This window comes from Aerococcus mictus, assembly GCF_003286595.3.
Lineage (GTDB): Bacteria > Bacillota > Bacilli > Lactobacillales > Aerococcaceae > Aerococcus > Aerococcus mictus.
In genome coordinates this window covers 1,094,022-1,209,364 of sequence record NZ_CP132985.1, presented here as the reverse complement: position 1 = coordinate 1,209,364, position 115,343 = coordinate 1,094,022, and the positions used below count along the sequence as shown (strand labels likewise).

Annotated in this window: 104 protein-coding genes, 1 other RNA gene and 1 other annotated feature (2 of these 106 cut by a window edge); of the genes, 73 read left to right on the top strand and 32 right to left on the bottom strand. The window is 39.1% G+C overall.

The window, feature by feature from the left end; genetic code table 11:
• The 6 genes from fabZ to DBT49_RS05595 all read left to right on the top strand — a co-directional run.
• A protein-coding gene (gene fabZ / locus DBT49_RS05620) for a 3-hydroxyacyl-ACP dehydratase FabZ (RefSeq protein ID WP_064292834.1) crosses the window boundary here: on the top strand, positions 1-226 show its 3' portion. The gene continues 233 nt to the left of window position 1, outside the view; 226 of the gene's 459 nt are visible here — the last part of the coding sequence; the start codon falls outside the window, past its left edge; its stop codon occupies positions 224-226.
• 12 nt (positions 227-238) lie between these two features.
• Positions 239-1,630, top strand: a complete 1,392-nt coding sequence (gene accC, locus DBT49_RS05615) for an acetyl-CoA carboxylase biotin carboxylase subunit (protein WP_111872357.1) — start codon at positions 239-241, stop codon at positions 1,628-1,630.
• Positions 1,631-1,654: 24 nt separating this feature from the next.
• Positions 1,655-2,536, top strand: coding sequence for an acetyl-CoA carboxylase, carboxyltransferase subunit beta (gene accD, locus DBT49_RS05610; RefSeq protein ID WP_070560051.1), 882 nt, complete (start codon positions 1,655-1,657; stop codon positions 2,534-2,536).
• Positions 2,526-3,335: an acetyl-CoA carboxylase carboxyltransferase subunit alpha gene (accA, locus tag DBT49_RS05605; RefSeq protein ID WP_070560053.1), complete on the top strand. Its 810-nt coding sequence runs from the start codon at positions 2,526-2,528 to the stop codon at positions 3,333-3,335. The genes accD and accA overlap by 11 nt, the downstream gene beginning before the upstream one ends.
• 129 nt (positions 3,336-3,464) lie before the next feature.
• Complete coding sequence (locus DBT49_RS05600; protein ID WP_111872356.1) at positions 3,465-4,412, top strand: hypothetical protein; 948 nt, start codon at positions 3,465-3,467, stop codon at positions 4,410-4,412.
• Positions 4,393-4,800, top strand: coding sequence for a ribonuclease HI family protein (locus DBT49_RS05595; RefSeq protein WP_070560057.1), 408 nt, complete (start codon positions 4,393-4,395; stop codon positions 4,798-4,800). The genes DBT49_RS05600 and DBT49_RS05595 overlap by 20 nt, the downstream gene beginning before the upstream one ends.
• A gap of 124 nt (positions 4,801-4,924) precedes the next feature.
• Here the strand turns inward: DBT49_RS05595 and DBT49_RS05590 are convergent, their stop codons facing one another.
• Complete coding sequence (locus DBT49_RS05590; protein ID WP_111846215.1) at positions 4,925-6,568, bottom strand: FMN-binding protein; 1,644 nt, start codon at positions 6,566-6,568, stop codon at positions 4,925-4,927.
• Between the two features lie 211 nt (positions 6,569-6,779).
• Here DBT49_RS05590 and DBT49_RS05585 point away from each other — a divergent pair, with 211 nt between their 5' ends.
• From DBT49_RS05585 to DBT49_RS05555, 7 genes are all read left to right on the top strand, one after another.
• Positions 6,780-7,424, top strand: coding sequence for a TetR family transcriptional regulator (locus DBT49_RS05585; RefSeq protein ID WP_111872355.1), 645 nt, complete (start codon positions 6,780-6,782; stop codon positions 7,422-7,424).
• A 138-nt stretch (positions 7,425-7,562) separates the two neighbouring features.
• Complete coding sequence (locus tag DBT49_RS05580) at positions 7,563-8,447, top strand: mechanosensitive ion channel family protein (RefSeq protein WP_111872354.1); 885 nt, start codon at positions 7,563-7,565, stop codon at positions 8,445-8,447.
• A 113-nt stretch (positions 8,448-8,560) separates the two neighbouring features.
• Entirely contained in the window at positions 8,561-10,378 is a 1,818-nt protein-coding gene (locus tag DBT49_RS05575; protein WP_070560063.1) for an FAD-dependent oxidoreductase, read from the top strand.
• Between the two features lie 183 nt (positions 10,379-10,561).
• Entirely contained in the window at positions 10,562-11,824 is a 1,263-nt protein-coding gene (locus DBT49_RS05570) for a YkvI family membrane protein (protein WP_083300510.1), read from the top strand.
• A gap of 174 nt (positions 11,825-11,998) precedes the next feature.
• Positions 11,999-13,474, top strand: coding sequence for an alpha-amylase (locus tag DBT49_RS05565; protein ID WP_070560065.1), 1,476 nt, complete (start codon positions 11,999-12,001; stop codon positions 13,472-13,474).
• Positions 13,449-14,294 (top strand): inositol monophosphatase family protein, encoded by an 846-nt coding sequence (locus DBT49_RS05560; RefSeq protein WP_083300511.1) that lies wholly within the window; start codon positions 13,449-13,451, stop codon positions 14,292-14,294. Before DBT49_RS05565 ends, DBT49_RS05560 begins: the two co-directional genes overlap by 26 nt.
• 157 nt (positions 14,295-14,451) lie before the next feature.
• Positions 14,452-14,976, top strand: a complete 525-nt coding sequence (locus DBT49_RS05555; protein WP_060778315.1) for an AmiS/UreI family transporter — start codon at positions 14,452-14,454, stop codon at positions 14,974-14,976.
• A 118-nt stretch (positions 14,977-15,094) separates the two neighbouring features.
• On the opposite strand, the gene DBT49_RS05550 is transcribed toward DBT49_RS05555, so the two are convergent.
• The 3 genes from DBT49_RS05550 to gpsB all read right to left on the bottom strand — a co-directional run bounded on the left by DBT49_RS05550 (position 15,095) and on the right by gpsB (position 17,127).
• Positions 15,095-16,237, bottom strand: a complete 1,143-nt coding sequence (locus tag DBT49_RS05550) for a THUMP domain-containing class I SAM-dependent RNA methyltransferase (protein WP_111846214.1) — start codon at positions 16,235-16,237, stop codon at positions 15,095-15,097.
• A 103-nt stretch (positions 16,238-16,340) separates the two neighbouring features.
• Positions 16,341-16,696, bottom strand: an RNA gene (gene rnpB / locus DBT49_RS05545) — RNase P RNA component class B.
• 65 nt (positions 16,697-16,761) lie between these two features.
• Complete coding sequence (gene gpsB, locus DBT49_RS05540; protein ID WP_070560071.1) at positions 16,762-17,127, bottom strand: cell division regulator GpsB; 366 nt, start codon at positions 17,125-17,127, stop codon at positions 16,762-16,764.
• A gap of 219 nt (positions 17,128-17,346) precedes the next feature.
• Between gpsB and DBT49_RS05535 the strand changes: the two genes are divergently transcribed.
• From DBT49_RS05535 to dtd, 4 genes are all read left to right on the top strand, one after another.
• Positions 17,347-17,844, top strand: coding sequence for a hypothetical protein (locus DBT49_RS05535; RefSeq protein WP_070560073.1), 498 nt, complete (start codon positions 17,347-17,349; stop codon positions 17,842-17,844).
• 16 nt (positions 17,845-17,860) lie between these two features.
• Positions 17,861-18,811, top strand: a complete 951-nt coding sequence (gene prmA, locus DBT49_RS05530; RefSeq protein ID WP_070560075.1) for a 50S ribosomal protein L11 methyltransferase — start codon at positions 17,861-17,863, stop codon at positions 18,809-18,811.
• 94 nt (positions 18,812-18,905) lie between these two features.
• Positions 18,906-21,152: a RelA/SpoT family protein gene (locus DBT49_RS05525; protein ID WP_111872353.1), complete on the top strand. Its 2,247-nt coding sequence runs from the start codon at positions 18,906-18,908 to the stop codon at positions 21,150-21,152.
• Between the two features lie 79 nt (positions 21,153-21,231).
• The gene (dtd, locus tag DBT49_RS05520) at positions 21,232-21,678 is read left to right on the top strand and encodes a D-aminoacyl-tRNA deacylase (protein ID WP_070560079.1); all 447 of its coding nucleotides are present in this window, start codon (positions 21,232-21,234) and stop codon (positions 21,676-21,678) included.
• Positions 21,679-21,758: 80 nt separating this feature from the next.
• On the opposite strand, the gene DBT49_RS05515 is transcribed toward dtd, so the two are convergent.
• Positions 21,759-23,141 carry an N-acetylmuramoyl-L-alanine amidase gene (locus DBT49_RS05515; protein ID WP_224783854.1) on the bottom strand — a complete coding sequence of 461 codons (1,383 nt, stop codon included), beginning with the start codon at positions 23,139-23,141 and terminating at the stop codon, positions 21,759-21,761.
• 442 nt (positions 23,142-23,583) lie between these two features.
• Between DBT49_RS05515 and hisS the strand changes: the two genes are divergently transcribed.
• The 4 genes from hisS to DBT49_RS05495 all read left to right on the top strand — a co-directional run bounded on the left by hisS (position 23,584) and on the right by DBT49_RS05495 (position 28,368).
• Entirely contained in the window at positions 23,584-24,882 is a 1,299-nt protein-coding gene (gene hisS, locus DBT49_RS05510; RefSeq protein WP_070560081.1) for a histidine--tRNA ligase, read from the top strand.
• Complete coding sequence (aspS, locus tag DBT49_RS05505; protein ID WP_070560083.1) at positions 24,882-26,651, top strand: aspartate--tRNA ligase; 1,770 nt, start codon at positions 24,882-24,884, stop codon at positions 26,649-26,651. The genes hisS and aspS overlap by 1 nt, the downstream gene beginning before the upstream one ends.
• Positions 26,652-26,726: 75 nt before the next feature.
• On the top strand, positions 26,727-27,752 hold the full coding sequence (gene sppA / locus DBT49_RS05500; RefSeq protein ID WP_070560085.1) for a signal peptide peptidase SppA: 1,026 nt from the start codon (positions 26,727-26,729) through the stop codon (positions 27,750-27,752).
• A gap of 1 nt (position 27,753) precedes the next feature.
• Positions 27,754-28,368: an RDD family protein gene (locus DBT49_RS05495; protein ID WP_070560087.1), complete on the top strand. Its 615-nt coding sequence runs from the start codon at positions 27,754-27,756 to the stop codon at positions 28,366-28,368.
• 146 nt (positions 28,369-28,514) lie between these two features.
• Here DBT49_RS05495 and DBT49_RS05490 read toward each other — a convergent pair whose 3' ends face one another.
• The gene (locus tag DBT49_RS05490; RefSeq protein ID WP_070560089.1) at positions 28,515-29,342 is read right to left on the bottom strand and encodes a pyruvate, water dikinase regulatory protein; all 828 of its coding nucleotides are present in this window, start codon (positions 29,340-29,342) and stop codon (positions 28,515-28,517) included.
• Positions 29,343-29,441: 99 nt separating this feature from the next.
• Here DBT49_RS05490 and DBT49_RS05485 point away from each other — a divergent pair, with 99 nt between their 5' ends.
• Positions 29,442-29,885, top strand: a complete 444-nt coding sequence (locus DBT49_RS05485) for a Fur family transcriptional regulator (RefSeq protein ID WP_070560091.1) — start codon at positions 29,442-29,444, stop codon at positions 29,883-29,885.
• Positions 29,886-30,006: 121 nt separating this feature from the next.
• On the opposite strand, the gene DBT49_RS05480 is transcribed toward DBT49_RS05485, so the two are convergent.
• Complete coding sequence (locus tag DBT49_RS05480) at positions 30,007-30,948, bottom strand: 2-keto-3-deoxygluconate permease (protein ID WP_070560093.1); 942 nt, start codon at positions 30,946-30,948, stop codon at positions 30,007-30,009.
• A gap of 265 nt (positions 30,949-31,213) precedes the next feature.
• Here DBT49_RS05480 and DBT49_RS05475 point away from each other — a divergent pair, with 265 nt between their 5' ends.
• From DBT49_RS05475 to DBT49_RS05385, 19 genes are all read left to right on the top strand, one after another.
• The gene (locus tag DBT49_RS05475) at positions 31,214-32,272 is read left to right on the top strand and encodes a BMP family lipoprotein (protein WP_070560095.1); all 1,059 of its coding nucleotides are present in this window, start codon (positions 31,214-31,216) and stop codon (positions 32,270-32,272) included.
• A gap of 13 nt (positions 32,273-32,285) precedes the next feature.
• On the top strand, positions 32,286-33,833 hold the full coding sequence (locus tag DBT49_RS05470) for an ABC transporter ATP-binding protein (protein ID WP_070560097.1): 1,548 nt from the start codon (positions 32,286-32,288) through the stop codon (positions 33,831-33,833).
• Positions 33,826-34,893, top strand: coding sequence for an ABC transporter permease (locus tag DBT49_RS05465; RefSeq protein ID WP_070560099.1), 1,068 nt, complete (start codon positions 33,826-33,828; stop codon positions 34,891-34,893). The genes DBT49_RS05470 and DBT49_RS05465 overlap by 8 nt, the downstream gene beginning before the upstream one ends.
• A gap of 3 nt (positions 34,894-34,896) precedes the next feature.
• Positions 34,897-35,853, top strand: coding sequence for an ABC transporter permease (locus tag DBT49_RS05460; protein ID WP_070560101.1), 957 nt, complete (start codon positions 34,897-34,899; stop codon positions 35,851-35,853).
• A gap of 18 nt (positions 35,854-35,871) precedes the next feature.
• Positions 35,872-36,804, top strand: coding sequence for a nucleoside hydrolase (locus tag DBT49_RS05455; protein WP_070560103.1), 933 nt, complete (start codon positions 35,872-35,874; stop codon positions 36,802-36,804).
• A 157-nt stretch (positions 36,805-36,961) separates the two neighbouring features.
• Complete coding sequence (gene rpsU / locus DBT49_RS05450) at positions 36,962-37,135, top strand: 30S ribosomal protein S21 (RefSeq protein ID WP_060778297.1); 174 nt, start codon at positions 36,962-36,964, stop codon at positions 37,133-37,135.
• A gap of 36 nt (positions 37,136-37,171) precedes the next feature.
• A complete protein-coding gene (locus DBT49_RS05445; RefSeq protein WP_064292489.1) occupies positions 37,172-37,615 on the top strand; it encodes a GatB/YqeY domain-containing protein in 444 nt (147 codons plus the stop codon).
• Positions 37,616-37,770: 155 nt separating this feature from the next.
• On the top strand, positions 37,771-38,760 hold the full coding sequence (locus DBT49_RS05440) for a PhoH family protein (protein ID WP_141745219.1): 990 nt from the start codon (positions 37,771-37,773) through the stop codon (positions 38,758-38,760).
• A gap of 2 nt (positions 38,761-38,762) precedes the next feature.
• Positions 38,763-39,239, top strand: coding sequence for an rRNA maturation RNase YbeY (gene ybeY / locus DBT49_RS05435; RefSeq protein WP_064292488.1), 477 nt, complete (start codon positions 38,763-38,765; stop codon positions 39,237-39,239).
• Entirely contained in the window at positions 39,214-39,639 is a 426-nt protein-coding gene (locus DBT49_RS05430; RefSeq protein ID WP_070560105.1) for a diacylglycerol kinase family protein, read from the top strand. The genes ybeY and DBT49_RS05430 overlap by 26 nt, the downstream gene beginning before the upstream one ends.
• Positions 39,640-39,657: 18 nt before the next feature.
• Positions 39,658-40,569, top strand: coding sequence for a GTPase Era (era, locus tag DBT49_RS05425; protein WP_070560107.1), 912 nt, complete (start codon positions 39,658-39,660; stop codon positions 40,567-40,569).
• Between the two features lie 33 nt (positions 40,570-40,602).
• The gene (gene recO, locus DBT49_RS05420) at positions 40,603-41,370 is read left to right on the top strand and encodes a DNA repair protein RecO (protein ID WP_070560109.1); all 768 of its coding nucleotides are present in this window, start codon (positions 40,603-40,605) and stop codon (positions 41,368-41,370) included.
• A gap of 304 nt (positions 41,371-41,674) precedes the next feature.
• Complete coding sequence (glyQ, locus tag DBT49_RS05415; protein WP_060778291.1) at positions 41,675-42,601, top strand: glycine--tRNA ligase subunit alpha; 927 nt, start codon at positions 41,675-41,677, stop codon at positions 42,599-42,601.
• Positions 42,594-44,687, top strand: coding sequence for a glycine--tRNA ligase subunit beta (glyS, locus tag DBT49_RS05410; RefSeq protein ID WP_070560111.1), 2,094 nt, complete (start codon positions 42,594-42,596; stop codon positions 44,685-44,687). The genes glyQ and glyS overlap by 8 nt, the downstream gene beginning before the upstream one ends.
• A gap of 30 nt (positions 44,688-44,717) precedes the next feature.
• Complete coding sequence (gene obgE, locus DBT49_RS05405; protein WP_070560113.1) at positions 44,718-46,052, top strand: GTPase ObgE; 1,335 nt, start codon at positions 44,718-44,720, stop codon at positions 46,050-46,052.
• A 10-nt stretch (positions 46,053-46,062) separates the two neighbouring features.
• The gene (gene rnz, locus DBT49_RS05400) at positions 46,063-46,986 is read left to right on the top strand and encodes a ribonuclease Z (RefSeq protein WP_070560115.1); all 924 of its coding nucleotides are present in this window, start codon (positions 46,063-46,065) and stop codon (positions 46,984-46,986) included.
• Positions 46,973-47,788: an SDR family NAD(P)-dependent oxidoreductase gene (locus DBT49_RS05395; RefSeq protein ID WP_070560117.1), complete on the top strand. Its 816-nt coding sequence runs from the start codon at positions 46,973-46,975 to the stop codon at positions 47,786-47,788. The genes rnz and DBT49_RS05395 overlap by 14 nt, the downstream gene beginning before the upstream one ends.
• A gap of 39 nt (positions 47,789-47,827) precedes the next feature.
• Complete coding sequence (gene recJ / locus DBT49_RS05390) at positions 47,828-50,146, top strand: single-stranded-DNA-specific exonuclease RecJ (protein ID WP_070560119.1); 2,319 nt, start codon at positions 47,828-47,830, stop codon at positions 50,144-50,146.
• On the top strand, positions 50,143-50,658 hold the full coding sequence (locus tag DBT49_RS05385; protein WP_070560121.1) for an adenine phosphoribosyltransferase: 516 nt from the start codon (positions 50,143-50,145) through the stop codon (positions 50,656-50,658). Before recJ ends, DBT49_RS05385 begins: the two co-directional genes overlap by 4 nt.
• 85 nt (positions 50,659-50,743) lie before the next feature.
• On the opposite strand, the gene lexA is transcribed toward DBT49_RS05385, so the two are convergent.
• Complete coding sequence (gene lexA, locus DBT49_RS05380) at positions 50,744-51,355, bottom strand: transcriptional repressor LexA (protein WP_070560123.1); 612 nt, start codon at positions 51,353-51,355, stop codon at positions 50,744-50,746.
• Between the two features lie 147 nt (positions 51,356-51,502).
• Positions 51,503-53,158, bottom strand: coding sequence for an Rqc2 family fibronectin-binding protein (locus DBT49_RS05375; protein WP_111872352.1), 1,656 nt, complete (start codon positions 53,156-53,158; stop codon positions 51,503-51,505).
• Between the two features lie 158 nt (positions 53,159-53,316).
• Between DBT49_RS05375 and DBT49_RS05370 the strand changes: the two genes are divergently transcribed.
• From DBT49_RS05370 to DBT49_RS05345, 6 genes are all read left to right on the top strand, one after another.
• Entirely contained in the window at positions 53,317-53,721 is a 405-nt protein-coding gene (locus DBT49_RS05370) for a pyridoxamine 5'-phosphate oxidase family protein (RefSeq protein ID WP_370664338.1), read from the top strand.
• A 396-nt stretch (positions 53,722-54,117) separates the two neighbouring features.
• Positions 54,118-59,025, top strand: a complete 4,908-nt coding sequence (locus tag DBT49_RS05365) for a MucBP domain-containing protein (protein ID WP_181573613.1) — start codon at positions 54,118-54,120, stop codon at positions 59,023-59,025.
• Positions 59,026-59,275: 250 nt separating this feature from the next.
• A complete protein-coding gene (locus DBT49_RS05360; RefSeq protein WP_013668568.1) occupies positions 59,276-59,788 on the top strand; it encodes a ComE operon protein 2 in 513 nt (170 codons plus the stop codon).
• A gap of 119 nt (positions 59,789-59,907) precedes the next feature.
• Complete coding sequence (gdhA, locus tag DBT49_RS05355; RefSeq protein WP_070560127.1) at positions 59,908-61,254, top strand: NADP-specific glutamate dehydrogenase; 1,347 nt, start codon at positions 59,908-59,910, stop codon at positions 61,252-61,254.
• A 97-nt stretch (positions 61,255-61,351) separates the two neighbouring features.
• Positions 61,352-62,209, top strand: a complete 858-nt coding sequence (locus tag DBT49_RS05350; RefSeq protein ID WP_070560129.1) for an NAD(P)H-hydrate dehydratase — start codon at positions 61,352-61,354, stop codon at positions 62,207-62,209.
• Positions 62,202-62,660, top strand: a complete 459-nt coding sequence (locus tag DBT49_RS05345) for an aminoacyl-tRNA deacylase (RefSeq protein ID WP_198434550.1) — start codon at positions 62,202-62,204, stop codon at positions 62,658-62,660. Before DBT49_RS05350 ends, DBT49_RS05345 begins: the two co-directional genes overlap by 8 nt.
• On the opposite strand, the gene DBT49_RS05340 is transcribed toward DBT49_RS05345, so the two are convergent.
• The 4 genes from DBT49_RS05340 to DBT49_RS05325 all read right to left on the bottom strand — a co-directional run bounded on the left by DBT49_RS05340 (position 62,626) and on the right by DBT49_RS05325 (position 64,832).
• Entirely contained in the window at positions 62,626-63,225 is a 600-nt protein-coding gene (locus DBT49_RS05340) for a 5-formyltetrahydrofolate cyclo-ligase (RefSeq protein WP_070560131.1), read from the bottom strand. The two genes, DBT49_RS05345 and DBT49_RS05340, sit on opposite strands and share 35 nt — an antisense overlap.
• On the bottom strand, positions 63,218-63,865 hold the full coding sequence (gene nth / locus DBT49_RS05335) for an endonuclease III (RefSeq protein WP_070560361.1): 648 nt from the start codon (positions 63,863-63,865) through the stop codon (positions 63,218-63,220). The genes DBT49_RS05340 and nth overlap by 8 nt, the downstream gene beginning before the upstream one ends.
• 88 nt (positions 63,866-63,953) lie before the next feature.
• Complete coding sequence (locus DBT49_RS05330; protein WP_070560133.1) at positions 63,954-64,388, bottom strand: universal stress protein; 435 nt, start codon at positions 64,386-64,388, stop codon at positions 63,954-63,956.
• 15 nt (positions 64,389-64,403) lie between these two features.
• On the bottom strand, positions 64,404-64,832 hold the full coding sequence (locus DBT49_RS05325; RefSeq protein ID WP_070560135.1) for a universal stress protein: 429 nt from the start codon (positions 64,830-64,832) through the stop codon (positions 64,404-64,406).
• A gap of 179 nt (positions 64,833-65,011) precedes the next feature.
• On the opposite strand from DBT49_RS05325, the gene pnuC reads away from it, so the two are divergent.
• From pnuC to DBT49_RS05290, 7 genes are all read left to right on the top strand, one after another.
• Complete coding sequence (gene pnuC / locus DBT49_RS05320; RefSeq protein ID WP_070560137.1) at positions 65,012-65,638, top strand: nicotinamide riboside transporter PnuC; 627 nt, start codon at positions 65,012-65,014, stop codon at positions 65,636-65,638.
• Between the two features lie 86 nt (positions 65,639-65,724).
• Complete coding sequence (locus DBT49_RS05315) at positions 65,725-66,630, top strand: diacylglycerol/lipid kinase family protein (RefSeq protein ID WP_070560362.1); 906 nt, start codon at positions 65,725-65,727, stop codon at positions 66,628-66,630.
• Positions 66,631-66,751: 121 nt separating this feature from the next.
• Complete coding sequence (gene mprF / locus DBT49_RS05310) at positions 66,752-69,235, top strand: bifunctional lysylphosphatidylglycerol flippase/synthetase MprF (RefSeq protein WP_070560138.1); 2,484 nt, start codon at positions 66,752-66,754, stop codon at positions 69,233-69,235.
• A 65-nt stretch (positions 69,236-69,300) separates the two neighbouring features.
• A complete protein-coding gene (locus DBT49_RS05305; protein WP_060778272.1) occupies positions 69,301-69,744 on the top strand; it encodes a hypothetical protein in 444 nt (147 codons plus the stop codon).
• Between the two features lie 179 nt (positions 69,745-69,923).
• Positions 69,924-72,071, top strand: a complete 2,148-nt coding sequence (locus tag DBT49_RS05300; protein WP_070560140.1) for a PTS transporter subunit IIABC — start codon at positions 69,924-69,926, stop codon at positions 72,069-72,071.
• Between the two features lie 218 nt (positions 72,072-72,289).
• On the top strand, positions 72,290-72,808 hold the full coding sequence (locus DBT49_RS05295) for an alpha/beta hydrolase (protein ID WP_258451578.1): 519 nt from the start codon (positions 72,290-72,292) through the stop codon (positions 72,806-72,808).
• A 94-nt stretch (positions 72,809-72,902) separates the two neighbouring features.
• Positions 72,903-73,229 (top strand): alpha/beta hydrolase family protein, encoded by a 327-nt coding sequence (locus DBT49_RS05290; RefSeq protein WP_258451577.1) that lies wholly within the window; start codon positions 72,903-72,905, stop codon positions 73,227-73,229.
• Between the two features lie 63 nt (positions 73,230-73,292).
• On the opposite strand, the gene DBT49_RS05285 is transcribed toward DBT49_RS05290, so the two are convergent.
• Together DBT49_RS05285 and DBT49_RS05280 are read right to left on the bottom strand one after the other, a co-directional pair.
• Positions 73,293-73,931 (bottom strand): MBL fold metallo-hydrolase, encoded by a 639-nt coding sequence (locus DBT49_RS05285; RefSeq protein WP_070560144.1) that lies wholly within the window; start codon positions 73,929-73,931, stop codon positions 73,293-73,295.
• A 91-nt stretch (positions 73,932-74,022) separates the two neighbouring features.
• On the bottom strand, positions 74,023-74,574 hold the full coding sequence (locus tag DBT49_RS05280; protein ID WP_060778268.1) for an NADPH-dependent FMN reductase: 552 nt from the start codon (positions 74,572-74,574) through the stop codon (positions 74,023-74,025).
• 232 nt (positions 74,575-74,806) lie between these two features.
• Between DBT49_RS05280 and DBT49_RS05275 the strand changes: the two genes are divergently transcribed.
• Positions 74,807-75,169 carry a YbaN family protein gene (locus tag DBT49_RS05275; RefSeq protein ID WP_070560145.1) on the top strand — a complete coding sequence of 121 codons (363 nt, stop codon included), beginning with the start codon at positions 74,807-74,809 and terminating at the stop codon, positions 75,167-75,169.
• Positions 75,170-75,173: 4 nt separating this feature from the next.
• On the opposite strand, the gene DBT49_RS05270 is transcribed toward DBT49_RS05275, so the two are convergent.
• Together DBT49_RS05270 and DBT49_RS05265 are read right to left on the bottom strand one after the other, a co-directional pair.
• Positions 75,174-76,046 carry a fructosamine kinase family protein gene (locus tag DBT49_RS05270; RefSeq protein ID WP_083300514.1) on the bottom strand — a complete coding sequence of 291 codons (873 nt, stop codon included), beginning with the start codon at positions 76,044-76,046 and terminating at the stop codon, positions 75,174-75,176.
• A gap of 67 nt (positions 76,047-76,113) precedes the next feature.
• On the bottom strand, positions 76,114-76,935 hold the full coding sequence (locus DBT49_RS05265; protein WP_070560147.1) for an HAD family hydrolase: 822 nt from the start codon (positions 76,933-76,935) through the stop codon (positions 76,114-76,116).
• Between the two features lie 177 nt (positions 76,936-77,112).
• On the opposite strand from DBT49_RS05265, the gene DBT49_RS05260 reads away from it, so the two are divergent.
• The 13 genes from DBT49_RS05260 (at position 77,113) to DBT49_RS05200 (ending at position 89,898) form a co-directional block, all read left to right on the top strand.
• Positions 77,113-78,321, top strand: a complete 1,209-nt coding sequence (locus tag DBT49_RS05260) for an ATP-binding protein (protein WP_070560149.1) — start codon at positions 77,113-77,115, stop codon at positions 78,319-78,321.
• A gap of 40 nt (positions 78,322-78,361) precedes the next feature.
• Positions 78,362-79,915, top strand: a complete 1,554-nt coding sequence (locus DBT49_RS05255) for a vWA domain-containing protein (RefSeq protein WP_070560151.1) — start codon at positions 78,362-78,364, stop codon at positions 79,913-79,915.
• A 27-nt stretch (positions 79,916-79,942) separates the two neighbouring features.
• The gene (locus DBT49_RS05250) at positions 79,943-80,404 is read left to right on the top strand and encodes a hypothetical protein (protein WP_070560153.1); all 462 of its coding nucleotides are present in this window, start codon (positions 79,943-79,945) and stop codon (positions 80,402-80,404) included.
• Positions 80,405-80,479: 75 nt separating this feature from the next.
• The gene (locus tag DBT49_RS05245; protein ID WP_013669735.1) at positions 80,480-80,950 is read left to right on the top strand and encodes a superoxide dismutase family protein; all 471 of its coding nucleotides are present in this window, start codon (positions 80,480-80,482) and stop codon (positions 80,948-80,950) included.
• Positions 80,951-81,142: 192 nt separating this feature from the next.
• Positions 81,143-82,303 (top strand): ArgE/DapE family deacylase, encoded by a 1,161-nt coding sequence (locus DBT49_RS05240; RefSeq protein WP_070560155.1) that lies wholly within the window; start codon positions 81,143-81,145, stop codon positions 82,301-82,303.
• A gap of 35 nt (positions 82,304-82,338) precedes the next feature.
• Positions 82,339-83,073, top strand: a complete 735-nt coding sequence (locus tag DBT49_RS05235) for a DUF5058 family protein (protein WP_070560156.1) — start codon at positions 82,339-82,341, stop codon at positions 83,071-83,073.
• Positions 83,074-83,085: 12 nt separating this feature from the next.
• Positions 83,086-83,772 carry a hypothetical protein gene (locus tag DBT49_RS05230; RefSeq protein ID WP_070560158.1) on the top strand — a complete coding sequence of 229 codons (687 nt, stop codon included), beginning with the start codon at positions 83,086-83,088 and terminating at the stop codon, positions 83,770-83,772.
• A gap of 237 nt (positions 83,773-84,009) precedes the next feature.
• Positions 84,010-84,240: a binding site (T-box leader), on the top strand.
• A gap of 66 nt (positions 84,241-84,306) precedes the next feature.
• Positions 84,307-85,443, top strand: coding sequence for a 5-methyltetrahydropteroyltriglutamate--homocysteine S-methyltransferase (locus DBT49_RS05225; protein WP_070560160.1), 1,137 nt, complete (start codon positions 84,307-84,309; stop codon positions 85,441-85,443).
• Between the two features lie 238 nt (positions 85,444-85,681).
• Positions 85,682-86,857, top strand: coding sequence for an ABC transporter ATP-binding protein (locus tag DBT49_RS05220; protein WP_070560162.1), 1,176 nt, complete (start codon positions 85,682-85,684; stop codon positions 86,855-86,857).
• Positions 86,858-86,859: 2 nt separating this feature from the next.
• Complete coding sequence (locus DBT49_RS05215; RefSeq protein WP_070560165.1) at positions 86,860-87,501, top strand: ABC transporter permease; 642 nt, start codon at positions 86,860-86,862, stop codon at positions 87,499-87,501.
• 2 nt (positions 87,502-87,503) lie between these two features.
• Entirely contained in the window at positions 87,504-88,460 is a 957-nt protein-coding gene (locus DBT49_RS05210) for an osmoprotectant ABC transporter substrate-binding protein (protein ID WP_070560166.1), read from the top strand.
• 3 nt (positions 88,461-88,463) lie between these two features.
• Complete coding sequence (locus DBT49_RS05205) at positions 88,464-89,135, top strand: ABC transporter permease (protein WP_070560168.1); 672 nt, start codon at positions 88,464-88,466, stop codon at positions 89,133-89,135.
• 16 nt (positions 89,136-89,151) lie between these two features.
• On the top strand, positions 89,152-89,898 hold the full coding sequence (locus tag DBT49_RS05200) for an alpha/beta hydrolase family protein (RefSeq protein WP_070560170.1): 747 nt from the start codon (positions 89,152-89,154) through the stop codon (positions 89,896-89,898).
• A 158-nt stretch (positions 89,899-90,056) separates the two neighbouring features.
• Here DBT49_RS05200 and DBT49_RS05195 read toward each other — a convergent pair whose 3' ends face one another.
• Entirely contained in the window at positions 90,057-90,596 is a 540-nt protein-coding gene (locus DBT49_RS05195; protein WP_070560172.1) for a DUF924 family protein, read from the bottom strand.
• A 318-nt stretch (positions 90,597-90,914) separates the two neighbouring features.
• Here DBT49_RS05195 and DBT49_RS05190 point away from each other — a divergent pair, with 318 nt between their 5' ends.
• From DBT49_RS05190 to DBT49_RS05180, 3 genes are all read left to right on the top strand, one after another.
• Positions 90,915-91,784: an LD-carboxypeptidase gene (locus DBT49_RS05190; protein WP_070560174.1), complete on the top strand. Its 870-nt coding sequence runs from the start codon at positions 90,915-90,917 to the stop codon at positions 91,782-91,784.
• A gap of 279 nt (positions 91,785-92,063) precedes the next feature.
• A complete protein-coding gene (locus DBT49_RS05185; protein ID WP_070560176.1) occupies positions 92,064-93,653 on the top strand; it encodes an ATP-binding cassette domain-containing protein in 1,590 nt (529 codons plus the stop codon).
• A gap of 132 nt (positions 93,654-93,785) precedes the next feature.
• Positions 93,786-94,202, top strand: a complete 417-nt coding sequence (locus tag DBT49_RS05180; RefSeq protein ID WP_070560177.1) for a hypothetical protein — start codon at positions 93,786-93,788, stop codon at positions 94,200-94,202.
• Between the two features lie 582 nt (positions 94,203-94,784).
• On the opposite strand, the gene folK is transcribed toward DBT49_RS05180, so the two are convergent.
• From folK to DBT49_RS05160, 4 genes are all read right to left on the bottom strand, one after another.
• Positions 94,785-95,258 (bottom strand): 2-amino-4-hydroxy-6-hydroxymethyldihydropteridine diphosphokinase, encoded by a 474-nt coding sequence (gene folK / locus DBT49_RS05175; RefSeq protein WP_070560179.1) that lies wholly within the window; start codon positions 95,256-95,258, stop codon positions 94,785-94,787.
• The gene (folP, locus tag DBT49_RS05170; RefSeq protein WP_070560181.1) at positions 95,255-96,088 is read right to left on the bottom strand and encodes a dihydropteroate synthase; all 834 of its coding nucleotides are present in this window, start codon (positions 96,086-96,088) and stop codon (positions 95,255-95,257) included. The genes folK and folP overlap by 4 nt, the downstream gene beginning before the upstream one ends.
• Positions 96,089-96,337: 249 nt before the next feature.
• On the bottom strand, positions 96,338-97,672 hold the full coding sequence (locus tag DBT49_RS05165) for a GntP family permease (RefSeq protein ID WP_060778250.1): 1,335 nt from the start codon (positions 97,670-97,672) through the stop codon (positions 96,338-96,340).
• Positions 97,673-97,702: 30 nt separating this feature from the next.
• Positions 97,703-99,574 carry a flavocytochrome c gene (locus DBT49_RS05160; RefSeq protein ID WP_070560183.1) on the bottom strand — a complete coding sequence of 624 codons (1,872 nt, stop codon included), beginning with the start codon at positions 99,572-99,574 and terminating at the stop codon, positions 97,703-97,705.
• A gap of 218 nt (positions 99,575-99,792) precedes the next feature.
• Between DBT49_RS05160 and DBT49_RS05155 the strand changes: the two genes are divergently transcribed.
• Positions 99,793-100,482, top strand: coding sequence for a MurR/RpiR family transcriptional regulator (locus DBT49_RS05155; RefSeq protein WP_070560185.1), 690 nt, complete (start codon positions 99,793-99,795; stop codon positions 100,480-100,482).
• Positions 100,483-100,552: 70 nt separating this feature from the next.
• Here DBT49_RS05155 and DBT49_RS05150 read toward each other — a convergent pair whose 3' ends face one another.
• The 8 genes from DBT49_RS05150 to parE all read right to left on the bottom strand — a co-directional run bounded on the left by DBT49_RS05150 (position 100,553) and on the right by parE (position 113,403).
• The gene (locus DBT49_RS05150; RefSeq protein ID WP_070560187.1) at positions 100,553-101,362 is read right to left on the bottom strand and encodes an ABC transporter ATP-binding protein; all 810 of its coding nucleotides are present in this window, start codon (positions 101,360-101,362) and stop codon (positions 100,553-100,555) included.
• A 13-nt stretch (positions 101,363-101,375) separates the two neighbouring features.
• The gene (locus tag DBT49_RS05145) at positions 101,376-102,266 is read right to left on the bottom strand and encodes an ABC transporter permease (protein ID WP_070560189.1); all 891 of its coding nucleotides are present in this window, start codon (positions 102,264-102,266) and stop codon (positions 101,376-101,378) included.
• Positions 102,267-102,270: 4 nt separating this feature from the next.
• Positions 102,271-103,224, bottom strand: a complete 954-nt coding sequence (locus DBT49_RS05140; RefSeq protein ID WP_070560191.1) for an ABC transporter substrate-binding protein — start codon at positions 103,222-103,224, stop codon at positions 102,271-102,273.
• A 796-nt stretch (positions 103,225-104,020) separates the two neighbouring features.
• A complete protein-coding gene (locus tag DBT49_RS05135; protein ID WP_070560194.1) occupies positions 104,021-104,647 on the bottom strand; it encodes a hypothetical protein in 627 nt (208 codons plus the stop codon).
• 3 nt (positions 104,648-104,650) lie between these two features.
• On the bottom strand, positions 104,651-107,434 hold the full coding sequence (locus DBT49_RS05130; RefSeq protein WP_070560196.1) for an AAA family ATPase: 2,784 nt from the start codon (positions 107,432-107,434) through the stop codon (positions 104,651-104,653).
• A 379-nt stretch (positions 107,435-107,813) separates the two neighbouring features.
• Complete coding sequence (locus DBT49_RS05125) at positions 107,814-108,749, bottom strand: manganese-dependent inorganic pyrophosphatase (protein WP_070560197.1); 936 nt, start codon at positions 108,747-108,749, stop codon at positions 107,814-107,816.
• 132 nt (positions 108,750-108,881) lie between these two features.
• Positions 108,882-111,338, bottom strand: a complete 2,457-nt coding sequence (parC, locus tag DBT49_RS05120) for a DNA topoisomerase IV subunit A (RefSeq protein ID WP_070560199.1) — start codon at positions 111,336-111,338, stop codon at positions 108,882-108,884.
• The gene (gene parE / locus DBT49_RS05115) at positions 111,328-113,403 is read right to left on the bottom strand and encodes a DNA topoisomerase IV subunit B (protein WP_101560453.1); all 2,076 of its coding nucleotides are present in this window, start codon (positions 113,401-113,403) and stop codon (positions 111,328-111,330) included. The genes parC and parE overlap by 11 nt, the downstream gene beginning before the upstream one ends.
• A 142-nt stretch (positions 113,404-113,545) precedes the next feature.
• Between parE and plsY the strand changes: the two genes are divergently transcribed.
• A complete protein-coding gene (plsY, locus tag DBT49_RS05110) occupies positions 113,546-114,157 on the top strand; it encodes a glycerol-3-phosphate 1-O-acyltransferase PlsY (RefSeq protein WP_070560203.1) in 612 nt (203 codons plus the stop codon).
• 31 nt (positions 114,158-114,188) lie between these two features.
• Here the strand turns inward: plsY and DBT49_RS05105 are convergent, their stop codons facing one another.
• Positions 114,189-115,010: a GTP-sensing pleiotropic transcriptional regulator CodY gene (locus DBT49_RS05105; protein WP_013669685.1), complete on the bottom strand. Its 822-nt coding sequence runs from the start codon at positions 115,008-115,010 to the stop codon at positions 114,189-114,191.
• Positions 115,007-115,343, bottom strand: the final stretch of a protein-coding gene (locus DBT49_RS05100; RefSeq protein ID WP_070560206.1) for a tyrosine-type recombinase/integrase. 593 nt of this gene lie beyond the right edge of the window; 337 of the gene's 930 nt are visible here — the last part of the coding sequence; its start codon lies off the right edge, out of view; its stop codon occupies positions 115,007-115,009. The genes DBT49_RS05105 and DBT49_RS05100 overlap by 4 nt, the downstream gene beginning before the upstream one ends.

Here is a 115,343-nt window from a genome sequence, read left to right as displayed (position 1 = left end):
ACTTAAGGGCTTAAATACTGAGGACAAGAAAATGACCGGTTATCTAGCGGCTGTAGACAAGGTAAAGTTCCGTCAAAAAGTCGTCCCAGGGGACGTTTTGACTGTTGAAGTCAATATTTTAAAGATGAAAAAATCGATAGGGACTGCAAAGGCTGAAATCCGTCGCGAAGATGGTAAGGTGGTTTCTTCTTGTTTAATGACTTTTGCCGTTGGAGAAGCGAAATAGAGCTGGTGACTTATGTTTTCAAAAATTTTAATTGCTAACCGGGGTGAGATAGCGGTTAGGGTAATTAGAACCTGTAAGGAAATGGGCATTGATACCGTGGCAGTTTATTCAACTGCTGACAAGGAAGCCTTACATGTGCAATTAGCAGATGAATCTGTTTGCATAGGAGGGCCTCAATCCAAGGATTCCTACCTAGATATGCAAGCGATTTTATCTGCAGCTTATGTGACTAATGCTGAAGCCATTCATCCAGGTTTTGGTTTTCTCTCGGAAAATAGTAAATTTGCCAGGCTCTGTCAAGAAATGAATATCACTTTTATCGGGCCTAGTGCTGAAGTCATTGACAAAATGGGTGATAAACAACACGCCAGACAAACGATGATGGCAGCTAATGTCCCAGTTATTCCTGGCTCTAAGGATTTCATCCACAGTGCTAGTGAAGGTTTAGCTGAAGCCGAGCGAGTAGGCTATCCAGTTTTACTGAAAGCCACTTCAGGTGGTGGTGGTAAGGGGATGCGTCAAGTTGATTGCCCAGAAGACTTACAAAAACAATTTGATGAAGCTAGTCGTGAGGCCCAACAAGGCTTTAACGATGCCAGATTATACTTAGAAAAGGTTATCCATCCAGCTCATCATATTGAGGTTCAGATCCTGGCTGATCAAAATGGCCATGTTATCCATTTGGGGGAACGTGAATGTTCCTTACAAAGAAATCATCAAAAAGTTCTTGAGGAAACCCCAAGTCCCTTTATCAGTGATAAAACCCGCCAAGCCATTTGCCAAGCGGCTGTGCGTGCTGGAGAAAATGTTCAATATACTGGGGCGGGGACTATTGAATTTTTAGTTGATGACGATGAAAACTTTTATTTTATGGAAATGAATACCAGGATTCAAGTGGAACATCCTATTACTGAATTAGTTACCGGTATTGATATCGTAGCTGAACAAATTCGAGTGGCTTATGGTTACGACTTGTCTTATCAGCAAAGTGATGTCCATTTTTCGGGACATGCCATTGAATGTCGTATTAATGCTGAACAACCCGAAAAGAACTTTCTCCCTTCGATGGGCAAATTTGATTTTATCCATTGGCCGCTTGGGGGGTTAGGCTTAAGGGTCGACTCAGCCATCCTATCTGGTAGTGCTTTGCCCGCCTTTTACGATAGTATGATTGCTAAGGTTATTGCCTATGGTGATGACCGCGAGTCAGCCTTATTAAGAATGAAGCGGGCATTAGAAGAATTATGCATCGAGGGGGTTAATACTAACCAGCAATTTCTCTATGATTTGTTAGCTGCTCCTGCCTTTCAGCTAGGGAATTATAATAATGAATACCTGGAAAGTCAATTTCTTCCTCAATGGTTGGCCGAAGTTCAAGCGGAGGCCAGTGAAGAAGATAGTTAAGGAAAAGTCTAGGAGGTGAGCCTTGTGCGGCTGTTAAGACGAAGAAAATATTTAAGTGTACCTGAAAAAGAAAGCAATAATGAAAAGGATCAGACTCATAAACCCCATATTCCCGATGGGATGTGGCAAAAATGTCCTGATTGTAAGCAGACCGTTTTAAGTGCTGATTTGGCTGAGACTAAGATTTGCCCACAATGCTCTTATCATTTCCGGATTTCTCCTAAGCAACGCATTCAATTAATTTGTGATCACGGTCAGCTAGAAGAAGAACTTATTTTCCAAGATGAAATGACTAATCCAATTGATTTTCCTGACTATGAAGCTAAAAAGCGCTCCAATCAGGAACGAACGGGTTATGACGAAGCGGTCACTTGTGGACTTGCAAAAATTAAAGGTCAACCACTTGCTTTAGGAATTATGAATCCTTTCTTTATGATGGGGTCAATGGGAAGTATAGTTGGGGAAAAAATTACGCGTTTGTTTGAATATGCCAAAGAACATGCTTTACCCGTCTTGCTTTTTACGGCCAGTGGTGGAGCCCGGATGCAGGAGGGAATTATTTCTCTGATGCAAATGACTAAAATATCAATCGCGGTCGAAAGGCATAGTCAGGCGGGCTTATTTTACCTCACTGTATTAACCGACCCTACTACGGGCGGTGTTACGGCTAGTTTCGCTATGCAAGGTGATATCATTATTGCTGAACCAGGAGCGACTATAGGGTTTGCGGGCAAACGAGTTATTGAGCAAACTATCCATCAAAAGATTGAAGAAGGCTTTCAAACGGCAGAACATCAATTGGAACATGGTTTTGTCGACCGAATTGTCCCCCGTCAGCAATTGCGAGATGAGATAGCCGATCTACTCTTACTTCATAGCCGGGAAGGGGATATTCATGACTACTAGTATTAAAAGAAATTTCTTAGCTAAGGAAATTTTAACTGAAGCACGTTCATCCGACCGTCCCACGGCTAGGGAAATGTTTACTGCTTTAGCAGATGATCATAAATTTTATGAACTTCATGGTGACCGCAAATATGGCGATGATGGGGCGATATGTGGTGGCATTGGTCAGATTAATGGTCAAGCCGTTAGCTTTATCGGTACGCAAAAGGGACATGATGTTGAGGAAAATATTACGGCTAATTTTGGTTCCCCCCATGCAGAGGGTTATCGTAAGGCCGTGCGTTTGTTTAAACAGGCTGAAAAGTTTAATCGCCCCATTATTACTCTTATTAATACTGCAGGAGCCTTTTGTGATATTGAAGCCGAGGACCGGGGAATTGGTGAATCAATCGCCAAGTCTATTCAAACTTTGGCAAGCCTTAAAGTCCCAAGTATCGCTATCTTAATGGGAGAGGGTGGTTCTGGTGGGGCCCTTGCTTTAGCTTCAACCAATCAGGTCTGGATGTTAGAAGATGCCATGTATTCAATTCTTAGTCCGGAAGGTTTTGCCTCCATACTCTGGCGCGATGCTAGCCGTCGTGATGAGGCCTGCGAGGTCATGAAGATGACTGCCTACGACTTATTAGAATATGAAGTGATCGATAAAATGATTCCTGTCTTTGAAGGGGAAGAACATTTATCTTGGCAGGCCATTATTCAAAACATTCGCCTGGAATTAGAAAAACAATTAAGCGCATGGCAAGCTATTGATAGACAAGTACTGGTTCAAGAACGTTATGATCGCTTTAGAAAATTTTAAATATAAACATTTAACTAAAGAAAAACAGACGAAATTCGTCTGTTTTTTACTTTTAGAATTTGTTACAATGATGAATGAGCTTTAGGACTGTATATAGTCTATTTTTTAGTCTCGGAAAGAGGTAATCGTATGGGGGAATCCCTATCATTTCCTAAACAAGAACAACGGTATTTACGCCTAGCTGTAGATGCTTATCTCGACGACCGCAATAACGATGCGGTCGATCTCTTTTACCAAGCGCGACAAATTGCTAATACATTGACTGATCTGCAAGAATCAGCTTTAGAAGTTTTTTGTGAGAAAGCCTGCTACCAAGAAGCTATCGATCTTTTTGATGAGATAATTATTAAGCAAGATTGTATCAATGCAACCAATAATTGGATTCAATATTTTGAGGATCTGGCGGATAGCTATAGTGGTTTAGAAGAGGCTTATAACAATGAAAAGGCTAGTAAAATTCCTTATGAATTTTTAGACCTTTTAACATCCGCTGACTTTTCTCCTCTAGCTGATGATTTACCTATTTCACCTGAGGAATTTGCTGAGAAAATAATGAGCACTGACTTATTAAACGCTAAAGAACAGACTTTGATTTATCAAAACTTACAGAGCTTACCTTTTGATGAAGCCAAAGAGTTGATTTATATTCTCCTCCAATCTAAACGAATTCATCTTATTTTTCAAACGGACTTAATTCATCTTCTGGTAGAAAACCAAGAAAAGGGTTCTTATTATTTAAGGGACTGGCAAGGAGAAAAACGGCTAGTTGACTTTGCTGATTTGAAATTAGCTACAGATGAGCCGGCTTTTAAGGCAGGCGTTGGTTATATTGATAGCGTTTATCAAGACGATCCTTTTTTGATGGATATTATGCACCAAGAGTGGCTACTCTTTTATTGTGCGGTTTATCCCTTTTTTGATACCCTCAACATGAAAGTAAAAGAAGTTATCAAGGGATTAACCGAGATCATGGGTCATGTTAAAGCAGTAAATGATATGAAATATCAAAAAATTCGAACTATTCGAAACTTAATTTATGATGGCATTGGAGGTCAAAATGATCCGCTTAACCATTGATGCATCCGTTGATGTGGAAACGGGACATGCAGGTATAGGTTGTGTATGGCTCGAAAATGGTGAGCAATACCAATTAAAACATAGCTTGACGGAGAGAATGGATAATCATTTGGCTGAGTTTTACGCCTTACATTATGCCCTTAATGCTCTGCTCGAGAAGGGGAGAGAGGCAGAGTGGATTCTTTGTCAAAGTGATAGCCGTATTGTAGTAGATTCGGTGAATAAACAATATCACAAGCGCGATCCTTACAAGACTTTACTAAAAGTTTGCCTAAAGCAAATAGATAAATTTGCAAACTTTAATTTAGTCTGGGTACCTGAAAGCCAAACCAAGGGAGCTGACCATTTGGCCCGACAAGCTATGCGCCAGTCAAGAGGCCATAAATAGCAAACTAAATATTTTGCATAAAATTGATAACGTTTGACATAAATGCTAAATTCTAAATAAAAAAGCGGCCAGGAATCGATTTCCCGGTCGCTTTTTCATATGGTCCTAGTCGCGTAAAATGATTTTAATATAGGGTTGAAGGTGAGGAATTAGCGTCTGTTTGCTTATTGTCGTTTTCTTTATCTTTGCTTTGACTTTCTTCAATTTCAGCTTTTCCCGCTTGGACTTCGTCTGCTTTTAAGGAGGCACTAGAGATAGTGTCTTCGTTAGGACTTGCCTTAGCTTCCTCATCCTGACCACTCTTCTTAACGGTTGGACTTGACATGCTATCAAGGTTTTCACCGTCCATAGCCGCCACCCGGTCTAAACGTTTTAATTCTCTTACTGTATAATCGCGGCCAGGGTCATTTTCAACCTTAGTTGCATAGTATTCTTCTAACTCTTCTTCGGTTTCATTTAATAATTTGTTTGGAATATTTGGATCGCCAAAGCTGCCACGACGAACAGGTTCATCGATCGTATCAAGAATCCCTTGTCCGTTATAAGTCCAACCTAATAAACCAATGTATTTTCCTTGACTATCAAACAAGGCCTGGTAGGTAATAAATAATTTATCACCATTGCCGTCGACATACCAGAATGAATAACTTTTTCTTTGTCTGGTTGCTAATTCATAGGCTAATTTTCTGGAAACGCCACGGGCTTGTGGTGGGTGGCAGTCTGTATAAAGTTCGCCTAGGTGAGAAGTTGAATAGGTATATGTCTTAGCATCTTCGTTAAAATATTGGAAACGTAAGTCTGGTCCAACAAAGATCAGTTCTTCTCCAATGGCATTAAGGATAGCGTTGATTTGTTCTAGGGTCAAACTACCATTTTTAAAGTTAACCCGCATTTCATCTTTGATAGGGGATTCTGATAGGCGGTCTTCATAAGTGATATCAGAAGCATCGGTTAAGATATGCATGGTATTTTGACGCATTTGTTGGCTAGATTGACTAGCTCCTGAAATCGAGTCAAACTCAAACTGTTGCAGATCTAGAATTTGTTGGCGCATTTTATCAATGGCAGGTTTTTGATCCACCAATTTATCGCTAGTTAAGTCATACTGTAGGTCCTCAATGGCGTTTTTCGAGAAAGTCATGGTCACACGCATGTCATCACTTTCAGAGGAGTACTTGCCTGCCTTGTATTTAGCTAAGGGTTCACGTTGGCCACTAGCGACTTCTAGGGCAAAGTTAACGGCATTTTTAATCCCATTTGAGGAGAGGGAAGCCCCAGAAACGCCATCAACTTCGGTTGAATTCTCAGCAAGAATCCGTTTGATGACTATTGGCATGGCTCTCCCACCAATTTCAGCCGTGTCATATTGTTGGGTAACTTCAATGTCTTCAATCTTATTTTTTGAAACGGTAACATTGACTTGAATGTGGGCTGAGAACCCCTTAGCTTCACCAGCATAGGTTCCTGGAGTATAGCTAATTTCTTTTTCCTCAATGCCTTGCGCCCGGTTTAGGGCTTTACCTACTGCTTTCTTAAAGGCCTTAGTTGTCCCTGAAGCCCCGGAAACCCCATCAATATCCACAGAATTATTTTCTAGAGCACGCTCGATAAGAATAGGAAGTGCTTTGCCCCCGACATTAGGCGTTTCTTTTTGAATAATGACATCAATTTTTTCAATAGCTTCTTCACTAACTGTAACATTAACCTTTAGTGGCCCAGCAAAACCCTGGGCATCGCCAGAATAAACTCCTGCTTTATATTTAGCCATAATCGATTCTCCTTTTCTTAAATTATGATCTTAGTCATGAAAATCACTACTTATCTATTTTTTCACAATACCTATGATTATTTGCCCCCTAATTCTTTACTTTACTTATAATTTATCATAAAGCTATGGCTTCATAGCGATACAAAATATTTCCTTTGTTTTTATGAGAGCTTACTTATAAAATAAAGGCAAGTGAGGGGAGAGTCCGTCAATGAAAATTAAGAATCGAATTACCAATGCTTTTCGTTATTTAATGGTTGAAAAGGGGTTTGATCATATTGTTGTGGAAGATATATTAAAGGAAGCCGGCGTTGCCCGGTCGACTTTTTACCGCCGTTTTCATGATAAGTATGATGTGATGAATTATTATTTTGTCAGAGAATTGGCTGAGAATAGTTCACCCTATGAGAAGAGTTTAGAGTTCTATGCCAGGTCAGTGGCTGAATATTATTATATTGTTGCTAAGGATCCTCTTTATTACCAGGAAGCCTTCAAAACAGTAGGACAAAATTCCTTTTCACATTTCATTTTTGATAACTTTTATCAATGGCTAATTAAAATGAAACAAGCAGCCAGTGGCAGTGACTATGTGTCCACTGAAGACCTCTATGCTTTTTCTTTTGCTTCAGCGGGATGTTTGGAGATGATCAGTCGTTGGGTAAAGGAAGAGATGCGGATTCCAATGATTGATATTACCCAGTGGGAACTCAGGAATGCGCCTGGGGCAGTTTTGGAAATGTTTCAAGATTCTGATATGGCCAGTCGTCAATATATTACTAAAGAAAAAATTCAAAAGATTTTAAACGATGTTCAGTTAGAAGTCTCTGAACGACCGGACTACCTCAAAAGCAAGTAAATATTTTAGTCCGGCCATTTCTTCGCTTGGAAAACAGGTAAAATAGGCCTGCTAGATTGGACGGTACAAATCTATAAATACATGATAAACTAAGCATAAGTAGTGTGACTAATTATCTGTTGTTTAAAGGGTGAGGGCATGTATCAATTCTTAGATTATTTAAACAGTGACCAATCTGATTCCGATTTATTTGTCAAAAATGTTTTGATTTCTTTAGGACTTATTTTAATCGGTTTTTTATTTATGAAGGCCTTGGGCTGGTTTTTACCCCGCTTATTTAAACGCGACAGTACAGCGCAGGCCTTTATCCGGGTTACCCGTTTAATTTTGATTCTCTTAATTAGTTTTTTTATTCTAAGTATTTGGTTTACCCGAGTGGAATTATTCGGTGTAATGATTATTATCGTGGTTGGTTTTGCGGCTTTAGCGTCTAAAGACATTATCGTTGACTTGGTTGCTTATATTTATATCTATGTTCGCTCGCCCCTGAGAATAGGTAGTGCAATCGATATTAATGGCGTCTCCGGTGAAGTAGTCGATTTTGACTTTTTACAAATTAACTTGGCTGAGATCGGCAAGTTAACTGAAAAACGCTCCTATACCGGACGCTATGTTTCGGTACCTAACCGTTGGATATTTGATCACGCCGTCTATAATTACAATCATGACAGTCCCTTTGTCGTTGTTGACGTCATGGTACCAGTTGATTTCAGAGAAGATACTGAAGAAGTGATGAAGATTACCGCTCGGGTAGCTTATGAACAATACAGTAAGTTTATGGATAAATGTGACGATGAATCCTTAGAAATCTTTGAACGAAAAATGGAGAGTTTAGGAGCAGATAAAAAGCCTAAGATTCGTATCGAGGTAGGAAATAGCGCCTATAAGGTTTTTGTTGAATTCTTTACCAGTTATGATGCTATTGGTCAAAATAAGATGTTGATGCAGAACGCTCTTTACCAAACCTTTGTGAATAAGGGCATTGAGGTGCCAATTATTCCAGTGGTTAAGGTTGAAAATTAGGCTTAGGCTAGTTTTTTCTTATGCCGTTCTTAGTTTGCTTTAGTAGGAAAGTGCTTTCATGGTACACTAGCAATAAGAAGATTTTCCTATAAAAAAGAAAGGGTTATGTGATTATGAGTAATAAATTTAAAGCGGTGGTGGAGGGCTTCCATGGCCCGATTCAAGTAGAAGTAGGCATTGATCCAAAGCTAGGAAAAATCGATTCGCTTGATGTGGATTATAGTGACCAGGCCCTGGTAGGAGGCCTAGGAATTGAACAAATGAAGAAAAATATCCTAGCCAAGGGATCGAGTAGTGTTGACGCTATAACTGGTGCCAGTTTTTCAACTCGGGCTTTGCGTTCGGCTGTTGAAAAAGCGGTTGCACTCGCTCAAGGAAAAATATCAGAAGCTGATGCCTTAGACCCTAGCATTTTTGCTAAGGTTGAGGATGGAATAGATGCGACGTCGTCGGCTAGTCAAAAATTGAAATCCGGGCCCAAGAATACTTCTCCAGTAGAGCCAGCTATCCCATACCGTGATGACCTTGATCTAGCTGAAACTTATGATGTCATTGTGGTTGGGGCCGGAGGAGCTGGGCTAGCAGCTGCTGCTGAAGCCAGCCAAGCTGGCCTCAAGGTCTTAATTTGTGAAAAAGCAGGCATAGCCGGTGGAACGACTAATTATTCAGGCGGTGTAATACAGGCTGCTGGTACTGACCAACAAAAAGAATTTACCGAATTTACTGATGACAGCCCAGAAAAACATTATCAGTTATGGTTAAAGGCAGGAGAAGAGAGTGTTGACCCTGAACTGGTTAAAGATTTAGCCCAAGGCGCTCCAGACAATATCAAGTGGTTAGAGAATTTAGGTATTCACTGGACTTCTGTTTATGGGCATAACCATATTCCCTATATTGAAGAAGACCTCCATGCGGATCGAATCCATGTCTATGAAGGGGGCGGTGCCGGAGGTCAAGGGGTGGTCTTAACTCAACATCTCCTCCAAGCGGCCTTAGCAGCGGGAGCTGAGATTAAGTATAATACCACAGCTGTTTCTTTAGTTCATAAAGGAAAAAAAGTTGTCGGACTGCTGGCTAAATCGGCAGGAGAAAGACAGTTTTACCTGGCTAATAAGGGGATTGTCTTAGCAACAGCTTCCATTGACCATAATCCAGCCTTAGCCCGTGGCTTAAGCCCCCAACACTATCATGATTTAAAATATAATACTTGTCTTTCAACAGCAACCAATACCGGGGATGGAATTCTCTTAGGCCAGTCCGTAGGGGCAGCTATAGGTGGATTTGGAGGATGTATTGACTTTTGCGGAAATACTGGTAACGCAACGGATAACCGGGTGCCTACTTTGCCAATGATCCTTGTGAATGGTCAAGGAGATCGTTTCGTCTGTGAAGATGCAACTTATGCCTATCACTACCGGGCAATTTTCCAAGAAGAGAAAAAATTATTCAAGCCAACCTATATGATTTTTAACCAGGGAGCTTTAGGCGCTCCAGGAAGTCCTTGGACTGAAGAAAATATTCAGGCAGATATAGAATCCGGTCTGGTGATTAGTGGAGATAATTTGGAAGACTTGGCCCAAAAGCTAGAGATTCCTTATGAAAATTTACTCGCTACGATTGAAGAGTGGAACCGTTCTGCTCAAGAAGGCTTGGACCCCCTATATGGAAGAAAAACTGGCGTTCAAGCCCTTGATCAAGCGCCTTACTATGCTTATCAAAATTCAGCAAGTAATCTGGGCTCGCTTGGGGGACTAAAGATTAATATCGATGGCCAAGTACTGGATGTTTTTGGCCAAGTGATTCCTGGCTTATACGCAGCGGGGCTCAATGCCGGTGAGTGGATTGGTCCTTACTATCCTGGCTCTGGTACAGCAATTTCAGGGATCATTCACCAGGGGCGTAGAGCAGCCCAGGCCATGGCTAAGGCTTAGTCCAGTCAATAATTATATTTTACGGGCAGAAGTGATGGTTACTTTCTAATAGCCATTAAGACTAAGGAAAGGAACGATTACTTCTGCCCTTTATTTCTAGAATGAGAAGGGATTGGTTAACAAAATAGCGAGCAAGAAATCATCAAGTAATGAGAGCAAGCGAAAAGAAGAAAGGATTAAGCAATGCAAAATCAGAAAATTAAAAATATGGTCCATATTGGGCTTGCTTATTTAGGAGTAATTATCGGTGCCGGTTTTGCTTCTGGAAAGGAAATGTTACAGTATTTTGTTTCTTTTGGTAAGTGGGGAATTGTCGGTCTCTGCCTTTCAGCGCTATTATTTATTGTGGGTGGCGTGATTCTCCTTCAATTTGGATCCTACTACAAGGCTCAAGAACACAGTGAAGTCTTTAACAATATTTCTTCTCCCTTTGTTTCTAAAGTAATTGACTTTATTATTAACTTTAACCTCTTTTGTACTGGATTTGTAATGATTGCTGGGGCAGGGACTAACCTCAACCAGCAGTTCGATTGGCCGATTTGGATCGGGGCCTTACTCTTGTCCATTTTGGTGATCGCGACAGCTTATTTGGACGTCGATAAGGTGACCACCTTGATTGGTGCTATAACACCCTTTGTTATTATTTTTCTAATCGCACTGCTCATTTATACCCTTGTTCAACAACCGCTTAGCTTTGATGAAGCGATGGCTATTTCTTGGTCCCAAGAAACGACCTTACCGAATTGGTTTATTTCCACTATTAATTACTCCTGTTTAGCACTCATGCTAGCCATGTCCATGGCTATGGTCATCGGAGGTGAACAATATAGTCCCAAACAAGCTGGGGTTGGCGGATTCTTCGGGGGAGCCTTGGTCACCTTATTACTCTTTGCCTCCTTCTTTTCTATCAGTTTAAATATTAATAGCGTAGCAAGCAGTTCTATGCCTTTATTGGAACTATATAATAAGGTTCATCCGCTTTTGGGAACCCTCATGGCCTTGATTATTTTCGGTATGATTTATAACACAGCTATAGGGACCTATTATGCTCTCGCTAAACGGGTGGTTCGTACTAAGCCACAATATTTTTCAAAAGCAATGATTATCTTAGTAGTTCTTGGCTTTGCTCTTTCATTTATCGGCTTTGAAACCTTGGTGGCCTATCTCTTTCCCTTAATTGGTTATTTAGGTATTTTTGTGATGGCACTATTAATTATTCAATGGCTATTACGTTACCGTAAAATTCATCGCGAAAATAAAATTAGAGACCGATTGATAAAACATGAAATTGATCGTATTGATGAGGAATATGACTTTGATACTCGCGATAAGAAACATATGGAGCGCTTATATGATGAATCTAATGTTGAAAATAAACAGTTGAAAGCAGAAGTTCAAGAGCTAGGTAAAACCATCTACGAAGAAGAAAATAACACGGAGGAATAAGTCATAAAAATTACAAAACGCTGACTTTGTTTTTAAGCGTTTGCTTGAAAAGCTAGGGCGAAGAACCTGGCTTTTCGTTTTTACAGGGGTTTTTATCCTAAGATTTTAAAAAGATTAAGTATAATTGAGGTGAATATATTGTAATTAAGCTTATTAAGGAAATGAGGATAGAACATGAATGGAACCATGATGCAGTATTTTGAATGGGAGCTTCCTGATGATGGTAAACATTGGCAACGCCTAGCCAGTGATGCTAGTCATTTGGCTGAAAAAGGCTTTAGCCATGTGTGGATGCCACCAGCTTGTAAGGGAACTGGAAGGAATGATGTAGGTTATGGCATCTATGACTTATATGATCTGGGAGAGTTTGATCAGAAAGGTAGCTTATGGACGAAATACGGCAGTAAAAAGGATTATTTAGCTGCCATTCAAGCCTTAAAAGATCAACAAATTAGCCCCTTAGCTGATGTGGTTTTAAATCATAAGGCGGGGGCTGATCAAACGGAAACATTTCAAGCCTATGAAGTTGATCCCAAGAATAGACAAAGAAAAATCGGCCAAGCCCACGACATTGAAGGCTGGACCAAATTTACTTTCCCGGGGCGAAAGGGGAAATACAGCAACTTTACTTGGAATTGGACCCACTTTTCCGGGGTTGATTATGATCAAGCCAAGGATCAAAAGGGCATATTTATGATTAAGGGGCTTAACAAAGGCTGGTCGGATAATGAAGATGTCGATGATGAGAATGGTAATTATGACTATTTAATGTATGCAGATATTGACTATGAAAATCCTGAAGTAAGAGCAGAAGTTCTAGACTGGGCCTTGTGGTTTATCAAGGAAACGGGGGTTAGCGGCTTTCGTTTAGATGCTTTAAAGCATATTGATGATGATTTTATTGACAGTCTATGTGACAAATTACTTGATGAATTTCCTGATTTCTACTTTATTGGCGAGTATTGGAAGGGGGATTATCAAAGTTTAGAAAATTATTTAAAGGAAACGGAACTTAATATCGATCTTTTCGATGTTAAGCTCCATCAGAACTTTTATGCAGCATCAACTTCTTGGGATCACTTTGATATGTCTACTATTTTGGAAGATACTTTATTGAAAAATAACCCGACCTTGGCCATCTCTTTCGTTGATAACCACGATTCCCAACCGGGACAGTCCCTTGAATCTTGGGTGGAAGATTGGTTTAAGCCCATAGCCTACGCCCTCATTCTCCTCCATGAAAATGGCTTACCTTGTGTTTTCTATGGCGATTATTATGGCATTCAAGGGGACCAGCCAATTCCTAATAAGCAAGCCATGTTAGACACCTTGTTAGACTTACGTCGGGATAAAGCTTATGGGAAACAAAATAACTATTTTGACCATCCTAATTGTGTCGGTTTTACCAGGCAGGGAGACCAAGACCATCCTAGTGGTTTGGCTGTATTAATGTCTAACGGGGAGGCTGGCTATAAGGAGATGTATGTAGGGGAAGAGCACGCCCAGGAACAGTGGAGACTAGTCTTTTCATCAAAGGATACGGATCAGTCTGCAGTTACTATTTCTGAAAAGGGACTGGCTTGTTTTTCCTGTCCAGCCGGAGGAGTTGCTGTTTGGAGCAAATATGAAGAAGACGAAGCTAGCGAATGATTATCAAAATGAAGGAGTGATCACTATGAATATTGACCAATTAGACCAAGAAGTAAAGTCTTGGTTCCCTGAAATTAAAGCCCTCATTCAAGAAAATACCAGCTACAAAACCAAAGAAAAACGTGATTTTCGTGACTTAGCCACTGAAATCGATATAGCTGTTCAAGAATTAATTGAAAACCATATTAAACAACTCCCCGGCCATCAGACCATTATTGGTGAAGAAACTTATGGCCAAACAGAGGTAGATCCCGAGGCTAGTCATCTATGGATTATTGACCCGATTGATGGCACAGCAAACTTTGTTAAGCAAAAAGAAAATTACGCCACGATGATCACTTATTTTTCCCATGGACAGGCTAAACTAGCCTATGTTTATGATGTCTTTGGTGATGAACTATACTCTGCCAGTTTAGGTGACGGGGTGTATTGTAATGGCAAGCGCTTAGAACCAGTGGCTGATCTTAGTCTAAGAGACTCTCTTATTGGTATTTCTCCTCAACATAATATCAAACGCGACTATTTCTATTATATTGCTGATAATGCCTTCGATATCCGAAATTATGGCTGCTCTTCACTAGATGGAATCAGTGTAATCAAGGGCCAATATGGAGCCTTTGTCAACCCTGGTGGGGGACCCTGGGATTATGCGCCCTTCATTTTGATGGCTCAGGAGATGGGACTGCATTTTTCCAATTTTTCTAATCAAATGCCGGATTATACCAAACCCTCCAATTTTATTATTGCTAGTCCAGCTTGTTTTAGTGAACTTGAGCCTCTCATTCAGTCTTATACAGATACGGGCAACTATAATATTTAAAATCATCCACTAACAGGATCCGTTCCAATAATCAAATAAAGATTTAACAGATACAATATCATCAGAGTGTACGTCCCTGGCAAATTATCAATTGAAAGTTATTGGCAAATTGCTATAGTTAAGATAAATACATTAACAAGCAAAGGAGAATGTCCAAATGTCAGGGATAACATTAATGTTTTCTGGAATTGTTCTGATTTCCAATGGGTTAAACTACCTTGATAAGGTTGAAGATAATTCCAATGCACTGATTAATATTTTTACTGGTCTCTTGTATATCTTTCTAAATGTCATGATTTGTGTTCATGGAATTTTTGCTGAAAAAGACTCCACCTATTATTATACAGCGATTTCAGGTCTCTTATTTGGTTACACTTACTTATCCTACGGTGTCAATCGGATCAAACAATGGGATAACAAAAATCTGGGCTACTTTTCCATATTTGTTACCTTTAACTCGATTTTCTTTGCTGTATGGATCCTCATGGGAAATGGCGGTAATTATTGGGATGTCTTTAACTGGATCATGTGGGGTTATCTATGGGCAACCAACTACTTTAGCCACAATTTAGGGCGTAAATATGGCGATTGGTTATATTATCTGACCATTTTTGCCGGGGTAGTGACTTGCTGGATTCCAGCCTTGCTCATTCTCACCGGAAACTGGCCAAGTACTTTATAGTTTTAGGATAAAGAGTCAAGAAATAAAGAGCATATAAAAAGACTGTCATTATCAATCTTATTCATCTAGTCAATCTTACTAAGTGAAAGAGAAAGTGGTAATGACAGTTTTTTAGTCTTTATGCTTTGTTACGAGGACGTTTTTCGCCCCAGTATTGGTAATAGTCCACCTTGAGGGCTCCATTGTAGAGCTTACGTTTTTTAGTGGCTTTTTGGCCATAGTAATTTTCGAAATTTTCATCACTGGTTAAAATATACTTACTCCAAGTTTTGAGGGGTCGGTAAATTTCTCCCATCTTTTCATAAAGGTCATGGATATAGTCCTCATCATTTAGGCGTTCACCGTAGGGTGGGTTGGAGATAATAATGCCATAGCTTTTTTGGGTGGTAAAATCAGCTAATTGCATTTGTTTAAAGTGGATTTGGTGACTAACACCTGCTGCTTCAGCATTTTTCTGAGCAATCTCGATCATGCGATGGTCAATATCGCAAGCGAGAATATCTAATTGAACCTCATGGTCAATAGCAGCTCGCGCTTGGTCTCTGACCTGGTCAAAGACTTCTTTAGGAAAAATATCCCAGTCCTCACATACAAATGACCGCTTAAGACCAGGTGCAATATTCATCCCTTTCATAGCCGCCTCAATGGCGATGGTTCCAGAGCCAGTGGTCGGATCATAAAGGGGGCGGTCTGGAAACCATGTGGTTAAATCAACCAGGGCTGCAGCTAAAGTCTCTTTTAAGGGAGCTCCACCTTTTTCTTGACGGTAACCGCGCTTGAAGAGACTAGTCCCTGAAGTATCTAGGGTCAAGAGGGCCTTGTCTTTGTGAATACTTATCTCAATGGGGTAGCGAGCACCGGCCTCTGGTAAATGACCACGACGATGGTAGACCTCACTTAAGCGGTCAACGATCGCCTTTTTAACCATACTCTGACATGTCGGCACATGGTGGAGTTTAGATTTTACTGATTTCCCTGAAACGGGGAATTCAGCGTCGAGGGGGAGGATGTCCTCCCAGGCAATGGCTTTGGTCTGTTCATAAAGTTGGTCAAAAGTGGTCGCTTTAAATTCTCCCATAACAATTTTTATCCGGTCAGCAGTTCTTAACCAAATATTAGTCTTAGCAACATCACTAAGGTCACCTTGAAAGCGAACTCTGCCATTTTCATTTTCCCTTGAGTAACCCAGATCTTTTAATTCTTTGGATACTAAGGCCTCAATCCCGCTAGCGCAGGTGGCAATTAAGGAATATTGTTTCATAATGGTCTCCTTTATTAGTTAGTCTGTTACATCTTAACATGAAAATCGCCATGATAAAAAGGCTGGAACATTGTCCCAGCCTCTTATGTTGCCTGATGTAAATTTCTATAAGCCATGTTCTGTTCACAAGTAGGTCAGGAAGCTACTTGATCGGTAATCATCTATCTGCATTACTGCCCCGACGAATTCGTTCATTTCCGATTCGTCAAGTGCCCCTACCAATGTTTGGGTTGCTCGCTCGAGGGGTTTACCGCGTTCCACTTGAAGGGTTTCCCGTTCAACTTCGTCACTGTGGCACTTTTCAGGATGACTCAAGCCTAGACTAAGTCCTTAGCTTTTTTGTCCGCCGTCTGAGCCTTAGCTTATGGTTTCGCTAAGCACGATCACTACAAGCTTCTCAGCTTGTGCGAGCATGGACTTTCCTCAGATACCTCGGGGTACCCGCGATTACCCGAAATTTACAATGTTCAACTCTAGAATTCTACCGTAAATACGATTAAATTGCTAGTGTTTTCTGTTGACTTTTATTCGCTACGGTAAATACGAGTTTCTTCAACAGGGTCTTCTTGATAGTTCTCATTTTGTTTGCGAATGCTTTGTCCGTAGACCGTTTTTTCCAGTTTAGAAAGGCGCTTGAGTATATCGTAGTTAGTCGTTGCCGCTTGACTAGAACTCCTGCTAGTGTTGTTCGTCTGTTTGCTTTCACTTTCGATATTTTGTTTTAAGCGATTATTTTCTTGGCGTAAAAAGGCTAGTTCCTTTTCATAGGATTCATAGTCACGAATAATTAAATCTAAAAACGCGTCAACTTCTTCGGTATTAAAGCCACGCAAGGCTGGTTTAAATTCTTTTTGTAGTATATCTTTGGTTGTTAAGTTACGAGCAGACATTCCAGACACCTCAAATTAGTAATAATTGTAATAAAACCATTATAGCATAAAAGAAGATCTATTAAGACTGGGTCTCTTGGGTTTAAGAAAATTATTAAGAAATTTTTTTGATTGACCAATAACTGTTATAATAAATTTAATTATAAAAATTCGCTTTCCTAATCAATAGACATTTTATTTTAAATAGGGGAGCAAGGGATAGTTAAAAAGGAGATTGACATGCCAAATACACGTTTTTATTCCTTAGCAAAGTACCTTCAAGAACAACTAGAAAAAGAGCCCAGCGCTTTTCCTTGGCGCCTAATTGAAGATGGCCAGCGAGGCGAACTATTATTACAATTTTTTATTGCTAACCCAGCTGGTGAATACCGTACTGCTCCAGTGACTTTTGAGGATCATTTTGGCCAATACTATAATGATCTCGATTATTATGCCCTGAGCTTTTCATTTTCCAAACATGCTAGGAAGAATGATAGTCAAAGTAACCACATTGTCATTCCCGCTAATCAAGCGCCTAATGCTTTTGAAAAGTCATATATTGACGCTTGCTTACAACTTATTCACCAACTTGTTAACGAAACTGCTCACCAACTACGGGGCCTAGAAGCTAATGTACGCCAGCAAATGACAATTCATTGGTCCAATAAAGCCTTAGTAACCATTATTGATAACTTGAAGGTAGCCAATCGTTATGATGCTTCCTTACTCTGTTTCTAGAGGGAGGAATGAGATTATGGACTGGTTAGAAATAATTATATATTGTCAAAATATACCCTCTGACTTAGTATCAGATTGTTTAATGGCGCTCGGTTCTAATGGGGTCGCTATCCAAGATATCGAAGATTATTTAAAGCTTCCCTCAGCCTTTGGTGTCTTTAAAAGCGATGATGTCCTAGAAAAATATGGGGACTCCCCCATTGTAAAAGGCTATTTTTCAGCTGAAACGGACCAATCAGCCTTAAAAGAAGCGATTGCCGAAAAATTACAGGCACTTGATCCTGCTTGGTCCTCACAAGGACTAAGCATTAACCGCTTGGAAGACCAATCTTGGGTGTCGAACTGGCAAGACTATTATCAACCGATTCAAGTCAATCATTGGTTATCAATTATTCCGGTTTGGGAAAAAGACAGTCAACAGGCTGATTCCAATGCTATTTATTTGGATCCTGGCATGGCTTTCGGCACCGGAGACCATCCCACGACCCAGTTAGCCATTCATTTAATGGGTCTGGTCTTACAAAAGGGCGACCGGGTGATTGATGTGGGGACCGGTTCAGGTATTTTAGCGATTACGGCAAAACGCTTAGGGGCTCAAAGTGTCGCTGCCTATGACTATGATGAGAGCATTATCGAAACTGCTAAGGCTAATATTAACCTCAATGCTGGCATGGATCAGGTGACGGTTCAGTCTAACGATAAGCTCAACGGTATCCATGACCAGGTAGATGTGATCACTGCCAATATTTTAGCGGATATCCTCCTGCCGCTCGTTCCCCAAGCCTATGACAACTTAAAAGACAATGGATCTTTTATCTTATCCGGCATCTACTATACTGAAGTTGACAAGCTAAAGGATGCATTAATCGCTAATGATTTTTATTTACCTTGGATTATGCGAGCTGGGGATTGGTTTGGAATCCTAGCCAAGAAGGGTAGAGAGCATCGAGATAAAAATAGTTTATAGGTAAGTAATTGCCTGCACTCATTCAGACGCGTTATAATAACTTTAATATACTTAGATGTGTGTCTAAAAGATCTTGTAGAATGGAGGGCTTCTTATGTCAGAAATCAAAAACAAAAGTAAAGAAGAAGTCATCGCTTCCTGTGAACAATATATGCCTGAAGATAAAGTAGCTATGATAAAAAAAGCCTGTGCTTTTGCGGAGAGGGCGCATGAAGGACAAAAACGTAAATCGGGCGAACCGTTTTTTATTCATCCCACCCAAGTGGCCAGTATTCTGGCTGATTTACAAATGGACCCGGATACTGTAGCCACTGGCTTCTTGCATGATGTGGTCGAAGATACTGGCATTACTTTAGATGATATAGAATACTTTTTCTCTAAAACCATTGCCACTTTGGTTGATGGGGTGACGAAGTTAGGGAAGGTGAAGTATCGTTCGAAAGAGGAACAGCTAGCTGAAAACCACCAAAAGCTCCTCTTAGCCATGGCCAATGATTTGCGGGTAATTGTGGTCAAACTGGCTGATCGTTTACATAACATGCGCACCTTAAAATGGCACCGTCCTGAAAAGCAAGTCAGCATTTCCGAAGAAACCCTTGATATCTATGCGCCCTTAGCCGACCGCCTAGGGATGAGTCAAATCAAATGGGAATTAGAGGACACCTGTTTGCGCTATATTAATCCAGAGGCTTATTACCAGATCGTTCACCTGATGAACTCAAAAAGAGAAGAACGGGAAGCTTATATTGATGCGACGATTGACGTTTTAAATAAGTATGTCAAGCCCATTATTGATGGCGAATACGATATCTATGGCCGTCCTAAGCATATCTATTCCATCTATAAAAAGATGCACCAGCAAAAGAAAACCTTTGACGAAATTTATGACCTCCTAGCTATCCGTGTCTTGGTTCCTAGCGTAAAGGATTGCTATGCAGTCTTAGGCATTGTCCATACCAGCTGGAAACCTCTACCTGGACGTTTCAAGGACTATATCGCTATGCCTAAGGCCAATGGCTACCAATCTCTGCATACCACGGTCTTAGGTGAACATGGCCAACCTGTTGAAATTCAAATTAGAACCTTTGATATGCATGAGGTGGCTGAGTATGGGGTAGCAGCTCACTGGGCTTACAAAAAAGGGGTTACCGACAAGGTAGAAACTGACGATTTAGATAAACAATTAGAGTGGTTCCATCAAATTGAGGATTTACAAGACGATTCGGATGATGCCACTCAGTTTGTGGAAAGCGTTAAAGAGGATATTTTTAAGGACAAGGTCTATGTCTTTACCCCCAAGGGTGATGTGAGCGAATTACCCTCAGGCGCCAGCCCACTGGATTTTGCTTATCAAATCCATACCGAAGTCGGACATAGTACAGTAGGGGCCAAAGTAAACGGAAAGATTGTTCCTTTGAACTATGGCTTACATACCGGTGATATTGTTGAAATCCTAACCTCTAAGAATTCTGCTGGTCCTAGTCGGGACTGGGTGAATTTCGTGATGACTAATCGGGCTAAAAATAAGATTAAACGGCATTTTAAATTATTAGATCGTGATGAAAATATTGAACGTGGCCGGGAAGCCGTGATTAAAACCGTTAAGGAGATGGACTTTTCCTTTAATGAATTATTCAACAAGGATATGCAGGCTAAATGTTTGGAACGCTTTAATTTTTCAAGTATCGACGACTTATTTGCAGCAGTGGGCTTTGGTGAACTATCCGCTTCCGCTGTCGCCAATAAGATCACTGAAAATGAACGGAAACGCCGTGATAAAGAGGAGCACCAGTCGAAACTGGAAGATTTCCTCCAAGAAGAAGAGGAGCGTAAAAATAACGGTCAATCCAGCCGGGGGGGCAAGTCCGAGCGGATGGCCGTTCGCCACAATGATGGAATTGTGGTGGAAGGTGAAGATAATGTTCTCTTCCGCCTAGCTCATTGCTGTAACCCTATACCAGGTGATGACATTATTGGCTTTATCACTATGGGACGGGGGGTAACCATTCACCGCCAAGACTGTCAAAATATCCAAAATATGAATGAGGTTCAATCTCAACGATTGATTGAAGTCTATTGGGAAGACGCGGCTACCCACAATAATTCCTATGCCGTAGAAATTATGATCGATGGATTTGACCGTAACGGTTTTCTTAACGATATCTTGCAGGTTATTACGCCTTTGGTAACCAATATTTCTAACGTCAACGGAAATGTTGATCATAAGACCAATAACTTGAAGGTACGCATTAGAATTGTTATTCAAAGTTTAGACCAGTTAGAGAAGATTATTGACCGTATTAAAAATGTTCCCGATGTTTATGATGTTGAACGGGTTTAGTGAATGTCTTTAAAATGTCAGTGATCGATGAGAGAATAGTTGAGTGAATAAAAATTTATTGAATAGAAAGGGAGATTTTTTGCGAATTGTTATCCAACGGGCTAAGGAGGCTAGTGTAAGTATTGATGGCGAAACAGTCGGTCACATTGACCATGGCTTTGTGCTCCTAGTGGGTGTCCATGATAGTGATACTGAAGAGACCGTTAAATATATGGCTAAAAAGATTGCCAAAATGCGAATTTTTGCTGATGAAAACGATAAATTGAACTTGGATATTAAGCAAGTTGGCGGGAAGATCTTATCGATTTCTCAATTTACCCTCTATGCGAGAACCAAGAAGGGCAACCGGCCAAGCTTTATCGATGCGGCTAAAGCAGACCACGGAGATGCCATCTATCAACAACTGAATGAAGAACTACGTAATAACTATAATTTAGAAGTCGAAACGGGTCAGTTTGGAGCTGATATGCAGGTTCAATTAATTAATGATGGCCCAATAACGATTATCTTAGATTCAGATGAATAGCTTGCACGATTTTATTCGGTAAAATGAAAACTCACTCAAGATTTTTAAATCCTGAGTGAGTTTTTTTGTCATTATTTACTTTATTCTTGGTAATTAATAATTAAGGCATTGAGAATGCTTTGGGCAACTTTTTGGTAATATTCATCTTGGCTAAAGGCCTTGACATCATTTGGATTACTCATGTAGCCCAATTCAATCAGTATCGCAGGGGGTTTTGAATCACGAATGACTTGGAAATTACCGAAACGAGTGCCATTACTTGCCAGGGGCATTTTTTCCATCAATTGCGCTTGGACATTTTCACTTAAAGGAATAGAAGCGTCATCGTAGTAGTAAACGGTGGTTCCCGATACTGTCGTTTCTTCAGCAGCGTCATAGTGAAGACTAATGAAGGCATCCGCTTGGGCTTGATTATAGATGTCTGCACGCGGCGCTAGGTCAACAAAAGTATCATCTTCCCGAGTCATTAAGACATTAACTCCATAATCTTCTAACAGTCCCTTCACAACTTGGGCGGTTTTTAGGGTGACATTTTTTTCCTGTTTATCACCGCGGATGGCTCCCGGATCACTCCCCCCGTGACCAGGGTCTAAGACAATGGTTTTTCCTTTAATGGTTGAGGTATTGGCTAGGGATTTTGCCTTATCTTCCATGGCGGTTGAATCTGATTCTGCCAACCAATTGGCTAGGTAACCTTCCGTACCGTCTTGGGCTTTGACATGGTAATAGGCACCTTCTTGGCCAAGATAGGCAAATTTTTCATGGATTTGACCCTTATAGATAATTTCTGAATCATTACTTGCCTGGCTGCGGATATGGACACCGGCAGCGGTAGCGGTCACTGAGGCGTCATAATTAGCTAAGAAAGCGTCTGTTGCTGCTTTTTCTTCCTTAGTCTGTTGGCGTCCTGGGGCTTGGGTAATGACTCCTGGGGTGATTTCAATTTGATTTTGGGGGATCCAGCCAATGTCGTCCTTGTATTGGATATTGATCATATCACCCGACTGGTAGAGGATATTATATTTTTCATTATCATTGGCTTGGCCAATCACTTGAGAATTGGTGGAATCATCTTGATAAACATTAACCTGGTCGGATAAAACCGTGGCAATAAATCCTGTTCCTGCCTTCGCTTCTTCTTCATTATTAGCTAAGCTATCATTAGCTAACCAATTGGGAATCCAGCCGCTTTGACCATTATCAAGGATGATATGCTTCCAGTCGTGCTTTTCTTCAAGCACCTGATATTGACTCCCTTGGTCAATTTGCTGGGAGATATCATAGGTGATTCCGGGACCATTTCGCATATTAATGACACCAGTGGTCACTTCTTTGGTCGACTTGACTTTAACGTGATAAATCAGGGCAAAAGCAATAATGAATAAGGTCAGAATAATAATAGAGAAAACTAAATAGGTATTTTTTTTCTTATCTTTTGTTTGTGAAGGAGAATTTTTGGACAAGAGTTGAACCTCCTAAGAACTTTCTTTTAAGTCTAGCCTTTTTTAAAGAGATGATAGATTTTCGAATAAATAATAAGTATTAGAAAGAATACATATGATTCATTATAATAAAAATTCCTAATAAAAACAGCGGAAACTTATTAAATCAGTTGACATTTTTAAGACAATTAGGTAATCTTACTAAGGAATACCTATGACGGGGATGCAAGTAAAGCATTAGATAAGTGTGGTTTAGAGAGAGTGATATTTGCTGGGAGTCACTTCGTACACTTTTAGACAACCCCTGAGGTGGATAGTGCAAAGCTATTCCGTTATCGCGCGTTAGTCGACAAGGGTAGTAAGACTACTAAACTAAGGTGGTACCACGATTGTCATCGTCCTTATTTCTGAACAGAAATAGGGGCGTTTTTTATTACCACTAAATATTAAAAGGAGGCAGGATATGATTCAAAAACCTAAAGGGACTGTGGATATTTTACCGGGTCAAGTTGAAATTTGGCAAGCAATTGAAAAAACAGCCCGAGATATTATGGCCAAATATCGCTTTAATGAAATTCGCACACCCATGTTTGAATCTTATGATCTTTTTGCTCGTGGTGTAGGAGAAACAACCGACGTCGTCACCAAGGAAATGTATGATTTCTATGATAAAGGTGACCGTCATATTGCTTTGAAACCTGAAGGGACAGCACCCATTGTACGGGCCTTTATTGAAAATAAACTGTATGGCCCTGAACACATTAAGCCTTATAAGGTCTATTACATTAGTCCCATGTTTCGTTATGAGCGTCCCCAAGGTGGCCGGCAACGTCAATTTCATCAGTTAGGGGTTGAGGTTTTTGATGGGAAAACCGTCCTTAGTGATGTAGAAACCATTGCTCTAGCTTGGGAAATTCTTGAAACTCTTGGAGTTAAAGACTTGAAATTAGTAATTAATTCCTTAGGCGATAATGAAGCGCGTTTGGACTACCGTGAAGCCTTAATTAATTACTTAAAACCTTTTGAAGAGGAACTGAGCGAAGATTCTAAGACCCGTCTTTATCAAAATCCTTTGCGCGTGCTTGATAGTAAGGACGCCAAGGATAAGGAAATTGTTAAAGATGCGCCTAAAATTCTTGATTATTTATCAGAAGCCTCTAAAGAGCGTTTTGAACAAGTCCAAAGCTTATTAGCAGCCCTAAATATTCCTTATCAAATTGACTCTAATATGGTTCGCGGTCTCGACTATTACCAAGATACCATTTTTGAAATTATGACAAATAATGAAGTCTTTGGTGCGGAAACCACCATTTGTGGTGGGGGGTCATATTCCGGACTAGTGAAAGAACTTTCCGAAGGTCGGGAAGATGTGCCGGGATTCGGTTTTGCGATTGGAATGGAACGCTTGATTTTATTACTGGAAGCACAAAAATCAGATTTAGCAGTTGAAAATCCTCTCGATATCTATTTGGTAACCATCGGACAAAGTGTTGTCACAGAAGCTTTACAAATTGTCCAAGCTCTAAGACGGCAAGGCTTAAATGTTGAATTTGATCTCAACCAACGCAAAACCAAAAAGCAATTTCGTGATGCAGACCGCCATGGTGCCGCCTATACCTTAACCTTAGGTGAGAGTGAGCTAGCGGATAAAAATATTAATGTGAAGAATATGAATTCTGGCAAAGAGCGTCATTTCGCTATTGATGATGTGATTGAACACTTTGACCAGGTAAAAAAAGCTATGAAAGAAGGAAATGATTAATGAAAAGAACAAGTTATTGTGGCCTCGTTTCTAATGAAATGATTGGCCAAGAAGTGACCTTAAAGGGTTGGGTACAACGTCGCCGTGACTTAGGTGGGGTTATCTTCGTCGATATGCGTGACCGCGAAGGCTTTGTCCAAGTGGTATTTAATGAAGCCAACCTGGGCGACCATTTTAATCGGGCAGAAAAATTACGTTCTGAATACGTAATCGAAGTCCAAGGACAAGTTGTCGCTCGGGCAGAAGGGGAAATTAACCCTAAAATAAAAAATGGGGATATTGAAGTAATGGCCAGTGATTTGACCATTCTCAATCGCGCTAAAACACCACCATTCCCTGTAGAAGATACTATCGATGTTAATGAAGATAAACGGATGCAATACCGTTATATCGACCTACGCCGTCAAAGAATGCAAGATAATATCCGCTTACGGTCTCAAGTGACCCACGCCATTCGTTCATTCTTAGACCAAGATGGCTTTTTAGATATTGAAACCCCTTACTTATCAAAATCAACTCCAGAAGGGGCGCGTGACTATTTAGTTCCTTCCCGAGTTCATCCAGGTGAATTCTATGCCTTACCTCAATCACCACAATTATTAAAACAACTTTTAATGGCCAGTGGCTTTGACCGCTATTATCAAATTGTGCGTTGCTTTAGAGATGAGGACCTGCGTGGGGACCGTCAACCTGAATTTACCCAGGTCGACTTGGAAACCAGCTTCTTGAGTCAAGAAGAAATTCGTGATATCGTCGAAAACATGTTAAAAGCAGTCATGAAACAAGTTAAAGGACTCGACATGACAGAAGATTTCCCAGTGATTTCTTATGATGAAGCCATGAGCCGCTATGGTTCTGATAAACCTGATACCCGCTTTGGCTTAGAATTGGTTGATTTATCAGATATCGTTGACCAATATGATTTTAAGGTCTTCAATATGGCCATTGAAAATGGGGGAATTGTTAAGGGAATTAATATTAAGGGAGCTGCTGATCAATATTCAAGAAAAGATCTGGATGGCTTGACCCCTTACACCAAACCATTTGGCTCAAAAGGGATCGCTTGGATTAAAGTGACTGAAGATGGACTAACAGGGCCAATTGGTAAATTCTTTAAAGAAAACCCACAACCATTAATGGAACGGATGAATGCTGAAGCAGGGGACATTTTGGCCTTCTCTGCTGACCAAGCTTCGGTAGTTAACGCTTCATTAGGGGAAGTCCGGTTAAAATTTGGTCGTGAATTAGACTTGATGGATAAGAATCAATTTAATTTCTTATGGGTAGTTGACTGGCCTTTATTAGAATACAATGCTGATGAAAAACGTTATACTGCCATGCACCACCCCTTCACTATGCCAAACGAAGAAGATCTTGACCGTTTAGAAAGTGAACCTGAATCTGTCTACTCTCAAGCCTATGATATTGTCTTGAATGGTTATGAAATTGGTGGAGGTTCCATCCGTATTCACCAAAAAGAGGTTCAATTAGCTATGCTAAAAGCTTTAGGATTCTCAGAAGAAAAAGCTAACCAACAATTTGGTTTCTTATTAGATGCTTTGGATTATGGTTTCCCTCCCCATGGTGGTTTAGCGATTGGCTTAGACCGCTTAGTGATGCTCATAGCCGGAGAAGACAATATTCGTGAAGTGATGGCCTTTCCTAAGAATGGTCGTGCGGTGGATGTGCTCACCGATGCTCCAAGTCCTGTTTCTGACAAGCAATTGGATGAACTTAATTTAGAAGTGACTAAAATTGACCTTGACTAATCCCTGCTTGCAAGAAAATTCCTGATTAAGTAAGAAATAAATGTAACTTTTAGTCAGAGAGAAAAGGTGAGGAAAATGAATAAAAAAAGCTGGATCGTTGTCATTGTGGCCGCACTAATCCTATTCTTTGGTGTCCAAAGTGCAGCTGTGCGTGAGAAAGAAGCTGATTTGGATGATGCGATCTCAAATAAATTCTTTGCTAGTGATAAAACCATCGAAGAGGGCGATAGCAATTCTCAAATTGCTGTCCTCCAGGTCAATGGGACTATCGCTGATACGGGAGATCAAAACTCTTTGTTTTCAGCTAATCAAGGCTATGATCACCAAGGAACCCTGTCTGCTATTAAAAAAATAAAAGAAGATCATAAAGTTAAAGCTTTACTTCTAGAAGTTGATTCCCCAGGTGGAGCCGTTTACGAGAGTGTTGAGCTCTACCGGGCTTTAAAGGATTTGAAGGAAAGTCGCCAAATTCCTATCTACGTCAGCATGAAGTCCATGGCCGCTAGCGGAGGCTATATGATTTCAATGGCTGCAGATAAGATCTTTGCTGATACGGAAACGACTACTGGGTCAATTGGTGTCATTCTTTCCACTTTTAATATCAGTAAGTTACTAGAGGAACATGGTATTAAACCTGAAGTCTTTAAATCGGGAGACCATAAGGATCTATTATCGATGTATAGAGACCCTAGTGATGAAGACCGGGAAATTATCAATAATATTTTAAAAGAATCCTATGATCGCTTTGTAAAAATTGTAGCCGAGGGCCGGGGAATGAATGAAGACGAAGTCCGTAAATTAGCTGACGGGCGCATTTATTCAGGACAACAAGCCTTGGATAAGCACTTGATTGATGCCATTGGTTACCGTCAAGATGCCTTAGAGGCCTTAAAGGCTGATCACGATTTAGAAGGTGGCCGGGTTTACTTAGTAAGTACTGACGAAGACCAACAACAATTTAGCAGGTTAATTCGTCGCTTTAGCCAAGCTATTCCTTTGAGTAAGTTATTGAAAGCAGATACACCAGCTAATGAAATTGAAGCGGTTAAGGAACTAACTGACCAAGCCCCACGTCCATATTATCTCTACGGAGGTGAATAAGATGTTTGGTAAAAAGAAAAAAACAGATGATAAGCAAAATATTGATATTTCTGGCTTAAATGATGAACTTTACCAAGGTAGCTTAGAAAATAAATCGGCTCCAGGAGAGGGCTATAAGACCACTTGTTTTCCTAGTTATTCTGACTCAGTTGATCAATTGCCTCGCCAGGTTTATGGAGGTTTTTGGCAACGTTTATTGGCCTATTGCTTAGATTATCTATTCATTAAAGCCTTAGTAAGTATCCTTTTAGCACTTGCCAGTCTATTTTTAAGTAGAGACTTACTTGAACAAGGCGATTTAGTGAATTTCCTAGCAGTTAATTTTATCTGGGTTTTATACTTTACCTTGTCGACTTACCTCCTTAATGGACAAAGTTTAGGCAAATTTTTCTGTCGCTTAAGAGTTGTTAAGGCTGATGAAAGTCGCTTATCATTGGGAACCTGCCTGATACGTGAAGGTTTAGGGAAAGTTATCCTGCGCCAGTTCCCAATTCTAGCCTTAGTTATTGTTTTCACGCCTAAACGCGAAAACTTTATCGACTTTTTTACCGACACACGGGTGCTGTCTCTCAGCCAAATGGACTTAATTAATTATCCTAGTCCTTCCAAAAGTTAAGTTATAGGAAGTATGCCAATCAGAGTGATTAGCAAGTGTGTCATCAATTAACTCCTTATGGGATTATACAAAAGAGGTTGCGATGTATCGGTCGCAACCTCTTTTCAATCTTTTTCAAAGTATATTTGCCTAGAAAATTTATCACTTTATTTTTGTTGGGGCTTGAAGTTCATGAACATAAGGATGAGGGTAGCTGTTTCTTCAATGCTGCGGTCAGCAACATTGATAATGGGACATTGCAGACGCTCATAAACCTCATTGGCATAGGATAATTCTTTTTCAATGCGGTCATCGGCGCTATAAAGCCCTGATTCATCCACCCCATAGCTACGCATGCGTTCACGACGAAATTTATTTAGTACATTAATGTCATTGGTGAGCCCGATGATTTTATTGGATTCAATTTTAAAAATTTCTTCAGGGAGTTGTGCTTCTGGGACTAAAGGTAAATTAGCTACTTTATAACCTTGGAAGGCCAGATAGATACTGAGGGGAGTCTTACTGGTACGCGAAATACCTAATAGAACGATATCCGCTTCCTCAAAACGGTTAGGGTAACGCCCATCATCATTTTGAACCGCAAATTCAAGGGCTTGAATACGTTTATAGTATTGGTCATTTAATTTATGACGCTGGCCGGGCTTTTGGGTAGAAGGAGTGCCAGATTCTTCACCAATCAGTTCAATAATGGGATGAAGGACGTTATAATAAAAAAGCCCATGATCTTGACAAAAGCGAGCAGCGGTTTGGTGAAGGTCTTCTTTAACAAAGCTCACTACGATATGGGCTTGATTGTCTTTAGCTGCTTCCAGAACTGGGATCAGCGAGTCCTCATGAAGAATGAAAGGAAAGCTCTTTATATTGATTTCAACATCAGGAAACTGTACCATTACACTATCTAAGAGATCAGTTGTTAATTGGCCGACTGCATCAGATAGTAAATAAAAATCTTTAATTTGTTTTTCTTCAGTCATTATTACACATCCTATTTCATCCATTATGTTTTAAAACAAATTATAACATGGCCATAAAGCAAATGCATGCTATAATAAATTAAATTGGGAGGGGTCTCTATGTCTGAATTTGTAAAAAATGCTATGAACCAATTAAATGATTTAGGTTATAAGTATACGCAAAGACGGGCGGATATGTTAGCGGTTTTTGACCAAGATATTAATCATTTTAAATCAGCCAAGGATGTCCAACAAGCCATGAAAAAAGACCATCCTAATATAAGTTTTGATACGATTTACCGGAATTTGCGCTTATTTACTGATTATGATCTATTAGAAGAAAATGAAATTGATGGGGAGATGGTATTCCGTCAACATTGTGATCCCATCTTAGGCCACCACCATCACTTCGTATGTAACCACTGCGGGAAAACCGTTCCCGTTCGTTTAGGTGATTTATCCTACTATAGCCAACAGCTTCCTGGCTATGAAATTAACGGGCATAGTTTTCAACTTTTTGGGCTCTGTCCTGACTGCTTAGCTGAAAGCGAAAAGCAGTCTTAATAAAGCATAAGAAAAACTCAGCCTCTTATCAGATTCTCTGCCAGTCAAGGTAGAAAAATTGATAGGAGACTGAGTTTTTTAGTTAATTCTAGTAGAGATATTTTTCTTAGGAGACTTTAGGCTAAGGTGTTTGATCCGTTTCTTTAGGACGATAAAGTTTGCGGGCAATAATTGGAGTAATAATCGAGCTGATAACTACCCCAAAAGCAATTTGAGCAGTAGCCGAGGCGACAAATTCTTGATAGCTGGGAATAACTGCACCAATAATAGCAGGAACGGAAACAGACATCCCAGCAATTGAAGACATAGCTAAGGAGGTGACTCCATCTTCTTTTAAGAGGTAACGTTCAACTAAGACCATGATAAGAACCATAGGAATATAGAAGAGAATGGTTAAGAGCACGCCTTGTGGCCCCGCTTTGATGGCGTCGATTAGATTAATGTTAGCTCCAAAAGCAAAGCCCATGAAGGGGAGGGTAATTGCTGCTCCAGGTGCTAGATAATCCCGCATCTTAGAATCTAAATTGCCTAGTACCGCTCCAACGATGACAGGAATGATGGTTGAGATAATTGGGGTCCAATTAATGGCAGTGGTTTGAGAGATACTAAAAACTAACATAGGGTAAGCTGGGGTACATAACAAGCCAACTAACCCAAAGGCACTGATGTCATCTTTAGTCCCATAGTCACTTTCCAAGGCTAGGAATAAAGAAGGATTGGTGGAAGCGATAGCAGCAATATAAGCAATGGCTGATATTCCCCAAATCCCATCCATGTCAAAGAATTGAATAAACAAAAGGCCTAAAACAATATTAATGATGACCTTTACTAGGATAAGGACGCCTTCTTTTCTTAAGACCACACTTAAATGGGAGAGATCAATAGAAGCTCCCGAGCAAAGGCAAGCAAATCCGATAATGTAATTTAAACCATCGGCAGTAAAGATAGCTTGAGTAGCCCCACCGATTTCAAAAATACCGGGGGCAAAGGTGCAAAATAATGCTGATATAAGCATAGGGACTAGTAAGAGACCACCAGGAACTTTCTTCATAAAATCGTACATTGAATAACTCCTTATAGCTAATGATAAATAGGTTTAATTGCGCATTAAAGTCAATTATAAGCCTATTTTTTTTAATTACAAGATAATAAAAATGAAATTTACAATTAAATAATATAAAAGAGCGTATTGATATTTATATTATGTAAAAAGCGAACTATATTAAACGTTTTTAGAAATTCGTCCGTAAAAATGTTGTTTTATGCTATAATCTGAGTTATACTTGTCTTGTAGTTAAAACGAACTTTTTATATTAGAGAGGTGCAAAATGTTCGGAAAGAAAGTTAAAACTTTAGTTATTGGTGCTTTAGCAGGTTTAGCGCTTGCTGGTTGTCAAGGTCAAAATGCCGGTACCAGTGGATCTTCGACTAGTGACAAATCAGCTAGTGATGAATATCGTATTGCCATGGTTACTGATGGGAATGGGATAGATGACCGCTCCTTCAACCAGTCAGCTTGGGAAGGAATGGAAAAATGGGCCAAGGATCATGGCTTTTCTGAAAATGCGCGTTCATTTTATCAATCACATTCAGAAGCAGATTTCATTCCTAACTTATCGACTGCAACAGCTGATAATTATAATATCGTATTTGGTATTGGCTCTTTTATGGTTGAGCCAATCCAAAAAATAGCAGAAACCAATCCTGACCAACACTATGGCTTAGTCGATGGACAAGTTGATCTGCCTAATGTGGTTTCATTATCCTTTAAAGATAACGAATCGGCTTATTTAGCTGGTGTCGCCGCTGCAAAATCGACTAAGAAAGATAAAGTTGGATTTATTGGCGGTATGAAAATTCCAGGCATTGAACGTTTTGAAGCTGGTTTTAAGCAAGGGGTAAAGGATACTAAGCCTGAAGTTGAGGTTGATGTTCAATATGCGGATTCCTTTGGCGATGCTGCCCGTGGTCAACAAATTTCTTCTTCAATGTATCAAAACGGCATTGATATCATCTTTACAGCCGCAGGACAAACCGGTAACGGTGCCTTTACTGAAACCCGCAATCGCTTGGAAAATGGGGAAAAGGGCCTTTGGATTATTGGTTGTGACCGTGACCAATCGAGTGAAGGAGAATGGTCTCAAGGTAACTTTACCCTTGCTTCTACCTTAAAACTCATCGGTACGACAATCGCTAAGGTTACTGACCAATCCATGTCAGGAGACTTCCCTGGTGGACAAAGTCAATTTAATGGTGTTAAAGAAGGTGCAGTTGACTTAGTAGATACTAACTTAGATGAAGAAGCTAAGACAGCTGTTAATGAAGCGCGTGAAGGCATCAAGAGCGATAAAATTACCGTACCTGAAAAGCTTGCTGATTTAAAATAGAAGGATGAATATCGTGTCAAAACAGAATTTAGCATTAGAAATTAAAGATATCAGTAAAAAATTTGGCGATTTTACTGCAAATGATCATATTTCCTTTAATGTTAAGCAAGGTGAAATTCATGCTTTATTGGGCGAAAATGGGGCAGGGAAATCGACCTTGATGAATATTTTGACAGGTTTATTGACCCCAACTAGTGGTGAGATTCTTATCAACCAAGAACAGGTGACGGTTAGCTCACCAGCAGTTGCCTATGAAAAGGGAATCGGCATGGTTCACCAACACTTCATGCTTATTGATGATTTTACTGTGACTGAAAATATTATGCTGGGTGCTGAAATCACCCAGCATGGCTTTTTAAAGAAAGAGAATAGTGAAAAAGTTGTCAGTGAACTCAGTGAGAAGTATGATTTAAAAGTTGACCCAAGAGCGAAAATTAAAGATATCTCTGTAGGTATGCAACAAAGAGTTGAAATATTAAAATTACTCTACCGGGATGTTGATATTCTGATATTAGATGAACCGACTGGTGTCTTAACCCCGCAAGAGATCACTGAATTGATAAAAACTTTACGTCATTTAGCGGCTAAAGGAAAAGCAATTATTCTTATTTCTCATAAGTTAAGTGAAATCAAGGCTGCTGCAGACCGTTGCACCATTATTCGTCGTGGTAAAAAAATTGCCACCGTTGATGTGGACGAGGTCAGTGAACAAGAACTCGCCGATATGATGGTAGGTCGTAAGGTGCAAATCCATGTAAATAAAGAAGCTTCCCAGCTAGGTAATGAAGTCCTAAAGATAAAAGATCTGGTCCTGGAAAAACGTCATCAACCGATCCTAAGAGGGGTCAATTTAAACTTGTTTGCGGGAGAGATACTGGGGATCGCTGGTATTGATGGTAATGGTCAAAGTGAATTGATCGATGTTTTAACCGGATTAAGTGAAGCGACTATGGGACATATTTATTTAGATGGAGAAGAAATTACCCATGATAATACTCGCCAGATCGCTGAAAAGGGGATGGGACATATTCCTGAAGATCGCCATAAACGCGGCTTAATCTTAGCAATGCCTATTTCTGATAACTTTATATTACGTAATTACTATCAAAAGCCCTTTAGTAAAAATTTGTTAATGCACTCTGATGCGATTGAAAATAACGCTAAAGACCTAGTCAATAAGTACCATATTGCTATTCCAAATATTTCAGCAAAGGCTAGTCAGTTATCTGGAGGAAACCAACAGAAAATTGTTATTGCCCGTGAACTTGAAAACCACCCCAAAGTCTTGATTGCTGCTCAGCCTACTCGAGGATTAGATATTGGTGCGGTTGAAGAGGTTCATGAAAGATTATTGGAAGAGAGACGTAAAGGCAAGGCTATTCTCTTAGTTAGCCAAGAATTGGATGAGTTGATGTCTTTATCTGATCGTATTGCTGTTATTCACCAGGGACAAATTACCGGTATTGTGGATAGTCAGGAGACCAACGAAACCGAGTTAGGTTTATTGATGGCTGGAGAATCAATTGACAAATTAGAAAAAGTAGGTGAGAACGGTGAATAATAGTAAAAAGATGTCCTATGCCTTAATTATTTCCTTGTTATCGATTGTTCTAGGATTTTTTGTTGGGGCTTTAATTATGCTGTTCTTCGGTTACAATCCGATCCTTGCTTACCAAGCGATGATCGGGAAGGTGATCACTGGTCCTTATTTCTTAGGAGAGGCCTTTCGTGAAGCGACCGTTTTAACTTTTACTGGTTTATCATTTGCTCTAGCTGCTAAGGCTAATTTTTTTAACATTGGTATTCCAGGTCAGTACTTATTAGGTTGGATTGCTTCCGTTTGGTTTGCCTTAGCCAACCCCGATTTACCGCGAATAGCCCTAGTCCCACTTTGCTTTCTAGTAGGAGCTTTAGCTGGAGGTTTTTGGGGATGTTTAGTAGGTGCTTTCAAAGCTTGGCGTGGTAGTAACGAAGTGATCACTACCATCATGCTGAATTATATTGCCCTTTATCTTACCAACTGGATTATCAGAGGTCCTTTGGGAAGCCAATTGAAAACACCGGAAATGACTGAAAATGCCAGTTTATCTTTAAAATGGCTCAGTGAATTAAGTAATGGCTCACGGTTAAATCTAGGAATATTTATTGCCTTTATTTTTATGGTTTTATACCACTTATATATAAATAAAACTATAAAAGGGTTTGAAACCCGGTCGATTGGCCTAAATCCGGAAGCCAGTCGTTACGCCGGAATGTCAATTAAAGAAAATATTATCTTAACCATGACTTTATCTGGCCTATGTGCAGGTGTTGGTGGTGTAATTACTGGCTTAGGGACTTTTCAAGGGATAACGATTCAAGGAACACTTCCTAGTGAAGGGTTTAATGGTATTGCTGTTGCTCTGTTAGGAATGAATCATCCACTAGGCATTTTCCTATCAGCTTTACTCTTTGGCATTCTAAATGTGGGATCGCGTTTTATGCCCAATAGTGCAGGGGTTCCTGATGAAATGGCCCAAGTGGTCATCGCATGTATAATCTTTTTTGTTGGGACAGCCTACATTGTTGATTGGGCAAAAAATAAGTTGCAAGCCCTTAAACAAGCCAAAGGAAAGGAGTAGAAAATGTCATTCATTGATATGCTACAATTATTAGTTTCTAATGCTTTGTTATACGCAGCCCCTTTAATCTTGACAGCCATTGGCGGTACTTTTTCTGAGAGATCCGGTGTAGTGAACATTGGTTTAGAGGGGATTATGGTCATTGGTGCTTTTTCTGGTGCCTTATCGAATTTCTTCCTAGCCCCTCAATTTGGCTCTTGGTCCCCGTGGATTTCCTTAATCATCGCCGGATTATTTGGCCTGATTTATTCTGCTCTCCATGCAGTAGCGACTATTCATTTGCGTGCTGACCACACCATATCAGGAACGGTGTTAAATCTAGCTGCTCCAGCCTTAACGGTCTTTTTATGCCGGGCGCTTACAGGGTCAGCACAAACCGGACCTTTGGCTGTCCCTTTTATTAATCGAACGTTTACATTCCTCAGTAAAATCCCCCTAATCGGACCGATTCTTTTTGTGAATACTCCCCCAGTTGCCTGGTTTAGTTTTTTCTTCGCGCTAATCGCTTGGCTAGTTTTATTTAAGACTCGCTTCGGTTTACGTTTACGTTCAGTAGGGGAGTCTCCTCTAACCGCTGAAAGCTTAGGGATAAATGTTTACGCGATGAAGTATGCTGGAGTTTTGATTTCAGGTTTTCTGGGAGGCATCGGTGGTGCTATCCAGTCTCAGGCGATTGCTAATGAGTTTGCTGTGACGACCATTTCTGGTCAAGGTTATATGGCTTTAGCAGCCATGATTTTTGGACATTGGCATCCGATTGGTGCGACTCTCTCAGCGGTGTTTTTTGGACTTGCCCAAGCTTTAGGCTATGCAAGTAACTATATTCCGGGATTATCAGGAATTCCAGACCTTTGGTTGCAAATATTACCTTATTTAATTACCTTAGTGACAGTGGTTTTCTTTATAGGTAAATCGGTTGGGCCTAAAGCTAATGGAGTAACCTATGTAAAGAGTAAATAAATGAAAAGGAGGATATTAATGCGACAAATATATTTTAATCACGACGGTGCAGTTGATGATTTAGTAGCATTATTTTTATTAAGTCAGGCTAAAGATATTGAAATCCTAGGTGTGGGTGTGGTTCCAGGTGATTGCTATTTAGAACCTGCTTTATCTGCTTCTGAAAAGATCCTGAACCGTTTTGCGCCAGGTAAAGCAATCAAAATCGCTCCCTCAGTGGCTCGACCTAAGAATCCTTTTCCTAAGGAATGGCGTGAACATGCCTTTACTGTAGATGCCTTACCCGTTTTAAATGAATATGAAATCAGTCAAAAATTAATAGTTGATCAAGCAGCCCACTTGCAACTGGTTGATATTCTTAAATCCGCTGACCAAGCTATTGACCTGGTCTTTACAGGTCCTTTGTCTGACTTAGCGCTAGCACTAGATACTGATTCAAGTATTGCTACTAAAATTAATAAATTATATTGGATGGGCGGCGCCTTTCAAGCAAAGGGTAATGTCCTCGAACCTGAACATGATGGTTCAGCTGAATGGAATGCTTTTTGGGATCCAGAGGCAGTCGAACGGGTATTTCAAGAAGCATTCCCTATTGATATCGTTGCCTTAGAAAGTACCGAAAAGGTGCCACTAACAATACCGATACGTCAGGCTTGGGCTAAAGAACGGAAAAATTTAGGGATAGATTTTCTAGGTAACTGCTATGCCTTAGTGCCACCATTAGTTCACCAAGTCTCAAATTCGACTTATTATCTTTGGGATGTGTTGACAGCCATTTCCTATATTGATCCTTCATTGACAAAGAAGCATGCCTTAAAGGCCAAGGTCGCCACCAAGGGGATTAATCAAGGGCAGACCTATGAGGACGAAAATGGTCGTTTAGTCGATGTGGGTTATGATGTCAAACATGCGGAATTTTTCCAAACAATTTTTAATTTAGCTTGGCAATAATTAAAAAAATTTATACTTTATGCCAATAACTTAGCTTTTGACCCTTACTTTAATTAAAGTTAAGATTGACTGACTTTCGATTATTCGTTATAATCAACTTTGTACATTTCCTAAAGTGGAGGAAATGGTAAGGATGAAACGAGGGGAGGTATATACCATGTCAAAGACTGTAGTTCGTAAAAACGAATCTATTGATGACGCTCTTCGTCGCTTTAAACGCTCGGTTTCAAAATCCGGCACCTTACGTGAAGCACGCAAACGTGAATATTATGAAAAACCATCAGTTCGCCGTAAGAAAAAATCGGAAGCTGCTCGTAAACGTAAATTCTAATCGTGCATAACCTAAAGGACAGATTGGAGGCGCCTCATGGCAAAAATTGATCAATTAAATCAAGATATGAAAGAAGCCATGAAAGCTAAAGATAAATTCCGTTTATCCGTTATTCGCATGTTAAAGGGCGCTTTACAAAAAGCCGAAATTGACAAAGAAGAAGCGTTAACGGATGATGAAGAACTAAGCATCTTATCTAGAGAATTGAAACAAAGAAAAGATTCTGTGAATGAATTTCATGAAGCTGGAAGAGATGACTTAGCTGACCAAACCGCTAAAGAAATAGAAATCGTTGAAAACTACCTACCAAAACAACTTTCTGAAGAAGAAATTACCCAAGCAGTTAAGGAAGTTATTGATCAAGTAGGTGCCAGTTCAATGAAAGACTTCGGAAAAGTTATGGGAACAGCCGTAGCTAAACTGAAAGGTCAAGCGGATGGTAATCAAATTCAAAAAGTAGCAAAATCCTTGCTATCATAAAAGTATAGGGGAGTTGGACCGTTGATCCAACTCCTTTTTATATGGGCAAGGCCTCTGTAATTCTTCTACTGAATGAAAGGCAGAAGTTCTGTTTCATTATTCGATTTTTTTAACGCCTTTTGCTATACTAATCTTATCAATTAAAAGGGGGCAGATTGCTTTTGACACAGTCACTGACTACTAAGACCATTCAATTAAAGGATCCAGCGATAGCTCTAACTTTATATGGAATCCATGACCGGCATTTGCGTTTGATCGAAGAATCCTATACTTTACAAATCAATGCTCGTGGTGATAAATTAGAACTCATTGGCGCTAGTGATACGATTGAAACAGTAGCAGAAATTATTCAATCTCTTGAAGTATTGATCAATAAGGGCAAAACGATTGGAGAACGTGACATTATTACAGCCATCAAAATGGCTAATAATGGTCAACTCGATACTTTTATCGACTTATATGACCAGGCAATTGGGAAAAGCTATGATGGCAAGATTATCCAACCTAAAACTTTTGGGCAAAAACAATATATTGATGCTATTAAGGCTAACCCACTAACATTTGGTATCGGACCTGCCGGAACGGGGAAAACCTTTTTAGCAGTAGTTATGGCCGTTTCTGCCTTAAAAAAGGGCCAGGTTAAACGTATTATACTCACCCGTCCTGCAGTTGAAGCTGGTGAGAGTTTGGGTTTCCTACCAGGGGATTTAAAAGAAAAAGTTGATCCTTACCTTAGACCTATCTATGATGCCCTATATACTATCTATGGTGCTGACCATACTGAACGATTGTTGGAGCGAGGGGTCATTGAAATTGCTCCCTTAGCTTATATGCGCGGTAGGACCTTAGATGATGCTTTTGTGATTTTAGACGAAGCACAAAACACGACTAAGGCGCAAATGAAAATGTTCTTGACTCGTTTAGGTTTCGGGTCAAAAATGATTGTCAACGGCGATAAAACTCAAATCGATCTCCCTAGAGGAATAAAGTCAGGACTTACTGATGCCGAAAACATTATCAAGGGTGTTGATAACATCCGTTTTGTCTATTTTGATACCGATGATGTCGTCAGACATCCAGTGGTTTCAGCAATTATTAAAGCCTATGATAAAGAAGCTGAACAAAGGAAACATGGAGGTGAATAGGCATGTTATCTGTCTTATTCAAGGATAAAACAGGAGAACTAAGCGAAAATCAAGTTAATATTATATTAGGGGTCTTAGATGCAGCAGCAAAACGACTTGAGCTGAATCGAGAAACGGAAATGTCCGCGACTATTGTCCACGATGATGAAATCCACGCCATTAACCGGGATTACCGGGGGAAAGACCGGCCAACAGACGTGATTAGTTTTGCCATCAACGATGAAAGCGAAGGCGATAGTCCTATTGCTGAGTGGCCAGAAGATTTGCCTTATGAATTAGGAGATTTGATTATTTCTTTAGACACGGCTAAACGTCAGGCAGAGGAATATAATCATTCATTAGAACGGGAGCTAGGTTTTCTAGCTTGTCATGGTTTTTTGCATTTGAACGGTTATGACCATATCGAGCCAGAAGATGAAAAAGTAATGTTTGGCCTACAAAGAGAGATTTTGGATGCCTATGGACTCAAAAGAGAATAAAGAGCTCAAGGAAGACTATAAGAATAAGCGCTTCAAAAACCGGTCTTTTATTCGGTCACTCGGCTTTGCTAGTGAAGGAATCGTATTCACCTTTAAACATGAACGTAATTTTCGATTCCAAACCGCCTCACTGTTTTTAGTGGTTTGTTTAGCACTCTTGCTCAAAATTAAGCGCTTAGAATTTATCATTTTGCTTTTTTGTTGTCTTATGGTTATGGCTTGTGAAATGATTAATACTTGTTTTGAATGGATGGTCGATTTAACTACCAACTACCAATATCATCCGATTGCAAAACATATTAAGGATGTGGCTGCTGGTTTAGTCTTGCTCACATCTATTTTTTCGGTAGTGATTGGTATAATTATTTTCACGCCTTATCTATTAGCACTTCTCTTTTAAATTTAGAAAGGACTACTTGTGTTCAATCAAAATAATTATCATTCAGGCTTTGTAGCCATTGTAGGACGTCCCAATGTGGGGAAATCGACCCTACTTAACCATATTATTGGTCAAAAAGTAGCCATTATGAGTGACAAGGCCCAGACTACCCGCAACAAAATCCATGCCATTTATACCACCGATGAGGTCCAAATTGTCTTTATCGATACCCCAGGAATTCACAAACCTAAGCATGAATTAGGGGAATACATGGTTAAAAGTGCCTATTCTGCATTGGATGAGGTTGAAGTCATTTTAATGCTTGTCAATTCCACTGAAAAAATTGGCCCAGGTGACCGTTTCATTATGGAAAAAATTGCTGCTTACGATACGCCCAAGATCTTAGCAGTGAATAAAACCGACCAATTAGACAAGGAAGACTTGGCGGCTTATTTAGAAAGTATCCCAAATAAGGATATCTTTGATCAAATTATTCCCTTATCTGCTTTAACAGGGGATAATGTGGACCAATTGCTCAAGGAGTTAACCAAGGAAATGCCACTTGGTCCGCAATATTACCCTGAAGATCAAGTCACTGACCACCCTGAATATTTTGTTGTCAGTGAAATGATTCGGGAACAAATTTTGCAATTAACCCGAGAAGAAATTCCCCATTCGGTAGCGGTAACCGTAGACAAAATGCAAAAAGATGAGTATAACAAAGTCCATATTTATGCCAATATTATTGTTGAGCGAAAGAGCCAAAAGGGCATCATTATCGGAAAAAATGGTTCAATGATTAAGAAAATTGGATCCAATGCCCGTCGTGAGATAGAGACCTTGCTCGGTTCTAAGGCCTTTCTGGAATTGTGGGTAAAAGTCCAACCCCATTGGCGTGATAAACGTAATTTGCTCAATGATTTTGGCTACCGCCCAAAAACTGATTACTAATAAACTTTAGGAGTCGCTAGAAAGAGTGAGAATATGACCATCAATCAAGCTACTTTTCCGGGGATTGTTCTCTATCAAAGGCCCTATAAGGAAAAAGATTTGCTGGTTAAGATTTTTACTCAACCCTATGGCAAGCGCATGTTTTTTGTTCGTAATATTCATAAACCTAACAATGTGTTAAAGCAACCTAGCTTTGCCTTTGTTCGGGCGGAATATATTGGTACGATCAATGACCGGGGTTTTTCCTTTCTTAAAGAAGTCAAATCGATGACTTTTCCCAAGCATACCATGAGTGATTTAGAAGCGATGGCTTATGCCAGCTATCTCTGCCATTTAGTGGACGCCTCTATGCCGGATAGAGAAGTCGACCAGGTACTCTTTACTCAACTTGAACAGGCCTTAGATAAGATTGAAACAGGCTTTAATCCTGCCATCATTGCTAATATTTTAGAAGTTCAGCTCTTGGCTAAATTTGGGGTCATGCCCCAATTGCATGCCTGTCAAATTTGTCAAGAGGACCAGGGAATTTTTGATTTTTCCGTTGCTTTTGATGGGCTATTGTGCCAAAAGCATTTCGATAGGGATCCTAGAAGACTCCATTGGCCGGCCCGGGCGGCACATTTCATCAAACTGTTCAGTCAAATCAACTTTTCCAAATTACAAAGCATTCAGTTAAATAGCCAAAGTCAAGCCATGATTCGCCGAGCAATCGATGATTTATATGATGAATATGTGGGCTTGCACCTGAAAAGCAAAAGCTTTATCGATAAATTGGCGAATTTTTCCAATCCGCTTGACTAGCTTAGAAGTCGTGAAGTATCATAAGTATGATAATATACTAATGTGATAACTAGTAAGGAGTACAAGTCTTCTATCTGCAAAGTGAGCCTTGATAGTGAGAAAAGGCCGGATAACACTTGGAAGGGCGTACTAGAGCATTAATAAAAAAGAGCTAGCCTGAGCTAGAAGTAGGGTGGAACCGCGAAACCATCGTCCCTATGTATACCTTTTTGTATACATAGGGTTTTTCTTTGCTAGCAAAAAACCAGCAATTAGTCTATTGTCAATTTCAGATTTGAAATAAAAATGAGAGTGAGGAAGTCAGATGACAACTACTGCCAAAACCGTTCAGGAAATGATTCTTGCCTTGCATCAATTCTGGTCTAATCAAGGATGTTTAGTGTTAAATGCCTATGATACCGAAAAAGGTGCAGGGACCATGAGTCCATATACTTTCTTAAGAGCTATTGGACCAGAACCTTGGAATGCATGTTACGTAGAACCTTCACGGCGTCCCGACGATGGCCGTTACGGTCAAAACCCTAACCGTCTTTACCAACATCATCAATACCAAGTGGTCATGAAGCCAAATCCTGATAATATTCAGGAACTCTATATCGAAAGTCTCAAGAGCTTAGGGATCGATCCATTGAAGCATGATATTCGTTTTGTTGAAGATAACTGGGAAAACCCATCCATGGGTTGTGCTGGTTTAGGTTGGGAAGTTTGGTTAGATGGAATGGAAATCACTCAATTTACTTATTTCCAACAAGTGGGTGGTTTAGATTGTTATCCGACCACTTCTGAGCTCACTTATGGGATTGAAAGACTTGCTTCCTACCTTCAAGGAGTAGATTCCGTCTATGATTTGGAATGGTCTCGGGGCGTGAAATACGGAGAAATCTTTAAACAACCTGAATTTGAACATTCGACTTATTCCTTTGAAAAAGCGGATACACAGATGTTATTTAATAATTTTGACGCCTATGAAAGAGAGGCCAATCAACAGATCGATAACGGCCTAGTTCACCCAGCCTACGACTATATCCTCAAATGTTCACATACCTTTAATTTGTTGGATGCTCGCGGCGTTGTGTCAGTGACCGACCGTGCGGCCTACTTGGCTCGGGTTCGCCACATGGCAAGACGGGTAGCACGTCTAATGGTCGAAAAACGTAAAGAATTAGGTTTCCCTTTATTATCGCGCGAAGAAGCCCAAAGCTATTTGAAGGAGGACGGTAAGCATGAATAATCACAGCTATTTAATTGAAATTGGCTTAGAAGAAATGCCAGCCCAATATGTTCGTAGCATCAGTGAGCAATTTCAAAAACGGGTCGAAAACTTTCTTGATGAAAATCGTTTAAGCTATGGTTCGATTGAAACTTTTGCTACCCCGAGACGTTTTGCGGTTTTAGTAAAAGAATTGGCTGACCGCCAAAGTACCTTTGAAGAAGAAGCTAAGGGTCCGGCCAAAAGAATTGCCCAAGATGAAGCTGGGAACTGGACCAAGGCGGCTATGGGTTTTGCGCGTGGCAAGGGGCTCACTGTTGATGATATCTATTTTAAAGAATTAAAAGGTGAAGACTATGCCTACGTTACCGTACGTTCTGAAGGACTCAATGTTGAAGAGGTATTGCCAGAAATAAAAACTTGTGTCAGTGACATGACTTTCCCGGTCTCTATGCATTGGGATTCTCACGAATTCCGCTACATCCGTCCGGTTCACTGGATTGTATCCCTATTAGATAAAGAGGTTATTCCTTTTAATGTCTTAGCGGTTGAAGCTGGCAATCTATCTCGCGGTCATCGTTTTCTCCATAATGAAAGTGTTGAAATCAGTCATGCTAGTCTTTATGAAGAAAGCCTGGAAAAAGCAGCTGTCATTGTTAATCAAGATAAGAGAAAACAAATGATTAAGGAACAAATTGAAGCCCTTGCCAAAGAAAACAATTATCAGGTTCCACTTGATCAAGACCTACTCGAAGAAGTGACCCAAATTGTTGAATATCCAACGGCTTTTGTAGGGGATTTTGATGAAAAATACTTATCTCTTCCAGCCCCTGTCTTGATTACAAGTATGCGGGAACACCAACGCTATTTTGCGGTGGAAGACCAAGAAGGTAAGTTATTGCCTCATTTCATTGCTTTAAGAAATGGTAACCGAGATCATATCGAAACCGTTAAAAATGGGAACGAAAAGGTGCTGGTGGCTCGTTTAGAAGATGCCATGTTCTTTGTAAAAGAAGACCAAAAGCATGCGATTGATGATTTTGCTCAAAAATTAACTGATGTGACTTTCCACGCTGAGATTGGTTCTATGAAGCAAAAAATGGAAAGAACTGGAAAAATCGCTCATTATCTCTATGAAAACTGGACCATGCATGAAGTTTTTGCCGGGCAATTAGCTACTGATTTCACCCAAGAAATTGATCGTACCGCAGCAATCTATAAATTTGACCTGGTGACTCAAATCGTGGATGAATTTAGCGAATTGCAAGGAATTATCGGAGAAATTTATGCTAAAAAAGCTGGAGAAGACCCCCAAGTAGCCACAGCAATCCGTGAACACTATTTACCAAGTGGTAACGCGAGTGAGCTTCCCCAAAGCCCGCTAGGCCTGCTCTTTGCTATTAGTGATAAATTAGAATCAATTATTTCTTTCTTTGCTATTGGAAAAATTCCTTCAGGTTCCAACGACCCCTTTGCCTTAAGACGGCAAATGATTGGGATTTTAGCAATTTTAGAAGCTGAACACTTACCTTTAGAATGGCATCAAGCCTTGAAAGATATCTTTGACCAGGTTTATGACTTTGACCAAGATAAGCAAGTCGAATTGAGTCAAGCCATTATCCAATTCTTATCTGACCGGCTTAAGAATAACCTGGCTGACAAGGGAATTCGCTTTGATATTTCTCAAGCCGCTAGAGAAGCTAAATATATCGATGTATTAACTATCATCCAATCTGCTGAATTATTAAATGCTCACAAAGAAGACGAGGACTATAAAGATAATGTTGAAGCATGGCAACGGATCAATAATATTATCCTTAAAGTTAGCCAAGAAGAGGTTGAACTTCCCCTTGTTAATGAAGATTTATTTGAAAGCGATTCGGAACGTAATCTCTACCAAGCGGTGTCGGATTTAAGACTAGATGAAGGGGTAGAAGAAGCTTATGAGGAAATTACCGCTTTAACACCGCTAATTACTCAATTCTTCGAAGATAACATGGTCTTTACCGATAACCAAGATATCCGCAACAACCGCTTAGCACTGCTAACTCTAATTGACCAAGCAATCACTAAGCATTATAATGTTCAAGCCTTACAAGCTAAGTAATAATATAAAAAATTTGAAAGGAGGGGGACCATGTCAACATTTTATGATTATGCCAAAATATGGGTTCAAGCCGGCAAGGGAGGCGATGGTTTAGTTGCCTTTCTCCGTGAAAAATACCGTCCTGATGGAGGCCCCGCTGGTGGTGATGGTGGTCGTGGCGGTGATGTCATTTTTAAGGTGGATGAAGGCTTAAGAACCCTGATTGATTTCCGCTACAATCGTCACTTTAAGGCCAAGCCAGGAGAAAATGGAATGACCAAAGGCCGTTATGGACGTGGGGCAGATGACTTAGTCGTCCCAGTGCCTCCTGGAACAACAGTGCGCGACTTTGATACAGGTGACTTGATTGGTGACTTAGTGGATGACGGCCAGGAGCTCATAGTTGCTAAGGGAGGTCGTGGCGGACGTGGTAATATCAAATTCGCCACTCATAATAATCCTGCCCCAGAAATCGCTGAAAATGGGGAACCTGGCCAAGAAAGAACCTTGCAGCTAGAATTAAAACTTCTTGCCGATGCGGGTTTAGTCGGTTTTCCATCAGTCGGAAAGTCGACCTTGCTATCTGTTGTCAGTGCAGCAAAACCTAAGGTAGGGGACTATCATTTCACTACTATTAATCCTAATTTAGGTGTAGTAACGACAAGAAACCATGAGGAATTTGTCTTAGCTGACCTTCCCGGTTTAATTGAAGGAGCCTCAGAGGGCATTGGCCTAGGTATGCAATTTTTACGTCATATTGAACGCACAAAAGTTATCTTACATGTGGTTGATATGGGCGCTTATGAAAACCGGGATCCTTTCGAGGATTATGTCAAAATCAATAAGGAACTCAGCAATTATGATGAGAATTTGATTGCTAGACCGACGATTATCGTTGCAAATAAGATGGACATTCCCGAAGCGGTTTTATATTTAGAAGAATTTAAAGAGAAGTTAAGCACTTACTTTTCAGACAATTATCCTGACTTAAACGTCCCTGAAATTTATCCTATTTCTGCCTTCACCCATGCGGGGATTAACGAATTGATGGACCATACGGCTGTATTGATTGATGAAGAAACCGAACGAAGAGAGGTTCAAGAGGCAGAAAAGGCAGCAGAAGATCAAAAGGAAAACGTCAACTATCAAATTGAAGAAGAGGAACCTTACTTCTATATTAACCGGGATAGTGACGGTACCTTTATTCTTTCCGGTAGACGCATAGAAAAAGATTTCAAGATGGCCAACTTAGAATATGATGAAAGTGCTATGCGCTTTGCTCGTCGCTTGAAAAAACAAGGTGTCGACGAAGCTTTGCGAGAAAAGGGAGCCAAATCAGGCGATATTGTGCGCTTGTTAGACTATGAATTTGAATTTTTAGATTAGGTGAATATTTATGGAGTTAACTTTTTTAGGTACTGGTGCAGGGGTACCCAGCAAGGCCCGCAATGTGTCTTGTACCCTGTTAAAATTATTAGACGAGCGCAATGAAATGTGGATGTTTGATTGTGGTGAAGGCAGTCAACAGCAGTTTCTTAAAACAACTTTGAAACCCAGAAAAGTAACTAAAATATTTATTTCCCATGTCCATGGTGACCATATGTATGGTTTACCCGGCTTTTTAAGTAGTCGAAGCTTCCAAGGTGGAGAAAATGTTCCCTTAACGATTTATGGACCCAAAGGTGTGAAAAAATATGTTCAAACTAGCTTAGGTATTTCCAAAACCCGCCTTACCTATCCAATTTATTACCAGGAATTAGACCAATCTGGGATTGCCTTTAAAGACCAGCAATTTACGGTTAAATATGCGACTTTAGACCATATTGTTCCTAGTTATGGTTTTAGGGTAGAAGAAGCCGATTCAGCAGGTGAATTATTAATTGATAAGGCCCGGGAAGCAGGGGTGCCAAATGGTCCGCTCTTAGGCCAATTAAAGGCAGGTTTAACCATTCAATTGGAAGATGGTAGGGAACTCCAAGGAAAAGACTTCCTTGGACCCGATAAGCGCGGAAAAATTGTCAGCATCTATGGGGATACCCGCTATTGCCAGGCTGGGATTGATTTAGCCCAAAATGCTGATGTCTTGGTTCATGAAGCTACTTTTGAGGCTGGTGAAGAAAAAATGGCCCATGATTATTACCATTCCACTGCTAGCCAGGCTGCCATGGTGGCCAAAAAAGCCGGGGCAAAACAGCTCTACCTGACCCATATTTCGGCACGCTATGTGGGGGCAATGGCTAAAGAATTGCAAAAAGGTGCCGAAAAAATATTCCCTGCTAGCCAAGTGGTGAAGGATTTTGATAGCTATGCCATTAAGTGATAAGGGTAAGCAAGAGCAGTGGGCCTTGCTTACTGGAGCATCTAGTGGGATTGGCCGGGCTACCGCGATTGCTCTCGCCAAAGCAGGTTACTCACTCTTACTAACCGCTAGGCACCAGGAACGCTTGGAAGAAAGTAAGCAGCTATGCTTAGAGGCTGGTGCAAAAGCGGTAGATATTTTTCCCGCTGACTTAAAGGATTTAGAGGCAATTGACCGTCTTGTCCACTATGCTTTTGAGCGTTATTCCATAAGGATTGTTGTTCATAGTGCTGGTTTAGGCTATTTTGAACGGGTGATTCAACAAAGTGATGCCCATACTTTGGAACAGATCAATACCAATTTGATAAGCGCCATCTATCTTTGCCAACGCGTCGCCATTGCTATGCTTGACCAAGGCTTGAGTAAGACCTATTTGGTGATTTTGGCATCAATTGCCGCGCGAATTCAAACTGCTGGCAATGCTAGCTATGCAGCAAGTAAGGCTGGCTTGTTAGCCTTTGCTAATGGATTAAGACAAGAGCTATGGTCAACGCCTATCCAGGTAATGACTGTTTTACCCGGTCCAGTAAAGACCGCCTTTTTTGACCTGGCAGATCCGAGTGGACAATTTATTCAGGCAGTTGATACCTTCACGGTTGAAGCAGAAGAAGTTGCCCACGCGATTTGCCAGGGGATAAAAAGAAACAAGATGGAAGTTGTTGTCCCTAATTACTATGCCTACTTAAACAAGATCTTGTCGCTTTCGATTCCCTTAGGCTACCGTTTGATCCATTGGACCATGGCACGGATAAAATCACGTTAAGGGCAAGAGACATCAAGATGCTAAAGAAAGGGGTTAGCTATGCTAAAGGCAAATTATGAGTGGCAATTAAGGCCAAGTTTTGATCAATTGGATTTAGAAAAAGAGCAAGTGATTAAGGAAACTCAATTGTCGCCATTCCTTGTCGACTTACTTTTTCAGAGAGGGAAACAAAGCTCTCAGGAAATTAATGATTTTTTGAGTGAAAAGCCTCATTTTCATGATCCCTTTCTACTCCATGATATGCAAAAAGCCATTGATCGTTTAGAAGAAGCTGTTAGAAATAATGAGCTTATATTAATCTATGGCGACTATGATGCCGATGGAATTACAGCAACCACGATTCTTTATGAACTTTTAGAATCTATAGGGGCTAACGTAACGTATTACTTACCAGACCGCTTTGTGGATGGCTATGGCCCTAATAAGGAAGTGTATGCCTACTACATTAAGCAAGGGGTCCAATTAATTCTAACCTGTGATAATGGTGTTGCCGGTCATGAGGCAGTGAAATATGCCGAAGATGCTGGCGTTAATGTCATTATCACTGACCACCATGAAATTGGAAACACTTTACCTGAGGCCTATGCTATTGTTCATCCCAGACACCCTGAGGGGAATTATCCCTTTGATGATTTATGTGGAGCTGGAGTAGCCTTTAAGTTAGCCCAAGCGATGACTGGTGGCTTACCAGTCGAATATTTGGATGTCTGTGCTATTGGAACAATCGCTGATCTGGTCCGCTTAGAGGATGAAAATCGCAGCATTGTTCAGCAGGGCTTAAAGGTTATGGCTCATAGTGAAAGAATTGGTCTAATGACTTTAATGAAAAGTCAAAACATTGATCTAAACCATATCGATGAAGAAACTATCGCCTTTAACATAGCCCCACGACTTAATGCTCTAGGTCGTCTAGGCTCGGCTAAACCAGGAGTTGAACTACTCACGAGTTTCGACCCGGATTATTGTCAGGAACTAGTTAATACCATTGAAACGACCAATCAAAAACGACGAGCAATTGTTGACCAGGTTAGTCAGCAAGCGATTCAGACAGTCGAAGAGTGGGAAGAATTACCAGAAATTATCATTTTATCTCATTCCAATTGGCATGAAGGGGTTCTAGGTATTGTGGCTAGTCGACTGGTAGAGCGTTATCAGCGGCCTAGTATCATTTTAAATTATAATGCTGAGAAGGCAGAATATAAGGGGTCAGGTCGTTCAGTTGCAGGAATCAACCTCTTCAAGCTTCTCCAAGCTGCAAAGGAATATGCCCCTAAGAGTGGGGGACATGCCATGGCAGCTGGTATGACCATTGCTGAAGACCAATTTGAAGCTTGGAAAGCGGCAATCTATCAGGCAGTTGAGCCCTACAAAGAGCAATTACAAGGGAAGATTCCTTTAACAATTGACGCCAAGATTAATGCCGATCAATTGACCTTAGAAAATATTCAGGAGCTTAATCGCTTAAAACCATTTGGTGCAGCGAATCCCAAACCTATATTTTTAATCGAAAATGAATCGATCTCAACGCCACAGCAATTAGGAAAAGATAAGAACACCTTAAAATTTTCTTTGACTAAGGAAAATCAACAGCTAGAAGTTATCGGTTTTCAGAAGGGAAATTTGGCTAATTATTTACAGGCTGGTCAAAGTGTTGATCTGGTTGTCGAAGCATCCATTAATACCTGGCAGGGAAAAAGTCGGCCACAAGCTATTTTACTCGATATGGCTAGCGACCAAAAAATAATCGTTGACTGGCGAAGAGAAAAAAATCCTGACCTTATTTTTTCTCTTTCCCAAAGCTATTATTATTTTGAAAGCAAGTCCTTAATTGCTCAATATAAGGGGCAGATTCCTAGTCAATCTTCTTTAATAGGGGAAGAAGACTTGAAGAAGAGCAGGGAACATTATAGCCAGTTAGTTATTTTTGAACTACCAAAAAATTTGCAAAAGCTAAGAGACTTCGTTCATAATGAGAATATAGAAACGATCTATCTATTTTCATATAGTCCGATATCAGCAAGAAAAATTGGTATGCCCAATCGCGATCAATTTGCTTTGCTTTATCGTTATTTCATTTTCTATAAAGAACTTGATTTGACCGAAAAAAAGGCAGACTTGGCTAGGTATTTAAAGCTACCGCTTCCTCTTCTTAACTTATTACTAAAAGTTTTAGTTGAAGCAGAGCTTTTAGACCAAAATGGCCAGATTTATCGTATTCGACCAGGCCAGAATAAGATCGATTTGAAAGAGTCAACCAGCCTAAAAAATTGGGCAAAGCAAATTGAAAAAGAAAACTTTCTTTTAAATGAAACCATTGAAAATTTAACTCGGTATTTTTTCCAGGAGGATAATTTATGAACTTAAAAGACTACATTAAGGATATACCTAATTTCCCTGAGGAAGGCATTATATTTAGAGATATTACACCTTTACTCCAGGACCCTCAGGCTTTTCAATATGCAGTTGATAAAATTGCAGATTTTGCTCGTGAAAAATCAGCAGATGTGATCATAGGTCCAGAGGCTAGGGGCTTTATCGTTGGCTGTCCAGTAGCTTATGCTTTAAATAAGGGCTTCGTTCCTGCCCGCAAAAAGAATAAATTACCTCGTGAAAAAGTCAGCATTGAATATGATTTAGAATATGGAAGCAATACTATTGAAATTCATAAAGATGCTATTCAACCTGGGCAAAAAGTCCTCATTGTTGATGATCTCTTGGCCACTGGTGGGACCATTCGTGGCACTAAAAAATTAGTTGAAGAACTTGGTGGGGAAGTCGTTGGCGCTGCCTTTATTATTGAATTAGAAAACCTTAAAGGTCGTCAACTAATCAATGATTTAGATATTCTGTCCCTCATTAATTATGAATAATGGTATCAAGATACTATAAAGCTTATAATCCAAATAAAACCGCTCTCTAAGTCAGTGTAAATGACTTAAAGAGCGGTTTTTTGCTTTAAAAAGTATGTTCACGGTAAAGGCTAACGACTTTACCTAATATGGTGACGTCATCAAGAATTATTGGCTCTAAACTGGCATTCTCAGGTTGGAGGCGGAAGTGACCTTTTTCTTTGAAGAAACGTTTACAGGTAGCTTCGTCATCATCTGTCATAGCAATAACAATATCACCATTAGATGCCGAACTTTGTTGGCGAACAATGACATAGTCACCATCAAGGATACCGGTTTCGATCATACTTTCTCCGCGAATTTGCAACATGAAATATTCGCCATCTTGACTATTAAGACTTGGTGGGGTGGGGAAATAGCCGTCAACGTCTTCATAGGCATCGATAGGCTGCCCAGCAGTAACCGTACCGATAATAGGAATACCGGGTTGGTCCACGCCTAACATCTTTAAACCTTTATGGGTAATTTCCAAGGCTCTGGGTTTGGTAGAATCTTTGAATAAATAACCACCTGCTTCCAAGCGATTAAGATGGCCGTGAACAGTTGAGGTAGATGCTAACCCTACTTGGTCACATATTTCTCTAACTGTAGGGGGATAGCCCTGATTTTTTACACTATCATAAATGCATTGTAAGACTTGTAGGGGTCTTTCTTTCATATTGTTTCACCGAAACTTTCCATATATATTATCCGAGTCATTTCATTCTTATTTACTATAAAAATGGTTCAAGCGGTTCACATTTGTGCTTTTATTGTAGCATAGCTCGAAATTTTGTGCAAACGTGCGTTCGTTTCTATTGCTTGATTAAGCTTGTAAATGGGCATCGGGACTTACGAAGACTGTTTTTTGCTCAAAGTAATTAACAAAGCCAGGTTTAGCTCCATTAGGTTTTTTTACATGCTTGACCTGTGTATAGTCCACGGGGACATTGTTGGCCTGCCGGTATTTAGAGAAATAGGCGGCATATGTTGCTGCTTCGATGATTTCCTCATCACTAGGCTGGTCAGTTTCTAATATCACATGGCTGCCTGGAATATCTTTAACGTGAAACCAGTAGTGGTTTTTGTTAGCCCGTCTTGTGGTTAGTTCATCATTTTGCGTATTATTACGACCAACAAGGATAGTGTTTCCTAAACTTGTTTGATACTGTCTCGGTTTTAAAGGTTTCTTGCGCTTATGGTGATTATGTTTTTGTTGTTTAATATAGCCTTCACGAATGAGCTCTTGACGAATATCTTCTAACTCATTGGGTTCAGCTATTTCAATTTGATCTTGAACACTTTCTAAATAGTCTAATTCTGCTTGGGCAATTTGACTTTGTTCTTTAATATGTCGCTTGGCCGTATCTAATTTACGATAGCGTTGAAAATATTTTTGGGCATTTTGAGAAGGCTCTAATAGAGGATCGAGAGCGATCTCAATGGGCTTATTATTATCATAATAGTTAGGTAATTGGATACTGGACATACCTTTTTCTACTTGAAAGAGGTATGTGGTTAAAATTTCTCCCTTTAACTGATAGTCTTCAGCCTGTTTACTTTTTTCCATATCTTGCTTAAGATTAGCTAATTTACGTTGATTATGCTTAATCCGTTGAGCAACAACCTGGCTAATTTGTTCACTGACCTGATTGACTCGTGAAAAGAGGGCTTTCTTTTCATAATAGTCATCGAGGAGCTGGGTAAAAGTTTCGTAACTGCTTTGCTTTCCGCCTAGGCTTTGATAGGGGAAAGCCGTTGCAGTGACCTGACCGTCATTTTGACTCAGGGTTGGTTGGGATTGGTCAAAAGCATTGAGAAAGGCAGTAAAAGTTGCACTTTTATCTTGGGATTCAGTAAGTCTCTGGGCTAATTCTATCGCGCTATCTTTGCCAAATCCCATAAAGGTTTTCTGTATTTCTTTAGCGTCAGCCTTAAGGTCATATTCATTGGGGTTGATACTGAAAGGATTGACCTTATCTCCTTGAGGAGGTAAATGGTATGTCGCACCAGGAAGGAGGGTACGGAATCGGTTTTGGCTAATATCTATTTTTGTGATGAGGTCGGCAATTTTACCATCCTGATTAAGAACTAGGATATTACTTCGTCTACCCATGACTTCAATAATGAGTTTATAGGGTTCACTAATCCCCAATTCATTTTTGCTTTCAATACTAATGATAATTATGCGGTCGTTTTCATATTGACTGAAATTGATGATTTTTCCCCCATCAATATGCTTACGTAAAAACATACAAAAATTGGGTGGGGTATCTGGCACACTATATTGGTGATTAGTAAGCTGAACGCGGGGGGCTTGTGGCGTCGCTGCGAGTAGTAATTTATATTTTTTGCGATTTGACCGAACGGTAAGAAGAATTTCTTGGTCATAGGGTTGTTGCACCTTTGAGATTCTTCCCCCAGCCAAGCAAGCGTTTAATTCTTGTATAAGTCCATGAATAAATAGTCCATCATAAGACATGGAATCACCTACTTTCCTAGCTTATTATTATAACAAAGAAGCCCAGGAATTACTAAGAACCTTGATTGTAAGCCTTATCTTTTTGTTTATAACTTAATTATGCTATAATGATGATAAAGTAATGAGAAAGGAATGATTATATGGAATTAAAAGATTATATGAATGTTCTTGAAAATATTGGGGCTTGTGTTTTCTCAACAGTAAATGAAGACGGAGAAGCAGATGCACGTTACGCTAATGTTGGTGTAGCGAATGAACACGGGGTATTCTTCATGACTGCTCCTACCACTAACTTCTATAAACAATTAACCAATAATCCTAAAATTGCGATTACTGGTATGTTAAAAGAAGACGGCATTGAAGTGATTCGTTTACAAGGTACTGTTCGTGAAATTGGTAAAGAACATCTTGAAGCAATCTTGAAAGACAACCCATTTGTACAAGATGTTTACCCAGATGAAGAAGAACGTGCAACCGTTCAAGCCTTCCAATTATATGAAGGCGAAGGTTCATACCAACATCTTCAAAATCACGTTAAAGAAGAATTTTCTTTTGGTGAATAATTGAGAACGTTCGAAAAGACTGTGAGCCTATCACAGTCTTTTTTATTGGCTATTATTTTGGCAAAAAGAACGTGAAAAATTTTATAATAAACAAGATCGATTGAATTTAAATTATATTTTGCGCTAGAAGCTTTCACCAGACCTCTAGCGCTTTCTTTTTTACCATAGGGAATAGATAATATAAAAAAATCACATTTATAACTTAGGAATAGTATTCCCTGAATTAGAATGTATGCTTTATAAATTGTACGAAATCACATAGAAGGGATAGGCTCTTTACGGTGTATTATTTTTTTAATTTTAGCATCAAAGACTTATAAAATCGCTTTTAAAAATACCCTAATTATGTATAATATAATCATAATTTATAAATATTATAAGGAGAATAACAATAATATGAATAATTATGAAAAAAGACAGCGATTCTCTATCAGAAAATTATCTGTGGGTGTTGGTTCTGTATTAATTGCTACTCTTTTGTTTGCTCAAGGAGGGCCTGTTTATGCGGACGAAATTTCTAATACTGACAATACACTTAGCCACGCTAGAGAGGAAGAAGCTCCGTCTATAACAGGTGAAAAAAATAATAACTTACCTGATAGGGTGAGTTATTATAATGCTGGTGGAGCTCCAGAAAATAAAGACACTAATAAAAATTCTCTAAATAAAACTGAAAAATCTCTAGAAGTTAAAACAGCAGCGCCTACAAACGCTAAAGATCCTATGCCAACAGCAAGTGATGCAAATTTAAAAGTCACGCACTTTGTAAGGGATCCTGAAGTGGAAGGCACAGAACTTAAGTATGATGAAGATCCTATAAAATATAACAAGGTAAGCCCCGCAAAATTACCTGAAACAGTCGGTTTTGTAAAATCAGATGATTCAGATAAACGTGTCACTAACGTTTTCGCCCTGTCAGATCAATCGGGAAATAATGATGCTTATTACATTGCTGTGAACACTAATTTAAAGACAAATGAATATGAAGGAAGTGTTTATGACAAGAATAAGAAGCTGATTAATACTTATAAATTAGATAAGAATGGTGAGATACCCCTTCCTCTATTTGGTCAGGATGCAAACTTCTCTAAGGCCAACTTACCTAAAGTAAAATTCAAAGTGGATGAAAACGGAGAATATTTAGTATTTGACCGTGCCAAAGATTGGAAGCGGACAAATAAATATTCTGCGAAGAGTTTGTATGCAGCAGCAGTTAAAACTGTTATTCCTGATAAATACGAATACCATAATGGGGCCCATGACGAATACAACCAATCATTGCCACATAAGACAAAGGTTTTGGTCAATTATTTAGAAGTTGGAACGAAAAAACAATTAGCCCCTTCCCAAGAATTCCCTGCTTTTGTAGGAGATAGCTATATTACTAACAGTTCGAAAGAGCGTTTTTATAAAGAGTTTAATAAAGACGATTATCGTTTGGTCAAAGCATCCAACTATCCTGAAGGTAAGATCAATGGTACTTATTGGGCCGGTAAGGGTTTTTCAATAGTCAATACGATTGATAATAACGCAGCTAGTGTTTCTAGAAAATTTGTTGTTCGTCGTACAGTGGTTAATGATAATGGTGATATTGTCATTGAAATGTGGGATAAGGCTACAGGAGTTAAACTTCCAATCAGAAATTATAAGACGGTTGATAAAAAAGTCGTTGAGCTGGTAAACAAAGAAAAAGTTAAAGAAGAAGATTATCAAGTATATGTTTCAGAACCAATCGCTTCATCAGTGGCAGGTGTGAAGTCAGATGCTAAGTACATCGGTGTCAATTTCTTATGGAAAGATGACAAAGGAATTCTATCATTCTCGAATGATGGAAAAAAGCGTTATAAATTTAACGATATGCCAAAAGGTCAAAGATTATCCTACTGGACTAGCGGCTGGCAACCTGCAGGGAAAGAGATCACTTATTGGTATGAGCGAATCAATAAACCTAAAGGCTCTTTCCAAGAACACCATATTTATAGAACCGTAGATAAGAATGGCAATGTGATTTCTGAAGATTCCAAAGAAGACAGTAAGACTACTGAGGGGAAATCTTCAGAAACTTACACTACCTCCAAGAAAGATAAGCCTGGCTACAAACTGGTTAAGGTAGAAGCTAAAAATGGTGGTAAGTTTGATAAGAATGGTGGCGAAACCAAAGCCAACTATGTTGACAACACTAAACAAGAAGTCACCTATATTTATGAAAAAGTTCAAGAAGAAAAAGGTTCTTTCCAAGAGCACCATATCTACAGAACGGTTGATAAGAACGGGAATGTGATTTCTGAAGATTCCCAAGAAGATGGCAAGACTACTGAAGGGAAATCTGACAAAACTTACACCACTTCTAAGAAGGATAAGCCAGGCTATAAGCTGGTTAAAATTGAAGGGAAAAATGGTGGAAAGTTCGATAAGAATGGTGGTGAAACCAAAGCCAACTACGTTGACAATACTAAACAAGAAGTGACCTATGTTTACGAAAGAGTTCAAGAAGAAAAAGGTTCTTTCCAAGAACACCATATCTACAGAACGGTTGATAAAAACGGCAATGTAATCTCTGAAGATTCCAAAGAAGACAGTAAGACTACTGAGGGGAAATCTTCAGAAACTTACACTACCTCCAAGAAAGATAAGCCTGGCTACAAACTCGTTAAGGTAGAAGCTAAAAACGGCGGTCGATTTGATAAGAATGGTGGAGAAACCAAAGCCAACTACGTTGACAATACCAAACAAGAAGTGACCTATATTTACGAAAGAGTTCAAGAAGAAAAAGGCTCTTTCCAAGAACACCATATTTATAGAACCGTAGATAAGAATGGCAATGTGATCTCTGAAGATTCCAAAGAAGACAGTAAGACTACTGAGGGGAAATCTGACAAAACTTACACCACTTCTAAGAAGGATAAGCCAGGCTATAAGCTGGTTAAAATTGAAGGGAAAAATGGTGGAAAGTTCGATAAGAATGGTGGTGAAACCAAAGCCAACTACGTTGACAATACTAAACAAGAAGTGACCTATGTTTACGAAAGAGTTCAAGAAGAAAAAGGTTCTTTCCAAGAACACCATATCTACAGAACGGTTGATAAAAACGGCAATGTAATCTCTGAAGATTCCAAAGAAGACAGTAAGACTACTGAGGGGAAATCTTCAGAAACTTACACTACCTCCAAGAAAGATAAGCCTGGCTACAAACTCGTTAAGGTAGAAGCTAAAAACGGCGGTCGATTTGATAAGAATGGTGGAGAAACCAAAGCTAACTACGTTGACAATACCAAACAAGAAGTGACATACCTCTACGAAAAAGTTCAAGAAGAAAAAGGTTCCTTCCAAGAGCACCACATCTACAGAACGGTTGATAAGAACGGGAATGTGATTTCTGAAGATTCCCAAGAAGATGGCAAGACTACTGAAGGGAAATCGGACGAAACTTACACCACTTCGAAGAAAGACAAAGCTGGCTACAAACTGGTCAAAGTTGAAGGTAAAAACGGTGGTCAATTCAATAAAAATGGTGCTGAAACCAAATCTAACTACGTTGACAATACCAAACAGGAAGTAACTTACATCTACGAAAAAGTCCAAGAAGAAAAAGGTTCTTTCCAAGAACACCATATCTACAGAACGGTTGATAAAAACGGCAATGTAATCTCTGAATATTCCAAAGAAGACGGCAAGACCACTGAAGGGAAATCAGACGAAACTTACACTACCTCTAAGAAAGATAAGCCTGGTTATAAACTGGTTAAGATTGAAGGTAAGAATGGTGGGAAGTTCGCTAAGGATGGCGCTGAAACTAAAGCCAACTACGTTGACAACACTAAACAAGAAGTGACCTATGTTTACGAAAGAGTTCAAGAAGAAAAAGGTTCTTTCCAAGAACACCATATCTACAGAACCGTTGATAAGAACGGGAATGTTATTTCTGAAGATTCCAAAGAAGACGGAAAGACTACTGAAGGGAAATCGGACGAAACTTACACCACTTCGAAGAAAGACAAAGCTGGCTATAAACTAGTTAAGGTAGAAGCTAAAAATGGCGGTCAATTTGATAAGAATGGTGCCGAAACTAAATCCAATTACGTAGGCAATACCAAGCAAGAAGTCACCTACATCTATGAAAAAGTTCAAGAAGAAAAAGGCTCCTTCCAAGAACATCATATCTATAGAACCGTTGATAAAAATGGAAATATCCTTTCAACTGATGAAGTCACCGATGGTGAAACTTCTGAAGGAAAATCTTCTGACCACTACACTACCTTCAAAAAGGACAAGGCTGGCTATAAACTGGTTAAAATTGAAGGTAAGAATGGCGGCAAGTTTGATAAGAACGGTGCCGAAACTAAAGGCAACTACGTTGACAACATTAAACAAGAAGTGACTTATATCTACGAAAGAGTTCAAGAAGAAGCGCCAGTTGAGAAGAAAGGCTCCTTCCAAGAACACCATATTTATAGAACTGTTGATAAGAACGGAAATGTGATTTCAGAAGATTCCAAAGAAAATGGTAAGACTACTGAAGGTAAATCAGACGAAACTTACACCACTTCTAAGAAGGATAAAGCTGGCTATAAACTGGCTAGAGTTGAAGCAAAAAATGGTGGCCAATTCGACAAGAATGGTGCTGAAACCAAAGCCAACTATGTTGAAAATACCAAACAAGAAGTGACTTATATCTACGAAAGAGTTCAAGAAGAAGCACCAGTAGAAGAAAAAGGAATCTTCCAAGAACACCATATCTATCAAACAGTTGATGAAGAAGGAAAAGTTGTTTCAATTGATGAGCTAGTAGATATTCCAGAAACTAGTGGAAAATCAACTGAACAATACATCACTTCTAAAAAAGATAAGTCCGGTTACCGCTTAGTGAAAGTGGAAGCTAAGAATGGAGCACACTTTGATAAGGCAGGTAAGAGTACGCAAGGCCAATACATCGAGAATATCAAGCAAGAAGTCACCTATATCTATGTGAAGTTACAGGATATTAAAAAACCTGTTCAAGAACATAATAGCCGCCAAACGAATGATAAGGTTAAGAAAGTAGATTCAGTTGACAAGGTAGTAGAAGTGTTACCAGAAACCAGCAAGAAAATTTCTACTCAGAACACACAAGCTAAGGAAAGTGAAAAAGAAGGAGACGCTTCTTTTGATAATCCAAGTGATTATACTCAGTTAGCTACTACACCAACGAATGTTTCCTCTAGCCTACCTAAGACTGGGTCTATCGGCTCATCTTCACTGACATCAGTTTTTGGGCTAGCTCTTACTCTAGTAGGTGTTAGAGTCTTTAAGAAAAGAAAGATTTAATTTTTTACTTTTACAGATACTTTATTTAGTGACTACTTATACTGAGTAATTCGTTTTAAGCGAAGTTTCAAATAGAAATATGTCTAGTTAAAGCAAGCCCTCCCAACTATACTTCGAGTAGTTAGGAGGGTTTTTCTTTACTTTTTATAGCAATTTTACAAGAAGTATAATTTGATATTTAACGTTTTCATTTCTTTTCAAGACTCTAAGCTTTGGTATAATGAGGGTATCAAGAAATAGGGGGATAGTCATGAAGCGTATACCTTGGGATCAGTATTTTTTATCACAAGCCTTGGTTTTATCGATGCGGAGCACTTGTGACCGTTTGATGGTGGGCGCTGTGATCGTTAGAGATAATCGTGTTATTGCTGGAGGCTATAATGGTTCTGTCAGCGGAGAGACCCATTGTAGTGAAGGGGGATGTTACTTGGAAGATGGGCATTGTGTGCGCACGATCCATGCTGAAATGAATGCAATTATTCAGTGCGCTAAATTTGGTGTTTCTACTGAGGGCGCTGAAATCTATGTGACGCACTTTCCTTGCTTGCCTTGTACCAAGCAAATTATTCAAGCTGGAATAAAAAAAGTTTCCTATCTCTATGACTACCATAATCATCCTTACGCCCTGGAACTCTACCAAAAAACCGGGGTAACGGTCTGGAAAAGGCAGTTAGAAGATGACTTCTTCCATCAACTTCATCAACAAAATTTACTCAATTGTGAGAAGGAAAAACAGAGCAAAGAAAAGAATTCGTTTTCATAATCAGAATTGTCTGACATCTAATCCATTATCTGCTATAATTTTCATATGATTTAATCGTTCTCCATAGGAATAGGTTTTATCAGTTTATATCTATACTCAATAGAAAGTGTGAATGTAATATGAACGCAAAAGAATATCTTCAAGAAACACGTCAATTGTGGGATAAGAAGTATGAACAGGAACCAGAATTTTTACAAGTCCTTCATGAATTTGTAGATAGTGTTGAACCTGTTTTTGAAGAACATCCCGAATATATTGAGGCTAACCTATTACAAATTTTAGCTATTCCAGAACGTATCATTGAGTTTAGAGTGCCTTGGATGGATGATCAAGGTAAGGCTCGAGTTAACACCGCTTTTCGGGTTCAATTTAATTCAGCAATTGGGCCATACAAAGGTGGTCTACGTTTCCATCCAACCGTTAATAAGAGTATTTTAAAATTCTTAGGTTTTGAACAAATCTTTAAAAATAGCTTAACCGGCCTACCTATTGGCGGAGGTAAGGGTGGCTCTGACTTTGATCCTAAGGGCAAATCAGACCAAGAAATTATGCGCTTTTGTCAAAGCTTTATGACCGAATTACAAAAATATATCGGTCCTGATATGGATGTTCCAGCAGGGGATATTGGTGTAGGTGCCCGTGAAGTCGGCTACTTATACGGCCAATATAAACGTCTAAATGGTTTCCAAAATGGTGTGATTACCGGAAAACCTTTAACTTATGGAGGTTCACTCGCACGTACCCAAGCCACGGGTTATGGTGCGGTTTATTTCTTGAATAATATGTTAGCTGCCAAGGGAGAAGCTATTGAAGGCAAACGGATTATGATCTCTGGAGCTGGTAATGTGGCTATTTATGCTGCTGAAAAGGCTCAAGAACTTGGCGCTACTGTCCTTACAGTCTCCGACTCCAATGGTTACGTCGTGGATGAAGAAGGCATCGATATTGATTTACTAAAAGACGTCAAGGAAAATAGACGTGAACGTATCAAGGTGTATGCCGAGGAACGCCCAAGTGCCAGCTACTACGAAGGAGTAGTTTGGGATCACGAAATTGACGTTGATGTGGCTATGCCATGTGCTACTCAAAATGAACTGAAAAAACCGGGTGCTGATCAAGCTGTTAAGAATGGGGTTAAATTTATCTCTGAAGGTGCTAATATGCCTTTAGATAAAGCTGCAACAGATACCCTTCTCGAAGCCGGTGTATTCGTTGGTCCGGCTAAAGCAGCTAATGCCGGTGGGGTAGCTGTATCAGCCTTAGAAATGTCTCAAAATAGTCAAAGATTATCTTGGACCTTTGAAGAAGTCGACCAAAAATTAAAAGATATCATGGATAATATCTATCAACAAGCGACATCAGCCGCTGAAAAATACACCAATGACCCTTATAACTTAATTGCAGGAGCTAACATTGCTGGTTTTAGTAAAGTTGCTCAAGCGATGTTATCTCAAGGACTTGTTTAATCCTTTTAAAAAGAGTATATTGTTGAAAAAGAGCGATGATTAAAATCGCTCTTTTTCGTAATCAAATTATACTGGGCAAAGAGAAAGGGATGAGCAAATGGAGAAAGTTGAAATTGATAAATCTGAAATTATTCAACATTTTCCCAAGCGCCAAGCCAATTCATATAAGGGCGACTACGGCAATATTGTTTTGATCGGAGGCAACCAGTCCATGGGTGGTGCAATTCAGATGGCCGCAATGGCTTGTGTCAATAGTGGGGCAGGACTGACGACTGTCTTTACCGATCCAGTAAACCGGCCTGCCATCCATAGCGTTTTACCTGAAGTGATGGTTAGTGATTGGCGTCGGCAAGATAGCTTGAAGAAGGCCATTGAAAAGGCTGATGTGATTGGCATCGGGCCAGGCTTTGGTCGCGACCATTCACGCTTTAACCAGATTATGTTACTCATTAAACAAGTTATTGCTGACAAAATATTGGTTATTGATGCCGATGCGATTTCTATTCTCAGCCAAAAAGACCAAGGCTTAGACCAATTATCCCAGGCGAAATATCTCGTTTTGACTCCACATTATGGGGAGTGGGATCGCTTATCGCATGGTGAAATTTCCTACCACGATAATGAAGGAATTCAATCATTCGTTAACCATTATCAACTGAATTTGGTCCTTAAAGGAGCACCTAGCCGTTTATATTTTGCTGACCATGCAAACTTTTATCAATTAGCTATCGGCAATCCTGGTATGGCAACTGGTGGAATGGGTGATACCTTGACTGGGATGGTTTGTGGCTTTATGGGCCAATATACAGATCATGAAGCCGCATTGAAAGCTGCTACTTTCCTTCATAGCTATATTGCAGACCGCATTTACCAAGATCAATATATTGTTCGCCCTAGTCAAATCGCTGATCTCTTACCCAGAGTTATGAAAGAGATGGAGGCAGAACGTGAGTAAAAAACATAAAAAGACCAATGCTATGCGCCTCTTAGACCAGGCCAAGATCCCTTATGAAGAAGCCATCATTCCATATAGAGATGGTAGTTTTCAACCACAAGCAGGGAAATCGTCCTACAAAACCTTGGTAGCTAGAAGCCATGACCATGAAATCGTTGTATTTGTGATACCGCTTGACCAGGAGCTTGATCTTAAGCAATGTGCCCGCGTCATTAACAGTAAGCGGGTTGAGTTAGTCCATGTTAAGGAACTATTGGGCCTCACCGGCTATGTACGAGGCGGTTGTTCGCCTCTAGGCATGAAAAAGAAATATCGTACTTGGTATAATGATTCCTGTCTTGATGAAGACAAAATATATGTCAGTGCTGGTGAACGGGGCAAACAAATCGGACTTGATCCTAAGGCTCTAATAGAAGTTACTCAGGGCAAAGTTGATCATTTGATACGTTAGTCGAAACAATACCACTTTCACTTATAATGTAATCTGCTTTTATGTCATAGTCTTTGCAAGGAATATCTGAAGTCATTAGTTTATCGAAGTAAGGAATAATGGTTATTCCTTTAAAATCAGCCAAGAGGCGGTCATAATAGCCTCCACCGTAGCCTAAACGTTGACCCTGGCGGTTACAACTTAAGCAGGGTAAGATGATGAGATCAAGCCTACTAATGTCAGCTTGGGGACTATTAGCTTGAGGCTCCAAAATACCATATCTACTTTTTTGATAAGTGGTCGATTCATCAATATAGTACAAATCAAGTGACTTTCCATGAACTCGGGGGAGGATTACTTGAATCCCTTGCTTAAAACAAAAACGAATCAGCTCTTGGGTATTAAATTCAAAGGGCAGACTGGAAAAAAGTAAGATACGCTTAGCTTGGTTAAAAATTGAAAAATTGACTAGTTTATCGCTAATAATTTCATTTGCCCAATGATAATAAGACTGGGGGAGGGCTTGGCGTTTTGTTTTGATTTTTTGACGTAGCCTGCTTTTTTTACTATCGATTTCATCAGTCATTTCGCTTTGTCTCCTTTCCTTGGTGGGGAAATAATTGCGGGTAACGATAGCATTGAGGGTTACGGGCAGTACAAATCGTCCTGCCAAAGGCAATTAAAGCATGGTGGGCATCCTTCCATTCACTAGCAGGGAGGACCTTAGTAATTCGTTTTTCCACTTCTCTTACCGTAGCATTTGGATCGACAAAGTGATGATGTTTTGCTATGCGACTGATATGGGTATCGACAGCAAAGGCTGGCTGGTCAAAGCCTAGACTGAGGACGACACTGGCTGTTTTTCTCCCCACACCACTTAGACTTTCTAAATCCTTGCGTTGACCGGGAACTTGACCACCGTACTTGTCGATTAATTGTTGACCCACTGCATGCAAATAACGCGCCTTGCTGTGATAGAGGCCTAGCTGATTGATAAAGGGTTCAATGTCCTGAGGGCTGGCCTCCGCTAGGTGTTTAGGCGTGGGAAAAGCTTTAAAAAGATCAGGAGTCACTTCATTGACCTTTTTATCAGTGGATTGGGCGCTGAGCATCACAGCGATGAGTAATTGGTAAACAGAATTGAAGTTTAAACTTGGGCCAGCGTCGGGAAAGAGGGCCATAATTTCTTTCAGAACGGATAAGGTTTCTGAATCAGTTAAAAGCAATAAAAACACCTTTTCTATTAAATATAAGTAAATTTTACGAAAAAAAGAAGTTGGCATGGGGGCCAGCTTCTTTTTTATTAAGCAGGAATTATTTAGCAATGAAAACATCACAGGCCGCATGGATCATAATATACTCAGAAACGGACCCAATGAGTAAGCGATCAAGTACGCCTTTACCAGTCGACCCCATCATAATTAAATCAATTTCTTGTTCTTCGGCAAAGTCAAGAATTTCTTTTCTAGGATCTCCAGGACGGGCTTCAATGGTGATATCTGTAATTCCGACCTCTTGAGCTTCTTTTTGGTAATTCTTTAATAATTCTTGGTAGGCGCATAATTCATGGTCATGGGCTTTTAAATTAAAGTCATCAAAGTCATAACGTAAGAAATCAGCAGCTACACTAAAAATATAGAGTTTAGCTTGATAGATATGAGCATATTCAAGGGCTTGTTCAAAGGCAGCCTTGGCTGGTTCAGAACCATCAATAGGTACCATTATTTTTTGAATATTTTTCTTTGGCATAATTAACCTTCCTTACTAGCGGACAATAAGCACTGAAACAGGGGAATGGCGAACAACGAATTGAGAAACGGAGCCCATAAAGAGACGTTCTCTAGCATTTTTCCCAGTTGCCCCAACAACAATCAATTCAAAGGCAGGATCTTCTTTTAAAAGGTGAATGATTTGTCGCTTAGGCTCGCCTACAAAGACCTCAGCATTGACTTGGTCAAAGTCAAATTGATTCTTGGCAAGTTGACGGTAATTATTGAGTAACTCTTGCCGTTGGCCGACAAGGCTGTGAGAATAATCACTTTCTTCACGGTTAGATAAAATATCTTCGTCGATAACAGATACCAGGTATAAATTGGCCTCCTTAGCCTTGGCGATAGTGACCGCTTCAACAAAAGCATCGCGAGCTTGGTCAGAGTCGTCGACAGCAACTAAAATTTTTCTTTTTATTGACATGAATATTCCTCCCTTATATAAACGTTTTCTTTATTATTATTTTAGCAATCTAAACACTTATAATCAATAATAGCCTGAGGCTCTAACTTTGACTAGTAGGAGTAAATTTTCCATGGTAAGATATTTAACAGGTTTATCTATTATTCGTTAAAAAATACATATATAGGAGGATCAATTGAGTGAAAAAAGAATATCGTCAAAGTCTTAATTTAATCACTGATATTTTATTAGTTGTTATCACAGCCTGGGGGTCTTTTCAAAATGGTTGGTTTAATTTACCCAACTTGGTTTCCTGGATGGGGCTGATTGGAGTTATTGGTTTGGCAAAGAAGTGGCAAGGAAATTTCATTTTTAACGCGATTCAAAATATCTCTGCTGCTATAGTAGCAGGCCGTAATCGGATCTTTGGTGACATGTTTACCAGCATTTATTATTTATTTACCCAAATCTTTGGTTTTCAGCAATGGCAACATCATAAAGATGAATCCGGGGAGCTTATTGTAGACGAAAAGACGAATTGGCGTTTAGTAGGTTTCGCTGTTTTAGTAGGTTTCTTTGGTTTAGGGACCGTTTCTTATTTTCTCGGTGGCGTATTTATCTTCTGGGACGCATTTAATAATGCCACAGCTATCATTGCTCAATACATGCAATTGGTGCAAAGAAAGCGGGCCAGCTGGATTTTATGGTTAATCACTAATCTTATCTCCCTTTATATTTTCCTCATGCAGGGGGTACCACAAATGGCCATCATGTATTTCGTCTTTTCACTCAATGCCTGCCGCGGTTTTATTAACTGGAAAAATTAGGCCAGCATAGACAGGGGATTAGACTGTTAAATAGGCAAAATAATCTGTACAATTAAATTACCATAGTTAAAAAGAGGGGGATAATGATGAGTAAGGTTATGATAATTGTCAATCCAGGGTCTGGAGATAATCAAGGCGAGGAATACGGTAAACGACTAGCTGATTTTCTCAACGGTAAGTTTGATCAAGTCGATATAAAAAAGACTGAAGGAGATAATGACGCCTTGAAGTTTGCCCAGGAAGCCTGTCAAGGCCATTATGATTCTTTATTTACTGTTGGCGGTGATGGAACCATTAATGAAGCGGTCAATGGGCTCGCCGGCCAGGACTACCGACCCACTTTAGGTTTCTTCCCAGCAGGAACCAACAATACTTTTGCCCAATTATTTAATATTTCTGAAGATATTGATCAGTATATTGAGAACTTAGATTTAGAAGAAAGCCATCGTTTAGATATTGGTCGCTGTAATGATCAATATTTCAACTACTATGTTTGTTTTGGCAAGTTAATTGAAGCAACCACAGGAACCAGTTCCGAAGAGAAATCACAATTTGGCTCCTTTGCTTACCTGAAGAATATTTTATCAGCTCTACCTAAAGATGACACCCATCCTATTAAAATTGAATCTGATAGTGAAAGTTTTGAAGGCAAAGCCAGTCATGTATTTGTCCTATTAACTAACCAAGTGGGAAACCTGGTCTTCTCTAATGAACAAAGTAATTTACAAGACGGTCAATTTCAAGTGTATATTTTAACCGATGAATCAACCGGGTCAAAGTTATCTGCGCTAAAGGATATCCTTTTTGGTCAATTAGAAGATAATGACTCGATCAAAAGCTTTGCCTGTTCCAAGTTAACCATCACGAATTCTGATGATAATGAAACCCAGGTCGATATTGATGGTAACGATGGGCCTTATCTCCCATGCGAAATTGAATTATTGCCAAAGCACATTAATTTCTATGTTCCTAAGACCCAAGCAGTTCAATAAAGGCTAATTTAAATAAATTTAAGACAATTTAATAAGGCTTTAGTGTATACTAAGGAAAAGTAATAGGAGTCTAGTATGGCTCCTATTTTAATTATAAAAAAATAAAGGAACATCCTATATTATGAAAGATATTTATAATCGCTATCATAAAATGTTTAAAATAGTATTTTATATTTTACTGATCTTATTTTTCGGCTATCTCATTCAAAATGAGTTACGGTCAATTAATTGGTCCTTGTTTTTTGATTCCTTAGCTGACCTACCTGCTTTTACCCGGATGGCCTTAGTAATCTTTGGATTATTAGGCTTTAGCTTTAACGGGTGGTATGACTATGTTGCTACCCGTAACTACACGGTGACTGCCCATAGCTATAAAATTTTACAAATGGGCTGGATAAGCCAAGCATTTAATGAATTTATCGGCTTAAGTGGCTTTACCGGTGCTGCTCTTAGAAATAATTTTTATCAAAAGCACGGGCTGAAGCCTAAGCAAGCCATACAAATTTCCTTAGAAACTTGGTTTGCCAGTTTTCTGGGCTTAGGCGTCTTATTATTAATCGTCTTATTATCAGGAAAAATTGATGGTTATTCACTATTACTTCCAGTAATTTATTTACTCTATCTGCCTTTGTATTTTTTCTATGATAAATTGCCTTTAGCCAGAAAATTGGGTAAAAAATTTGGCCTAGAAGCTATCACTTGGAAGAAGAAATTGGCTTACCTATCCGCTTCGCTGTGTGACTGGGTAGCTTCTTTTACCTATTTTTATATTGTGATGTTAATTTTTATGCCGCATTTATCACCGATATTTGCCATGATGGTCTATAGCTTCGCTAACGTCGTAGGGATTTTAAGTTTTATTCCTGGAGGTTTGGGGACCTTTGACCTGACGGTATTATTAATGATGCAAAATGCCGGTTATAATCCCGATCAAGTTTTGGCAGCGATTGTTATCCTCCGGGTATGTTACTACGTCATTCCCTGGTTATTAGCTTGTTTCTATGTTTTCCATAACTGGTTTACCAGTAAACTATTCGAAGAAGATATGAAGATAAAGGCATGGGGAAAGTGGATTGTTCGCTTTGTTTCCTTTTTACTCTCAGTTAACGGCTTGGTTTTAATTTCTTCAGTGATTTCACCAGCCGTTCCTGAGCGGATTCATTTGCTTAAATACCTGATTCCCAGATCTTTACAAAGTGTCTCCATTCTTTTGGTCCTTTTAATCGGGTGTACTGCCTTTATTTTATCTTTTGGCCTATTTAAGCGGATCAGAAGGGCATTATGGTTGACACTTATTCTCTTACCTCTAGGAGCCATTGCTTGTATGATTAAGGGCTTAGACTATGAGGAAGCGATCTTCTTACTCCTATCGACTTATTTACTTTATCAGTCCCGTTTTCTCTTTACTCGCAATCATTTGGCATTGAATCGTAAGAATATTTTACTTAGCTTTTTCGCCTGTGCAGGTCTTTTGTTAATCATTTTTTTAATCACCGGGCACTTTAGACATATGCCTTTCACTCGTCATGTCTATTTATTAAATCCATTACATATTTTCTTCTACCTGGTGATTGCTAGTTTGTTGACTATTTTAGTGCTATTTAGTCGCAGTGAACGACTGGACTTCCTACCACCTTCCCTAGATGAAATTAATCTTTACGAACAGCTTATCGCTGAATATGGGGGGAGCGAATATAGCCACTTAGTCTATTTGAAAGACAAGATGATCTTTTTTAACACTGAACAAACTGTGGCTATTTTATACCGCCCCTCATCGGATAATTTAATTGCCTTGGGTGACCCCATTGGTAACAGTCAGGATTTTCCTAGCGCCTTAGAAGAATTTTTGGAATATGCTGAACATATGGATATGGCGGTCGGCTTTTATGAGGTTACCCCTCATTACCTGGATGCTTTTTGTAGTTTAGGCTACGCTACCTTGAAAATAGGGGAGTCGGCGATTATTGATTTAGATGAATTTACTTTTGAAGGGAAGAAGAATAAAAACCGGCGTTCCGTTCGCAATGATATGACCCGGGCTGGGCTCTATTTTGAAGTTTACCAACCGCCTTATAATGATAAATTTATCCATGACTTGCGGCAAATTTCTGATCAGTGGCTTAATAAGCGAGAAGAAATGAGTTTTTCCATGGGGGCTTTCTATGAGGACTATCTAGCTAGAGAGCGGATTGCCGTCTTAAGAGATGAGAAGGCGATCTATGCTTTTGCAAGTATTATGCCGATATCGGAGGACATGATTTCAATTGATTTAATGCGTTATATCAGTCATGATGCTGGGGATGTCATGCAGATGCTCATTTTGCAGTTATTGCAATGGGCCAAAGACCTTGGCTACCACCGCTTTGTTTTGGGGATGGCGCCTTTGGCTAATGTAGGGACAAAATCCTATGCTAGCCCACGGGATAAGACCTTGCATCTGGTATATGATTTTGGTAATCGCTTTTATGGCTTTAAAGGATTACGTGCCTACAAATCTAAATTCCGTCCTGAATGGGAAAACCGCTATATTATTTATCCTAATCAGACCACTTTAATCAAGATTTTAATTAGTTTATTAGATATTACCCACAAGACAAGGGATTAATGTTTATTTTTTAAGGAATTTCGATTACACTAAATAGAAACGACGATAGGAAAGGAAGCGATATCATGTCACAAACCGTTTATACCGTATACTGGGAAAATAAACGTGATGATGTCCGCAAAGAACACGGGACCTTTGCCAGTGAAGAAGAGGCTTTAGCAGGGATTAAAGCTTGGTGGGAGTTACAAAAGGACAAATATGACAATGTCCAAACTGTTCGCACTAATACCGGAGCCTTAGAAATCCAATACGAAGATGATAATTATGTCTATCGGATTGAGGAGGAACAATTAGATGGCCAGCTGCCAAAAAAATCCTATACTTTAAGAAAACCTGGTCAAATTGAGGCGGAAAGAAACAAATATGATGTCGATGACGATTATTATCTTTTTGATGAGTTAGCCGAACCTTATCGTGACCGTCTGATTGTAGCTATGAATGACAGCCAAAAGGCTCGCCAATATATCTATAATGAACGCGGACAACTCATCAAAAAATTAGGTCAATAAAATTTTAATCAAAGTCAAAAGAGAGTCAAATTCCCATAAAAGGAACTTGACTCTCTTTTTTGACCAGAAAAGGGTTTTGGAAGCGCTTTATAACAAAAGGGTTATTGAAAAGGCTTAATTTTATGATTAAACTAGTTAGGGTGTTCTTAATTGCCAATTGATAGAAGGAGGAAAAAACAATGAAAGAGAAACTTTTTGAAAGTTTGCAACGTTTAGGGAAAACCTTTATGTTACCAATTTCAATTTTACCCTTAGCTGGTTTATTTCTAGGTATATCAGCTTCTTTTACAGGTGAAACATTTGTGAAAATGTATCACTTAGAAAATATTCTTTCGCCGGGAATGCCGCTCCATAGTATTTTAAGCGTTTTAGGAGACTGCGGAGCCGTTGTCTTTGATAACCTAGGTTTATTGTTTGCTATATCTATTGCCTTAGGTTTGGCTAAAAGCGAGAAAGGGGTGGCAGCCTTATCAGCCGTGGTAGGCTACTTTATGATGTACGCTTCACTATCTAGTTCCATCATCCACCTCCGTGGTTTAGAAGAATTGGAAAAAATACCAGGATTGATCACATCATTACTTGGCTTTGAACATACCATGAACCTGGGTGTTTTTGGTGGGATTATTATTGGCTGTCTAGTGGCTTGGCTACATAATCGTTATTACAAGATCGAACTCCCTGATGCCTTGTCATTTTTCGCTGGTACTCATTTTGTCCCAATTGTTTCAGCAGTTGCTGGAGTCGTTAGTGGACTTATTTTATCTTTTATCTGGCCGTATTTTGCCGCTGGGATTGCTAATCTCGGTCAGATTATCGCTAATACTGGCCACTTAGGGACCTTCCTTTACGGTTATATTTATCGTGCCTTAATTCCATTTGGATTGCATCATATTTTTTATTTACCATTTTGGCAAACCGCTGTAGGAGGGACTGCCGTCGTTGATGGGACCACTGTTGTGGGCGCCCAAAATATTATTTTTGCCCAATTAAAGGCTGGAGAAGCTATTTCTCCCGATGCAGCTAGATTCTTTGCCTTCCAATTTCCAGAGATGATTTTTGCCTTACCAGCTGCTGCCTACGCCATGTATCGTGCCGCTAGATCAGATAAGAAGACCATGGTCAAGGGGCTATTATTTTCTGCATCCCTAACCTCAATTGTTACGGGGATTACCGAGCCGATTGAATTTACTATTTTATTTGCCTCTCCCTTACTTTATTTTGGGGTGCATTGTGTTCTCTTTGCTTTATCTACTGTCTTAGTTCATATTGCCGGAGTAGGGGTTGGACTAACTTTCTCAGGCGGGTTAATTGACTTTATTCTTTACGGCGTCTTGCCAGGCAATGCGAGAACACATTGGATTCCTGTGGTTATTATCGGTATTATCTACGCCATTGTCTATTTCTTCCTCTTCCATTGGATTATTAAGAAATTTGACTTGGATACTCCAGGAAGAAAAGCAGATACTTCATTACATACTAAAGAAGAATTCCGGAACAAAAATGCGCTTAATGGCTTGAGTGAAACTGACCAAAGAGCTTATCAAATTGTTAGCGGTTTAGGTGGTACCGATAACCTGGTTGATGTTGATAATTGTGCCACCCGTCTACGGGTAACGGTCAAAAACGGTGATGAGGTTAATAAGGAAGCCCTACAAGCCACTGGCGCAGCTGGCGTTGTGGTACGTGGTAATAGTGTCCAAGTCATCTACGGGACCACAGTGTCAACCATTAAGACCCAGGTGACTGAATTTATTGACAGTGGTCAAGCTCCCAAAACAGCCGCAACGGTCGTGAACGAAAAGCAAGCAGAAGATCTCAAAGGATCAGCTCAAGTCGTTAGTGATCAAGCGATTTTAGATGGTATCCCAGTAGAACTTTATGCGGTTGCAGATGGTGAGGTCATTAGCATTGATAAGGTTGAAGATGAGGTCTTTTCTCAAAAAATGATGGGGGACGGCTATGCTATCCAACCTAGTCAAGGCCAGGTGGTCGCGCCAGTAAATGGGAAAATCTTAAATATCTTTCCAACTAAGCATGCCCTTGGTATCCAAAGTGATGAAGGCCTTGAAATCCTCGTTCACATGGGCTTAGACACGGTTGAACTCAAAGGCGAAGGCTTTACTATTCAGGTTGAAGAAGGACAAAGTGTCAAAGCTGGGGAGCCGTTAGCTCAAATGGACCTAGCAAGTATCGAAGCCAAAGGTAAAGCTTGTGACATTATGGTTGTCTTAACCAATAGTGATAGGGTTCATAGCCTCGATGTTCTTGATCAAAAACAAGTCACAGCTGGCGAAAAGGTCGGCGAAGCCTTATTGAATAAAGAATAGAGTGTTAATTAGTAATACTTAACTAAAGGTTCTAGTGGTGGAACAAGTCGTCTACTGCTAGGCCTTTTTATATACTAATCGCTCGGCAGAGCTTCGCATAAAAGTTTTAAACCATTACTTCCTTCATGAATTTACTTAATTATTTTAATAGACGGAACAGACTTTAGGGTATATTATAAAGAGAAAGTTAGTGCAGTTATTAGGAAAGGGGTTAGACAATGGAAGCAGGTTATCAAAATACAAAAGTTAATCAAAGCTTTTACTTACAAGTGGACGATCAGCATAAGTTGTATGTCGAAGACTGTGGAAACACAAAAGGCCAGCCAGTTATTTTTCTACATGGAGGTCCTGGGAGTGAGATTACTCCAAGTTGCCGCTTATTTTTCGATCCTGAAAAATATCATATTATTTTATTTGACCAACGAGGGACTGGGAAGAGCAAGCCTTTTTTATCTACCGAGAATAATACACCTTTTGACAGCGTTCGCGATATGGAACTGATCCGTGAATACTACGGCTATGACAATTGGTTTGTTTTTGGGGGCTCTTACGGATCGACCTTGGCTTTGGTCTACGCCATTTTACATCCTGAACGGGTGGAACAATTGATACTAAGAGGGATCTTTCTCGGCCGTCAAGAAGAGATCGATTGGTTGTATGAAGGTGGGGCAGCAAAATTTTATCCCGAAGCTTACGAAAAATATCTGTCGTTCTTGAGTGATGAGGAGCAAAAATAATTGCGTCCATGCTTATTATCAAAAAATCCATCAGGGAGATAAAGAAGCTCATCAAGCGGCATGTAGGTATTGGACCAAGTGGGAATCTTCCTTGTTGACCTTATTGCCTCATTTTCCCGAAGAAAACCAACTTAGTCCAAGTGAAGAAGCAACAGCCGTTTTAGAATCGCATTACTTTGAAAATCATATGTTTTTTGAAGAAGATAATTATATTTTAAATAATGTTCATCGCTTTAATGATATCCCGATGGAAATTGTCCAAGGCCGGTATGATGTCATTTGCCCACCAAGTTCAGCCCATCAACTCCACCAAGCATGTCCAAAATCTAATTTACATCTGGTAGAAGCCAGTGGCCATAGCCCTTACGATCCTGAAATGTTAAAAACGATCGTTGCTATTATGGACCAATTAGCGGAATAAAAGAAAAAGCACTCCTCAAGATGACTTAGAAGGATAAGTGATCGTTGAAGGGTGCTTTTCTATTTAATTAAAAAAGGGATTTGTTAATTTTTCTTCAGCAATGGTAGAAGCCCCGTAATGTCCTGGATAAACCAGGGTCTGGTCTGGTAGAGTAAACAATTTTTGTGGAATACTTTGCATAATCGCTTGACTATCTCCACCCGGAAAGTCGGTTCGACCGATCGTTCCTTTAAAGAGGGTATCACCAGTCATCATGAAAGGCTGGTCGTCATTATTAAAGAATAAGCAAGTACTTCCCTTAGTATGTCCCGGTGTATGGATAGGGGTAAAGTCAATACTTCCGATACTTTGTTTTTGGTCATCTTGATAGTAAGAATCAGCCGCTTGAAAAGTCAAGTGACCTAAACCAATAAAGGGACTCATATTATACATGGGGTCACTCAACCAAGGCGCCTCAGCTTGATTGATGTAAACCGGAATTTGATAGTATTGCCGGATATCGTCTAGGGCACCGATATGGTCACAATGACCATGAGTAATTAAGACAGCAAGGGGTTTTAGCTGTAGCTTTTGAATTTCCGCACGAATTTTGTCCGCTGAAGAACCGGGATCAATAATTAGAGCTTCTTGATTTTGCTCGTTATAGACTAGATAGGTATTAGCCTCCAACACCTCAGTAACGACTCGAGATACTATGAGCATAAGTTGACCTCCTGAATATATACTAAAAATAAAAATAAAGCCATAGTTGCTGGGAATCCAACAGCTATGGCATACAGAAGTGAATAATTTGTTAGTCTTCTTGTTGTTCTTTAACGAAATCAAGGAATTGATGGAAGAGCATATCTAAGAATTTATCTGTTCCTTCATCAGTCATGCGACCGGTTTCGTCAAATTTGTTAGCAGCTTGTCCCATTAAAAATTCTGCACCTGGGAAAACTCTAGCATATAAACCTGGAGAAGTGAAAATGTTACGTAAATTATCTTGGGCACGAACAGAACCTAGGGTACCTAATGAAGCCCCCACAATCATAACAGGTTTGTTTTGGAAAGGTTTACGAACACTTGATAACCATTCGATAACACTTTTTAGGGCTGCGGTAATAGCGTGGTCATATTCAGCTGTTGAAATAACAACGCCGTCAGCAGCTTCAATTTTGTCTGCTAATTCATTGACCACGTCAGGAACATCTTGCCCCATGTAATCTGCGTTAAATAGAGGGATTTCGTTAATTTCAGCAACTTCAAATTCAACTTCGTCACCGAATTTATTGGCCATATGTTCAATTAAAAGACGGTTATGAGACTTAGAAGCATTGTTACCAATAATACCGACAATTTTCAATTAAAAAAACTCCTTTCGCTAAGCCAGGGATTTCCTGTTTAACAATTTGATTATTTGATATTTAGCGTGATTAAAAAATTAAACGCTTTCTTAATTATTGTAAAATGAATTTGGCAAAATGTCTACACTATTGAGAAAATAAATAGAATATAATAGTTATGGATTATTTCTTATCTTCAGTCGCTTTTACTGTTATTATAGATATAACCTATATTTTAAAGGAGCTGGTAGAATGCGTTATTTTTATCTCATTTTAGGTTGGACTTCCTTCGCTCTAGGTGCCTTGGGAACCTTTATCCCTGTATTACCAACAACTCCATTCATGCTATTAGCAGCCTGGGCCTTTGCGCGTAGCTCTAAGCGCTTTGATCAATGGCTGAAAAGTACAAAAATCTACCAATATTATGGAGCAGATTTTGAAGATGGTGGTGGGATTCCTTTAAAAAAGAAAGCACAAATTATACTCATTACCTATACCGTAATGGCTATATCCATTTATTTTGTCCCACTTAAGCCTGTCAGATTACTAATTATTGTCATAGGTATAATATTTGGGTTATGGTTATTTTTCAAAATGCCTACCAAAAAAGAGTAAAGGCCTATTTAGCCTTTACTTTTATTCTTCTCATAGTAGCATCGACACTGTCATAATACACCGTTCCAAACTTAGCCAAATGTAGCATAAGTAAATATAACTGATAAAATTCTAAGCGGAATTCATAGCCTTCAGCCATGGGATAGAAGGCTTGATAGGATTGATAAAAATCCTGGTTAAATCCGCCAAAGACCATGGAGACCCCGATATCAAACTCCCGATCGCCGTAAAAAGGGGCAGGATCAAAGATAGCCGGTCGACCATCGCTTAAAAACATAAAATTACCTGACCATAAGTCGCCATGTAGGAGGGAAGGGTGACTCTTATGCTGGCTCAAGCTATCTATAATGATAGCGCGAATTTCTTGATAGGCATCACTTTCGGCCTTTTGCCATAGTTGGTGGTCCATCAGATAGTCATGGAGGGGGTCTAGCCTTTGTTGAATGAAAAAGTCAGACCAAGAGACATTCCAAGCATTTGAGAAGGTTAAGCTGGACCCTTGATAATCAAGGTCAAAGCCAAATTGACCCTTGTCGCTGTGGACATGGTGTAAGTTACTGATTAATTCAGCCAATCGCTTTTGGTCGCCTAAAAAGCCTTCATCAAGATAAGTCAAGAGCAGATAGGCGTCACCATTAATTTCGCCCTGACTGATCACTTTTGGTGCGGTGATACCTGCCTTTTCAAAGGCCTTAAGACCAGCAACCTCACTGTCATAAAAGGAAGCTGGTGTATTTTTTTGGACCAGGAGGAAGTAAGGACCATTACTACTATCGATGCGATAAGCATCGTTGACGTCTCCACCTGCAACAGGATGGAGCTTTTGAATGTCCTTCACTGGTAATTGACTGATCCATTGACGGTTAATTTTCGTCATTATTAGGACTCCTTTCGCTATATTTTATTCATAAATTAGTCGATAGTCTATATGATATTTAATTATGCTACTTGCTTTCATTTTTAGCAGCAAGTACCTTTTTATAGACCTCAAGAACGCCTTGATCATTGTTGCTTTGGCTGGTTGTATAGTTGGCGTAAGATTTGACCTGGTCAGTTGCGTTCTTCATGGCAAAGGAATGAGGGGTTAAGGAGAGCATTTCGGTATCGTTCCCACTATCACCAATAACGACTAATTCACGGGGAGAATAATTAAGTTTTTCCAGTAATTTTTCTAAGCCGTGACCCTTTGATTGGCCTTCCATAGTGATATCAATCCACTTTGCGCCACTAGGCATCACGGTATAAGGGCCGGAAATTTGCTCTTGATACTCTTTGAGGTAGTCTTTATTGTCATAATCAGGGAAGTAGGCAGTTACTTTATTCACTTCAGCTTCTACTTGACTTAAATCCTCAACAAATTCGATCTTTACATAGTCGCTAAAATCATCGTAGTAAGGTTTTGCTTGGTAATCAAAATAAGCCTTATCATTAGCAATTAGAGCGGGAATGCCTTTAGAAGCCTTTTTAATTAAACGAACTAAGTTCCTATAACCAGCCTTGGAAATGGTTGAATTATAAACAGTCTCTTCCTGGTAGCTAACGAAGGTCCCACCAGAGCAGACTAAGGCCATTTCTTTTATCCGGTCTTTAAAGACTGCTTCTAAAGCATAATAAGGTTTCCCTGAAGCAATCCCAAAAATAATCCCTTGGTCCTGCAAGTCGTCCATATAGGAGCCAAGTTGCTTAGGCAATTTACCTTGGTCATTTAAGAGGGTGCCGTCCATGTCACTAGCAACTAATTTGATTTCTTCAAAGCTTTCAGTCATAATTTTTCCTTTCTTTTGCTTTCACTTAGATTCTTATTTACCTTAACTCTAGCACACAATGCCCTTAAAAAATATTCTTAGTCACTTTAAGTTAACTTCGCTAAACACATCAATAGGAATAAGCAGGGCTTTTAGCTATAATATCCCTTAGAGATTAAAGAAGAAAGAGGTTTTTAAATGGCCGATCGTACACCAGGACTAACTTATCAAGCCGTTTACAAAGGAATGAAATTATTATTAAAAGCTGAATCAGATATTGTAGTAGATATTGTTGGACACGGCGGAATCGGTAAGACGCAACTGGTACAAAATTTAGCCCGAGACTTGGGCTATGGGTTTTATGAAATGACCTGTTCCTTACTGCAACCGGGGGACTTAACCATGCCCATCCCCAAAGAGAACCGCATTGAATATTATCTCAACCCCCAAATTCAAGGGGCAGTGGATGAAGCCAAAGCAAACCCTGACCATAAGGTGATCTTATTTTTAGATGAATTTAACCGTCCCATCGCCATGGTTCAAAGCGAACTCATGAACTTGGTATTACAACGTCATCTAATGGGAATTCAGCTCCCTGATAATGTCATTATTATTACCGCAGAGAATCCTTCTAGCGATACAGAGGGGTTTGAAGGAAACGCTTATGCAACGAGTGCACGTGATTTAGCTATTAATGACCGGACCATGCGCATTCGGATGGGAGCTAATTTAGACCATTGGGTAGAGAGCTTTGCTGACCAGGAAAATGAGTCGGGGCAGGCTAACATTCATCCGCTAGTCAAGGACTATCTCCAAGCAGAAGGGCGTCAATATTTCATTGTTATTGATGAGACCCGTGATAAAAACCCAACTCCTCGTGCCTATGAACGTTTATCCCACTTGCTCTATGATTATGAAGCCATGGGGATTGATCCAACACAAATTGAAGATGATGACTTACTCGCCTTCTTAATTGAAGGGATCGACGGCTGTATTGGTGAAGAGGCCGGACAGGTCTTCTTGTCTTATCTAGAAAATCACCAAGGGGACTACATTAGTCCTAAAGAAATTATTGATTTAGATAGTCCGGATTTACCTGAATCAATTAAAGAACGTTTTTTAAAGATGCCTGCGATTAGGAAGAAAAGAATTATTCAAGATTTAACTCAATCGCTCTTGGACCATAAGAAGCACATCAAGGATCCGGATTTGCTTAGTCGCTATGTTGATTTATTTTTACTCGCTGACCCCGACTTAATCTATTCCTTAGTCACTCGCCTAATGCAAGCTGAAGCAGGGAGTGCTTTAGAAGAATTAAGAGCAGGACTAAGTGAAGACGAACGCTTTATCGATAAAGCTTATGCCATCACTATGGCTAGTGGATCAGATTTAGAAGATAATGACTAATATTTCCGGAACTAGAAAAAGAATAAAAGAGGTGAGAGCGATGAATCGAATGCAGAGCGAACCGACTCAGGAAGAAAAGGAAGATAAAATCCAGCAGTCAGATCTTCTTTATGATGATATCAATCAGCTCTTTCGTGAACTCAATTATGCCTTCATCATCTATATGAATTTCGGATGGTCGGAGGACTATGATAAATTTACTCAGTTAATGGATGAATTTATTGGTCTTTTATGTGCTAAACTCATGGCAAATCGTTCTTACCAAGGAGCTGGAGACGTTCTTTTTGCTGGAGTTTTATACCAGATGGACCGCAGGATGTCTGAAGACCTGGCAAAGCCTCTGAATGTCAGTGTTGAGGGAACTAGCTTAACCCTGTCAGTCAATCCGGTCTTGTTTTTCATGTACTATCAGGGCCCAAAGCAAATGTTAGCTGGCATCCGTCAAATTTGTTACCATATTATTTTTAATCATTTGACTGACTATGATTGGGCCTTCCTCAATGAAGAAGATGGCAAAATGATGAGCGTGGCCATGGATACTGAGGTCAATCAATACATCGATAACCTCCCAGACCACGCAGCTAGCCTTGAGGGCATGAGGAATTTGCTGTCTAAAAACTCCCTTAACGAGAAACAGGGTTCTTTATATTACTATCAAGAGTTGAAAGCTGCTCACGATGACCCCAAACACCATAGCCATGATCGGGTATGGTCAACCTTTGAGAAGATGAAGGGCAGTGGAGATATGAATGATACCTATAGTCAACTCAGCAAAAATTTTGATCCTGAAAAAGCTCGGGAATTGCGAATAGAATCGGCAGAACAATTAAATGATGAAATGAAGAAAAATCATTCCATGCAGCCTGTTATTCCCCAGAGTAAGAATAATGACTTACACCGAAAAATTATCAACGGTATTGTACGTAGGGCTTATGAAAATATGGATGAAGAAATGCGTAAACACCTCAGTGGTAATATTAAAGAAAAAGTTCAAGTTCTCTTTAAGCAACGTTCTCTGAATTGGAAGGACATTATCATGCGCGGTTTAGGTCAAGCACCAATTCCCTATCGCTATTCCAAAAACCGGGTCAATCGCCGCCAACCCTATCGGATCGACCTACCGGGAAGAACTTTAGACACTGCCGCTCAATTAGTGGCCTTCATTGATACCAGTGCTTCGCAAAATGCCGAGGCTTTAGCATACAGCTTAGCAGAGCTTGCTAATATTAATAAAACTTTAGGGACTGATATTTGGGTGGTCCAAGTAGATACCCAGGTGGTCGGTGTTAATAAACTGGATCAAAGTAATGTTGACCAGTTTCAATTTGAGGGTCGGGGAGGAACCAGTTTTGCACCCGCCTTTGAATGGTTACACGACAATGGTTTTAATGATAGAAATTCAGTGTCTGTCTATTTTACTGATGGATACGGCGATGATGGCTTTGAGCGTTACGGTTATCAAAACATGTACTGGGTGCTGACAACAGCTGACCCTAAGGAGCCTTCGCCACTATCTACCGATAGCGGAGGAAAATTATTATACTTACGCCAAGATGAAAAATATAATCACCGGATAATTAAACAAAAGCATTAACGCTAGGCATAAAGGAGAGAGGGAAATTTGACATTAGGGTCAAGTAAAAAAAAGCAAGTCATCTTAAAAAGTCAATTCGGTCACTATCTGGAACTTGTAAAAACTATTAATTATGATGAGCTAGCGCAGGCAGGGATTAATATTGCATTCAATTTTAAAGGGATTAATGATGAAATTGCTTTCTACATGGTCATTCATGGCTATTTAGCTGCATTTGATAGTGACCGACAAAAGGAAACCTTGATACGTCAAGCCAATAATTATCGCCTAAATAATGATGTTACTGTAGAAGATCTGGACCAATTCCTCGAAGTGGTGTGGGATGACTACCAAGTTCGTATGGAAGCAAGTGATAGTGAAAATAAGTCAGATAACAATATCATTGCCCGGCACGGTAACAGCCAAAAACTTTGGAATCACTTTATGGCAGAAAATATCCCTGAACTGGAAAATAAACGCCAGCGCTATCTTTCCAGTCAAGAGTGGTAATGAAGCATATTATTTGTTCTTTATCAAATAAAAATGATATGATGAGAGTAGTTAAAGAGGAAAGGAGTTTTGCATATGTCAGATGAAAAAGTTGTTGTTAACATGCTTAATCAAAAAGGTGAAGATTCAGGTACCGCTACCTTTGAAGAAGGCGACGGTAAGGTAAAAGTTACTGTAGATTTTCACGGTTTACCAGAAGGTGAATTTGCAATGCACATTCACGAATATGGTGCTGCATCTCCAGAAGAAGAATTTGCTGATGCAAAAAGTCACTTCAACCCAACAGGTGTTGACCATGGTAAAAAATCAGAAAATGGTCCTCACTTAGGTGACTTACCAAACATTGAAGTTCCTGCTAGTGGTGACTTTAAAGGAGTCTACGAAATTGAAGGCCTTTCTCTAAAAGAGGATGCTAAATATTCCCTTCATAATGAAGGTAACGGGACAGCCCTAATTGTACACACTGGTGCAGATGACTATATTTCCCAACCTACAGGGGATGCTGGTGGTCGTCAATTAGGTGGCGTAATCTTCCCAGCTAAATAAGCGATTAAGTAGGTTATAGACACTGTGAGCTCATGGTTAGACCATGGGCTCTTTTTATTTTTAGCTAGATTTTATTCATTTTAAACTATTTTTTATGTAAGAATATCTAACCAATTTTTCCTTTTTATGGTATTATTAAAAAAATAAACGATTTTGAATAAGAATTTGTAACATAATAAAGGAGGCATTCTTATGCTGTTTACGGATGAGGAAAAATTACAAATTTTACGCGACGTATTAGCAATTGAAAGTGAAAATGATCAAGAGGCAGAAGTCGCTGAATATTTTAGCCGCTTACTGGCTAAGTATGGTATTGAGAGCGAAATTATTGAATACCAAGCTGGACGTTCTTCACTTATTGCCAATATCTATGGTAGTGAAGGTGGAGAAGGAAAGGTCTTGGTCTATTCAGGGCATTTTGATGTCGTATCTGCAGGCGACCATAGTGACTGGACCTATCCGCCTTTTGCTGGAGAGATTCATGATGGAAAAATCTATGGCAGGGGGACTTCAGATATGAAGTCTGGTTTGGTTGACTTGGTTTTGGCTGCCATTGAATTAAAGGAAGCCGGCGCCAATTTTAAAGGTTGCCTACGCTTAGCCCTAACGGTTGGTGAAGAAATTGGCATGTATGGGTCGAAACAATTAGTCGAAGCAGGTTATTTAGATGATGCAGATGGCTTTTTAATTGCAGAACCATCAGGAAGTGAGTCAGTGGTATATGCCCATAAAGGATCTATCCAATATGAAATTATTGCCCATGGGAAAACTGTTCACTCTTCCATGCCAGAAGTGGGGATTGATGCCTTGCAGTTAATGGTTGATTATATCAACTTAAGTAATCAACGTTTTGATGAAAACTTTAATACAGAATCTGCTTATAATGCTGACCTAGGGAAGACCCTAAATGTCAATACAGTGATCGAGGGCGGAACCCAGATCAATAGTGTGGCTGGTTTAGTAAAAATGAAAGCCAATACCCGAACAGTTCCTGAAGCGGGCAATGATTTAGTGTTATCGATAATTAATGACTGTATCGAAGAGCTAAATGCTAAGAGTGAGGGGTATTTAGAATTGAATCTTCTTCAAGACAATCCACCAGCAACCTCAACAGAAGATAATGATTTAATTAAAGCCATCCAATCCAGTGTCAGTCATGAATTAGAGCTGACCGTTACCGGTGGAGCAACAGATGCTTCTAATTTCGGTCAAATTGGTGAAGACTATGATTTAGCGGTTTATGGGCCAGGAGAACCCTCAGTCGCTCACCAAGAAAATGAATATGTTTCCTTAGATAAATTTTTAGCTTTCGTCGATATCTATAAAGAAACAGCCCTAAACTACCTTAAATAAAATACCTATCCTAGCGAAATGAAAGAGGACTGCCTATGAATGAAGAAGTTCACTACTTAGAAATTGCTAACAGCTCGATCGTTTTCATCCTGTGTGCCATAGTCATTTTAATTGTTAGCGTTCAAGCGATCTTGTTTATCAAGAAAGCCTATAATCGAGGTCTGGAATTGGGAATGACCAAGAAAACTTTAAAAAGAGCGATGACCAATAGTGCCATGCTATCTGTAGTTCCTTCCCTGCCTATTATCGTGATGATGCTAGCCTTATCTGTGCCTTTAGGAAAATACTTTCCTTGGCTTCGTCTATCGATTGTTGGTTCAGCTGGCTATGAGGGAATGGCGGCTAATATTGCTGCCCAAAGTCAAGGACTTACCGACATTTCAGACCCTAACCTAACAGCAGAAGTCTTCATTATTATTATGTTTGTGATGACTATTGGGATCATATGGGGGATACTATTTAACATCCTCTTTATGGGTAAGCTAGACCAAGTCTCCCAAAAAGCTAAGGAAGAAAGCCATAATACGAATATAGTCGCTTTAGTATCAGGCGCTTTATTTACGGCAATGTTGATTACTTTATCGACACCTTATGTATTTAATACGGAAAATATCTCATCCCTTGTGGCTTTTTTGGCCGCCGGACTGACTACTTTAATCATCGATTTCTTAGCAAAGCGCTTTGGCTGGACTAGCCTAAAAGATTATTCCCTACCCGTTGCTTTAATAGTAGGGATGGGAGCCGTCATCCTACAAGCACAAATAGTTTAAGGAGTTTAGCCTATGAATGATAAAAAAACACGCACTTCAAAAGAATTTTCTCAAGAAATCAATCGACTTGGTAAGCTCACCAGTATAATTGCCTTAATTGCCATGTTTATGGTACCGATAGGAACGGCTTATTGGTATGGAGTAGGTTTATCCTTTACTAAGGCTTTAGCAGCCGGGAGTAGTTTAATCGCTATTTTTCTACCCATGGCTGTGGTAGAGAACTTGTCCTTTTATCCCATTTTTGGTTCTGGAGCCATGTATTTGAGTTCTATTACCGGAAACATTACTAACATGAAAATGCCAGTTACAGTAGCCGGGCAAAAAATTGCTGGGGTCAGTCCAGGGAGCGAAAAAGGGGATGTGATTGCCATCATTTGTGTGGGGATCTCTTCACTGGTGACTATTGTGGTTTTAGCTGCTGGGGTATTTTTAATTGGCTCCTGGCTAGTGCCTATCTTAAACCATCCTGTCCTTAAACCGGGTTTTGACCATATTACGCCAGCCCTTTTTGGCGCCATAACAGTCCCTCAGTTACTGAATAATAAGAAGATAGCTATTGCCCCTTTAATTTTTACGGCCGCTTTATTCTTATTTTTAGGTCCTGCAGCCTATAGTCAATACCAATCTTATATCTTAATTTCTGCGATGGTAATTTCATTTGCGGTTGCTTACTTTTTAGATAAGAATAAGCAATCATAAGCTGATATGTCTTTATAAGCTTCTTGGCTTGCGACCATCCATAGCCAATAGATATCAAAAATATATCTGATAAGATAGGGTTTAATGATCATTAACCGAATTTTAATCAATGATTTGTTGACTTATCAAGCTTTTAACCAATCAATAGTGATCGATCTTTCGGTCCATCTTTCCAGAATGATGATAAAGTGATTTGCCTTTAGGGCAAAGACTTGCTATGCTATAAAACAAATAAATAAATTAACTGTGATGAGAAGAGTAGCTTATTCAAAGCGTTTACAGAAAATTAGTAGGGATGAGAGCTAATAACGATTGAATCAGTGAAGATGAACTCGGAGGTTTTAGAAGGTGCTGGCTTTCTAAACGGTAGCAACCGTTACTTTGCAACAATTGATAAAGATTGTATAAGTGACTCCACTAGAAATAGAGGAGTAATCAGGGTGGTACCACGGTTATCCCGTCCCTAGGAAAGATTATTGTTCCAGGGATGGGATTTTTTTATGACATCAATTAAAAATAAAAGGAGTGCTAATTATGTCAGAATTTACTCAGTTAAAACAATCACCATTTCGTTATGACCATGTGGGATCTTTTCTGCGTCCCCAAGAGCTCATTGAGGCAAGAGCGAAATTTGAAAATGGAGAAATTGAATATTCAGAACTTAAAACTTTAGAAGACCAAGCGATTATTGACCTGATCAAAAAGGAAGAAGCCGTTGGTTTAAAGACCATCACGGATGGTGAATTCCGCCGTAAAAGTTGGCATTTTGACTTCTTCTGGGGACTCAATGGCGTTGATCGTGTTGAAGTAGAAGCGGGAACTCAATTCTCCGGAGAACAAGTCTTTGCGGTAACCAGTCGAATTGTTAATAAAATAACTGGTGATAATCATCCCTTTGTGGATCATTTCAAATTTACCCAATCACATGCTTCTGATCATGTTGACGTTAAGCAAACTATTCCAGCACCAGCTCAATTCTTGCAAGAAGTTTTACGTGACTTTAATAAGGAATATACCCAGGCCATCTATAGCCAATTAGACGACTTATTAGCTGATATTACCCAAGCCTATAGCCAAGTCATTGAAGACCTCTACCAAGCAGGCTGTCGGACCGTTCAATTTGATGATTGTACTTGGGGACGTTTAGCTGGGGGTAAAGATTACGATGGTAGTGAATATAGCCAAGAAAAAATCGAAGAATTAAAAACCCTATATGTCCGCGTCAATAATGCAGTTATCGCAAATAAACCTTCCGATTTAAGAATAAATACCCATATCTGCAGGGGAAATTTCCGCTCAACTTGGTTTGCTTCAGGAGGTTATGACAGCGTACAAAGCCCCTTATTTGACCAAGAAAATGTCCATGCCTACTTCCTAGAGTATGACTCTGAGCGGGCAGGAACTTTTGAACCTCTAAAGACTGTATCTGATGACAAGCATGTCGTCTTAGGCTTAGTCACAACAAAGTCAGCTGAATTAGAAAGCAAAGACGACCTAATCAACCGGATTAAAGAAGCCAGTCAATATGTACCTTTAGATCATTTAAGTATTAGCCCTCAATGTGGCTTTTCTTCCAATGAAATTGGCAATAAAATCAGTGAAGAAGACCAATGGAAGAAAATAAAATTATTAATCGAAGTTGCTAAAGAAGTATGGGGCGAAGACGCCTAAGTTACCGCTCACCAAAATTTACTAAGCCTTAGTAATTACAACGATGCCTAAGAAGCTGAAGTTGATTGAAAAGTTGAAAGGGGTAATTGATTTACCACAGAAGAACTTTTTAGTCAATTTCAGCTTTTTGGATTATATAGGGATTTATCTGATAGAATTGTATTCTTTTTATTTTATTGATATATTAAAACTATGAAAAATATTCACAGGAATAATAATTCAAAAAGAAGGAGATTCTATGATTGAATTTGATCAGGTTGAGAAAATTTATCCTGGTAATGTCCAGGCCTTAAAGAAATCGTCCCTAACGATTAATGATGGTGAGTTTGTTTGTTTTATTGGGCGATCGGGTAGTGGGAAAACTACCGCACTCCGTATGATAAACCGGATGCATGACCCCAGTTCTGGGGCCATATTAATTAATGGACAAAAGACTACCGACCTTAACCCCGTTGATTTGAGGCGTAAAATTGGTTATGTCATCCAACAAATTGGACTCATGCCCCACATGACGATTTACGATAACATTGTTACCGTACCACGCTTACTCAAAGTAGATGAAGAAGAATGCAAAAGAATCGCCCATCGCTTATTAAAACGGGTGGAATTACCGGAAGATTTCCTTGACCGCTATCCTTCTGAACTATCAGGAGGACAGCAACAACGGGTGGGGGTTATCCGTGCTTTAGCTGCGAATCCAGAAATTGTTTTAATGGATGAACCCTTTGGAGCTTTGGATCCCATTACCAGGGATTCCTTACAAGAACTCGTCAAGGATTTACAAAGAGAATATGGGTCAACCTTTGTTTTTGTGACTCATGATATGGATGAGGCATTGGCTCTGGCTGACCGAATTGCTATTTGGCGGGATGGCGATTTGGTTCAATATGATACTCCAGATAATATTATTCAAAATCCAGCAGATGACTATGTCCGCGATTTCTTGGGAGAAGACCGTCTCATGCAGGCTCGGGCCAATATCATCACGGTTAAAGAAATTATGAACACAAATCCCTTAACGATTAGTTTGGGCAAATCGATTAGCGATGCTATTCGGGTTATGCGCAATAACCATGTCGATTCGCTATTTGTAATTGATGATTATCGCCATCTAATGGGAAGGATTAGCCTGGAAACCATTACTCATGAACAGTCCCGTGATGCCTCTGTCAGTGCGGTAATGGACCAAAGGACTTATCCAGTCCAAGAGGATGACTTGGTCCAAGATACCATGCAACGGATCCTAAAAGGAGCTTTGCCTAATATTCCAGTCGTCAATAGTGACCGGCAATTAACTGGTATTGTCACCCGCAGTGCTTTAGTTAACTTTGTTTACGATAGTGTCTGGGGCGATGATAGTGAAGAAGATTCTTCAGAAGAAGCAGTCACCAATCAAGAAGAGGGGACTGAATAAGTATGATTGAATTTTTACAACAAGAAGGCGATGAAATTTTAAGACTTTTAGGCCAGCACATTAGTATTTCCCTCATTTCCTTAGGATTGGGAATCATCGTAGCCATTCCATTAGGGATCTTTCTATCTCAACATCAAAAATATGCCGGTGGTTTTATTAGTTTAGTAAGTATCTTACAAACTATTCCCACTATGGCGCTTTTGGCCTTAATGATCCCTTTCTTTGGTGTGGGGAGGACGCCATCGATTATTGCCTTATTTCTCTATTCCTTATTACCGATTCTTAGAAATACTTATTTAGGAATGACTTCGGTAAGTGCTGATCTCTTAGATGCAGGTAAAGGCATGGGTTTGACCCCTTGGCAATTAATTTGGAAAGTGCAACTTCCCTTAGCTACACCCGTGATTATGGCTGGGGTGCGTTTATCAGCGGTCTATGTGATTGCCTGGACCACGCTCGCTGCCTATATCGGTGGTGGGGGCTTAGGAGAAATGATCTTTAATGGTCTAAACCTCTTTAGAGCTGATCTAATCTTTGGCGGGACTATCCCAGTAACCATACTCGCTTTAGTGGTTGACTTTATCATGGGGAAAGTTGAACAATGGTCCTCACCTCAAATGTCATCAAAAGAGGAGGCGGCTTAAGCATGAAACGTATTATTAAAAGTATTATTGCTCTGATCAGTGTCGTCTTATTGTCTAGTTGTTCCTTACCCGGTTTATCTAATGCTGCTGATTCGGATACCATAACCATTGCCAGTTTAGGAAGTACAGAAGCTGAAATTATGGGCTTCATCGTTGAAGGCATGGTAGAACATTATATACCTATTGATGCTAATCGTATTACTAACCTAGGTTCCTCATCAATGAACCACGCTGCCCTCCAAACCGGAGATGCAAACGTGGCCTCAGTTCGTTATACAGGGACCAGCTTGACTGGTGAATTAGGCCAAGAACCGATCACAGATCCCCAACTCGCGCTTGAGAAAGTCGTTAAAGGCTTTGAAGAGGAATTTAACCAAACCTGGTATCCTACTTATGGCTTTGCCAATACCTATGCCTTTATGGTAAGACGAGAAGATGCGGAGGAACTAGGACTTGAAAAGGTCAGCGATTTAGAAGAATATGCCGATACCTTTAAGGTGGGAGTCGATAACTCCTGGCTAGAACGCGAAGGGGACGGCTATGATGGCTTTGTCCAAACTTACGGTTTTGATTTTGATAATCTTTACCCAATGGCTATCGGTTTAGTTTACACAGCTATAGCTAATGAAGAAATTGATGTTGCCTTAGGCTATTCAACCGATGGAAGAATTATCTCTGAAGATCTCAAGGTCTTAGAAGATGACAGACACCTATTCCCTCCTTATGACGCTAGTCCTGTCGCTACAAATGAGATCCGTGCTAGGTATCCTGATCTTGATAAGGTCATGGCCAAACTTGCAGGAGCGATCAGTAACGAAGAAATGCAACGGCTAAACTTTACCGCTGATAATTACTTATTAGAACCAAGTACAGTCGCTAAGGAATGGTTACTACGTCATAATTATTTTGAAGACAAAGAACCTTACTTAGAACCAGTCAGAAAAAAGGAGGTTGAATAAGACATGGCCGATATTACGGATTTAAGTGTATGGCAACAATTACTTTATTATTATTCAGAAAATAGTTCTTATGTCATTAGTCAATTCTTTCAACAGATGCTAATGGCCTTATACGGCACCATTTTTGCCTGTTTATTGGCTATCCCACTAGGCTTTTATATTGCTAGACGGGAAAAACTGGCCAATATCGTGATAAGTATCGCTAATATTATTCAAACCGTTCCAGCCCTGGCCTTACTATCTGTATTGATGCTTTACTTAGGGCTAGGTTCAAATCTGGTGGTTTTAACCGTTTTCCTTTATTCCTTATTGCCGATTTTGCGGAATACCTATACTGGGGTTAGAAATATCGATGCCGGCATCATTGATGTTGGTAAGGGCATGGGAATGACGAAGATGCAAGTGATTTTAAAAGTTGAATTTCCCTTAGCCTTCCCGGTCATTTTAGGGGGTATTCGCAATGCCTTCATTACCGCCATTGGGATTGCTACCATTGGTACCTTTGTTGGAGCAGGGGGATTAGGTTCTATTTTAACCCGGGGGGTTAATGCTTCGGAAGGGACCAGTATTATCTTAGCTGGAGTAATACCAATTGCCTTAATGTCTATCGTGGCTGATTATCTGATGGAATTGCTGGAAAGACGGCTCAGTCCTAATGCAAGTAAGAATAAATAAGTGAAAGGAGAATTGCATGACGGCTACAAATTATACTGTCCGTTATAATGTCTTTTCTGATATTCCTGTCTTAGAGGTATTTATGGAAGGGCAGGGAAATGAATTAAAGGACTTTATTATTGGCTACCATGGCTGGACTAATGTCAAAGAATCGATTCTAACCCAAGCCATCGCTTTTGCTAAGGCAGGCTTTCATGTGGTTATTCCTGATGCCTATCTCCATGGACAACGGCGCCCCAACAATTACCAATACCAAATGGCAAATGACCTAGCAGCCGTTTTAAAGCATAATGTAGAAGAATTTCCACTTTTAGTTCAGGCCATAACAGAGGCTTATAGTGTAGACCACCTGGCTATTTTTGGAACTTCAATGGGAGGTCTGACGACTGGCTTAATCATTGCTAAGTATGGCCAAAAATTAGATGGGGCAGTCCAATACATTGCTTCCCTTGATGCGGTTAAACAATTAGAGCAATTATATAACCGATACCAAGCCAGTCAAAGTGTCAATGAAGACTTATCCTTTATCCGTAGCTGGAACCTAGCCGATCATCTTAATCAGCTAGAGGGCCTTCCTTTCTTTGTTTACAACGGGGGCAAGGATAACTGGATAAATACAGATATCAATCGCCAGCTTATCCCAAAAATACAGGCGAATAATGAAAAAGTTAATATCGCTTATCAGATTTATGAAGAAGAAGACCACTGGGTTCCTTTTGATATCATTGAGAAATCGGTCGACTTTATCCAAAAAAATATATAGTAAAATCGAATAGAATACGAAAAGGACTTCATTTCAACTGGGTGAAGTCCTTTTTTGTGTTTGTAAGGCTTAACTAGTCATTAACTTAAGTCCTATAAAAAAGCCCTGATTATTGTCAGGGCTTTTGTTTGTATATTGCATTTATTCCGCTCATGGCTTTAAAAGCCATCATTATGTTTTAAGTATTCCTCTTCCTCAGGAGTATTTTCACGACCTAAATATTCATTGCGATAGGGATAACGGCCATATTCTTTAATGATATCATAATGCATTTTTTCGTATTTTAAGCGATGGCTCAGACCGGGCTCAGAAGCAAAAAGTTCGAGAGCTTGTTCATGAATTTTAAGCGATTCCGAATGCATAAAGGGCATATAGAAGAAACCACGTTCTTCAACTGTTAGACCACTTAAATCGGCATGCCTTATTCCTTCTTGAGCTAAAGCAAGGGCCATATTGTCGTAAGCGTAGGCTTGACCACTATTCCGGTAAATATTACGGGAGAACTGGTCTAAGACAATAATTTCAGCCAGCCTACCTTCAACGCCTTGACGCCAATCTGCATGTTCACCAGCAGCAACTTGTCCATGTAACTTAGAAAAATTATCTATAATTAACTGATCAACTTGGTTGCCACCGTTAAACCATTGTTTGGAATCAAGTTCTTTAAACCAAAAATCGAGTACATCATTATAATCCATTTTTTTCACCTCTCAGATAACTAAGCTTTTATTAAACTTATCATAGTAAGCTTTTTTTAGCGAATAAAACGAAAAATATTGGTAAGTTGGCGAAAAAATGTAATCCTAGGTATAATTAAATTAGTATTTCATGTCTGTAAGTACTTAATATTATTAGAAGGTATGAAAAGATTTTTTTTTGCTCTAAGTTTGATATTATGGGGAATGTTAATATCACGAGTGCCAAATAATCGTTTTATGGTCTTATATTTAATCCTTTCAATAATCATTTGTTTAAGCTATGCATATCATTATAAGAATAAGAAATAGGGGAGTATTATGCAAGAAATTGCCTTAGTTGCCTTATCCAATGGACTAAGCCATAATCAAAAGGATTCACTAGTCGACCTAATCAGGTTATTAGAAAATCTTTCTATTAAGGTGCACTACCAAGCGGATGCCTTATTTAGTGACTCTAAAATTGGAGCAGTTAATGCCAAACGACGCGCTGAAATTGTCAACCAATATTTTAAAAATCCCGCAATTGATTATATCTTTGACTTATCTGGCGGGGATATTGCTAATGAAACTATTTGCTATTTAGATTATAAAGCAATTAAAAATTCGTCATGCAAATTATTCGGTTATTCCGATTTAACTACTGTCATTAATGCCATCTATAGTCAAACAGGTAAAAGTTCTGTACTTTTTCAGGTACGTCATTTAGTTGACAAAAGTAGTAATATGCAATTTGAGGCTTTTACCAGTTTATTAAAGGATACTGAGGCAAAAAAGCTAGTCAACAAATATATCCAGGAAAATTCTGAATTTATTCAGGGGAGTTCCTTAAGGGGTTTAGTATTAGGTGGTAACATACGCTGTTTCTTAAAATTAGCAGGTACCTCTTATTGGCCTAATTTAAAGGAGAAAATTTTATTTTTAGAAAGTTTTTCTGGCTTGGAAGGTCGTATAAGAACTTATTTAGCTCAATTACAACAATTAGCTGTTTTTGAAGAAATAAGCGGTTTAATATTAGGATCTTTTACCGAATTCGATAGTAAAATAGGTAGAGATTATCTAATAGATATTGTTAAGGAGTATACTAACCCTGAACTCCCGTTAGTATCAACGGAAGCCATAGGACACCAAAAAGATTCATTACCACTAATTATCGGTCAAGAGCTATCCTTAAATGCCCAATTGGATTAATTACTGGTTAAATCTTCTGTATTTTGTAATGGCATAAAAATAAAATTAGCGGGTACTCTAGCACAGTAGATACATTCTATTGTGCTTTTTTACTTTAATATATGACTATAAATAATTATAAAAGGACAAGGTGTACCTTAAAAAACGGGCTAAGTTAATCATTTTTCTAGTTATATAGTATACTTTTCTTGATATTTAATTTGATTAAAAAGTTATATTTTTATTGACAAGTCGATTTTACGGCGCCAAAATAAATCAATAAAATTAAAGGAGAGCTTAATGGAATCTATTTACAGAATATTAAGAAAAGATATTTTTATCTATGCCTTTCTCACATGTTTATTATCTGTAGCTATGGTCAGTGAAGCCTATTTGATGCAATTTATTATTGATGCTATAAACTTAGGTGAAAGTAGATTTATTATCGTATCTCTTTTGACCATTGCCTTTATATTAGTTCAAACGCTGATCTATTATTTCCAGCAATTATTAACTGCCGTATTAAGTAAAAAGTCAGCCTATGTTTTTCGCAAACAGATTTTTGCAAATATTCAAAGATTACCGCTTGATTTACTAACAGGGGAAAAGAATGATAAACTTTTAGCTTCCTTAACCACACAAATTAATCAAGTCGAAGCCAATTATTTTTACTCGATTTATTGGGGTGGCTATCTCATTTGCCAGCTACTTGTAGCGGTTATTGTTTCTTTATACTTTAATCCTATCCTGTCTATCTTATCAATTGTCCTAAGCCTTCCTAATTTATTTGTAGCATTTTTATTTAAAAATAAGTTAGAGAAGAAACAGGAGGAGCTTATCGAGGAAACCAATTCATCAGTAGCTACTATCCAAGATTTGATTGGAGGATCAACTGACTGGCGCGTAGCAAATAAGGAATTGAGTATTTTAAAATTATTCGAAAAAAGAACCTTAAATCTCTTAAATAAACAAGTTCAAGTTGAAAAATCACAATACACGGTTGTCAGCTTGAATCAATTGTTTTCAAATCTTCTCTATTTTGGGACTTGGATCATAGGTGGTCTATTTATTATCCATGGTCAACTCACACTAGGGGGAATGATTGCATTCTCTCAATTATTAGCAAGAATTGCCTTTCCTATATATACTTCTTCTGATTTACTGACAAAATATATTAGTGGTAAAAAGACTTTAGATGCACTTTCCCAAGAATTTATAGAGGTCGATCAAGCAAGTCATACAGTGAAGGACTTTAATATCATTTCCCTTCATCAATTTTCCTTAAAAAATAGAAAGGACAGTAAGGCACTTAATGTTTCCTTTGAGAAAAATAAAAAGTATTTACTAATAGGAAAGAGTGGTATTGGCAAGACAACAATTCTAAAGGCTATTTTAAGAGAGCAAAGTGACTATAAGGGCAGCGTTAAAATAGATGGCCTTGATGTTAAGACTATTAAGGAAAGTAATCTTTTTGAACATATTGGCTATGTTCCGCAACAACCTCACGTGTTTAGTGCTAGTTTGAAGGATAATCTGACCTTATTTTCTAATGATTATTCTAATGATGAATTATTTGAAGTATTACACTTTGTTGAGTTAAGCCAATGGGCCAACGAAGACAGTTTAGATATGATGATTTCTAGTGGAGAAGTCAGTCTATCCGGCGGAGAGGCTAAAAGAGTCTGTCTTGCTCGAGCTTTACTAATGAAGAAAGATATTCTATTATTAGACGAATTTTCTGCTGGTATTGACTACGAAAGCTTAATGAAGATAGAAAATAAACTAATCAATTTAGATAAAACCCTTATTTATGTCAGCCATGTTGATATTGATCGGGCAGGTAAACAATTCGATGAAGTAATTGATTTAAATCACTATTTTGCTAGTTAAGAAATACTTGAATATCTCTTTATAAGATTTTGTATACTTAACTATATTGTGCTTTTATTGATAGAATAAAACAGGCTAGGGTGGAAGAATCTATATTAAAAATATAGTGTAAACAAGGTGGTGACTAGCATAATGAAATATCTTAGTGGGCAGTTTGCTTTAAATATTCCCTGCAAACTAGAGACATATGGTGACTGGCATATTTTAGCCTTAGATTGGTCTAATCCGGACTTTAAAGAGTCAAGAAATAGCGTCTTTGGACATTACGGCATTGAAAATAATAAAAAATTACCTTATCATACAGGTACTTATTTTGTAGCAAATCATTTAAGAGCTATATTAGATTTGTTAGATGATGGCTACGTAAAATATTTAGTAGGTATGAAGAACGACTTTATTGGTACCGACCAATATAATGAAGAATTTTTTGATCAAGTTTATTTACTGAAGAACAATAAGCATTGGCAAGCAATTTATACATTATTGCTTAGAGAATTTGGTCTAGAGTGGTATGCCTATGTTTATGTAAAGGAAAGTTTAAATAATTAAAAATTTGATTTGTACGATAAAAAGCCTAGATGCATCTTTTAGAAATCTAGGCTTTTTATAATGGCAATTAGCTTAATTGAGAGCGATTCTGCTGCAAATTCAGTATAAAAGCTGAAGAATTATACGTTTCGTTACAGGCTATAAGCTAAATAAGGAAGGATTTGATGAAATTCTGTAGATATAAAATTATCTATTAAAAGAAAAATTAATAGATTGTCTTATATAGAAAATATGGTGCTATCGCTTTGAAAGATACTTATCTACAAGTAGAGATAGACATAAATTATTGTTGGCCAAGACCATTAATCATATGCGAGCGAACTCCAAGAAGCAATACTAAGGTGCGAACGGAATTAACTACATAAGATTGCTCATAAGGAAATTCACTAAATTTTATTATTTTCTTCATAAGATTGAATATATTTAGCTTATTTTATTTTTTATCTTTTCTAGTTAACATAATATATATTATCGAGAGTAATTAACTAATAAATTTTTCCCTTCTTCTTTAATTCAAGCGCAATAAATAGCGTTTATTAGCTTGCTTTGCAATTCTAGCTAATAAACGCTACTTCTAATATATTATTGATTACGATCAATTAAATCTTGGTACAATTCGCTTACCGTCTTTTTATAGATGGGATGCATTTTATTAGGAGCGATTTCTTTTAAAGGCCCTAAGACAAAGTCACGATTGACCATGTCGATATGTGGAATCGTCAATTCTTGGCTATCCAAGACTTTATCTCCATAAAAGATAATATCAATATCTATTAGACGTGGTCCCCATCGATAAGTCTCTGTCCGCCCCATTTCTTTTTCAATCTTCTTTATAGCTTTTAATAAATCCAAAGGAGCTAAATCCGTTATGATTTCGATAACCCCATTGAGAAAATCATCCTGATCAGTTACCCCGTAAGCAGCATTAGATAAATTGGCTGATCTTTTAGTGACTTTTGTGCCTTCCAAGGCATCAACGGCTTGCACAGCTTGATCTAGATTCTTGCTGAGCTCTCCTATATTAGAACCAATAGCTAAATATACTGTTGTTTTCATTTAAATAACTCCATCACCCGAATCGCGCGTAAATTTTCTTTAACATCGTGAACCCGCACCATTTCTATTCCTTTCATGGCTGCAAAACAGGAAACAGCAATTGTCCCTTCCAAACGCTGACTGGGTTCTAATCCCCCCAGACGTTGACCGATGAACGTCTTTCTGGATACGGCCAGAAGAATAGGAAGCTGATATTTTTTCATAAAGTCGATATTCTTAATTAAACTGACATTGTGGTCATAATTTTTTCCAAAACCAATACCAGGGTCTAGAATAATCTTATCTCTTTGAATGCCGTGATCAAGGGCTAATTGAATTTGCTGGTCGAAAAATTCTTCTACTTCAGTAATTAAGTCATCGTAATGCGGATCATTTTGCATGTCTTTAGGTTTGCCTTTTATATGCATAATAATTATAGGCACTTGATATTTAGCAACTACATCAGCCATTCTCTCATCAAAAGTGAGTCCAGAGATATCATTAATAATATCCGCACCGGCTAATATAGCTGCTTCCGCTGTTGTAGCCCGATAAGTGTCAATAGACAATAAGATGTTAGGATATTTTTCTCTAATCATACTTACTGCTCTTTGGATATTTTGAATTTCAGTATGCTCATCAATTGGATCTATACCGGGACGTGTTGATTCTGCTCCAATATCTAAAATAAAGGCACCTTCTTGAATAAACTGATCTACCCTCTGCATTAAATTTTCTTCTGAAACACGAGATTCTTTGTAAAATGAATTTTTAGTAATATTAATAATTCCCATAATTTCAGTTTGATGAAAAGCAATTTTTCTACCATCTCTTAAAACAAAACTATGCATAATTTCCCTCACTTAACTAGCATATTCACCATTGACTCAGCATTTCTTTTTGAATCACTACTGACTTCTAGGTATTATAAAATAATAGCATATAAAGCATATCGTTTGGAATACTTTTATAGTGTGATCGAAAAGCTAGAATTTCACCACCGAGTTTTGCCCCATGCCAGGGACACCAAAGAAAAAGAAAAAGAACAGGACCTTCTAATCCTGTTCTTTAATTGGGGGCTATTTAAAGCTTGTTAAATCTTACAAGTAGAAGATTTGTGCCACAATGACAGTAACGATTAAGGATAATAAGAAGCCACCGTTACTTACAATAAATGCTTCTTTAAAACCATGTTTGAAGTCTAAACCACTAATATTGTTAAAGGTTAAGACAACTCCTGATTGAGGAACAACTGTAATTACTCCACCACCAATAACAACGATACGGTGGATAATTTCAGCTGGAATCCCCATTGATAAGTAAGTTGGTGCTAATTGGGTAATAACTGTCCCGATGGCACCTGAAGCAGCCATGACCCCTGAAAGAATAGCGGTTGCAACCGCTAAACTAACTAATGGTGGTCCAGGAATATTAAGGATGGCTTGTTTAATTGCGTCAAAGGTTGGCGCACTGGTTAATACCGCTCCAAAGGCCACAGCACTTGCTGCCCCAAAGGAAGAGCCTACTGAGCCTGTAGCACCAGCATTTAAGACTTCTGTTTGCTTAGGTAAATAAGATTTAAATAAGAACGCAGATAACACAATGCTAATGGTTAAGGCAATTAAGATGATATTATCAACGTTTGAAAAAATCATAATAGTTGCAATTAAAATAACCAAAGGAATAATACTGGTCACAAAGGATGGTAAGTCATTATCAGAATGTTCAACGACATCCTCTTCGATCTGACTTGTATCTCCTTCAAGATATGAATAGAAACCTTCGCCTTTTGCTTGACTCTTGTCGAGTTCGTATTTCATATACCATAGACCAAAGCCCAGCATGACAACAGTAGAAATAATCCCAAGCACTGGAGCAGCCGTTAAGCTCGTGCCAAGTGTCGTTGTAGGGATAGCATTTTGTACGGACGGAGTTCCCGGAATCATGGACATGGTAAAGGTCCCGGCTCCTAAATATAATGGAATAGATAATAATTTCCAGTTAATATCTAATTTCTTAAAAATCGGTCTGGCAAGAGGAATTAAAGTAAAGAAAACCACAAAAATACTAATACCACCAAAGGTTAGTAAGGCCCCGATAAAGGTTAAGGCTACCAGCACTTTATAGGCACTTTCAGTTCCAACTTTGTCTAAAATAAAGTTAGCAATAGAAACGGTTGCTCCACTCTTATCCATGTATTGGCCTAAAATAGCACCCAGGATGAAAATCCCGAAGTTCTTAATTAAAAAGCCGGCCAATCCTGCCATATAAGAATTTTCTGGACCAATTAATGATCCAAAGATATCCATTTGGTTACATAAGATAATAATTAAAGCAGATAGTGGCGCTGCCACTACCATGCTTAAACCTTTAAATGAAAGGTAAATGACGCTAATTATGGCTACAATTAGCCCAATAATACCAATAACTTCCATAAGTTAATACACCTTTCCTCGTTCTAAAGACTATCGATTGCTTGCAGCGTTTTCGCCAGCAATTCTTCCGTAAGTAAAGATGTCAATTAAGGCGTTTCCGCCAAGACGGTTCCCTGCGTGAATACCACCTGCAACTTCACCAGCTGCAAATAAGCCATCAATAACTTCACCATCTTCATTGATTACTTGGGCATTCACATTGATTTTCAAACCACCCATGGTATGATGAGTTGCAGGACTTCTTGGAGTCGCGTAGAATGGAGGAACCTCTACCTTATAGTTGAATGAACCCTTATTAAATTCAGGGTCGTGTCCATCCTCAACATATTGGTTATATTTCTCAATGGTATCAACCAGAACTTCAGGATCAATATTGATTTGTTCAGCAAGTTCTTCTAAGGTATCTGCTCTAAAGCAAGCATCATTTTTAATATCATTTTCGAGTTGTTCATCAGTAGAATTGAAACGGGTTGCCGCAATATTCTTATCAGAAATATTGTAAATCAATCCACCTTGGTCAAAGATTGCTTGGCAAAGTTGGTCACGGTTTCCATATTCATTAACAAAACGTTTACCTTCTAAGTTAACAAAGACGAAATCGGAAGGTGGACAGTCAATCCCACTAAAGATATTACCTGTAATAGGGTCGGCACTAGGCATTAATTGAGCAAAGCCCATATCTACTAGAGCTGCATTAACTGATAACCCCATTGCAATACCATCACCGGTTAAAGCTGGTGAATTGGTTGTTGGAATAGTTTCAGGAAGATTACCCCAGTAATTATCATATTTTTTGACCATTTCATAGTTAGCTGAGTAGCCACCAGTAGCCATAACTACCCCACTCTTAGCGTGAACGGTTAAGTCATTGCCGTTACTGAATTGAGCTTTCACACCAACAATTTTACCGTCTTCTACCAGTAATTCTTTGGCTTGGCAGTCAGTAATAATTTCCCCACCTTGTTGGGTAAAGTATTTTTGCAAGGGGTCAATAAAGCCATAACCACCAGTAGGAATTGGTTCACGGGCACGGCGCCAGGAAGCTCCCACAGGTTCAGTAACATGCTCTTCATCAAATTCAACGCCCTTGGTTTTCATCCATTCAATAGTTTGACGACCTTTGTGGGTTAAATTAGATACTAAGTCGTAATTACCATAGGTAACATGACCATCTAAGTCTTTCCGGGTTCCTCCTAATAAGGTTTGGATACAGAAGAGGTTTTCTGAATCAAAGAGGTAATTTTCTCCGTTTTCCATATCAGCAAAGTATTTTTCTAGCTCGTCTTTTAACTCACGGAATTGTGGGCGATAGGCTTCTGGGATGTCCGCTTCGTCCATTTGATAAATTCCCTTTAAGTTATTGACTTCCCCTGGGAAAGCATCAAAGCCTTTTTGCCATTCAGGGTCAGCAGAGTTAATTTGTCCCCCAGTCCGAGTAGTATTTCCGCCGAGTGAAGGGAATTTTTCAAGAAGAATGACTTTAGCTCCCTTATCAACGGCACCGATTGCTGCTGATAAACCGGCTCCACCTGAACCTAATACAACCACATCAGCAGTTTTTTCATCAGGACTTTCAGCTTGGTCAGCTTGGTATTTAGGGCGATTACGGAATTCTTCAGGGTCCCCACCGGCTGCTTCAATAGCGTCGGCAACACCTGCCAAAATCCCCTTACTGGTTACTGTCGCTCCACTGACGGTATCGACATTGAGGGTTTGGCCTTCAATAATTGCTTTAGGAATTCTTTCAAAGACTGGTGAAGTGATTCCCTTACTTTCACCACTAGTATCAATCTCAATACTCTTAATGCGATCGTCAGTCAGAGTGACTTCCATAGGTAAAGACCCATTGTGTCCTGCTGCTCTAACAGAATAACTACCTGGTTCAAAAAGACCTTTTGTCATCTTTATACCTCCTAAAAATAAATAGATAACCTGTGTTCGTGATAAGGATAACATATTAAGAATAGCTGTTACTATACTTTAGGAGTTAATATAAACATGTTCAATTTCAAACTAAACAAAATAGAAAATAACCCATTAGTGATTAAAGTAATAGCTATCAAGGATTCTTGTAAAAATGTTATAATGTAATTTATTAATAAATATAATGAGGTAATTAAATGAAATTAGACCGTATTATCAGTAAATATCATTTAACTGACACTGAAGTTGATATTTTAAAGCATATAATCCAATCTGATGCTAAGCTTACGATCCGCGAGCTAGCAGAAAAAGCCTATGTTTCCCCGGCAACCATTATCCATTTGGCCAAAAAAATGAACTTCTCTGGTTATAGTGAATTATTATTTCAATTTAACCAAGAACGTGAAAAAGAAATGCACGTCAGCCAACAATCAATCATCGATTGCTATGGTGATGCTTTTTATCAAATGATTGAAAAGTATCAAGATAAGCTATTTATTTTTATGGGTCTAGGCTTTTCCTTACACTTAGCCAATTATATGTCTGACCTCTTAAATACTTTTGGCTTTCGCTCCATAAGTAATACTTACGAGGAATTCATCAATAAAACCTTTGCTGAGGAAGCCGTTATTATTTTCATTAGTCATTCTGGGGAGACCGAATATCTCCTACGTTTAGCTCAGCTTGCTCATAAGAACGGTGTAGAATATATGGTATTTACCGGTAATCCAAGTGGTCAGCTACAAAAAAATGCGCAACTAACAATTGACACCAAATCCTATTCTATTTTTCGGTATAAGGAATATAAAGCCCAAGTCTTTTTTGGCCTAACACTCATTTATTTTGAGGAATTAATCGCTGATTCCTTGAAAAGATTAGATAGATAACAAGCAATCAATACTAAAAAGCCCAGTGGATTGGTTACCGATTCACTGGGCTGTTCTTTATGGGCTTCTTTTACTTCGTATTGAGTAATAATTCATCACTAACTAATTGATCACCAACACTCTTTTTAAAGAGCTCCATAAGATCTTCGACTGACAACTTGCTTTTATCATCCCCACTCACATCAACCACAATTCGTCCTTCATGAAGCATAATTAAACGATTTCCATAGCTTAAAGCGTCGTTCATATCATGAGTAATCATTAAGCTGGTTAATTGATGTTCTGAAATTAATTGGTCTGTTAAGTCCATAACCATAGCACTGGTCCGAGGATCAAGAGCTGCAATATGTTCATCCAGGAGTAAAAGTTCTGGCTTCTGCAAAATAGCCATCAAGAGGGTTAACACCTGGCGTTGCCCGCCTGATAAATTAGCAGCTGGTGTAGTTAAGCGTTGATCCAGACCCAGATTCATTCGGCCTAATTCTCTATGAAAAACTTGCCGCATTTCTTCAGTAACCGCCAGATTAAAAGACCGCTTCTCCCCTCTTTTATAAGCAATAGCGAGGTTTTCTTCAATGGTTAAGTTGCGAGCAGTGCCCATTTGTGGGTCTTGAAAAACCCGACTAATCTGACCAGCACGTTTAAAGGCAGGATCTTGAGTAATTTCTTTTCCCTTTAAAAAGATCTGCCCAGAAGTCACAGGATGGGTTCCAGCAATTAAGTTTAATAGAGTTGATTTTCCCGCCCCATTGGATCCAATCACACAAACAAATTCCCCTTCATGAATAGTCAAATTAAAGTCTTTGATCACATGATTTTCATTAGCACTATTCATATTAAAAACTTTGTTTACCTGCTTTAATTTCAATAATTCTGACATAGTAACCACCTTTCTACTGTTTTTGTTTTGTCTTGTGCTCGATTTGACTCTTGGCATAAGGAGCAAAGAGGATAATCGCTAGGGTTAAGGAGGATAAGATTTTTATATCACTTGGTAAGACAGGAATGACTTGCTGTTGCATGATAAAGTCAATAATTAAGCGATAAATGACTGCCCCAATAGCAATCGTTACTAAGCGTTTACCGAAGCTTAAATTTCGACAAATAACCTCGCCTATAATTACTGCTGCTAAGCCAATAACAATGGTTCCTGTCCCCATGGCAATGTCCGCATAACCATTATTTTGACAGATAATCGCACCGGACAAAGCGATCAAACCGTTTGAAATCATCAGGCCAACTAATTTCATTTGATCAGTTCGAATACCATTGGCTTCCGCCATAAGGGGATTATCCCCGGTCGCCCTTAGACTTAAACCATACTCAGTATTCATAAATACAACCAAAATAAAGATCACTAAAATGACGAAAATCAAGCTGATGGTTAAGGAAGCAGCTGTGGAATTAAAGCCCAGATTATAAAGGCTATCCATTAGGTTGGCTTCACCTAATAAGGGAGTATTAGCTTGACCCATGATGCGGATATTTACTGAGTAGAGTCCGGTCATGGTTAGAATCCCTGATAATAAGGCTGGAATATGCATCTTATTAATCATAAAACCGTTCACTGCTCCTGCCAGCATACCAGCAAGGAAAGCGAGCAAGGTAGCTAATAAGGGATGCCAACCCGAAACAATCAGCTTGGCACATACCGCTGCCCCGAGAGGAAAGCTTCCCTCAGCAGACATATCAGCAATATCTAAGATGCGAAAGCTTAAATAAACCCCAAAGGCTAAGATAGTCCACATCAAGCCCTGTGAAATACTAGAAATAATGATGGCCATTATTCTATTCTCCCTTCTTCAGCTGCTCGGTATCAATTCCAAGTGCGCTTGCCATTTCTTCATTCACTTGTAATTCGAATTCATTAGCTTTTTCTACTGGCATCTCACTAATATCAGCCCCCTCTTCTAAAATTTTAAGGGCCATTTCAGCAGTTTGACGGCCCAAAAGTTTGAAATTAACTCCGTAGGTCGCAAGACAACCCTCAATATGAGCACTTTCTGCGCCAATTGTTGGAACTTTTTCTTCTTTTACTACTTTACCGATAGTAGGAATGGTTTGGGCAATGGTATTATCAGTCGGTAAGCAAATACCATCTACCTTTTTAGCTAAAGCAGTGATTGCAGATTGCACTTCATTGCTTGTGGTTACCGTTTGAGCTTCGACCTTTAGACCTTTACTTTCAGCGTATTCTTTAAAGGCAGTAAATTGAATTTCAGAATTGACCTCGCTTGAATTGTAAGGCATGCCGACTGTCTTCATTTCTGGGTTAATCTTCAAGAGCAAGTCGACCGCTTTTTCAACGGGAGCTCTGTCACTAGTCCCACTAGCATTGGTCCCTGGATGATCGTTTGATTTAACTAGATTAGCCGCTTCAGGATCGGTGACTGCGGTAAATAAAGTAGGCGTTTCCTTATCAGCATTGAGTGCTGCTTGAGCAGCGGGCGTAGCAATTGTAAAGACGAGATCTTTTCGTCCTTTCATCCCCTGAGCAATGCTATTGAGATTGGATTGGTCTGCTTGGGCATTTTGGTAGTCGACTTTAATCTTTTCTCCATCTTTTAAGCCGCCTTCAGCCAATCCTTCTAGGAAACCTTCATGGGAATCATTCAGTGCTTGGTGTTCTGCGTATTGAATGATGCCAATTTCTTTTTGATCGTTCTCTTTCCCTTGGCCACAACCCATTAGTCCAAGAGCTAATGCTCCTAAGCTCATTATTTTCATCACTTGTTTTTTCATCCTAATCTCCTCTTTCTAATGTCTAAAATCACTATTTTCTTTATTTCTAACAACACAGTCTTAATAAAAACAAAAAAGGTTCAATTAGTTTCGATAAAAACTAATTGAACCTTTTGAGAGTGTATTCCAAAAGAATTCGCCTCAAGCCATTAGAATTTATCATTCCAGATGGCTTGAACACATAAAAACTGTAGCCATCATAGATACAAAAACTTGCGTTTGTTTGTATCTATGATAGTGTCACAGCTACAAACATTATCTAAAATAGCTATAGTAATATGTATTAGTGGTGATATCTAAAGATAAAACCATATGCGAATTGAATTGGATTGCTAACATTTCTCTTACGTCCTTTTTATTAAGATACATTCATCATAAGCAGGAAATTGATAAATGTCAACGACTTTCTTGTTTTAATATTCAAACAATTTGAAATTTATTGAGACAAAGCCAGCTTCGTGTCAGAAAAAATAATCTCCACACGAAGTCGTGAAAGCCCCAAATCATCGGCTTAAGCATTAATAAAAGTTTTAAATTTTAAAGGGATTAATTTTCAAATAAAAGTAAGTTCTAAAACATAGTTAATTAAAAAAAGCCGGACCTTAAGTCCAGCTTGACTCTACTTCTATTAAGTTGACTACTTAAATTAAAAATAAGTAATTATCCTTGAAATGAATCGGTTAATAGACTTACCTTTGATTTTACACCAAACAGTGTGCTTCAAAGCGACTTGCTAGTTAGTGACATTGAGATCTGACTAACTAATCAAAATTCTTTTTAAAAAATCACTTTTAATTTAATCTTTCCAGACTCTTGTTCTCTCATTATCTAGCGTTAAAGCTCTATCATGTCTAACTGCTTGCCGCCAGGCGAGAAATCCAGAGATAGGGGCGATAAAAGAGACCCATAAAAGAACCAGGAAGTTTTGAAGAATAGCTCGCCCAAGCAATGAAGAGAAAGAGCCAAAATAAACAATATTCTGTAAAAAGTTATTAATAAATCCCCGATTGTAACTCCAGAAAGAATAATGCCAAAATTCCCAAGCCAAAAATGTCCAGACTAAGGTAAATAGGCCCCCTAAACTAAATAAAGTAGCGCCGCTCCCACCGAACAAAGTAAAAAACACCATGAGACAACCAAAAAAGCGTCGAACGTTATATTCCTCCCTAAATTCAGGAGTAAGATGGTATTTAATGGATTGTAAAAAGGATTCACCTTTATCCTGAGCTTCTAATGTTTGCTCATTACTATTGGAACTTTCATAGATATTTTCATTATTCGTTGAATTTGTAAACAGCTCATCCTTTTTGGGTGGTTGAACGTAGTCTTTATCTACTAGCTTATCTTTTTTCGATGGCTGAACATATTCCTTATTTGCAGTAAAATCTTTTTTTGGTGGTTGAACATAGTCTTTATCTGTCATATTTTAGTCCTCCAATAATTTTAAAATATCCTCATCGGTGATTTGGTTAATATCTGCTTGCGGGTCATTTGCTACTCGACTGGATAGGTGCTTAATCAAGCGCTCATTAACATTTCTGATCCAGCGACCATTGCTATGGTCATTCGAGCCTGCATAAGCTTTTTTAATGATCTCTCCATAAAGCGATTCATTGAACGTGTAACTTTGCTTGCTCAATCCCAAACGACCGATTTCTACAATCTCATCTTCAGAGTAATCTTCAAAATCAAAAACATTTGGAATACGGCTAGTTAAGCCAGAGTTAGTACTTAAAAATGTATTCATTTCCTTGGTATAACCCGCTAAAACAATGATAATATCTTGACGGTGGTCTTCCATAAATTTAAGGATCTCATTGATAGCTTCCTGACCAAAATTATCATTACTATTGGCTAGTGAATAAGCTTCGTCAATAAAGAGGACCCCACCTAAAGCGGATTCCAAAACTTCTCTCGTTTTTAAGGAGGTTTGGCCCACATAGCCAGCGACAAGATCACTCCTCGACACTTCGATAAATTTCTTTTGAGCGATAATTCCCTTTTGATAGAAAATTTCACCTAGAATACGAGCAACAGTCGTCTTTCCTGTCCCTGGATTTCCTAAGAAGAGCGAGTGTAGGGTGAACTTGGCTTCTCCACCATTTTCTTCTTCACGTCGACGATTTAATTCTGCTAAATGGACAAAATCTGAAATTTGCTGTTTAACTTTTGCCAGTCCGATCAATTCATTTAAGGAGTCAAAGGCATCCTTTCCAGTTTTAACTTCATAACTGGCATGTTTACCTAGGACTTCATCAATATCTTGATTGGTGATGGTATTTAAATCTTCAAATTGTTCATTTTTATAGCAACGATCAGCCAAGGCCTTATAGAGTTTTTCATTAAAGTTACGTATCCAGCGTCCATTACTTCGATCCAGCGAGGCATTGTATACCCTGGAAACATTACGCTTATAATAATCGCAATCTTCTAATAGATAATCATTTGCCTTTAACTGCTTCTCTCCCATGGAAACTATTTCATCAGCTGTATAGTCCTCAAAGAGGAAGGTGTTAGGTACCCTTGATTTTAAGCCCGGGTTGGTCTTCAGAAACTGTTCCATTTCTTTCGTATAACCCGCAAAAATAATCATCGTATCATCACGGTTATCTTCCATGAAGGTTAAAATCGTATTAATCGCTTCCTGCCCATGATTGACACTAGCGTCTTTCTTATTCAAAGTGTAGGCTTCATCAATAAAAAGGATTCCGCCCTTAGCTTGGTCTAAAATATTTTGTGTTTGAATAGCAGTTTGTCCCACATAACCAGAAATAAGGTCTGCCTCTTTTACTTCGATGAATTTCAATTCATCACCCTTAAATATGCCGTAGTCAAATAGGACTTCCCCTAAGATTCGAGCCAATGTTGTTTTTCCTGTTCCAGGATTTCCCATAAAAACGGAATGCAGGACAACCTTTTGGGGCTTAAGTCCCTTAGCTATTCGGTGCTTATTGAATTCCACCATCCGAATCATTTTTTTGATTTCTTCTTTGACCTTAGTGAGCCCGACTAAATTTTTTAGTTTCTCCATCGATGCTTGAGGATTTCTCTCTACTTCTTTTTGATTTTGCGGAACTTGTTTATCTTCAGTTAGCCCTTGATTTTCAGCTAATAAATTGAAATAACTCGTTTCATCAACTTCAAAATTAAGATCGTCTACTTTTCCTTGATCATAGCTTAACTGTTTGATATATAGGTGTGAGTCTTGAATTACTCGAACATTTGGATCAATTATCCTATTCAATTTTAACTCGTCAGCAATCAAGGCTGAGTTACCGCCAATATACAAATCAAGTAACTCACTACATTTTCCTTGCAAGTCAACAATATGTTGAAATCTGACTAGTGATGATTCATGGATTCCTAAGTAATAAACGATTTCCACAGAATTCATAAACAATTTGGAATCGTATATATTGATAGCACTCACTGAAGAATCCGAAAAACTTAGATTTGATCCTTCTTGAGCTTGGACAGCCCAAGCATGGCTTTCACTGCTCGTAATTTCTTGAATAATCGATGAGGAACTCACTGTTACAGACGAATTTTTTATACTACAGGCAGGATAACCACTTTCAATACTTCCGCCTTCGATATGAGACTGCTTGATATTTAATTTGGAAAATTCCGAAATAATTACATTCATTCCATAGTTTATAATTGTACAATTTGAAATATTTATTTCAGATCCTTGGAAAAATGAAGCCGAATAAAAAGTCGAATTACAAAATGTTCCTTGAGAATCAATAAGCTTTATTGATTTTTTTAAATCTGAGTTTTGAGGATAAGTAGCACAATCTGTCATAGTCAAATTAGAATTCTCTGCACAATATATTAAAACCTGATTTTGATCGGTATCGGAATCATTGACGATACAATTACTAAATATCGCACTAGAATTACTTTCAACTCCAATTGCTGAAAAATCACTATAGGTACGATCAAACCATAGGTCAGTAAAGGTCACTGTCGCTCCGTCAGTAACAGCAATTGGTACCTTAATAGCACTAGTGAATAATTGCCCCCCATCACTTTTAGGCAAAATATTTCCTACAAAATTAAGCGATTTCTTTATATTTAAGCCTGCTATATATGCTTGATCAATATAATAATCTGGCTCAAATTCGATGGTATCACCATTGCTTGCCGCTTCATAAGCATCGACTAAATCCCAGGCATCATCGCCTATTCCAACTTTATAAAATGACATATTTTCACTCCATTACAAGTTCATCTATGCTTCTATTTTTAAGATATTTTATCCGACGTCATAAATGATCGACGTCGTGAAATAATAGCCTATTAAGCTATTCCCATAATTAAGAAGTAAATTAACACGGGAGTATAGGAAATATTATACATTAATTTTATATAAGAGTTATATTTTAATAAAAATTTCATAAACTTTTTTTATATTTATAGAATATTAGTGTGAAATCCAAACCTATTCCTTAATCCAAAAATATAAACTTTCATATATAATAAATTATTCAATTCCTAGAGAATCCTGTCAGCACACAAAAAAATGCCACAATCTTATCATTGTGACATTTTGTTTATATTCATTTAATACTTAATCAAAAACTAGATTAGCCTTCAAAGGAATCTGTTAATGGAGGGACAATTTGTTTCTTACGCGAAACAATGCCTTTCAAGGCTAATTGATGGTCTGTAACATCTACATCAAAAGCTTTTTCAAGGTTCTTAGTTAAGGAATCATCGCCAACTAATAGACCTTCTGAGTCATTGGTTAAGATGTTGGTGATCACCAATAAGAAAGCATCGTAATTATTATTAATTAGTAATTCTTTCATGGCTTTAAGGACTTCATCCTTACGTTTGATAACATCGTTAGCATCTACCACATTCACTTGGCCAATGCGAACTTCTTTTCCACCCATATTAAAGGATTTCGCGTCTCCATCAGCGATTTCTACAGCTGATTTATCATCAACATTAGCACCAGCCTTAAGCATTTCGGTTCCGTAGCTTTCATCGTCCACTCCAGCAATTTCAGCTAGTTTTTTAGCGATTTCCTTGTCTTTTTCGGTACAGGTTGGAGAAGAATAGAGTAAGGTGTCAGAGATAATCCCTGATAACATTAATCCTGCAATTTGTTGAGGGATTTCAACGCCCTTTTCTTGATAAAGGTCATAAATCACACTTTGGGTACATCCTAAAGGTTTAGCAATGTAATAAAGTGGTGCAGAGGTTTCGAAGTTTCCTACCCGGTGGTGGTCGACCACGGCAAAGACATTAAGGTCTTTTATATCTGCAACAGATTGTTGGAACTCGTTATGGTCCACTAAAGCTACGGTATCAGTTTCATCACCGGCTTTTTCAATCACACGAAGGCCTTCATGATTAAAATGATCTAGGGCATATTTAGTTTCGTCATTAGCCTCTCCTAAAGCAACGGGTTCGGTATCATAACCTAGGGTATTTAATAAATAGCTAAAGGAAATAGCACTGGTAATCGCATCCATATCAGGATTTTGGTGGCCAAAAATTAAAATTTTACTCATAATAACTCCTATCTTTTACTCTGAATAGTATAAATAAAGTATTCAAAAGAATTATTTCAAATTTATATTTAGTGTAACAAAAGCAGGCCCAATTGTTAATAGAATAAATCGTAAATCCAGTGATTAGGTCACTTATTTTTCTGGATCTTTTCTGTATAGGGGAATGACATTAAGCAATTCACCTAAACGGCCTTCGTCAATAATTTGTGAGCCATTACTATAACGCTCATGAAGTGGCACATCAACCGCTTTAATCTGGCTTAGTTCCCCATTACTGGTATATAATTCATAGACTTCTTGAGTCGATTCAACCTCTAGAGCTTGAACTAAACGGTGGGGTTTTGATTTAACCTCGCGTAGTACCATCAGGCCCCGCTTAGCCCGGGTCATGGTTTGAATATCCCGCCAACGTATCCGTTTCATATAACCCCGCTGTGTGGCAAGGAGGATTTGCTGGTCCTCATCCACCTGGTCTTGGTAGACAAAATTAACCACCTGGTCTTGGTCTTTAAGGTTGATGGAAATAACCCCCTTAGCACGTAGACCTACTGTATTAATTTCACTGATTTGGTAACGCAAGCTAAAGCCTAAGGCGGTAAATAAGATCACTTCGCCACTTTGATTGTCTTTTTGATTATTAACTAAATAGCAGTTAACTACTTCATCAAGAGGGCTGGATAAAGGCATAATTTGAGAAGCTTTATTCTTGTGGCCCCGAATTTTCTTCAATTCACTGAGCCTACTTTGTTTAATCATTCCTTCTCGAGTAGCAAGGACAATCGTATCTTGACTGTCCTTATCATAGGGATAGACTTGGATAATCTTCTCATCGGAAGCAATAGGAATGCGTTGAGAAAGGTGTTCGCCAAGGTCTTTCCAGCGGAGTTCTTGCATCTCATAAACTGGTTGGAAAACATAATTGCCCTTATTAGTAATAAGGACTAAATTCTCTAAAGTTGAATGCGAAGCTAAGTATAAGACATGGTCGCCATCTCTTAAGCCTAAGTCGGAGAAATTAGAGGATTGGTAGCTTCTTAGGCTAGAGCGCTTAATATAACCGCCCCGGGTCACTACAGTAACGACCTCTTCATCAGGAATTAAAAATTCCTTCTTAATTTTTATTTCTTCTACCTCAGCTTCAATCTTAGTTAAACGGTCAGTAGCATAAGCTTTTTTGATAGCCTTCAATTCTGATTGAATTAACTTCATCAAAATCGTTTCATCGCTTAAAATCGCTTGGTATTGATTAATGGCTTCATTTAGAGATAACTTTTCTTCCTGCAGAGCCGTAATATCAGTATTGGTTAAGCGATAGAGTTGTAAGGTGACGATGGCTTCTGCTTGCGCCTGAGAAAATTGATACTCATTAATCAGGTTATTTTTAGCATCCTTTTTATCAGTACTGTTGCGAATAATTGCAATCACTTGGTCAAGAATGGAAATAGCCTTAATCAAACCATCAACAATATGGCGGCGACTTTGGGCCTTGTTTAAGTCATATTGGGTTCTACGACTCACCACGTCTTTGCGGTGGTCAATATAGGCTTGAATAATCGCAATTAAACCAACCTGTTCCGGACGTTGCTTGTTAATGGCCACCATATTGAAATTATAGTTGATTTGTAAATTAGTATGCTTAAAGTAATACTGTAAAATTTGATCGGCATCGGCATCTTTTTTCAGTTCAACAATAATACGTAAGCCAGATCGGTCAGATTCATCACGGACTTCCAGGACCCCATCAATACTTCGATTGAGGCGTAATTCGTCCATCTTACGGACCAAATCAGCCTTATTGACCTCAAAAGGCAGCTCTGTAATTACGATCTGTTTACGGCCTGCCTTAAGCGACTCCACTTCCGTTTGTGCCCGAACTACTACCTTGCCTCGACCCGTTTTATAGGCTTTAATCAGCTGGTCTTTTCCTTGGATAATGCCCCCAGTGGGAAAATCAGGGCCGGGAAGATACTTCATCAGGGTTTCTACCTTAGCTTTAGGGTGATCAATATAGTAATTGACTGCATCAATGACTTCCCCCAGATTGTGGGTAGGAATTTCAGTAGCGTAACCTGCTGATATCCCTTGTGAGCCATTGACTAATAAATTAGGAAAACCAGCAGGTAAAACAACAGGTTCTTCCTCAGTATCATCAAAGTTCAAAATGGTATCGACAGTATCTTTGTTTAAGTCCTTAAGTAGTTCATCGGCCAGCTTAGATAATCGTGCTTCAGTATAACGCATGGCTGCCGCAGGGTCGCCGTCCATGGACCCATTATTCCCATGCATATCAATCAGGGGCATGCGGTTTTTCCAAGCTTGACTCATTCTCACCATGGCTTCATAAACCGAGCTATCTCCATGGGGGTGATAATTGCCAATCACATTCCCGACGGTTTTGGCGGACTTCCTAAAAGCATGGTCTGAAGTATTGCCATCATGATACATAGCATATAAAATGCGCCGTTGGACGGGTTTGAGTCCATCCCTGATATCAGGCAAAGCGCGATCTTGAATAATATATTTGGAATAACGACCAAAACGATCGCCCATTACTTCGTCAAGACTTAGTTCTTGAATATCAATCGCCATTCACTTCAGCTCCTTCATCAAATAAATCCATTTGCCCTTCTTTATCACTCATACTTGTGACTTGGTCCGATTGAGCGATTAACTCGCTAGCTTCAATCGCATCGCTTTCTTCATGGTTGGCGTGTTCCAATAACTTATCTTCTTCATCCATGGTAAATTGGACATTATCTTCAATCCAATCCCTCCGTGGTTCAACCTTATTCCCCATCAAAACGGATACCCGTTTTTCGGCTTGGGATAAGTCATCGAGGGTGACACGAATTAAGGTCCGACTTTCTGGATTCATGGTGGTATCCCATAATTGGTCAGCATTCATTTCCCCCAAACCTTTATAACGTTGGAGGGTATAGCCCTTACCAAACTTTTTAGTCTCTTGGGCGAGTTCTTCATCTGTCCAGGCATACGCAATCTTTTCATTCTTGCCCTTGCCTCGGGAGAGTTTATACAAAGGCGGCATGGCAATATAAACCTTGCCCGCTTCAATTAAGGGACGCATGTAACGGTAAAAGAAGGTCAAAAGTAAGACTTGAATATGGGCCCCGTCAGTATCCGCATCGGTCATGATGATCACTTTATCATAGTTAGAGTCATGGATATCAAACTCTGGACCCACGCCTGCACCTACGGTATGGATAATGGTGTTTAGTTCTTCATTTTTAAGAATATCGGTTAGGCTTGCCTTTTCCGTATTTAAAACCTTTCCTCTTAACGGAAGGATAGCTTGAAATTTACGGTCCCGCCCTAACTTGGCTGATCCGCCCGCTGAATCTCCTTCGACTAAGAAGAGTTCATTTTTCTTGGTATTTTTACTTTGTGCGGGAGTGAGTTTACCGGAAAGTAAGGTTTCTTTACTCTTGCCTTTTTTGCCGTGGCGACTTTCCTCCCTAGCCTTACGAGCTGCTTCTCGGGCCTGGCGCGCTTTTAGAGCCTTACGAACTAACATCTGCGCTATTTCGCCGTTCTCTAATAAATAGATCGATAAATGGGTGTTCACCATATTTTCTACGGCTAAACGCGCTTGTGGAGTCCCTAATTTCCCCTTGGTTTGTCCTTCAAACTGTAAAATTTCTTCAGGAATTCTTACAGAGATGACCGCAGTAAAGCCCTCACGAACATCTGAGCCTTCTAGGTTTTTCTCCTTGGGTTTAATCAGGTTAACCTTTCTAGCATACTCATTAAAGGCCTTGGTCATCCCGGTTTTTAAAGCCGTTTCATGGGTCCCACCATCTGGCGTACGAACATTGTTAACAAAGGACAAGATGGTCTCAGAATAGCCATCATTGTATTGAAAGGCTAATTCCATTTCGATATTAGAACTTTTATCCTTGTCTTCAATATAAGTGACCTCTTGGAGCACTTCTTTATTTTCATTTAAATAATGAATAAATTCGACCAGGCCATCTTCATAGTGGAAGCTTTCCTGGCTAGCATTTTTTTCATCAGTAAAATGAATCGCTAAGCCTTTAGTTAAAAAGGCCTTTTCCCTTAATTGTTCTTTAATGGTGTCACTATTAAATTCTGTTGCACCAAAGATCTTAGGATCGGGGTGAAAGTGAATACTTGTTCCAGTCTGCTTACTTTTATGGCTGGTTAACTTAGGCTTATGGGGCTTACCGCCCTGACTAAAGCTTTGGTAATACTTTTTATTATCGCGGTAAACGGTGACCTCTAAGGAATCGGATAAGGCATTAACAACACTAGATCCTACTCCGTGGAGTCCTCCAGAGGTCTTATAAGCACTTTCGCTAAATTTCCCTCCCGCGTGAAGGACGGTCAGAATCACTTCAACAGTTGGTTTACCACTACTATGTTTACCGATCGGCATTCCCCGTCCATTATCAGTTACCGTAACGCTATTATCTTCATGAATGGTCACTGAAATTTCATCACAGTAGCCCGCTAAAGCTTCATCAATGGAATTGTCTACAATCTCATAAACCAAGTGATGTAAGCCGCGATTATCGGTTGACCCGATATACATTCCTGGTCGCTTACGAACTGCTTCTAAGCCTTCTAATATTTGAATGGATGACTCATCATAAGTTGCCTTAGAATTTTTTGCCATGCAGTGCATCTCCTCTAACCTATTTATATGCATATTTACCATAATACTTTAATTTCATTAAATTGCAAAATTTTTTTCTAGCTCATACGCTCCCTTTGACTTATGCTATAATACCAATAACTGAATAGAAAGGAATCAGCTAATGATAATTAATCTTATCTTCCTATTTATTTCATATCTACTGGGCGCAATTCCATTCGGTGTGGTTATCGGTAAGTATCTTTACCACAAAGACATTCGAGGGGTGGGCTCAGGAAATATTGGTACGACCAACGCCTTCCGTGCCTTTGGTCCCAAGGGTGGCTTATTGGTATTCCTGTGCGATATGGTAAAGGGAATGCTACCGGTTCTTATTGCTAATTACAGTTCTCACTTTACTGATATTGATAGCATGCTTTTTGGTTTAGCGGCTATCTTAGGCCACACCTTTTCACTTTTTCTCCACTTCAAAGGTGGAAAAGCCGTAGCGACCAGTTTTGGCGTAGGTCTAGCTCTGGCACCCCTGGCTTCCTTAGGAGGGATTGCGGTCTTTTTCATTGTTCTCTATCTTTTTAGAATGGTTAGTCTAGCGAGCATTATAGCCATGATCGCAGCTTCTATCATTTCTTTTCATTATGCTGTTCCGATTAGGATTTTGATCTTATTCATTACCCTTCTAATCATTTTCCGCCACAAAGATAATATTAAACGCATCCTAGCTGGTAAAGAAGCTAAAGTGCCATTTGGCATGGGATACAAAAAAAATAAACAATAAAAAATCGCGTCATCTGGCGCGATTTTTTGCTTTAAACTTCTTCCGCTAAACGTTTTTTCAAATACTCCAGGTTTTCTTTACTCTGAGTATCAATATGGGTCCCTTTCATCCCTAAAGACCGGGAAGTAAATACCCCAGCAGATTCCATTTTTCGTAGGGCATTTACAATCACAGAGCGGGTAATATTCTCTTCTTTAGCGATTTTAGAGGCTGTAATGCGTGTGCGTGGCTCTTCTAAGTCTTTAAAAATAACATATAAGGCATTTAATTCCGAATAAGAAAGTGAACGAATAGCTGAATCCACCACTTGTTTTTTCTGTTCTTTTTCCTCTTGACGACGGCGTTTAATAAACACCATCTCCATGGCTAGAACCGTCCCCACATATTCACCAAGAATCAGGTCATAGCAATTAAAGTCTTCATAGGGACGAGCTAAGATTAAATAGCCTAATTTGGTGGTATTACCATAAATAGGAATAATAGTGGTCATGCCTTTGTTAAATTTATCACGAAATTCCAAGGCCAAGATAGTCCGGTCATCTGAAGTTGGAATGTTTGACTTGGTTTCTTGGATCGGTGAGATAATATCTAAATAATTGGGGTCTAGTTGGTGGGCTTGCATCATGGCTTCGGTCCGCTCACTATTGATTTCCTCATAAATAGCAAAATACCCCAATAGCTCTCCTTCAACAGATACCAAATACGCGTTGGCCTCTAAATTTTCCGCTAAGTAACGGACTAACTTTTGAAAGGGAAAATCTGCCATCTCATCATCATAAATATTCCCTTCACGGATAACCTTATTAATGTCTCTAATTTTTTCTAAAACGCCCTCTACCGATTCAGCTATCATTCTTTGTCCTCCTTATGTACATCACTATGCTTAGCTCTTGGAAAGTATTTCAAATAATTATTTCTTAAAGATTCTTTTGACATATGTGTATAAATTTGCGTACTAGATAAACTTGAGTGCCCTAATAATTCTTGTACTGTCCTTATATCAGCTCCATGGTTAAGAAGATGGGTAGCAAAAGAATGGCGTAATTTATGGGGATGAATATCCAGGTTACTGGCGCTTTTTTTGACTAAATCATTCAAAATATAAGTCACGCCTGATGGAGTCAAGGCTTCTCCCCGACTATTAACGAAGATGTACTCATGATCATGGCCCTTTAAGAGATCAGGT

Excerpts from the sequence above, each read along its gene's own strand:
- DBT49_RS05565 (WP_070560065.1), top strand. The coding sequence starts at position 11,999 with ATGAATGGAACCATGATGCAGTATTTTGAATGGGAGCTTCCTGATGAT.
- DBT49_RS05180 (WP_070560177.1), top strand. The coding sequence starts at position 93,786 with ATGAAATATCTTAGTGGGCAGTTTGCTTTAAATATTCCCTGCAAACTA.
- DBT49_RS05215 (WP_070560165.1), top strand. The coding sequence starts at position 86,860 with ATGATTGAATTTTTACAACAAGAAGGCGATGAAATTTTAAGACTTTTA.
- accA (WP_070560053.1), top strand. The coding sequence starts at position 2,526 with ATGACTACTAGTATTAAAAGAAATTTCTTAGCTAAGGAAATTTTAACT.
- DBT49_RS05140 (WP_070560191.1), bottom strand. The coding sequence starts at position 103,224 with ATGAAAAAACAAGTGATGAAAATAATGAGCTTAGGAGCATTAGCTCTT.
- DBT49_RS05325 (WP_070560135.1), bottom strand. The coding sequence starts at position 64,832 with ATGTCAATAAAAAGAAAAATTTTAGTTGCTGTCGACGACTCTGACCAA.
- DBT49_RS05285 (WP_070560144.1), bottom strand. The coding sequence starts at position 73,931 with ATGCTCATAGTATCTCGAGTCGTTACTGAGGTGTTGGAGGCTAATACC.
- gdhA (WP_070560127.1), top strand. The coding sequence starts at position 59,908 with ATGAACGCAAAAGAATATCTTCAAGAAACACGTCAATTGTGGGATAAG.
- DBT49_RS05480 (WP_070560093.1), bottom strand. The coding sequence starts at position 30,948 with ATGTACGATTTTATGAAGAAAGTTCCTGGTGGTCTCTTACTAGTCCCT.
- DBT49_RS05445 (WP_064292489.1), top strand. The coding sequence starts at position 37,172 with ATGGCAAAAATTGATCAATTAAATCAAGATATGAAAGAAGCCATGAAA.
- DBT49_RS05165 (WP_060778250.1), bottom strand. The coding sequence starts at position 97,672 with ATGGAAGTTATTGGTATTATTGGGCTAATTGTAGCCATAATTAGCGTC.
- DBT49_RS05550 (WP_111846214.1), bottom strand. The coding sequence starts at position 16,237 with ATGAAACAATATTCCTTAATTGCCACCTGCGCTAGCGGGATTGAGGCC.
- DBT49_RS05125 (WP_070560197.1), bottom strand. The coding sequence starts at position 108,749 with ATGAGTAAAATTTTAATTTTTGGCCACCAAAATCCTGATATGGATGCG.
- DBT49_RS05220 (WP_070560162.1), top strand. The coding sequence starts at position 85,682 with ATGATTGAATTTGATCAGGTTGAGAAAATTTATCCTGGTAATGTCCAG.
- DBT49_RS05525 (WP_111872353.1), top strand. The coding sequence starts at position 18,906 with ATGTCAGAAATCAAAAACAAAAGTAAAGAAGAAGTCATCGCTTCCTGT.
- DBT49_RS05560 (WP_083300511.1), top strand. The coding sequence starts at position 13,449 with ATGAAGAAGACGAAGCTAGCGAATGATTATCAAAATGAAGGAGTGATC.
- DBT49_RS05570 (WP_083300510.1), top strand. The coding sequence starts at position 10,562 with ATGCAAAATCAGAAAATTAAAAATATGGTCCATATTGGGCTTGCTTAT.
- rnz (WP_070560115.1), top strand. The coding sequence starts at position 46,063 with ATGGAGTTAACTTTTTTAGGTACTGGTGCAGGGGTACCCAGCAAGGCC.
- DBT49_RS05235 (WP_070560156.1), top strand. The coding sequence starts at position 82,339 with ATGAATGAAGAAGTTCACTACTTAGAAATTGCTAACAGCTCGATCGTT.
- DBT49_RS05255 (WP_070560151.1), top strand. The coding sequence starts at position 78,362 with ATGAATCGAATGCAGAGCGAACCGACTCAGGAAGAAAAGGAAGATAAA.
- DBT49_RS05200 (WP_070560170.1), top strand. The coding sequence starts at position 89,152 with ATGACGGCTACAAATTATACTGTCCGTTATAATGTCTTTTCTGATATT.
- DBT49_RS05205 (WP_070560168.1), top strand. The coding sequence starts at position 88,464 with ATGGCCGATATTACGGATTTAAGTGTATGGCAACAATTACTTTATTAT.
- DBT49_RS05575 (WP_070560063.1), top strand. The coding sequence starts at position 8,561 with ATGAGTAATAAATTTAAAGCGGTGGTGGAGGGCTTCCATGGCCCGATT.
- DBT49_RS05270 (WP_083300514.1), bottom strand. The coding sequence starts at position 76,046 with ATGACGAAAATTAACCGTCAATGGATCAGTCAATTACCAGTGAAGGAC.
- DBT49_RS05395 (WP_070560117.1), top strand. The coding sequence starts at position 46,973 with ATGCCATTAAGTGATAAGGGTAAGCAAGAGCAGTGGGCCTTGCTTACT.
- DBT49_RS05340 (WP_070560131.1), bottom strand. The coding sequence starts at position 63,225 with ATGACTGATGAAATCGATAGTAAAAAAAGCAGGCTACGTCAAAAAATC.
- ybeY (WP_064292488.1), top strand. The coding sequence starts at position 38,763 with ATGTTATCTGTCTTATTCAAGGATAAAACAGGAGAACTAAGCGAAAAT.
- parE (WP_101560453.1), bottom strand. The coding sequence starts at position 113,403 with ATGGCAAAAAATTCTAAGGCAACTTATGATGAGTCATCCATTCAAATA.
- DBT49_RS05210 (WP_070560166.1), top strand. The coding sequence starts at position 87,504 with ATGAAACGTATTATTAAAAGTATTATTGCTCTGATCAGTGTCGTCTTA.
- DBT49_RS05385 (WP_070560121.1), top strand. The coding sequence starts at position 50,143 with ATGAACTTAAAAGACTACATTAAGGATATACCTAATTTCCCTGAGGAA.
- plsY (WP_070560203.1), top strand. The coding sequence starts at position 113,546 with ATGATAATTAATCTTATCTTCCTATTTATTTCATATCTACTGGGCGCA.
- hisS (WP_070560081.1), top strand. The coding sequence starts at position 23,584 with ATGATTCAAAAACCTAAAGGGACTGTGGATATTTTACCGGGTCAAGTT.
- DBT49_RS05260 (WP_070560149.1), top strand. The coding sequence starts at position 77,113 with ATGGCCGATCGTACACCAGGACTAACTTATCAAGCCGTTTACAAAGGA.
- DBT49_RS05475 (WP_070560095.1), top strand. The coding sequence starts at position 31,214 with ATGTTCGGAAAGAAAGTTAAAACTTTAGTTATTGGTGCTTTAGCAGGT.
- DBT49_RS05225 (WP_070560160.1), top strand. The coding sequence starts at position 84,307 with ATGTCAGAATTTACTCAGTTAAAACAATCACCATTTCGTTATGACCAT.
- glyS (WP_070560111.1), top strand. The coding sequence starts at position 42,594 with ATGAATAATCACAGCTATTTAATTGAAATTGGCTTAGAAGAAATGCCA.
- folK (WP_070560179.1), bottom strand. The coding sequence starts at position 95,258 with ATGAAAACAACAGTATATTTAGCTATTGGTTCTAATATAGGAGAGCTC.
- DBT49_RS05375 (WP_111872352.1), bottom strand. The coding sequence starts at position 53,158 with ATGTCTTATGATGGACTATTTATTCATGGACTTATACAAGAATTAAAC.
- DBT49_RS05135 (WP_070560194.1), bottom strand. The coding sequence starts at position 104,647 with ATGACAGATAAAGACTATGTTCAACCACCAAAAAAAGATTTTACTGCA.
- DBT49_RS05365 (WP_181573613.1), top strand. The coding sequence starts at position 54,118 with ATGAATAATTATGAAAAAAGACAGCGATTCTCTATCAGAAAATTATCT.
- DBT49_RS05600 (WP_111872356.1), top strand. The coding sequence starts at position 3,465 with ATGGGGGAATCCCTATCATTTCCTAAACAAGAACAACGGTATTTACGC.
- DBT49_RS05195 (WP_070560172.1), bottom strand. The coding sequence starts at position 90,596 with ATGGATTATAATGATGTACTCGATTTTTGGTTTAAAGAACTTGATTCC.
- recO (WP_070560109.1), top strand. The coding sequence starts at position 40,603 with ATGACCATCAATCAAGCTACTTTTCCGGGGATTGTTCTCTATCAAAGG.
- DBT49_RS05190 (WP_070560174.1), top strand. The coding sequence starts at position 90,915 with ATGCAAGAAATTGCCTTAGTTGCCTTATCCAATGGACTAAGCCATAAT.
- DBT49_RS05590 (WP_111846215.1), bottom strand. The coding sequence starts at position 6,568 with ATGGCTAAATATAAAGCAGGAGTTTATTCTGGCGATGCCCAGGGTTTT.
- DBT49_RS05245 (WP_013669735.1), top strand. The coding sequence starts at position 80,480 with ATGTCAGATGAAAAAGTTGTTGTTAACATGCTTAATCAAAAAGGTGAA.
- DBT49_RS05490 (WP_070560089.1), bottom strand. The coding sequence starts at position 29,342 with ATGACTGAAGAAAAACAAATTAAAGATTTTTATTTACTATCTGATGCA.
- sppA (WP_070560085.1), top strand. The coding sequence starts at position 26,727 with ATGAATAAAAAAAGCTGGATCGTTGTCATTGTGGCCGCACTAATCCTA.
- DBT49_RS05105 (WP_013669685.1), bottom strand. The coding sequence starts at position 115,010 with ATGATAGCTGAATCGGTAGAGGGCGTTTTAGAAAAAATTAGAGACATT.
- DBT49_RS05360 (WP_013668568.1), top strand. The coding sequence starts at position 59,276 with ATGAAGCGTATACCTTGGGATCAGTATTTTTTATCACAAGCCTTGGTT.
- mprF (WP_070560138.1), top strand. The coding sequence starts at position 66,752 with ATGAAAGATATTTATAATCGCTATCATAAAATGTTTAAAATAGTATTT.
- DBT49_RS05580 (WP_111872354.1), top strand. The coding sequence starts at position 7,563 with ATGTATCAATTCTTAGATTATTTAAACAGTGACCAATCTGATTCCGAT.
- glyQ (WP_060778291.1), top strand. The coding sequence starts at position 41,675 with ATGACAACTACTGCCAAAACCGTTCAGGAAATGATTCTTGCCTTGCAT.
- DBT49_RS05495 (WP_070560087.1), top strand. The coding sequence starts at position 27,754 with ATGTTTGGTAAAAAGAAAAAAACAGATGATAAGCAAAATATTGATATT.
- DBT49_RS05455 (WP_070560103.1), top strand. The coding sequence starts at position 35,872 with ATGCGACAAATATATTTTAATCACGACGGTGCAGTTGATGATTTAGTA.
- DBT49_RS05305 (WP_060778272.1), top strand. The coding sequence starts at position 69,301 with ATGTCACAAACCGTTTATACCGTATACTGGGAAAATAAACGTGATGAT.
- folP (WP_070560181.1), bottom strand. The coding sequence starts at position 96,088 with ATGCATAGTTTTGTTTTAAGAGATGGTAGAAAAATTGCTTTTCATCAA.
- DBT49_RS05150 (WP_070560187.1), bottom strand. The coding sequence starts at position 101,362 with ATGTCAGAATTATTGAAATTAAAGCAGGTAAACAAAGTTTTTAATATG.
- DBT49_RS05155 (WP_070560185.1), top strand. The coding sequence starts at position 99,793 with ATGAAATTAGACCGTATTATCAGTAAATATCATTTAACTGACACTGAA.
- DBT49_RS05460 (WP_070560101.1), top strand. The coding sequence starts at position 34,897 with ATGTCATTCATTGATATGCTACAATTATTAGTTTCTAATGCTTTGTTA.
- DBT49_RS05585 (WP_111872355.1), top strand. The coding sequence starts at position 6,780 with ATGAAAATTAAGAATCGAATTACCAATGCTTTTCGTTATTTAATGGTT.
- obgE (WP_070560113.1), top strand. The coding sequence starts at position 44,718 with ATGTCAACATTTTATGATTATGCCAAAATATGGGTTCAAGCCGGCAAG.
- DBT49_RS05160 (WP_070560183.1), bottom strand. The coding sequence starts at position 99,574 with ATGACAAAAGGTCTTTTTGAACCAGGTAGTTATTCTGTTAGAGCAGCA.
- prmA (WP_070560075.1), top strand. The coding sequence starts at position 17,861 with ATGGACTGGTTAGAAATAATTATATATTGTCAAAATATACCCTCTGAC.
- DBT49_RS05185 (WP_070560176.1), top strand. The coding sequence starts at position 92,064 with ATGGAATCTATTTACAGAATATTAAGAAAAGATATTTTTATCTATGCC.
- lexA (WP_070560123.1), bottom strand. The coding sequence starts at position 51,355 with ATGAAAGAAAGACCCCTACAAGTCTTACAATGCATTTATGATAGTGTA.
- DBT49_RS05295 (WP_258451578.1), top strand. The coding sequence starts at position 72,290 with ATGGAAGCAGGTTATCAAAATACAAAAGTTAATCAAAGCTTTTACTTA.
- DBT49_RS05265 (WP_070560147.1), bottom strand. The coding sequence starts at position 76,935 with ATGACTGAAAGCTTTGAAGAAATCAAATTAGTTGCTAGTGACATGGAC.
- accC (WP_111872357.1), top strand. The coding sequence starts at position 239 with ATGTTTTCAAAAATTTTAATTGCTAACCGGGGTGAGATAGCGGTTAGG.
- DBT49_RS05370 (WP_370664338.1), top strand. The coding sequence starts at position 53,317 with ATGAATGTTCTTGAAAATATTGGGGCTTGTGTTTTCTCAACAGTAAAT.
- DBT49_RS05230 (WP_070560158.1), top strand. The coding sequence starts at position 83,086 with ATGAATGATAAAAAAACACGCACTTCAAAAGAATTTTCTCAAGAAATC.
- gpsB (WP_070560071.1), bottom strand. The coding sequence starts at position 17,127 with ATGTCTGCTCGTAACTTAACAACCAAAGATATACTACAAAAAGAATTT.
- DBT49_RS05145 (WP_070560189.1), bottom strand. The coding sequence starts at position 102,266 with ATGGCCATCATTATTTCTAGTATTTCACAGGGCTTGATGTGGACTATC.
- DBT49_RS05130 (WP_070560196.1), bottom strand. The coding sequence starts at position 107,434 with ATGTCATTTTATAAAGTTGGAATAGGCGATGATGCCTGGGATTTAGTC.
- DBT49_RS05300 (WP_070560140.1), top strand. The coding sequence starts at position 69,924 with ATGAAAGAGAAACTTTTTGAAAGTTTGCAACGTTTAGGGAAAACCTTT.
- DBT49_RS05315 (WP_070560362.1), top strand. The coding sequence starts at position 65,725 with ATGAGTAAGGTTATGATAATTGTCAATCCAGGGTCTGGAGATAATCAA.
- rpsU (WP_060778297.1), top strand. The coding sequence starts at position 36,962 with ATGTCAAAGACTGTAGTTCGTAAAAACGAATCTATTGATGACGCTCTT.
- DBT49_RS05330 (WP_070560133.1), bottom strand. The coding sequence starts at position 64,388 with ATGCCAAAGAAAAATATTCAAAAAATAATGGTACCTATTGATGGTTCT.
- aspS (WP_070560083.1), top strand. The coding sequence starts at position 24,882 with ATGAAAAGAACAAGTTATTGTGGCCTCGTTTCTAATGAAATGATTGGC.
- parC (WP_070560199.1), bottom strand. The coding sequence starts at position 111,338 with ATGGCGATTGATATTCAAGAACTAAGTCTTGACGAAGTAATGGGCGAT.
- DBT49_RS05350 (WP_070560129.1), top strand. The coding sequence starts at position 61,352 with ATGGAGAAAGTTGAAATTGATAAATCTGAAATTATTCAACATTTTCCC.
- DBT49_RS05275 (WP_070560145.1), top strand. The coding sequence starts at position 74,807 with ATGCGTTATTTTTATCTCATTTTAGGTTGGACTTCCTTCGCTCTAGGT.
- recJ (WP_070560119.1), top strand. The coding sequence starts at position 47,828 with ATGCTAAAGGCAAATTATGAGTGGCAATTAAGGCCAAGTTTTGATCAA.
- DBT49_RS05555 (WP_060778315.1), top strand. The coding sequence starts at position 14,452 with ATGTCAGGGATAACATTAATGTTTTCTGGAATTGTTCTGATTTCCAAT.
- DBT49_RS05240 (WP_070560155.1), top strand. The coding sequence starts at position 81,143 with ATGCTGTTTACGGATGAGGAAAAATTACAAATTTTACGCGACGTATTA.
- DBT49_RS05485 (WP_070560091.1), top strand. The coding sequence starts at position 29,442 with ATGTCTGAATTTGTAAAAAATGCTATGAACCAATTAAATGATTTAGGT.
- DBT49_RS05430 (WP_070560105.1), top strand. The coding sequence starts at position 39,214 with ATGCCTATGGACTCAAAAGAGAATAAAGAGCTCAAGGAAGACTATAAG.
- DBT49_RS05595 (WP_070560057.1), top strand. The coding sequence starts at position 4,393 with ATGATCCGCTTAACCATTGATGCATCCGTTGATGTGGAAACGGGACAT.
- DBT49_RS05535 (WP_070560073.1), top strand. The coding sequence starts at position 17,347 with ATGCCAAATACACGTTTTTATTCCTTAGCAAAGTACCTTCAAGAACAA.